The sequence below is a fragment of the Aminobacter sp. SR38 genome, assembly GCF_014843375.1.
In the GTDB taxonomy this organism is placed as follows: domain Bacteria; phylum Pseudomonadota; class Alphaproteobacteria; order Rhizobiales; family Rhizobiaceae; genus Aminobacter; species Aminobacter ciceronei.
Genome location: NZ_CP062112.1, coordinates 2,587,669 through 2,703,011 on the forward strand (window position 1 = coordinate 2,587,669; position 115,343 = coordinate 2,703,011).

Annotated in this window: 99 protein-coding genes and 1 tRNA gene (2 of these 100 only partly in view); 60 read left to right on the forward strand and 40 right to left on the reverse strand. The window is 64.8% G+C overall.

All coding sequences use genetic code 11. From position 1 onward, the window contains the following. Nucleotides 1-1,234, reverse strand: the start of a protein-coding gene (locus IG197_RS12745; protein ID WP_192319260.1) for an efflux RND transporter permease subunit. 1,850 nt of this gene lie to the left of the window's left edge; 1,234 of the gene's 3,084 nt are visible here — the first part of the coding sequence; it begins with the start codon at nt 1,232-1,234; its stop codon lies beyond the left edge, outside the window. Further along, entirely contained in the window at nt 1,231-2,397 is a 1,167-nt protein-coding gene (locus IG197_RS12750; RefSeq protein ID WP_192319263.1) for an efflux RND transporter periplasmic adaptor subunit, read from the reverse strand. The genes IG197_RS12745 and IG197_RS12750 overlap by 4 nt, the downstream gene beginning before the upstream one ends. Nucleotides 2,398-2,711: 314 nt before the next feature. Here IG197_RS12750 and IG197_RS12755 point away from each other — a divergent pair, with 314 nt between their 5' ends. The 4 genes from IG197_RS12755 (at nt 2,712) to IG197_RS12770 (ending at nt 15,534) form a co-directional block, all read left to right on the forward strand. Further along, a complete protein-coding gene (locus IG197_RS12755; protein WP_246765371.1) occupies nt 2,712-3,605 on the forward strand; it encodes a hypothetical protein in 894 nt (297 codons plus the stop codon). Between the two features lie 236 nt (nt 3,606-3,841). Further along, nucleotides 3,842-13,597, forward strand: coding sequence for an autotransporter-associated beta strand repeat-containing protein (locus tag IG197_RS12760; protein ID WP_192319266.1), 9,756 nt, complete (start codon nt 3,842-3,844; stop codon nt 13,595-13,597). 173 nt (nt 13,598-13,770) lie between these two features. After that, on the forward strand, nt 13,771-14,247 hold the full coding sequence (locus IG197_RS12765; RefSeq protein WP_192319269.1) for a pyridoxamine 5'-phosphate oxidase family protein: 477 nt from the start codon (nt 13,771-13,773) through the stop codon (nt 14,245-14,247). A gap of 99 nt (nt 14,248-14,346) precedes the next feature. Further along, the gene (locus tag IG197_RS12770; protein ID WP_192315358.1) at nt 14,347-15,534 is read left to right on the forward strand and encodes an IS481 family transposase; all 1,188 of its coding nucleotides are present in this window, start codon (nt 14,347-14,349) and stop codon (nt 15,532-15,534) included. A 43-nt stretch (nt 15,535-15,577) separates the two neighbouring features. Here IG197_RS12770 and IG197_RS12775 read toward each other — a convergent pair. Beyond that, nucleotides 15,578-15,654, reverse strand: a tRNA-Arg gene (locus tag IG197_RS12775). 223 nt (nt 15,655-15,877) lie between these two features. Here IG197_RS12775 and IG197_RS12780 point away from each other — a divergent pair. Together IG197_RS12780 and IG197_RS12785 are read left to right on the forward strand one after the other, a co-directional pair. Next, complete coding sequence (locus IG197_RS12780; protein WP_192319272.1) at nt 15,878-16,465, forward strand: YigZ family protein; 588 nt, start codon at nt 15,878-15,880, stop codon at nt 16,463-16,465. Between the two features lie 277 nt (nt 16,466-16,742). Further along, entirely contained in the window at nt 16,743-17,144 is a 402-nt protein-coding gene (locus tag IG197_RS12785; protein ID WP_192319275.1) for a cupin domain-containing protein, read from the forward strand. 24 nt (nt 17,145-17,168) lie between these two features. On the opposite strand, the gene IG197_RS12790 is transcribed toward IG197_RS12785, so the two are convergent. Continuing rightward, nucleotides 17,169-18,140, reverse strand: a complete 972-nt coding sequence (locus IG197_RS12790) for a D-alanyl-D-alanine carboxypeptidase family protein (protein ID WP_371746537.1) — start codon at nt 18,138-18,140, stop codon at nt 17,169-17,171. A gap of 304 nt (nt 18,141-18,444) precedes the next feature. Here IG197_RS12790 and IG197_RS12795 point away from each other — a divergent pair, with 304 nt between their 5' ends. Together IG197_RS12795 and IG197_RS12800 are read left to right on the forward strand one after the other, a co-directional pair. Next, nucleotides 18,445-19,536: a hypothetical protein gene (locus IG197_RS12795; protein WP_192319277.1), complete on the forward strand. Its 1,092-nt coding sequence runs from the start codon at nt 18,445-18,447 to the stop codon at nt 19,534-19,536. A 66-nt stretch (nt 19,537-19,602) separates the two neighbouring features. Continuing rightward, nucleotides 19,603-20,229, forward strand: a complete 627-nt coding sequence (locus IG197_RS12800) for a nucleoside triphosphate hydrolase (RefSeq protein WP_067955166.1) — start codon at nt 19,603-19,605, stop codon at nt 20,227-20,229. A gap of 70 nt (nt 20,230-20,299) precedes the next feature. Here the strand turns inward: IG197_RS12800 and IG197_RS12805 are convergent, their stop codons facing one another. The 3 genes from IG197_RS12805 to IG197_RS12815 form a co-directional block, all read right to left on the reverse strand. After that, complete coding sequence (locus IG197_RS12805; protein WP_154385764.1) at nt 20,300-21,004, reverse strand: glutathione S-transferase N-terminal domain-containing protein; 705 nt, start codon at nt 21,002-21,004, stop codon at nt 20,300-20,302. Between the two features lie 143 nt (nt 21,005-21,147). Then, the gene (locus tag IG197_RS12810) at nt 21,148-22,359 is read right to left on the reverse strand and encodes a beta-ketoacyl synthase (RefSeq protein WP_192319280.1); all 1,212 of its coding nucleotides are present in this window, start codon (nt 22,357-22,359) and stop codon (nt 21,148-21,150) included. 1 nt (nt 22,360) lies between these two features. After that, complete coding sequence (locus IG197_RS12815; protein WP_067955172.1) at nt 22,361-22,615, reverse strand: acyl carrier protein; 255 nt, start codon at nt 22,613-22,615, stop codon at nt 22,361-22,363. 195 nt (nt 22,616-22,810) lie between these two features. On the opposite strand from IG197_RS12815, the gene IG197_RS12820 reads away from it, so the two are divergent. The 14 genes from IG197_RS12820 (at nt 22,811) to IG197_RS12885 (ending at nt 32,430) form a co-directional block, all read left to right on the forward strand. Next, the gene (locus tag IG197_RS12820) at nt 22,811-23,665 is read left to right on the forward strand and encodes an urease accessory protein UreD (RefSeq protein WP_154385762.1); all 855 of its coding nucleotides are present in this window, start codon (nt 22,811-22,813) and stop codon (nt 23,663-23,665) included. Between the two features lie 16 nt (nt 23,666-23,681). Next, nucleotides 23,682-23,984, forward strand: a complete 303-nt coding sequence (locus IG197_RS12825; protein WP_115729710.1) for an urease subunit gamma — start codon at nt 23,682-23,684, stop codon at nt 23,982-23,984. 7 nt (nt 23,985-23,991) lie between these two features. Continuing rightward, entirely contained in the window at nt 23,992-24,246 is a 255-nt protein-coding gene (locus IG197_RS12830) for a DUF1272 domain-containing protein (RefSeq protein ID WP_067955178.1), read from the forward strand. A gap of 26 nt (nt 24,247-24,272) precedes the next feature. Beyond that, on the forward strand, nt 24,273-24,863 hold the full coding sequence (locus IG197_RS12835) for a HupE/UreJ family protein (RefSeq protein WP_192319283.1): 591 nt from the start codon (nt 24,273-24,275) through the stop codon (nt 24,861-24,863). A gap of 4 nt (nt 24,864-24,867) precedes the next feature. Then, nucleotides 24,868-25,173, forward strand: coding sequence for an urease subunit beta (locus IG197_RS12840; protein WP_067955182.1), 306 nt, complete (start codon nt 24,868-24,870; stop codon nt 25,171-25,173). Then, nucleotides 25,173-26,885, forward strand: a complete 1,713-nt coding sequence (gene ureC, locus IG197_RS12845; protein WP_192319286.1) for an urease subunit alpha — start codon at nt 25,173-25,175, stop codon at nt 26,883-26,885. Before IG197_RS12840 ends, ureC begins: the two co-directional genes overlap by 1 nt. Nucleotides 26,886-26,912: 27 nt before the next feature. Then, the gene (locus tag IG197_RS12850; protein ID WP_192319288.1) at nt 26,913-27,701 is read left to right on the forward strand and encodes a PhzF family phenazine biosynthesis protein; all 789 of its coding nucleotides are present in this window, start codon (nt 26,913-26,915) and stop codon (nt 27,699-27,701) included. A 160-nt stretch (nt 27,702-27,861) separates the two neighbouring features. After that, nucleotides 27,862-28,407, forward strand: coding sequence for a peroxiredoxin (locus IG197_RS12855; RefSeq protein WP_067955188.1), 546 nt, complete (start codon nt 27,862-27,864; stop codon nt 28,405-28,407). A gap of 195 nt (nt 28,408-28,602) precedes the next feature. Beyond that, nucleotides 28,603-29,190, forward strand: coding sequence for a hypothetical protein (locus IG197_RS12860; RefSeq protein ID WP_192319291.1), 588 nt, complete (start codon nt 28,603-28,605; stop codon nt 29,188-29,190). 42 nt (nt 29,191-29,232) lie between these two features. Next, nucleotides 29,233-29,826 carry an urease accessory protein UreE gene (locus tag IG197_RS12865; RefSeq protein WP_192319293.1) on the forward strand — a complete coding sequence of 198 codons (594 nt, stop codon included), beginning with the start codon at nt 29,233-29,235 and terminating at the stop codon, nt 29,824-29,826. After that, on the forward strand, nt 29,765-30,487 hold the full coding sequence (locus tag IG197_RS12870) for an urease accessory protein UreF (RefSeq protein WP_371746538.1): 723 nt from the start codon (nt 29,765-29,767) through the stop codon (nt 30,485-30,487). The genes IG197_RS12865 and IG197_RS12870 overlap by 62 nt, the downstream gene beginning before the upstream one ends. After that, nucleotides 30,484-30,924 carry a DUF3995 domain-containing protein gene (locus tag IG197_RS12875; protein WP_067955194.1) on the forward strand — a complete coding sequence of 147 codons (441 nt, stop codon included), beginning with the start codon at nt 30,484-30,486 and terminating at the stop codon, nt 30,922-30,924. Before IG197_RS12870 ends, IG197_RS12875 begins: the two co-directional genes overlap by 4 nt. Continuing rightward, the gene (ureG, locus tag IG197_RS12880; protein ID WP_067955196.1) at nt 30,921-31,556 is read left to right on the forward strand and encodes an urease accessory protein UreG; all 636 of its coding nucleotides are present in this window, start codon (nt 30,921-30,923) and stop codon (nt 31,554-31,556) included. Before IG197_RS12875 ends, ureG begins: the two co-directional genes overlap by 4 nt. Nucleotides 31,557-31,671: 115 nt before the next feature. Continuing rightward, nucleotides 31,672-32,430 (forward strand): class II aldolase and adducin N-terminal domain-containing protein, encoded by a 759-nt coding sequence (locus tag IG197_RS12885; RefSeq protein ID WP_067955198.1) that lies wholly within the window; start codon nt 31,672-31,674, stop codon nt 32,428-32,430. Nucleotides 32,431-32,433: 3 nt separating this feature from the next. On the opposite strand, the gene IG197_RS12890 is transcribed toward IG197_RS12885, so the two are convergent. Together IG197_RS12890 and IG197_RS12895 are read right to left on the reverse strand one after the other, a co-directional pair. Then, nucleotides 32,434-33,069: an HAD family phosphatase gene (locus IG197_RS12890; protein WP_192319295.1), complete on the reverse strand. Its 636-nt coding sequence runs from the start codon at nt 33,067-33,069 to the stop codon at nt 32,434-32,436. Nucleotides 33,070-33,165: 96 nt separating this feature from the next. Continuing rightward, nucleotides 33,166-33,345: a hypothetical protein gene (locus tag IG197_RS12895; protein WP_192319296.1), complete on the reverse strand. Its 180-nt coding sequence runs from the start codon at nt 33,343-33,345 to the stop codon at nt 33,166-33,168. Between the two features lie 131 nt (nt 33,346-33,476). Between IG197_RS12895 and IG197_RS12900 the strand changes: the two genes are divergently transcribed. Both IG197_RS12900 and IG197_RS12905 read left to right on the forward strand, forming a co-directional pair. Next, entirely contained in the window at nt 33,477-34,379 is a 903-nt protein-coding gene (locus tag IG197_RS12900; protein WP_154385753.1) for a LysR substrate-binding domain-containing protein, read from the forward strand. A gap of 177 nt (nt 34,380-34,556) precedes the next feature. Next, nucleotides 34,557-35,960, forward strand: coding sequence for an MATE family efflux transporter (locus tag IG197_RS12905; protein WP_067955203.1), 1,404 nt, complete (start codon nt 34,557-34,559; stop codon nt 35,958-35,960). Between the two features lie 21 nt (nt 35,961-35,981). Here the strand turns inward: IG197_RS12905 and asnB are convergent, their stop codons facing one another. The 9 genes from asnB to speB form a co-directional block, all read right to left on the reverse strand. Continuing rightward, nucleotides 35,982-37,502, reverse strand: coding sequence for an asparagine synthase (glutamine-hydrolyzing) (gene asnB / locus IG197_RS12910; RefSeq protein WP_192319298.1), 1,521 nt, complete (start codon nt 37,500-37,502; stop codon nt 35,982-35,984). 150 nt (nt 37,503-37,652) lie between these two features. Continuing rightward, the gene (locus IG197_RS12915) at nt 37,653-38,450 is read right to left on the reverse strand and encodes an ABC transporter permease (RefSeq protein ID WP_185910376.1); all 798 of its coding nucleotides are present in this window, start codon (nt 38,448-38,450) and stop codon (nt 37,653-37,655) included. Further along, nucleotides 38,450-39,304: an ABC transporter permease gene (locus IG197_RS12920; RefSeq protein WP_192319300.1), complete on the reverse strand. Its 855-nt coding sequence runs from the start codon at nt 39,302-39,304 to the stop codon at nt 38,450-38,452. Before IG197_RS12920 ends, IG197_RS12915 begins: the two co-directional genes overlap by 1 nt. Beyond that, nucleotides 39,301-40,338 carry an ABC transporter ATP-binding protein gene (locus tag IG197_RS12925; protein WP_192319301.1) on the reverse strand — a complete coding sequence of 346 codons (1,038 nt, stop codon included), beginning with the start codon at nt 40,336-40,338 and terminating at the stop codon, nt 39,301-39,303. Before IG197_RS12925 ends, IG197_RS12920 begins: the two co-directional genes overlap by 4 nt. Before the next feature lie 179 nt (nt 40,339-40,517). Next, entirely contained in the window at nt 40,518-41,606 is a 1,089-nt protein-coding gene (locus IG197_RS12930) for a PotD/PotF family extracellular solute-binding protein (protein WP_192319303.1), read from the reverse strand. 66 nt (nt 41,607-41,672) lie between these two features. Beyond that, the gene (locus IG197_RS12935; protein ID WP_067955210.1) at nt 41,673-42,320 is read right to left on the reverse strand and encodes an amino acid ABC transporter permease; all 648 of its coding nucleotides are present in this window, start codon (nt 42,318-42,320) and stop codon (nt 41,673-41,675) included. After that, nucleotides 42,317-42,985 carry an amino acid ABC transporter permease gene (locus tag IG197_RS12940; RefSeq protein ID WP_067955212.1) on the reverse strand — a complete coding sequence of 223 codons (669 nt, stop codon included), beginning with the start codon at nt 42,983-42,985 and terminating at the stop codon, nt 42,317-42,319. Before IG197_RS12940 ends, IG197_RS12935 begins: the two co-directional genes overlap by 4 nt. 3 nt (nt 42,986-42,988) lie before the next feature. Further along, nucleotides 42,989-43,792, reverse strand: coding sequence for a transporter substrate-binding domain-containing protein (locus IG197_RS12945; protein WP_067955214.1), 804 nt, complete (start codon nt 43,790-43,792; stop codon nt 42,989-42,991). A gap of 94 nt (nt 43,793-43,886) precedes the next feature. Beyond that, complete coding sequence (gene speB / locus IG197_RS12950) at nt 43,887-44,948, reverse strand: agmatinase (RefSeq protein ID WP_192319305.1); 1,062 nt, start codon at nt 44,946-44,948, stop codon at nt 43,887-43,889. Nucleotides 44,949-45,157: 209 nt separating this feature from the next. Here speB and gcvA point away from each other — a divergent pair, with 209 nt between their 5' ends. The 8 genes from gcvA to IG197_RS12990 all read left to right on the forward strand — a co-directional run bounded on the left by gcvA (nt 45,158) and on the right by IG197_RS12990 (nt 54,448). Continuing rightward, nucleotides 45,158-46,120: a transcriptional regulator GcvA gene (gcvA, locus tag IG197_RS12955; protein WP_067955218.1), complete on the forward strand. Its 963-nt coding sequence runs from the start codon at nt 45,158-45,160 to the stop codon at nt 46,118-46,120. A 256-nt stretch (nt 46,121-46,376) separates the two neighbouring features. Further along, nucleotides 46,377-47,681, forward strand: coding sequence for a nicotinate phosphoribosyltransferase (gene pncB, locus IG197_RS12960; protein WP_067955220.1), 1,305 nt, complete (start codon nt 46,377-46,379; stop codon nt 47,679-47,681). 352 nt (nt 47,682-48,033) lie between these two features. Beyond that, nucleotides 48,034-49,482, forward strand: coding sequence for a hypothetical protein (locus IG197_RS12965; protein WP_192319307.1), 1,449 nt, complete (start codon nt 48,034-48,036; stop codon nt 49,480-49,482). A 154-nt stretch (nt 49,483-49,636) separates the two neighbouring features. Beyond that, nucleotides 49,637-50,941, forward strand: coding sequence for an ABC transporter substrate-binding protein (locus tag IG197_RS12970; protein ID WP_182575106.1), 1,305 nt, complete (start codon nt 49,637-49,639; stop codon nt 50,939-50,941). Between the two features lie 225 nt (nt 50,942-51,166). After that, nucleotides 51,167-52,048 (forward strand): branched-chain amino acid ABC transporter permease, encoded by an 882-nt coding sequence (locus IG197_RS12975; protein WP_192319730.1) that lies wholly within the window; start codon nt 51,167-51,169, stop codon nt 52,046-52,048. Beyond that, nucleotides 52,045-53,010: a branched-chain amino acid ABC transporter permease gene (locus IG197_RS12980; protein ID WP_192319309.1), complete on the forward strand. Its 966-nt coding sequence runs from the start codon at nt 52,045-52,047 to the stop codon at nt 53,008-53,010. Before IG197_RS12975 ends, IG197_RS12980 begins: the two co-directional genes overlap by 4 nt. Beyond that, nucleotides 53,007-53,744: an ABC transporter ATP-binding protein gene (locus tag IG197_RS12985; protein WP_192319311.1), complete on the forward strand. Its 738-nt coding sequence runs from the start codon at nt 53,007-53,009 to the stop codon at nt 53,742-53,744. The genes IG197_RS12980 and IG197_RS12985 overlap by 4 nt, the downstream gene beginning before the upstream one ends. After that, entirely contained in the window at nt 53,741-54,448 is a 708-nt protein-coding gene (locus tag IG197_RS12990; protein WP_192319313.1) for an ABC transporter ATP-binding protein, read from the forward strand. Before IG197_RS12985 ends, IG197_RS12990 begins: the two co-directional genes overlap by 4 nt. Here the strand turns inward: IG197_RS12990 and IG197_RS12995 are convergent. Next, nucleotides 54,445-55,872 carry a sodium:proton antiporter gene (locus IG197_RS12995; protein ID WP_192319315.1) on the reverse strand — a complete coding sequence of 476 codons (1,428 nt, stop codon included), beginning with the start codon at nt 55,870-55,872 and terminating at the stop codon, nt 54,445-54,447. The genes IG197_RS12990 and IG197_RS12995 overlap by 4 nt on opposite strands. 84 nt (nt 55,873-55,956) lie before the next feature. Further along, complete coding sequence (gene pncA / locus IG197_RS13000) at nt 55,957-56,556, reverse strand: bifunctional nicotinamidase/pyrazinamidase (protein ID WP_192319317.1); 600 nt, start codon at nt 56,554-56,556, stop codon at nt 55,957-55,959. 206 nt (nt 56,557-56,762) lie between these two features. Between pncA and IG197_RS13005 the strand changes: the two genes are divergently transcribed. Genes IG197_RS13005 through IG197_RS13030 form a run of 6 tightly spaced genes read left to right on the forward strand, consistent with a single transcriptional unit; the run spans nt 56,763 to nt 63,785 of the window. After that, entirely contained in the window at nt 56,763-57,620 is an 858-nt protein-coding gene (locus IG197_RS13005; RefSeq protein ID WP_192319319.1) for a xanthine dehydrogenase family protein subunit M, read from the forward strand. Beyond that, nucleotides 57,617-60,373 carry a molybdopterin-dependent oxidoreductase gene (locus IG197_RS13010; RefSeq protein WP_192319321.1) on the forward strand — a complete coding sequence of 919 codons (2,757 nt, stop codon included), beginning with the start codon at nt 57,617-57,619 and terminating at the stop codon, nt 60,371-60,373. Before IG197_RS13005 ends, IG197_RS13010 begins: the two co-directional genes overlap by 4 nt. Continuing rightward, the gene (locus IG197_RS13015) at nt 60,370-61,905 is read left to right on the forward strand and encodes a 6-hydroxynicotinate reductase (protein ID WP_192319323.1); all 1,536 of its coding nucleotides are present in this window, start codon (nt 60,370-60,372) and stop codon (nt 61,903-61,905) included. Before IG197_RS13010 ends, IG197_RS13015 begins: the two co-directional genes overlap by 4 nt. Then, the gene (locus IG197_RS13020) at nt 61,902-62,783 is read left to right on the forward strand and encodes a UPF0280 family protein (protein WP_192319325.1); all 882 of its coding nucleotides are present in this window, start codon (nt 61,902-61,904) and stop codon (nt 62,781-62,783) included. Before IG197_RS13015 ends, IG197_RS13020 begins: the two co-directional genes overlap by 4 nt. Further along, the gene (locus tag IG197_RS13025; protein WP_192319327.1) at nt 62,776-63,360 is read left to right on the forward strand and encodes an amino acid synthesis family protein; all 585 of its coding nucleotides are present in this window, start codon (nt 62,776-62,778) and stop codon (nt 63,358-63,360) included. The genes IG197_RS13020 and IG197_RS13025 overlap by 8 nt, the downstream gene beginning before the upstream one ends. Beyond that, nucleotides 63,357-63,785, forward strand: a complete 429-nt coding sequence (locus IG197_RS13030; RefSeq protein ID WP_192319329.1) for a MarR family winged helix-turn-helix transcriptional regulator — start codon at nt 63,357-63,359, stop codon at nt 63,783-63,785. The genes IG197_RS13025 and IG197_RS13030 overlap by 4 nt, the downstream gene beginning before the upstream one ends. An 88-nt stretch (nt 63,786-63,873) precedes the next feature. On the opposite strand, the gene IG197_RS13035 is transcribed toward IG197_RS13030, so the two are convergent. The 3 genes from IG197_RS13035 to IG197_RS13045 all read right to left on the reverse strand — a co-directional run bounded on the left by IG197_RS13035 (nt 63,874) and on the right by IG197_RS13045 (nt 68,594). Continuing rightward, nucleotides 63,874-66,243 (reverse strand): aldehyde dehydrogenase family protein, encoded by a 2,370-nt coding sequence (locus tag IG197_RS13035; RefSeq protein ID WP_192319331.1) that lies wholly within the window; start codon nt 66,241-66,243, stop codon nt 63,874-63,876. Between the two features lie 255 nt (nt 66,244-66,498). Further along, nucleotides 66,499-67,545 (reverse strand): deoxyribose-phosphate aldolase, encoded by a 1,047-nt coding sequence (deoC, locus tag IG197_RS13040; RefSeq protein WP_192319333.1) that lies wholly within the window; start codon nt 67,543-67,545, stop codon nt 66,499-66,501. 221 nt (nt 67,546-67,766) lie between these two features. Beyond that, nucleotides 67,767-68,594 carry a ferredoxin--NADP reductase gene (locus IG197_RS13045; RefSeq protein WP_067955244.1) on the reverse strand — a complete coding sequence of 276 codons (828 nt, stop codon included), beginning with the start codon at nt 68,592-68,594 and terminating at the stop codon, nt 67,767-67,769. 186 nt (nt 68,595-68,780) lie between these two features. Between IG197_RS13045 and IG197_RS13050 the strand changes: the two genes are divergently transcribed. After that, entirely contained in the window at nt 68,781-70,850 is a 2,070-nt protein-coding gene (locus tag IG197_RS13050) for a hydantoinase/oxoprolinase family protein (RefSeq protein ID WP_192319335.1), read from the forward strand. Nucleotides 70,851-71,076: 226 nt separating this feature from the next. Further along, nucleotides 71,077-72,810, forward strand: coding sequence for a hydantoinase B/oxoprolinase family protein (locus IG197_RS13055; protein WP_192319336.1), 1,734 nt, complete (start codon nt 71,077-71,079; stop codon nt 72,808-72,810). A gap of 150 nt (nt 72,811-72,960) precedes the next feature. Here IG197_RS13055 and IG197_RS13060 read toward each other — a convergent pair whose 3' ends face one another. The 6 genes from IG197_RS13060 to IG197_RS13085 form a co-directional block, all read right to left on the reverse strand. Continuing rightward, nucleotides 72,961-73,959: an ABC transporter ATP-binding protein gene (locus tag IG197_RS13060; RefSeq protein ID WP_067955250.1), complete on the reverse strand. Its 999-nt coding sequence runs from the start codon at nt 73,957-73,959 to the stop codon at nt 72,961-72,963. A gap of 15 nt (nt 73,960-73,974) precedes the next feature. Next, nucleotides 73,975-75,039 carry a Gfo/Idh/MocA family protein gene (locus IG197_RS13065; RefSeq protein ID WP_067955252.1) on the reverse strand — a complete coding sequence of 355 codons (1,065 nt, stop codon included), beginning with the start codon at nt 75,037-75,039 and terminating at the stop codon, nt 73,975-73,977. Next, nucleotides 75,036-75,875 carry a carbohydrate ABC transporter permease gene (locus tag IG197_RS13070; protein WP_067955253.1) on the reverse strand — a complete coding sequence of 280 codons (840 nt, stop codon included), beginning with the start codon at nt 75,873-75,875 and terminating at the stop codon, nt 75,036-75,038. The genes IG197_RS13065 and IG197_RS13070 overlap by 4 nt, the downstream gene beginning before the upstream one ends. Nucleotides 75,876-75,882: 7 nt before the next feature. Further along, nucleotides 75,883-76,824, reverse strand: a complete 942-nt coding sequence (locus IG197_RS13075) for a carbohydrate ABC transporter permease (protein WP_067955255.1) — start codon at nt 76,822-76,824, stop codon at nt 75,883-75,885. Nucleotides 76,825-77,043: 219 nt separating this feature from the next. Then, complete coding sequence (locus tag IG197_RS13080) at nt 77,044-78,303, reverse strand: ABC transporter substrate-binding protein (protein WP_067955257.1); 1,260 nt, start codon at nt 78,301-78,303, stop codon at nt 77,044-77,046. 36 nt (nt 78,304-78,339) lie between these two features. Next, entirely contained in the window at nt 78,340-79,254 is a 915-nt protein-coding gene (locus IG197_RS13085; protein ID WP_192319338.1) for an N-acetylmuramic acid 6-phosphate etherase, read from the reverse strand. A gap of 197 nt (nt 79,255-79,451) precedes the next feature. On the opposite strand from IG197_RS13085, the gene IG197_RS13090 reads away from it, so the two are divergent. The 4 genes from IG197_RS13090 to nagA are packed head-to-tail and all read left to right on the forward strand — an operon-like array spanning nt 79,452 to nt 83,293. After that, nucleotides 79,452-80,333 carry a BadF/BadG/BcrA/BcrD ATPase family protein gene (locus IG197_RS13090; protein WP_192319340.1) on the forward strand — a complete coding sequence of 294 codons (882 nt, stop codon included), beginning with the start codon at nt 79,452-79,454 and terminating at the stop codon, nt 80,331-80,333. Beyond that, nucleotides 80,326-81,114, forward strand: coding sequence for a GntR family transcriptional regulator (locus tag IG197_RS13095; RefSeq protein ID WP_067955263.1), 789 nt, complete (start codon nt 80,326-80,328; stop codon nt 81,112-81,114). The genes IG197_RS13090 and IG197_RS13095 overlap by 8 nt, the downstream gene beginning before the upstream one ends. Before the next feature lie 14 nt (nt 81,115-81,128). Continuing rightward, nucleotides 81,129-82,139, forward strand: coding sequence for an SIS domain-containing protein (locus IG197_RS13100; RefSeq protein ID WP_192319731.1), 1,011 nt, complete (start codon nt 81,129-81,131; stop codon nt 82,137-82,139). Continuing rightward, entirely contained in the window at nt 82,136-83,293 is a 1,158-nt protein-coding gene (gene nagA / locus IG197_RS13105) for an N-acetylglucosamine-6-phosphate deacetylase (RefSeq protein WP_192319342.1), read from the forward strand. Before IG197_RS13100 ends, nagA begins: the two co-directional genes overlap by 4 nt. Nucleotides 83,294-83,378: 85 nt before the next feature. Here the strand turns inward: nagA and rpe are convergent, their stop codons facing one another. From rpe to IG197_RS13125, 4 genes are all read right to left on the reverse strand, one after another. Next, a complete protein-coding gene (gene rpe, locus IG197_RS13110) occupies nt 83,379-84,053 on the reverse strand; it encodes a ribulose-phosphate 3-epimerase (protein WP_192319344.1) in 675 nt (224 codons plus the stop codon). 247 nt (nt 84,054-84,300) lie between these two features. Then, the gene (locus IG197_RS13115) at nt 84,301-87,579 is read right to left on the reverse strand and encodes an EB domain-containing protein (protein WP_192319346.1); all 3,279 of its coding nucleotides are present in this window, start codon (nt 87,577-87,579) and stop codon (nt 84,301-84,303) included. Between the two features lie 11 nt (nt 87,580-87,590). Beyond that, on the reverse strand, nt 87,591-89,576 hold the full coding sequence (locus tag IG197_RS13120; protein ID WP_371746539.1) for a hypothetical protein: 1,986 nt from the start codon (nt 89,574-89,576) through the stop codon (nt 87,591-87,593). 344 nt (nt 89,577-89,920) lie between these two features. Further along, complete coding sequence (locus IG197_RS13125; protein WP_246765372.1) at nt 89,921-90,760, reverse strand: DMT family transporter; 840 nt, start codon at nt 90,758-90,760, stop codon at nt 89,921-89,923. Nucleotides 90,761-90,970: 210 nt separating this feature from the next. Here IG197_RS13125 and IG197_RS13130 point away from each other — a divergent pair, with 210 nt between their 5' ends. From IG197_RS13130 to IG197_RS13165, 8 genes are all read left to right on the forward strand, one after another. Further along, the gene (locus IG197_RS13130) at nt 90,971-91,996 is read left to right on the forward strand and encodes an ABC transporter substrate-binding protein (protein ID WP_067965821.1); all 1,026 of its coding nucleotides are present in this window, start codon (nt 90,971-90,973) and stop codon (nt 91,994-91,996) included. 82 nt (nt 91,997-92,078) lie between these two features. Further along, nucleotides 92,079-93,578 carry a sugar ABC transporter ATP-binding protein gene (locus IG197_RS13135; RefSeq protein WP_192319352.1) on the forward strand — a complete coding sequence of 500 codons (1,500 nt, stop codon included), beginning with the start codon at nt 92,079-92,081 and terminating at the stop codon, nt 93,576-93,578. Beyond that, the gene (locus IG197_RS13140) at nt 93,578-94,564 is read left to right on the forward strand and encodes an ABC transporter permease (RefSeq protein WP_371746540.1); all 987 of its coding nucleotides are present in this window, start codon (nt 93,578-93,580) and stop codon (nt 94,562-94,564) included. Before IG197_RS13135 ends, IG197_RS13140 begins: the two co-directional genes overlap by 1 nt. Beyond that, on the forward strand, nt 94,561-95,550 hold the full coding sequence (locus tag IG197_RS13145) for an ABC transporter permease (protein ID WP_192319356.1): 990 nt from the start codon (nt 94,561-94,563) through the stop codon (nt 95,548-95,550). Before IG197_RS13140 ends, IG197_RS13145 begins: the two co-directional genes overlap by 4 nt. Next, nucleotides 95,547-96,563 carry a LacI family DNA-binding transcriptional regulator gene (locus IG197_RS13150; protein WP_192319358.1) on the forward strand — a complete coding sequence of 339 codons (1,017 nt, stop codon included), beginning with the start codon at nt 95,547-95,549 and terminating at the stop codon, nt 96,561-96,563. The genes IG197_RS13145 and IG197_RS13150 overlap by 4 nt, the downstream gene beginning before the upstream one ends. A 21-nt stretch (nt 96,564-96,584) precedes the next feature. Then, the gene (locus IG197_RS13155) at nt 96,585-97,829 is read left to right on the forward strand and encodes a Gfo/Idh/MocA family protein (RefSeq protein WP_192319360.1); all 1,245 of its coding nucleotides are present in this window, start codon (nt 96,585-96,587) and stop codon (nt 97,827-97,829) included. Nucleotides 97,830-97,889: 60 nt separating this feature from the next. Then, the gene (locus tag IG197_RS13160; protein WP_192319362.1) at nt 97,890-98,795 is read left to right on the forward strand and encodes a carbohydrate kinase family protein; all 906 of its coding nucleotides are present in this window, start codon (nt 97,890-97,892) and stop codon (nt 98,793-98,795) included. Nucleotides 98,796-99,009: 214 nt separating this feature from the next. Further along, entirely contained in the window at nt 99,010-99,885 is an 876-nt protein-coding gene (locus tag IG197_RS13165) for a DUF2189 domain-containing protein (RefSeq protein WP_192319364.1), read from the forward strand. Between the two features lie 114 nt (nt 99,886-99,999). On the opposite strand, the gene IG197_RS13170 is transcribed toward IG197_RS13165, so the two are convergent. Next, a complete protein-coding gene (locus tag IG197_RS13170) occupies nt 100,000-101,289 on the reverse strand; it encodes an RNA polymerase sigma factor (RefSeq protein WP_192319366.1) in 1,290 nt (429 codons plus the stop codon). Next, nucleotides 101,286-101,660, reverse strand: coding sequence for a YciI family protein (locus IG197_RS13175; RefSeq protein ID WP_192319367.1), 375 nt, complete (start codon nt 101,658-101,660; stop codon nt 101,286-101,288). The genes IG197_RS13170 and IG197_RS13175 overlap by 4 nt, the downstream gene beginning before the upstream one ends. A 188-nt stretch (nt 101,661-101,848) precedes the next feature. Between IG197_RS13175 and IG197_RS13180 the strand changes: the two genes are divergently transcribed. Beyond that, complete coding sequence (locus IG197_RS13180) at nt 101,849-103,123, forward strand: 4-aminobutyrate--2-oxoglutarate transaminase (RefSeq protein ID WP_067965823.1); 1,275 nt, start codon at nt 101,849-101,851, stop codon at nt 103,121-103,123. A 60-nt stretch (nt 103,124-103,183) separates the two neighbouring features. On the opposite strand, the gene IG197_RS13185 is transcribed toward IG197_RS13180, so the two are convergent. Continuing rightward, the gene (locus IG197_RS13185; RefSeq protein ID WP_312870997.1) at nt 103,184-103,807 is read right to left on the reverse strand and encodes a TetR/AcrR family transcriptional regulator; all 624 of its coding nucleotides are present in this window, start codon (nt 103,805-103,807) and stop codon (nt 103,184-103,186) included. 66 nt (nt 103,808-103,873) lie between these two features. Between IG197_RS13185 and IG197_RS13190 the strand changes: the two genes are divergently transcribed. Then, nucleotides 103,874-104,419: a DinB family protein gene (locus IG197_RS13190; protein WP_192319369.1), complete on the forward strand. Its 546-nt coding sequence runs from the start codon at nt 103,874-103,876 to the stop codon at nt 104,417-104,419. Nucleotides 104,420-104,473: 54 nt separating this feature from the next. Here IG197_RS13190 and IG197_RS13195 read toward each other — a convergent pair whose 3' ends face one another. Continuing rightward, nucleotides 104,474-105,706 (reverse strand): NAD(P)/FAD-dependent oxidoreductase, encoded by a 1,233-nt coding sequence (locus tag IG197_RS13195; RefSeq protein WP_067955317.1) that lies wholly within the window; start codon nt 105,704-105,706, stop codon nt 104,474-104,476. Between the two features lie 630 nt (nt 105,707-106,336). On the opposite strand from IG197_RS13195, the gene IG197_RS13200 reads away from it, so the two are divergent. From IG197_RS13200 to IG197_RS13225, 6 genes are all read left to right on the forward strand, one after another. Then, the gene (locus IG197_RS13200; RefSeq protein ID WP_192319371.1) at nt 106,337-107,641 is read left to right on the forward strand and encodes an imelysin family protein; all 1,305 of its coding nucleotides are present in this window, start codon (nt 106,337-106,339) and stop codon (nt 107,639-107,641) included. Nucleotides 107,642-107,719: 78 nt separating this feature from the next. Next, the gene (locus IG197_RS13205) at nt 107,720-108,031 is read left to right on the forward strand and encodes a (2Fe-2S)-binding protein (RefSeq protein WP_083948303.1); all 312 of its coding nucleotides are present in this window, start codon (nt 107,720-107,722) and stop codon (nt 108,029-108,031) included. Beyond that, nucleotides 107,997-108,482 carry a bacterioferritin gene (gene bfr, locus IG197_RS13210; RefSeq protein WP_154385891.1) on the forward strand — a complete coding sequence of 162 codons (486 nt, stop codon included), beginning with the start codon at nt 107,997-107,999 and terminating at the stop codon, nt 108,480-108,482. The genes IG197_RS13205 and bfr overlap by 35 nt, the downstream gene beginning before the upstream one ends. An 11-nt stretch (nt 108,483-108,493) precedes the next feature. Beyond that, entirely contained in the window at nt 108,494-110,104 is a 1,611-nt protein-coding gene (locus IG197_RS13215) for a di-heme oxidoredictase family protein (RefSeq protein WP_192319373.1), read from the forward strand. Further along, a complete protein-coding gene (locus IG197_RS13220) occupies nt 110,104-111,183 on the forward strand; it encodes an imelysin family protein (protein ID WP_192319375.1) in 1,080 nt (359 codons plus the stop codon). The genes IG197_RS13215 and IG197_RS13220 overlap by 1 nt, the downstream gene beginning before the upstream one ends. A 12-nt stretch (nt 111,184-111,195) precedes the next feature. Next, entirely contained in the window at nt 111,196-112,305 is a 1,110-nt protein-coding gene (locus IG197_RS13225) for a DUF1513 domain-containing protein (protein WP_192319377.1), read from the forward strand. Between the two features lie 12 nt (nt 112,306-112,317). Here the strand turns inward: IG197_RS13225 and phnN are convergent, their stop codons facing one another. From phnN to IG197_RS13240, 3 genes are all read right to left on the reverse strand, one after another. After that, nucleotides 112,318-112,947 (reverse strand): phosphonate metabolism protein/1,5-bisphosphokinase (PRPP-forming) PhnN, encoded by a 630-nt coding sequence (phnN, locus tag IG197_RS13230; RefSeq protein WP_067955327.1) that lies wholly within the window; start codon nt 112,945-112,947, stop codon nt 112,318-112,320. Nucleotides 112,948-113,261: 314 nt separating this feature from the next. Continuing rightward, nucleotides 113,262-114,854 (reverse strand): peptide chain release factor 3, encoded by a 1,593-nt coding sequence (locus IG197_RS13235; protein WP_067955329.1) that lies wholly within the window; start codon nt 114,852-114,854, stop codon nt 113,262-113,264. A gap of 127 nt (nt 114,855-114,981) precedes the next feature. Beyond that, nucleotides 114,982-115,343: the end of a DNA alkylation repair protein gene (locus tag IG197_RS13240; protein ID WP_067955330.1), read on the reverse strand. The gene runs 745 nt beyond the window's last position; 362 of the gene's 1,107 nt are visible here — the last part of the coding sequence; its start codon lies beyond the right edge, outside the window; the stop codon is at nt 114,982-114,984.

The window sequence follows — 115,343 nt, forward strand, 5'->3', positions numbered from 1 at the left end:
GCTCGATATTCTCGATCTCGACGATGGCGTCGTCGACGAGGATGCCGATGACCAGCGTCAACGCCAGCAGGCTGACGCCGTTCAGCGTGTAGCCGAGCAGGTCCATGACGGCGAAGGTGGGCAGAATCGACAATGGCATGGCAACCGCGGCGATCAGCGTGGCGCGCCAGTTGCGCAGGAACAGGAACACCACCAACACCGTCAGACCGGCGCCCTCGAGCAGCGCGGTCACCGCGGCATTGTAGCTTTCCAGTGTGTATTCGACGTTGGAAATCACCTCGACGAAGGCGACGTCAGGTGTCCGCGCTGTGATCTCGCCAAGCCGTTTGGTCACCGCGTCGGCAACGGCAGTGTCGCTGTAGCCCTTGGCGCGATAGACCGAGAAGCCGACGACGGCGTCGCCATTGTAACGGGCGAAGCCGCGCGCTTCAGTCGGTCCGTCGGTGATGGTGGCGATGTCGCTGAGCTGGACCCAGCGCTTGCCCGGCAGCGACACCGAGAGGTTGAGCAGTTGGTCGAACGAGGTGACGCTTCCGAGCGTGCGGATCGACTGCTCGCGGTCGCCGACCTCGCCGCGTCCGCCCGGCACGTTGACGTTGATGCCGCGCAGCGCGGTGTTGACCTGGTCAGCGGTGACGCCGAGCGCAAGCAGCCTGTCGGGGTCGAGCGAAACGGTAATCTCGCGGTTGACGCCGCCGAAACGCTCGACCTTCTGGACGCCGGGCGCGGCAAGAAGCTCGCGGCTGACCATGTCCTCGACGAACCACGAGGCGTCCAGCGCCGACATCTGCGGCGCCTGCATGGTGAAGTAGAGGATGGCGCCGCCTTCGACGTCGACACGCGAGATGATCGGCTCCTGGATCGACTGCGGAAGGTCGGAGCGGATCTGGCCGACCGACTCGCGGACATCGTTGGTCGCCCGGTCGGGATCGACGCCGATCTTGAACTCGACCGTCGTCGTCGACACACCGTCCTTGATCGTCGAGCGGATGTTCTTGACCCCGGCAAGGCCGGAGATCGATCCCTCGACCCGGCGGGTGATCTGGCTTTCCATCTCGGCGGGCGCAGCGCTCGGCTGCGTCACCGCGACGGTGACGATCGGGAACGACAGGCTGGGATTGGCGTTGACCGGCAGGCGCATGAAGGCGGCGATGCCGGCCAGCGTCGCCACCACGAACAGCACGATGGTGGGCACCGGCTTGCGGATCGCCCAGGCGGAAATGTTGCTGATCATGGCCGGACGCTTCCGGTCTTGGCGTCGATGTCGGTGGTGGCGACCTCATCGCCGTCACGCAGCGAGGCTCCGGATTTGGCGACGACCACGTCGCCGTCCTTGAGGCCGGCCCGGATCTCCAGCCTGCCATTGTTGCGCATGCCGGTCTGGACCGGCCTGAGATCGACCTTCCCGTCCTCGACCACGAAGACTGACGTCTTGTCCTTGCCGCCATAGACCAATGCCGAGTCGGCAATGACGATCGCCTTGCGCTTGGCCACGACGATGGCAGCGCGGGCAAAGGCGCCGGAGAACAGGGCGGTATCTGTCTTGAAGGCGATGCGGGCCACGCCGAGACGGGTCTCGCGATCGATCTTCGGCGAGATCAGGCGGACCTTGCCCGGGATCTTGCCTGCGACGCCCGGCAGGGTGACCGAGGCGGTCTGGCCGACGGCCAACTGCGGCAACTCGCGTTCCGGGATCTCGGCTGCCAGCTCGACCTCGCCGTCGCCGATCAACCTGATCAGCGGCTCCCCGCCGGTCAGCGCGCCGGCATTGGCGTGGCGTTCGGACACCACACCGGCAACCGGCGCCACGACGACGTTGCGCTCGACCAGCCGGCGGGATTCGGTGAGTTGGGCTTCGGCCTGGGCGACCTCTGCCTGCGCCAGGACGACGCCCTCGCGCTCGACGGCTTCGGTTGAGGCCCGGTCGGCATAAGCCTGGGTCGACAGCGCCCCGGACTGTTTCAGCGGGGTCGCGCGCTGCAGGGCTGCCAGCGCCTGCGCCGCCTTGGCCTGCTGCTGGGCCAGCGCTGCCTTGGCCCGTGCCAGCCGGCCTTGGCTCTCATGCAGTTGGTTCTCGCGCATCGCGGTGTCGAGCCGAACCAGGATCTGGCCGGCTTCGACGCGATCGCCGACCTCGACCTCGACGCTGGCGATGCGCTGCTCCTGAAACGGCGCGCCGACGGCAACTTCCTCGCGGGCCGCAAGCACGCCGGTGAACGACAGCGTCCATTCGGTCATGTCGCTGGCAACGACGAAGGTCGACACCAGGCGCTTGGCGGTTTCGCCCTGCGCGGCAGCATTGGCGGCAGTATCAGCCGCCGCAGGCATGACCGCGCTTACCAGCAGCGCCGCGGCTATCGCCGCGATCCGCGCCCGGGGGTGAAGGTGGTGCGTCATTTGGTACAAACTTTCCACAGTCCGATGTCTCCGAAGAATGGCGGCCGCCGGCGCCCTCCAAGCCAACATACTATTATTCGATTGATCAATCTATTAATTGGGCCAAACCCGCTTTCATGATCAGCCAAATGACAGGGCACCATTGCAGCAATCTGTCGTCGCGCCGGCGGCCGGCCATTTTTGCGGTGGCAACTTGATTTTCCTCGGGCAAGGCCGATCGAAAGGTCATTTGCCGAGATAGATTTGCCGGCGTGGCTGCTATGACCATCACCCCAAGCCGGACTACTTCGTCGGGGCTGGACAGATCACGGCTGATGCGTGGATATAGCGAGCAGTTCGAGGGCCGATTCTTGCCGATAACTGCGGATGAAATCGCCAGCCACCCCGCGCTGCAGGAGCTGATCCGGCGGCAGTCGCAGGCATTGCTGATCGCCTACGAGGCCAATCCGCGGCAGTCTTCCATCTTCGCCACCCAGCAACGCTGGCTGATGGGCCACATCGGCTTCGCCGTCTATTTCAATCGAGACGCCGGCGAGCCAGGACTCCTGACGTCGCGCTTCCTCGACATGACCCAGGCCTACGCGGTGGCGAGCCGCAACACCGCCGACGCCTTCCTCAAGGAACTGATCAACTACGGCTACATCGAATATTGCCCCGAGAGCGACGACCGCCGGGCACGGCCGGTGCGTCCGTCGCAATCGACGTTCGATGCCATGCATGGCTGGATCATGGTGCATCTGGCGACGCTCGACGGCCTCGACGGTGGCCAGCGCCTCGCCACCTATCTGGCGACTTCGGACGGCATGGACCGCATCGAGCCGCTGATCTGCGAAGGGCTGCTGTCTTCGCAGGCCATCCGCGAGCCGGCCAACACGTTTTCGTTGTTCACCTGGCTCAACAATGGCGGCATCATCATGGAACGGCTGATCGTCGGGCTGGAAGACGCCAGCAGCGGTGCCGAACAGTTGTCGACAAGCATCACCTCGATCGCCGAAATGGGCCTGTGGCTGCAGCTTTCGCGCTCGCATCTCGCCCGCAAGTTGCGCGAAGCGGAAGCACTCGGCAGCATCGGCTGGCGCGGCAAGCGCGGCAGTTCGGTGATGTGGGTTTCCAGGGGGTTCCTCGGCGAAATCGCCGCCGCACAGGCAGCGAAGCTCGCCGTGATCGACGCGGCGTACGAGGCCTCGCTCGCCCCCGAAATCGGCTAAACACCTGCAATAACGGCCGAAATTCCCCCCAATAATAGTCAGTCTCTAACAATTGACCCCTTTTTTTGGCGGGCATAGGGTCCCGCTCATCCCGGCGCTTGGGGTTTTTTGGGCGGGCGCCGGAGCTGAACTTAGCAGCCGATGTGAACTGCGCCGACAGCACACCTGTCGCGGCGCTGGCGGAGCCTTGCGCGCCGCCGGCTGCCGGTTTGCGTCCGCGATACAGGGAATATCACGTGAGCAGCACCAGCGGCGACCTTGAAGCCATTCGTGACAATGCCGCGACGGATGCGAAGACCGTCGTGCCGGTGTCGTCGCAATCATCCCGGCACGGCCGGTACCGCATGGCGCTGCTTGCCTGCTCGGCGCTGATTGCGCCGTTGGTGCTTGGCCCGGCGATCCAGGCGGCGGCGGCCGATACTATCGGCAACGACGGTGGCAATGGCGGCAACGGTAGTGGCACCAGAGCCGGCTCGTTCGGCATGCCCGCTGTCAACGCGGCCGGCGGCAACGGCGGCGGCGGCGGCCAGTCGGGCAACGGCCAGCCTTCTGGAGGCAATGGCGGCAACGGCGGCGCCGATGGCGGCTTTGGCGGTGGCGGCGGTGGTGTTTCTGACAACGGCGGTGGTGGTGGCAGGGGCTACAACGGCGCAGGCGGCGGTGGTGGCGGTGGTGGCGGCGGCGCCGGCCTGGTCGTCAACTCCGGTATCGTCAACGTCAATCAGAACTCGTATGGCGGCAAGGGCGGCAAGGGCGGTTACGCCGGTGTTCAGATTGGCGGCACCTCGATCGGCGGCGGCGGTGGCGGTGGCGGTGGCGGCAGCGGCATTCTCGTCGGCGGTACGAGCGGCTCCACCACAGTAACCGTGGGCGCCGGTGTTTTTGTGCGCGGCGGGTTCGGCGGTGACGGCACCGAGGGTCATACCAATGGTGGACCGGGCGGTGCATTGCGAGCCAGTGACATGGGCGCCGGCGGCAATGGCGGCCATGGCATTTCGGTCACCGATCCGAACGGCGCGACGATCATCGTCAATGGCGATGTCTCCGGCCTCGATGGCGGTGCGGGCGGTGGCTGGGCGGGTGCTCGGGCGCCGAGCGGCGCTGCGGGTGTCGGCATCCGCGGCCAGAACCTGAACATCACCATCGGCACCGCAGGCGCGATCCGACGCTCGCAAAACGGGCAGGACGCGATCTACATCACAGGCGGAACCAACCGGGTCACCAGTCTGGGCACCGCCCCCAATCAGGGCACCGTCCAGGGCGCGATCCATCTCGGCGCCGGCGTCACCACCATCGCAGGCAACTATTCGGGCGGCGTCAGGCCGACCTGGATACTGGTAGACGGCGGGGCGGAGATGAAGGTCGAAGGCAGCACCGCTGCCAACGATGCCAAGGCGATCCACGACCTGCAAAACTATGGCCTGGTCACGCTCGGGGCATCGAGGTGGCTGAGCCTCGGCGCCGGCACCAACTACGCGACGATCAACATCGGCTCTGCTGCAAAACTCGAAACCACCTATGCCGAGTTCAACAACCGAGGCACGATCAACGTCGCCGATCAGGGCATCATCGACGCGGGAACCGCCTTTCTCAACTATGCCGGTGCGGTTCTCAATCTCAACGGCACCGCGACGGTCAAGGCCACCTACGGGGCGGTGACCAATCAGGGGCAGTTCAACGTCAAGAACGGCGACGTGGTCAGCGCCGGCGCGTTCTACAACGATGGCGGCACGCTGTCGCTGTCGGGCGGCAGCCTGTCCGGCATCGACCAGCTGTTCAACCGCACCGGCGCCACGGTCGACATCGCCGCCGGACGAAAGCTCTCCGTCGCAACGTTCGCCGGAACCGGCGGTAGCACCACGGGCGCCGGGACCATCGAGGCATCGACCGCCTTCAACCTCGAGGCCGGCTCCTACGCGACAAAACTCACTGGGACGGCAGGGCTCAACAAGATCGGCCCTGGCACGGTCACGCTGACCGGCACCAACACCTACACCGGCGGCACAGACATTTCGGGCGGTACGCTGTCGGTCGCGTCCGACGCCAGCCTCGGCAACGGCGTGCTGAGCTTCAACGGCGGCACGCTGAATGCCACCGCATCCTTCGCCACCGGCCGCGACGCCACCCTCGGCGCCAGCGGCGGGGGGCTTTCTGCCGACGCCGGCATGACACTGACCTATAACGGCCTGCTCAGCGGCACCGGCGCGCTGTCCAAGTCGGGCGCCGGCACTGTGGTGCTTGGCGCCACCAACACCTATGCTGGCGGCACCGCGGTCAATGCCGGCACGCTCAGGCTCGGCGCCGGCGGCAGCCTGCTGTTCGGCAAGGATCTCTCCGTCGCCGGCGGCGCCACCTTTGACCTCAACGGCAAGGCCCAGACCATCGGCAGGCTGACCGGCGCCGGCGCGGTGGCGCTCGGCGCGGGCGCCCTGACCGTCGGCCAGGGCGACGTGTCCTCGACTTTCGCCGGTGCGACCTCGGGCACCGGCTCGCTGACCAAGGTCGGCAGCGGCATGCTCACGCTCACGGGCGCCAACACGCACAGCGGTGGCACCACGGTGAGCGGCGGTCAATTGCAGATCGGCGATGGCGGCACGTCAGGTTCGCTAGCCGGCAACGTCGCGCTGGCCAGCGGCACTGCGCTGACGTTCAATCGCTCGAACACGCTGACCTTCGCTGACGTCATCTCCGGTGGCGGCAGGGTGACAATTCTGGGCGGTGGCACCACGATCCTAAGCGGCAACAACAGCCATTCCAACGGTACCGAAATTTACTCTGGCACGCTCCAGCTCGGCAATGGCGGGACCAGCGGCTCCGTTCTCGGCGCGATCGACAACTATAACGGCACGGTCGCCGTCAACCGTTCCAACACCTATACGCTCGCCAACAGCATCAACGGCAATGGCGGCTTCAGCCAGCGCGGCACGGGCAAGACGATCCTGACCGGCGCGAACACCTTCTCAGGTGGCATCGCCGTCAATGCCGGCACGCTCAGTGTCCGCAATGCTGGTGCGCTCGGCAACGGTTCGAGCGCCATCGATGTCGCGGCCAATGCAACGCTCGAGATCGACGGTGACATGTCGATCGACACGCGCGCGCTGAGGCTCAAGGGCACCGGCGCCAACGGCAAGGGCGCCCTGCACACGGTCTCGGGCGAAAGCAGCGCGATGGCCCAGGCCACCCTGAGCGGCACCGCGCTGGTGCTGACGGAAGCGGGCACCGGCTTCGAGTTCCTCGGCGGCGTGGACGGCGCCGGTCACCGGCTGACCATCGACGGCAGCGGCCGGACCGGCATCACGGGCCTGAGCGGTGCCGGCTCCGAACTTGTGAAAGCCGGCTCCGGCAAGCTCCTGCTGCGCGGGCCAAGCACCTATACCGGCGGCACCTACATCGGCAGCGGCACAGTCGAGGTCGACGGGTCCGGGGGGCTCGGCACCGGCACCGTGGCCTTCGGCGGCGCGGCAACCTTGCGCGGCACCAACGGCTGGCTCGACAATGCCTTCGATCTCGATGCCGCCGCCACGCTCGATACCGACACCTCGATCGTCCTCAACGGCGCGATCAGCGGCGCGGGCAGCCTGGTCAAGACCGGGTCGGGCGATCTGGTCCTCAACGGCGTCAACAGCTACTCCGGCGGAACGACCATCTCGGCAGGCAGGCTTACCCTTGGCAATGGCGACCCCGCCACGCTCGGCAGCGGCGCGGTCGTCAACAACGCGATGCTGGTCCTCAACCGGGACGGCGACTACACCCTCGCCAACGGCTTCTCCGGCACGGGCACCATGGAGAAGCAGGGCTACGGCACGTTGACGCTGAGCGGCGCCAACACCATGTCCGGCACCACCTCGCTTGTCGGCGGCACGTTGCAGATCGGCGACGGCACTTCGGGCGGCGGCATCGGCAGCAGCTCTGTCGTCGCCCTGAACGACAGCACGCTTGCCTTCAACAGGTCGAGCCTGGTGACCTTCGGTGGCATCCTGTCCGGTACCGGCGGGCTGACGCAGAAGGGCAGCGGCACCACTGTGCTGTCGGGCGAGAACATCTACGCTGGCACGACGAAGATCACCGCCGGCACGCTGCAGGTCGGCGACGGCGCCACGTCAGGCAAGCTGGGCTCGGGAAGCGTCGAGAACGGCAGCACGCTCGCCTTCAACCGCTCCGACATCGTCACCGTCGCCAATGCCATCTCGGGCGCCGGAACGTTCGATCAGGCCGGCACCGGCACCACCATCCTCACAGGCACCAGCAGCTACACCGGCGCAACCAAGGTTTCCGCCGGCAAGCTGGTCGTCAACGGCTCGATCGCGTCGTCCTCCAGCGTCACGGTCGATGCCGGCGCGACCATCGGCGGCAGCGGCACCATCGCGACCACCATCGTCAACGGCACGCTTTCGGCCGGTAACAGCCCGGGCACGCTGACCGTCGACGGCGACCTCACCCTCAACAGCGGCTCGACCAGCATCTTCGAGCTCGGCACGTCAGGCGTCGTTGGCGGCCCGACCAACGACCTCGTCATCGTCAATGGCGACCTGACGCTCGGGGGCACGCTTGAGACGCCCAATGCGGTGACCGGCTATTACCGGCTGTTCAACGTCTCGGGCAGTGTCACCGGGTCTTTCGACACGCTGCCCACCGACGCCTTCATCAGCACTTCGGTCGCCAACCAGGTCAACCTCATCCTGCGCAACAACGACCAGCTGCTGCAATTCTGGGACGGCTCGGATCTCGCCGGCAACGGCACCGTCGACGGCGGCAGCGGCACCTGGAGCGCTTCCAACGGCAACTGGACCGGCGCACCCGGCGAGGCCACCATCAACGATGGCTGGCGCGGCGAGGTCGGGGTCTTCGCCGGCACGGCCGGAACGGTCACCGTGGACGGCACGCTGGCCTTCCAGGGCCTGCAATTCTCGACCGACGGCTACCATATGACCGGCTGCACACTGGCCCTGTCGGGCAACCCGTTCGGCAACGAAAATGCGAGCTTCATCAACACCGACAGCGGTGTCACGGCAACGATCGGGTCCATCATCGCCGATGGCGACATGACGGAACTCGACAAGCTCGGCCTCGGCACGCTGATCCTGACCGGCGACAACACCTACACCGGCAAGACCACCATTTCCGCAGGCACCTTGCAGCTCGGCGATGGCGGCACGTCGGGCTCGGTCGCCGGCGACATCGTCAACAACGGCGTGTTGGCCTTCAACCGCTCCGACGACGCACTCGTCATCAGCGGCTACATTGGCGGCACCGGCCGCCTCGAGCAGAACGGCACCGGCACGACAACCCTGACCTCCGCCAACTTCTACAGCGGCGGCACCACGATCAACGCCGGCACGCTGCAGATCGGCAATGGCGGTTCGATCAAGGGCGACGTGCTCAACAACAGCGCCCTGGTCTTCAACAACACGGAAGCCAATGGTGAATTTGCCGGCGACATCACCGGCAGCGGCACGGTGACGCTGACCGGCAACAGCATCGTCATGACGAGCGGCGACATCAGCCACTCCGGCGGCACCACCATCGACAGCGGCAGCGTGCTCCAGATCGGCAACACCGAGACCAAGGGTTCGCTCTCAGGAGACGTCAGCAACTCCGGTCAACTGGTGTTCGACCGTTCCGACGATACCAGCTATGACGGCAGCATCAGCGGATCCGGCGACTTCAAGAAGTACGGCGCCGGCAAGCTCACGCTGTCGGGCGACAGCAGCGGTTTCGACGGCATCGTCTACTCGCTTGCCGGAACGTTGCGGCTTGAAAACAGCCTCGCCGCAGGCACCGGCTACATCATGATGTTCGGCGGCGGCCTCGACTATGGCGCCGGTGTCGACCTCGCCAACATAATGACCCTGCAGCAGGAAAACACCGTGCTGTCGGTCGCGTCGGGTACGGCCACGCATTCGGGCTACATTCTCAGCGGTGGTGGCGCACCGAATGCCGTGGAAAAGACCGGCGACGGCACGCTGGTCGTCAAGGCCATGCAGAACGGTGGCCCGACCACGGCCAGCGAAGGCACGCTCAAGGCGGGCAATGCGGACGCATTCGACATGACTGGCGCGATGACCGTCAAGGCCGATGCAACGCTCGACCTCGACGGCTACGACCAGCGTATCGGCTCGCTGGCAGGCGCTGGCTCAGTCACGCTCGGCGTGGCCAGGCCGCTCTGGGGTTCGCCGCAAGAGGTCACGCTGACGACGGGTGGCAACGACGCCTCGACCATTTTCTCCGGCTCGATTTCCGGCGCCGGCAACCTGTCCAAGATAGGTGCCGGCGTCTTCACCCTGAGCGGCGCCAACAGCTACACCGGCAAGACCTGGCTCGATGGCGGTAGCCTCAAGGCGGGGGCTGTCAACAGCTTCTCCTCGGCCAGCGCGGTCGAAGTCGCCAGCGGTACCGAGCTCGATCTCGACGGCTTCGACCAGGTCATCGGCTCTCTCGCCGGCGCGGGCACGGTTTCGCTTGGAGCCGGCACGCTGACCGCGGGCGGCAACAACGGCTCGACCGAATTTTCCGGCGTCATCACCGGCACCGGCGGCCTGACCAAGAAGGGCACGGGTAGCTTCACCCTGTCCGGCGCGAACACCTACACAGGCGCAACCAAAATCGATGCCGGCACGCTGACCGCGGGCGCCGTCAACACGATCGCCTCTGGCAGCGCAGTCAGCGTCGGCTCGGGCGCGACTTTCGACATCAACGGTCACAACCAGACCATCGCCTCGCTGACCGGCGCCGGCAACGTGAAGCTTGGGGCAGGCACGCTGACATCGGGCAATGGCGACGACACCGAATTCTCAGGCGTCATGTCGGGCAGCGGCGGCTTCACCAAGCAGGGCAGCGGCAAGCAGACCATGTCGGGCGAAAGCACCTACACCGGCGCGACCGCGGTCAAGGCCGGCGAGCTCCAGGTCAACGGCAAGCTCGGCATTACCGCCGTCAGCGTCGACAGCGGCGCGACGCTGTCCGGCTCGGGCACGGTCTCGGGCAGCGTCACCGTCTCCGACGGCGGCCATATCGCGCCTGGCGCCGGCAAGGGCACGCTGACGGTCGGTTCGCTCAACCTGTCCAACGGCGCCAATCTCGACTTCGAGCTCGGCGCCCAGAGCGACCGCATCGACGTCAAGGGCGACCTCGTGCTGGACGGCAAGCTCAATGTCAGCGGCGGCAACGACTTCGGCGCCGGCGTCTACCGGCTGATCGACTATGGCGGCACGCTGACCGACAACGGCCTGGTCATCGGCACCGTACCCGGCGCTTTCCAGGCCAGCGACCTCACCATCCAGACACAGGTGGCCAAGCAGATCAACCTGATCAACACCGGCGGCACGGCGCTCGCCTTCTGGGATGGCGGCGCCAGCGGCAATCTCAACAACGGCAGCGTCGACGGCGGCTCCGGAACGTGGAGCGCCCAAGGCGGCAACTGGACCCGCCAGGATGGCGCCTTCAACGCACCGATGGCGCCCCAGCCCGGCTACGCCATCTTCCAGGGCACAGCCGGTACGGTGACCGTCGACTCGAGCCAGGGCCGCATATCGGTCACCGGCATGCAGTTCGCGACCAGCGGCTACGTGCTCAAGGGCGACGCGATCGGCCTGCATGATACCGCCACCACCATCCGCGTCGGCGACGGCACGGTGTCGAGCGCCGGCACCGTTGCATCGATCGAATCCGAGCTCACCGGCGCCGGCGGACTGGTCAAGGACGACTACGGCACGCTCGTGCTCAGCGGCGCCAACAGCTACACCGGCGGCACCACGATCAAAGGCGGCACGCTGTCGATCTCCTCCGACGGCAATCTCGGCGCGGCTTCAGGCGGCCTCACCTTCATTGGCGGCATCCTGACCAACACCGCCGCCACTACCACCGCGCGCGACATCGAGCTGCGTCTGGCAGGCGGCACGTTCGACGCCCAGGCGGACCTCACGGCGTCGGGCACGATCTCCGGCCAGGGCAAGCTTACCAAGACGGGCACCGGCACGCTGACGCTGACCGGTACCAACACCTATGCCGGCGGCACGAAGATCAGTGCCGGAACGCTGCAGATCGGCAATGGCGCCACGAGCGGCTCGATCACCGGCGACGTCGCCAATTCCGGCACACTGGCCTTCAACCGCTCCGACCTTCTGACCTTCGCTGGCGCGATTTCGGGCAGCGGCGCGGTCAAGCAGATCGGCACGGGCAAGACCGTGCTGTCAGGCACCAACAGCTACACTGGCGGCACGACCATCGCCGCCGGCACGCTCTCCGGCTCGGCCACCAGCTTCGGCAGCGGCGCGATCCTCAACAACGCCGCCTTCATCATTGACCAGTCCACCGATGCCAGCTTCGCCAATGCCATCAACGGCACCGGCAGCTTCACCAAGTCGGGCAACGGCGCGCTCACCCTCACCGGCACCAGCCTGCTCTCGGGTGACACGACGGTCAGCGCCGGCAAGCTCTCTGTGAATGGCTCGCTCGCCAGGTCGGCGGTGACGGTCGTCTCGGGTGCCACCCTCGGCGGCACCGGCATCATCGGCAAGCTGACCGCCCAGTCCGGTTCGATCGTCAACACCGGCAGCTCGATCGGCACGCTCAGCGTCACCGGCGACGCCAGCTTCGCCGCCGGCTCGACCTTCCAGGTCGATGTCGACACGACCAAGTCCGACAGGCTCTCCGTCGCCGGCAAGGCGACGCTCTCGGGCGGCACAGTCCAGGTGCTGGCCGGCAGCGGCAACTACGCACCGTCGACGCAGTACACCATCCTGACCGCGGCAACCGGCGTGCTCGGCCAGTTCGCTTCCGTCAGCAGCAACCTCGCCTTCCTGACGCCGACGCTGACCTACACCAGCAACGCCGTCGGCCTGTCGCTCGACCGCAACGACATCAAGTTCACCGACATCGCCGCGACCCGCAACCAGTTCGCCGCCGGCGGGGCAGCCGACAAGCTGGGCAACAAGCACGCGATCTACAAGGCTATCGTCAATCTCGACAAGGACGCCGCGCGCAAGGCCTTCGACGCACTGTCGGGCGAGGTCCACGCCTCGGTCGGCGGCATGCTCGTCGACGATAGCCGCTTCCTCGCCAGTGCCGCCAACGACCGTATCCGCGCTGCCTTCGGCGACATCGGCACGCAAGCCCTGCCCGTCATGGCCTATGGCCCCGACGGCCCCGAGATCGCCGAGGCGACGACCGAGCGTATGGCCTTCTGGGGTCAGGCCTATGGCTCGTGGGGCAAGACCGGCAGCGACGGCAACGCGGCAGCTTTCGGCCGGACCACCGGCGGCTTCATCGGCGGTCTCGATGCCGGCATCGGCGACAACCTTCGCATCGGTGCCTTCGCCGGTTACAGCAATGGCAGCTTCGATGCCGACGACCGCGCGTCCTCGGGTGACAGCAGCGCCTACCATGCCGGTGTCTTCGCGGGCGGCCGGTGGCAGGCGTTCGGCCTGCGCGCCGGCGCCGCCTACAGCTGGACGGATATCGAGACCAGCCGCACCGTTGCCTTTGCCAACTTCAAGGACAGGCTGACCGCCAGCTATGACGCCGGCATCGCCCAGGTCTTCGGCGAGGCGAGCTATCGCCTGCAGACGGGCGACGCGATCGTCGAGCCCTTCGCAGCGCATGCCTATATCAATGTCAGGACCGACAGCTTCACCGAGAAGGGCGGCCAGGCAGCGCTGACGGCCAACGCCTCAACCGCCGAGACGACGTTCACGACGCTCGGCGTCAGGGCCAGCACCGACATTGCCATCCGCGGCATGGACGCCACGCTGCGCGGGATGGCCGGCTGGCGCCACGCCTTCGGCGACGTCACCCCGCTGACCTCGGTCGCCTTCTCAGGCGGCGCCGCCTTCACCGTCGCCGGCACGCCGGTGGCGAAGGATGTGGCGATCATCGAAGCCGGTCTCGACCTCGCGCTGAGCCCCGATGCCAAGCTCGGCATAGCCTATACCGGCCAGTTCGGCTCCGGCGTGGTCGACCAGAGCTTCAGGGCCAGTCTCGGCGTCAATTTCTGATCAAGGGGGCGACGGAGACGCCGCTCCGGTCTGTCCGCAGTCAGGGCCCCAGACACTCCCCCGCCGCTTACGAACAGTTGGCCAGACCGAGACGCTCGGGAACTCCCTTCGCCGCCCCTCAGATGGAACCTCCCGAGACGCCAGGGGTTGAACCTCCTTCAAGGAGATTCACAATGGCCGACAAGCGAGAGTTCGCAGCAAAATTCTGGAAGTCGATACGTTCAGACATGACCGTGATGGTAAGCGTCTCAGGCATCGACCCGCGCCCGATGACCGCGCAGTTCGATGGCGAACGTAAGACCATCTACTTCTTCACGGCAAGCGACACGGAGCTTGCAGGCAAGCTGGCGCGCGCCAGAAAAGCAACGCTGGTCTACGCGGCCAAGAAACATGACCTGTTTGCCACCGTCCATGGCACCCTCAGGATCGACGGCGACCGCAGCACGATCGATCGGCTGTGGAACCGCTTCGTCGCCGCGTGGTTCGAGAAGGGCAAGGATGATCCGAAGCTCAGGCTGCTGCGGTTCGAACCGGCGGACGCCCAGATCTGGCTCGACGCTTCCAGCCTCGTTGCCGGCGTCAAGATGTTCCTGGGCCTGGGTGACCCCAAGCAGGACTACAAGGACAGCGTGGCGAAAGTGCCCCTTTAGCCAAGAGGCGAGCGAGCTCGGACTGAGCGACCCGAGACATAGGTGACGTTTCGTACCGGACACATGGGTAACACTTTTGGCTTTTGGCCGGAGGTGTTGATGCCGTGGAAGGAGAGTTCGGTGATGGAGGAACGTCTTCGTTTTGTTGCGCGGCTTCTGGATGGCGAGGGCATGAGTGATGTGTGCCGAGAGTTCGGGATTTCCCGCAAGACCGGCTACAAGATCCTCAACCGCTACAAGGACGACGGCCTGGAGGCGCTGACCGACCGGTCACGGCGGCCGGTCCGCTATGCCAACCAACTGCCCTGTCAGATCGAGCAGGCGATTGTGAAGGCCAAGAAGGACAAGCCGCACTGGGGCGCCAGGAAGATCCGTGAGCTTCTGGTGCGCAAGCTGGCCGGCGACGTTCGGCTGCCGTCGACGAGCACGGTCCATGCCGTGCTCGACCGCCACGGCCTTATCACGCGCGCCCGTCAGAGGCGGCGCTGCAAGGCCGAGGGCACGCCGCTGTCGGCGGCATGCTGCCCCAACGATCTGTGGTGTGTCGATTTCAAGGGCGAGTTCAGGCTCGGCAATCGCCAGTACTGTTACCCTTTGACGGTGACTGACCAGGCCTCGCGCATGATCCTTCTGTGCGAAGCCCTCGAATCAACGCGGGAGGTGCCCGTCGTCGAAGCCTTCGTGAGGTTGTTCAAACAGCGCGGCCTGCCGGCGGCGATCAGAAGCGACAACGGGCTGCCCTTCGCCTCTCCCAACGGGCTCTACAATCTGTCCAGGCTCTCGGTCTTCTGGCTGCGGCTGGGCATCGACATCGAGCGCATCAAACCCGGCAACCCGCAGCAGAACGGCAGGCATGAGCGTATGCACCGGACCCTCAAGCAGGAGACGACCCGGCCGCCGGGCATGAACATTCTACAGCAGCAGGCCAGGTTCGATGCATTCGTCAGCGAATTCAATGCCGAACGACCGCACCAAGCGATCGGCATGAAGGTGCCGGACGAACTCTATAAGCCCTCTTCAAGAGCCTATGAGGGGCTGCCAGACCTGCATTACCCCTTCCATGACCGCGACATCCTCGTCACCGCCTGTGGCCGCATCTGCATGCACCGCAAGAAGATCAATATCTCGACCGTGCTCGCCGGCCAGAGGCTCGGAATCACTGAAGTCGACGACGCCATTTGGCTCGTCTCCTTCATGCACTATGATCTTGGCTATATCGACCTCGAACAGAGGACCCTGCAGACCATCGACAACCCGTTCGGCACGAGGTTGTCACCCATGTCTTAGGTACAAACTGTTACCTATGTCTTCGGGCTGTACAGAAATAAGCTGGCGCACCCGACAGGATTCGAACCTGTGACCTCTGCCTTCGGAGGGCAGCGCTCTATCCAGCTGAGCTACGGGTGCTCGTCCGCGGCAGGCCGCGAACCACGCCCGGCGCACCGGACGACGTGCGTTCATAACCGATGCCGCGGCGGGCGGCAACGGGGGGTAGTGGCAAATCGCTATGCCCGGCACCTGCAAATCGCAGCCTCACCACTGCCTCCGCCTTGGGACAGCCTAACGTGCCATTCCGCTCGCACGGCGCAATTGACGGCCACCCGCCCGGCATTGTCTAACGCCACCAGACATGTTCACGCTCGCTCAACCCGAAACCTTCGCCCAGGACATCAAGAAGAGCCGCTTCCTGGCTGCTGCTGGGCCGGTGGCAGACGAGGTGGCGGCGAAGGCGTTTGTTGCGGCCCATTCCGATGCCGGGGCCAACCACAATTGCTGGGCCTGGCGCATCGGCCAGAGCTATCGCTTCAGCGATGACGGCGAGCCGAGCGGCACGGCCGGCAAACCGATCCTTGCGGCGCTCGACGGCCAGCACCTCGACAATGTCGCCGTCGTCGTCACGCGCTGGTTCGGCGGCATCCTGTTGGGTAGCGGCGGGCTGGTGCGAGCCTATGGCGGCACTGCGGCCGCCTGCCTGCGGGCGGCCGCCAAGACCGAGATTGTCATCTCGGTCGAAGCGAAAATCACCTGCGGCTTCGCCGATCTGGCGATCGTCCAGGCAAGGCTCGCGGCCCAGTCGGGCGTGCGCATCGTTGCCGAGACCTTCACCGCGACCGGTGCCGAATTGAAGGTGGCGCTGCCCGAGGCCGACGTCGAAACGATCGTGCGGATGATCGCCGACCTGACCAGCGGGCGGGCGATCGTCGCCCTACCGGACTGAGGCCGCTTCGATGCGTCGATCGGTCTGGGGCCGGGCCGACTGCCGCGGCCAAACGGTGCGACTGCTGCCTGACCTTGTCGGAGAGATGCGAGGCGACGTCCATCAACGCGGCATTCCCGTCCGCAAAATGCGTGAGTAATCCCGTCCGCAATGCTTACTGGAACAACACTCCAGGAAAAGCGTGCAGTGGTTTTCCGTCCGGAATAGCGTAGCAACGGAAATGAGGCTCCGCGCTCCGAAGAGACCGGGCAGGCAAGACCACAGGAGACAAAAAAAGATGGACATCAAACGCAGCGGTTCGCGGCCTTCGGCAACGCCCTCGCCCGACTATTTCACCGGCGCGGTGCGTCAGGATCCGATCTTGGAGGCGCCGGCGCCGGCGCGGCTGCGCGCCGTCACCGTCACCTTCGAGCCGGGCGCGCGCACGGCCTGGCACACCCATCCGCTCGGCCAGACACTGGTCGTCACCTCAGGCCTCGGCTGGGCCCAGGTCTGGGGCGGCAAGGTCGAGGAGATCAGAACCGGCGACGTGGTATGGTTCGCGCCCGGCGAAAAGCACTGGCACGGTGCCTCCGCGGCAACGGCCATGACCCACATCGCGCTGCAGGAGGCACTCGACGGCCGTGCCGTCGACTGGCTCGAGCACGTCACTGACGATCAGTACACCGCGCCGGCCTGAGCCGCGCGGCACCAACCCGTCTGGCTACTGGATTTCGCCCATCGGCACGGGCGCGTCGCCCTGCTGGATGGTCGCTGACGTGTCGACCGGCATAGGCATGCCGGGGGCAGCGGGTGCCGGCAGGGGTGCTGCCACTGCGGTGGCCGCCGGTGCCGGGGTGAACATCTGCGATGCCAGGCTGCCGCCGGCTGCCTGCGGCATGTAGCGCACGATCATCTCCTCGACCTGGGCGTTGCGCTTGCGCGCCGTGTCACCACCCATGACGACGATCACCAGCTTGCGGCCGTCGGCCTGCACCGAGGTGACGATGTTGAAGCCCGAGGCCCTGATGTAGCCGGTCTTGATGCCGTCGACGCCGTTGACCCGGCCGAGCAGGTCGTTGTGGCCGCGGATACGCTTGCCGCGGAAATTGAAGTCGGTGGCCGAGAAGTAGTAATAATGTTGCGGGAAGTGCTTGCGCAGCGCCATGCCGAGCACGGCCATGTCGCGCGCCGTCGTCCGCTGCTGCGCATCGGGCAGGCCCGAGGCGTTGCGGAAGACGGTGCTGGTCATGCCAAGCTGACGCGCCTTCGCCGTCATCTGTCGGGCAAAACCTTCTTCCGAACCGCCGAGATATTCACCGACGGCCACGGCCACGTCATTGGCCGACTTGGTCGCCAGCGCCCGGATCGCCGCATCGAGCTCGATCTGCTCGCCGCGCTTGAAGCCGAGCTTGGACGGCGGCTGCGAGCGCGCATTCTCCGACACCGGAATGAACGTCGTCTTGGCGACGCGACCCTGCTGCATCGCCTCGAAAGTCAGATACAGCGTCATCATTTTGGTCAGCGAAGCGGGATAACGCGGCGCCGTCGCATAGGCCTGGTAAAGCGTGCGCCCGTTGGAGGCGTCGACGACGATGGCCGCGAATTTGTCGGGCGCAGCGGCTTGCGGCGCGACATTCAGCGTCTCCGAAGTGGCGCAGCCGGTGACAAGCGTGACCACGGCAAGCAGCGCCACGATAGTGCGCCACAGCCCAGACCACAGAGACCGGGTAAGTCTGAAAGGCGGCAAGAAAGAGTGGGTCTGGGCTAACAAGAAAAGAACCTGTCGGTGATCGCCAAAATTGGGCCCAAGATTGGGATTTGTCACATGCCGGCCGGCAACAACAGCCGAAAATTACAGAACGCACGCCGTTCCGTCCATTTCGCCTGGCGCAGCAGATGCATGTTGCGCCGGCGGTGTTGAATATTGGTTACACCCGCCGGCTTGCGCGAAGGATGCCAAATCGGCTCTGTTGGCTGACATAGCGAGGTGATTTGGCATGAGTGAGCATGGTTTCCAGGCCGAGGGCATATCAGCCGCGCTCGACCTTGCCGTTGGCCACATCGCCGATTTCGCCATCACAAGCGGCGGACGCACGCTGAAGCCGCTGCACCGCGCGCCCTGGATCGACCGCCAAGACTTGCCTGAAGGCCTGCCCGAAGGTGTCGTCAGGCTGTCGGGTGATTTCCTGTGCGCGCCGTTTTCGCGCAGCGACGTGGAAGCGGCACCGCTGCATGGCTGGCCGGCCAACAGCGCATGGGATTTGCTCGCCGACGAAACCATATCAGGCGGACGCCGCGTCAGCTTCCGGCTGCGGCACAAGGTGATGGGCGCCACCGTCGACAAGACGCTCATCCTGCGCGACGACCACCCGTTCCTCTACCAGGAGCATTCGTTCACCGGCGGTGCGGGTTCCATATCGGTCGCCCACCATCCGATCACCGAGATGGCCGCTGGCGGCCGCCTCGCCTTTTCGCCGAAGCGGCTGGCAGCGACACCGCCCGATGTGACCGAGCCCGACCCGGCGCGCGGCGCCCATCTGCTCGCCTATCCCGCCCGCAGCGCCGACCTCACCCGCTTCCCGACAGCGGATGGCAGCCAAACCGACCTCACCTGCTACAGTGCGACGCGCCGGCACGAGGATTTCGTCACCCTCGTCGAGGCCGATCATGGCGGCATGGGCTGGACGGCAGTGGCGCGCACGGCCGAGGCCGACGTCGTGCTGGTGCTGAAGAACCCGGCCGAACTGCCCGTCACCATGCTGTGGATCAGCAATGGCGGCCGCTACTACGCGCCGTGGAACGGCCGGCACGGCGTGCTCGGCATCGAGGACGGGCGATCGGCGATCGGCCATGCCGCATCCCTAGGCGATAACTGGCTGAAGCAGGAAGGCATAGAGACGGCCTTCGCACTCGGCAGTCGCGTCGCCTTCCGCCAGATTGTCGGTGCCATGCCTTGGGATGGCGGCGAAGCGCCGTTGCAGGTCGAAGCCCTGCGGGGCCGTCTGCGCCTGACCTTCGCCGATGGCAGCCGGCGCGAGGCACCGTTCGACGAAACCTTTCTGCGGATCGGCCAGCCGATCTTGAAGTGACGCAGCGGCCGCCTCATTTTTGACGGGTGCGGCGGCAGAATGTCATCGAAACCATTGGGGAGATCCATGTCCGAAATCGCCCACATCGCCGCAACCCTGTTCAAGCGCGCCCACCATGCCGAGCGCTTCGTGATCGGCATCGCCGGCCCGCCCGGATCGGGTAAGTCGACGCTGTCGGCGGCGCTGCGCGACGTGCTGCCCGAAGGCTCGGCCGCAGTGGTGGCGATGGACGGCTTTCACTTCGACGACGCGGTGCTGGCCAGTCGTGGCCTGAGCGAGCGCAAGGGCGCGCCCGAAACCTTCGATTTCGCCGGCTTCGAAGTGCTGCTCAAGCGCCTGCGCGCCGCCGAACCCGACATCGCCATCCCGGTCTTCGACCGCAGCATCGAGCTGTCGCGGGCGGCAGCCGAGATCGTCTCGGCCGACGTCAAGTTCATTCTCGTCGAGGGCAACTATCTGCTGCTCGACGAAGAGCCGTGGCAGCGGCTGCACCAATTGTTCGACTTTACCATCTTCGTCGACGTGCCACGCGAGGAGCTGGAGCGGCGGCTGGTCGAGCGCTGGCGCGAGCATGGCCGCTCGGACGCCGATGCGCGCAACTGGATCGACAGCAACGACATGCCCAACATCGACCGGGTGCTCGCCGCCAGGCGCGAAGCCGACCTGGTGATCGGACGTACCGGGCCGCTTTGACGGTCCGCAGTCATCAGAAGCGCCGCGTGTCACGAGGACGCGCGGCGCTTTCTTTCGATCTTCGGGCTGACTAGCCGCGTGCTGGAATGTTCAGGCCTGCCTGCACCGCCGGGCGGGCCAGGCCCCGCTCCAGCCATGCCCCGACATTCTCGAAGCTCTTGAAGCCGACAAGGTCACCGGCGTCGTAGAAGCCGATCAGGTTGCGCACCCAGCCGAGCATCGAAATGTCGGCGATGGTGTAGTCGTCGTCCATGATCCACTTGCGGCCTTCGAGCCGCTTGTCGAGCACGCCGAGCAGGCGGCGCGACTCGTCGCGATAGCGCTCGAGCGGGCGCTTGTCCGCGATCTCGCGGCCGGCGAATTTGTGGAAGAAGCCGAGCTGGCCGAACATCGGGCCGACAGACGCCATCTGGAAGAACACCCACTGAATGGTCTCGTAATGGCGGGCGCGGTCGGCGGGGATCAGGCGGCCGGTCTTCTCGGCAAGATAGAGCAGGATCGCGCCCGACTCGAACAGCGCCAGCGGCTTGCCGCCGGGGCCGTTGGGATCGAGGATCGCCGGGATCTTGCCGTTCGGGTTGAGCGACAGGAACTCGGGCGTCCAGCTCTCGTTCTTGCCGATATTGATGGCGTGCGCCTCGTAGGGCAGGTCGAGCTCTTCGAGTGCGATCGATACCTTCACGCCGTTCGGCGTCGGGAAGGAATAGAGCTGGATGCGGTCGGGGTGCTGTGCCGGCCAGCGGGCAGCAATCGGAAATGGAGTGAGATCGCTCATCGACGGTTCCTCGTGGGATGGGCCGGCGTGAAGCGCGCTGGCCAGAATGGTGGGGGCCGCCAAGAGTTAGTCATGCAGACACGCCGCATCAATATGCAGCGCGCCTGTTTTGTCAAAATGACAGATGAGACCGGAGACGGCGGTCAGACTGCCTTGACCGCCACCACGGCATTGGTGCCGCCAAAGGCAAACCCGTTGCTGATCGCCACACGCACGTCGCGCTTCTTCGCGACGTTCGGCGTCACGTCGAGATCGCAATCGGCGTCCGCCTCGCGATAGTTCGCAGTCGGCGGCACGATGCCTTCGCGCACGGCATTGACGCAGGCGATCATTTCGAGCGCACCCGAGGCGCCGAGGCAATGGGCATGCATCGACTTGGTCGACGACACCGACAGCTTGTCGGCATGGGCGCCGAAGACCCGACGGATGGCCGCCGTTTCGATCTGGTCGTTGGCCTTGGTGCCGGTGCCATGGGCGTTGATGTAATCGACGTCCTCAGGGGCCAGTCCGGCATCCGCCAGGCAGGCGCGCATCGCCGATGTCGGGCCTTCGACAGTCGGCGCCACGATGTCGGAGGCATCGCCAGACATGCCGGTTCCGGCAAGTTCGGCCAGGATCGTCGCGCCGCGGGCAACGGCGTGGTCATAGGTTTCGAGCACGACCATGCCGGCGCCCTCGCCGAGAACCAGCCCTTGCCGGTCGGCGGAGAACGGACGGCACGTGTCGGACGCAACGACGCGCAGCGCTTCCCAGCCCTTGATCACGCCCCACACCAGCGGCGCATCGGTACCGCCGGCGACGATCGCGTCAGCGCGGCCGAGCAACAGTTGGTCCATTGCGGTTGCGAATGCGTGGTTAGACGACGAGCAGGCGGAGGTGACGCCGAACACCGGCCCGCGCAGGCCAAGGTTCATGCTGACCTGGCCGGCGGCGGCACCCGGCATGACCTTCGGCACGGTGAAGATGGCGGCGCGGTTCCGGCCTTCGAGCAGGATGGCGCGGTAATTCTCTTCGATCGCTTCCCAGCCGCAGACGCCGACGCCGACGATCGTGCCGACACGATGCGTGTTGCTTTCGTTCACAACCAGGCCGGACTGGCGCAACGCTTCCTTGGCCGCGATCACGGCGAGAAGGCTGAAGCGGTCCATGGAAACGAGCTGCTTGCGGTCGATGCCGTGCTCGGGCAGTTGCTTGATCTCGGCGCCGATCCGGATCTTCAGCTCATGCAGCTCGCCATTGGTCAGCGGCCCGATGGCCGAACGGCCGGCGCGCATGGCATCCCAGATGGCGGGTGCATCGGTGCCGAGCCCGCACAGCCCGCCGATACCGGTGATGACGATGCGGGGACGCTTCATCTCAGGCAGATTTTGCAATCAGGGCGCGAACGGCTTCGACCATGTCGCCGACATTCTTGAGGTTGCTCCAGGCGTCGACGGTATTCATCTCGATCTCGATATCGTACTCTTCCTCGAGGTCGAAGATGATCTCGGTGAGTTCGAGCGAGTGGATGCCAAGCGCCGTCAGCTCGGTGCCGAGCGTGATCTCTTCGCCACCTTCCTCGGCATGCGCCTTGATCTTGGCGATGATGTCCGTTGCCAACTGGTCGGCCATAAATACCCTTCCCCAGAACTCTCTAACTTGTCATGTCCGTGCCGGCAGCCCTGCGCCGGGCCAGAACCTGACATTATCAGACGATACCGCCCCCGAATTGAGCCAAAAAGGCGTCCCTGTATAGAAAGCGAAACGCGAGGAGGCAACAAGCTTGTATATCGACAAATCCCCCATTGCCGTTACCCTCCGGGCATCATGACATCAGGCACATCCTTGTCCGCCCAGGCTGACGCAGCGGCAATTTCCACGCAGCGCGTGAAGGCGCGGGCCCGCATCGAGGTCGAGCACCGCGCCGGCCGCAGCCGTCTCGCCCGCCTCTACCAGGATGGCGCGGCCAAGATCAGGCTGCCCGAGACCAGCGCCGATCCGCTCGAAGCGGTGCTGATCAACATGGCCGGCGGGCTGACCGGCGGTGACAGGCTCGACTGGGAGGTTTCGGTCGGTGCGGCCGCGCGCGCCGTCCTCACAACCCAAGCCTGCGAGAAGGTCTACCGCGCGCTTGCCGGACACGCCGAGGTCGATGTTCGCCTGTCGGTAGGCGCCGGCGGCTTCCTCGGCTGGCTGCCGCAGGAAACGATCAGTTACGACCGCGCCGCCTTTTCACGCACGCTCGACGCCGATCTCGCCGCGGGCGCCGAGGCGCTGATCGTCGAGGCGACCGTGTTCGGCCGCTCCGCCATGGGCGAGCGCGTCGAAAACGGCACCTTCCGTGACCGCTGGCGCATCAGGCGCGAGGGCCGGCTTATCCATGCCGAAGATTTTTCCGTCGGTCCCGACATCGGCAAAACACTCAACCGGCCGGCCTCGGGCGACGGGCGCATCGCCGTTGCAACATTGCTGCTCGTCTCCGAACGCGGCGAACAGCTGCTCGAGCCAGCGCGGCAAATCGTCGGCGACGACGGTGGCGCCAGCTTCTGGACGGTCGGGCAAACTGGCAAGCTTCTTGCGAGGCTTTACGCCGGGGACGGCTACACGCTACGGAAACGACTCATGCCGCTGGTCGCCCTGCTCAATGGACGGGCAGGACTGCCCAGATTGTGGTCACTCTAAGAATTTCGGTGCGCGAATGAACCTGACGCCAAGGGAAAAGGACAAGCTTCTGATCGCCATGGCGGCAATGGTCGCGCGCCGGCGTCTGGAGCGCGGCGTCAAGCTCAACCATCCCGAAGCGGTGGCACTGATTTCCGACTTCATCGTCGAGGGCGCCCGCGACGGCCGCTCCGTCGCCGAGCTGATGGAAGCAGGCGCTCATGTCATCACCCGCGCCCAGGTCATGGATGGCATTGCCGAGATGATCCACGACGTCCAGGTCGAAGCCACGTTTCCCGACGGCACCAAGCTCGTCACCGTCCACGAACCGATCCGCTGAGGCCGCCATGCTCGAACTGCGTCCCAATTGCGAATGCTGCGACCGCGACCTGCCGCCCGAGGCGAAGAACGCCGTCATCTGCACCTTCGAATGCACCTTCTGCAGCGACTGCGCGGAAGGTGTGCTCTCGGGCAGCTGCCCCAATTGCGGCGGCAACTTTTCGGCTCGGCCGATCCGGCCCGCGGCCATGCTTGCGAAATATCCTGCTTCGACCAGGCGCGTGCTGAAAGCCGAAGGCTGCGCGTCGAAATCCGCCGCCTGATTGCCCTGAACGAAAGGTTATCAACGATGCCCAAGCGTCTCGCTGCCGCCTTCTCCTTGATGTCTTTGTCGGTCGCACCCGCCTTCGCCCACCTCAATCCGGATGAGCACGGCTCGCTGCTCGCCGGCGTGTCGCATCCGCTGTTCGGCATGGACCACATCCTCGCCATGGTGGCCGTCGGCCTGTGGGCTGCCCTGCTCGGCGGCCGCGCCCTGTGGCTGTTGCCCGCGGCGTTCGTCGCCACCATGGCCGTTGGCTTCGCGGCTGCCATCGCCGGAGCGCCCCTGCCCTTCGTCGAACCGGTCATCCTCGCATCCGTCGTGGTGATCGGCCTGCTTGCCGCGATCGCGCTCAAGGTCCCGACATGGGCCGGCATGTTGGTGGTCGGCGTCTTCGCCTTCTTCCACGGCCACGCCCATGGCGGCGAACTCGGCTCGGCCGGCGCGCTGAGCTTCGGCATCGGCTTTGCGCTGTCGACGGCACTGCTGCATGCCACCGGCGTTGGTCTCGGCCTAGGCATCGGCGGCGCCTTCGGCGGCGACACCGGCCGCCTCGTCACCCGCATCGCCGGCGCTGCCACGGCCCTCGGCGGCCTCTGGCTGGCGCTAGGAGCATAAGAGCATGATCCCCGGTGAAATCATTACGGCCGAAGGTTCGATCGAGCTCAACAAGGGCCAGCCGACGGTAACGCTCAAGGTCGCCAATACGGGCGACCGGCCGATCCAGGTCGGCAGCCACTTTCATTTCTACGAGACCAATGGCGGCCTGAAATTCGACCGCGAACAGGCACGCGGCATGCGGCTCGACATCGCCGCCGGCACCGCCGTGCGCTTCGAGCCCGGCCAGGAGCGCGACGTCACGCTGGTGCCCTATGGCGGCAAGCGCGAGGTCTATGGTTTCCAGAAGAAGGTGATGGGTAAACTCTGATGCCGGCACAAATCTCCCGCGCCTCCTATGCCAAGATGTTCGGCCCTACCGTCGGCGACAAGGTCCGGCTCGCCGACACCGAGCTGTTCATCGAGGTCGAGAACGACTTCACCTGTTATGGCGAGGAAGTGAAGTTCGGCGGCGGCAAGGTCATCCGCGACGGCATGGGCCAGAGCCAGCTGAGCCGCGCCCAGGGTGCCGTCGACTGCGTCATCACTAATGCCGTGATCCTCGACCACACCGGCATCTACAAGGCCGATGTCGGCCTCAGGGACGGGCGCATCGCCGCCATCGGCAAATCAGGCAACCCAGACACCCAGCCCGGCGTCACCATCATCATCGGACCGGGCACCGAGGTCATTGCTGGCGAAGGCAAGGTCCTGACCGCCGGCGGCATCGACACCCACATCCATTTCATCTCGCCGCAGCAGGTCGACGAAGCACTGAACTCCGGCGTCACCTGCATGGTCGGCGGCGGCACCGGCCCGGCGCATGGCACGCTCGCCACTACCTGTTCGCCGGGACCATGGAACATCGCCCGCATCATCCAGGCCTTCGACGGCCTGCCGATGAACATCGGTGTCTTCGGCAAGGGCAACGCCTCGCTGCCGGGCGCGCTGGAGGAGATGGTGCTGGCCGGCGCCTGCGGGCTCAAGCTGCACGAAGACTGGGGCACGACGCCGGCGGCCATCGACACCTGCCTGTCGGTCGCCGACGCCTATGACGTCCAGGTGACGATCCACACCGACACGCTCAACGAAGGCGGTTTCGTCGAGGACACCGTCGGCGCCTTCAAGGGCCGCACCATCCACTCTTTCCACACCGAAGGTGCCGGCGGCGGCCACGCGCCTGACATCATCAAGGTCTGCCAGTACCCGAACGTCATCCCGGCCTCGACCAACCCGACGCGACCCTACACGGTCAACACCATATCAGAGCATCTCGACATGCTGATGGTCTGCCATCATTTGTCGCCGTCGATCCCCGAAGACATCGCCTTCGCCGAAAGCCGCATCCGCAAGGAGACCATCGCGGCGGAAGACATCCTGCACGACCTCGGTGCGTTTTCGGTAATCTCATCCGACAGCCAGGCCATGGGCCGCGTCGGCGAGATGATCATCCGGACCTGGCAGACCGCCGACAAGATGAAGCGCCAGCGCGGATCGCTTCCCGGGGAAAAAGGCAACAACGACAATTTCCGTGCCCGCCGCTACATCGCCAAATACACCATCAATCCGGCGATCGCGCATGGCATGTCGCGCGAGATCGGCTCGATCGAGGTCGGCAAGCGCGCCGACCTGGTGTTGTGGAATCCGGCCTTCTTCGGGGTGAAGCCCGATATGGTCCTGCTCGGCGGCTGGATCGCCACCGCGCCGATGGGCGATCCCAACGGCTCGATCCCGACGCCGCAGCCGAGCCATTTCAGGCCGATGTTCGGCGCCTATGGCAAGGCGCTGACCCACAGCTCGATCACCTTCGTCTCGAAGGCCGGGCTGGAGGGCGGCCTGCGCGACCGCATCGGCGTGGCAAAAGAGATGGTGGCGGTCGAAAACACCCGCGGCGGCATCGGCAAGCGCTCGATGATCCTCAATGATGCCATGCCTGAAATCGACGTCGACCCCGAAACCTATGAGGTCCGTGCCGACGGCGAGCTACTCACATGCGAGCCGGCGACGGTGCTGCCCATGGCGCAGCGCTACTTCCTGTTCTAGCTTCAGGCTTGCGATGAGGAGGCCGCGATGAAGCTCGAAATGATCCAGGTGGACGCCTTCACCGACAACGTTTTTTCGGGCAATTCGGCTGCCGTCGTGTTCCTCGCGGACTGGCTGCCCGACCAGGTGCTCCAGGGCATCGCCCTGGAGAACAACCTCGCCGAGACGGCGTTCCTCAAGCCAAGCCACGATGGCTGGGACATCCGCTGGTTCACGCCCACCGACGAGGTGCCGTTCTGCGGTCACGCCACGCTGGCCTCGGCCTGCGCGCTGCATTTGCGCAAGGGTGTCGAGCGCACCATGCGTTTCTCCACCCGCGAGGTCGGCGATCTTCTCGTCACACCGCAGGGTGACGGCTATCGCATGGACATCCCGCGCTTCGACCCCGACTTCGCCATATCAGGCGATGCGCTGGTCAACGGCCTGCGCGATGACCGCTGGGTGCAGTTGTTCCGCAACCGCGAGAACTACTTCGTCGAGCTGGCCTCCGAGGCTGCGCTGCTTGCCTACCGGCCCGACCTGCCGCGCATCGCCGAACTCGGATCGTTCGGCCTGTGCATCACAGCGCGCGGCAATGATTGCGACTTCGTCTCGCGCTACTTCGCCCCCGACGCCGGCATTCCGGAGGATCCGGTTACCGGCTCGACGCATGCCACGCTTGCTCCCTACTGGGCTGCAAAACTCGGCAAAACGAGCCTTTCAGCACGCCAGCTGTCGTCCCGCGGCGGTGTGCTCGGCTGCGAAGTCGCGGCCGACCGGGTCTATCTGATCGGCCAGGCGGTGATCTATATGGACGCCACGATCCACCTTCCCTGACCGCGACTGTCGCCGGGGAATCGCCCGCGACCTGATGCCACGTCGGTTGCGCTGGAACCGCCTCCGGCCAATTGGTATTGAGCCCGCGCTAGCTAAAAATTCGGCAGGATTCCCCGAGCCCAAGATCGGGGGTCCCGCTATCTTGGAAATGGAGTTTCAAATGATCGGCAAGAAAGTTCCGGCTGTCACCTTCCGCACGCGCGTGCGCGACGAGGCCGTCGGCGGCCCGAACCCCTTCCGTTGGGAAGACAAGTCCTCGGCCGACTATTTCGGCGGCAAGCGCGTCGTGCTGTTCTCGCTGCCGGGCGCCTTCACGCCGACCTGCTCGACCTACCAGTTGCCCGACTTCGAGAAGCTGCATGGCGAATTCCAGGCCGAAGGCATCGACGAGATCTACTGCGTCTCGGTCAACGACGCCTTCGTCATGAACGCCTGGGGCAAGTCGCAGAACCTCGACAAGGTCAAGCTGATCCCCGATGGCTCGGGCGAGTTCACCCGCAAGATGGGCATGCTGGTCGCCAAGGACAATGTCGGCTTCGGCATGCGCTCCTGGCGCTACGCCGCCGTCATCAACAACGGCCGCATCGAAAAGTGGTTCGAGGAAGAAGGCTTCGCCGACAATTGCGACAGCGACCCCTATGGCGTCTCCTCGCCGCAGAACATTCTTGAAGCGCTCAAGAACGACGACGTCGCCGAAGCTGCATAAGCTTCACCGTCTTCGCTTGGCACAACCCCCGGCCGCGACAGCGCGCCGGGGTTTTTTGTGCCCGGCACACGGCGTGCTCACGGCAACGTCTATTGGCTCGAAGGCCATTTCGGCGCACGATGCCGCTCCAACCCTCGCCGTGAAAACCTTCCCGGAACCGACGATGCCTGCATCCGACCACCCCAGGAGCGTCCCATGACGCCCGAAACCACGGCCGAGGTCTTCCCGCATATCCGCATCGTCATGGGCATGATCATCGGCCTGGGCATGGCGCGGCTCCTGTCGGGCGTCGCCCGCATCGTCCAGCATCCCGACCAGTACAGGCTCTACCCGGTGCACCTCGCCTGGGTGGCGTCGCTGCTTCTGACGCTGGTGCATTTCTGGTGGTGGGAGTTCGGCCTTTACGCCATCGACAGCTGGACCTTCGGCACCTACCTGTTCATCCTCGGCTACGCGATTGCGCTGTTCCTGCTGTGCGCGCTGCTCTTCCCCGACTCAATGCAGGACTACAAAAGCTACGAGGATTTCTTCTATTCGCGCCGCGCCTGGTTTTTCGGGCTGCTGGCGCTGACCTATCTGCTCGACGTCATCGACACGCTGGTCAAGGGCGAGGCGCATTTCGCCCATTTCGGTGGCGAGTACCTGATCCGCACGCCGATCCTGGTGGCACTTTGCCTCATCGCCATCGCCACAGCGAGCAGGCGATATCATCTGGCTTTCGTGACAGCCACTTTGCTGTATCAGATATCGTGGATCTGGCGGCTGTTCGACACGATCGTCTGAACGACCGGCGCTCCACCATCACGCCACAGGAACAAACGCCTCATGCTGCGCGCAACCAAGATCACCCATGCCGCCACCGGCGCGCAGCCCTTCGACGTCGCCGTCCTCGCCCATGACGAGCGCCACATCAGGCGACGCGCCATCGCGCTGTCTCAGGGCGAACGCGTGCTTGTCGACCTGCCCGAGCCGATCGTTCTCGAAACCGGCGACCTCCTGCTGCTGGAAGACGGCCGCACGGCAGGCATCGTCGCCGCCGAGGAGGAGCTCTACGACATCCGCACCCGCGACGCCGCCCACCTGACGCAGCTCGCCTGGCACATCGGCAACCGCCATCTCGCCGCTGCCATATCGGCTGATCGCATCCTCATCCTGCGCGACCATGTCATCAAGACGATGTTGGAGGGTCTGGGTGCCGAGGTGATCGACATCGTGGCCCCCTTCGAGCCTGTGCGCGGCGCCTATTCCGGCCATGGCAACGATCACAGCCACGCGCATGATCATGGTCATTCCCACGGTCACGCCCATCATCACGAACGAAGCCACAATCATGGTCATGACCACCCCGAGCATGATCATGAGCACGACCATGCTCATCACCACGACCATGGCGGCCACCATCATCACCACCATGACTGAGCGCGGCAATGCCTCGCTGTTGCGGCTGATGGCCTGGCTGTCGCCGACCTTCCCGGTCGGCGGATTTTCCTACAGCCACGGCCTCGAACGGGCCGCACATGATAATCTGATCGGCAGCCGCGACGACCTCGCAGCATGGCTGACTGCGCTCGCCGAGATCGGCTCGGGCTGGAACGACGCGGTGCTGTTCGCAGAAAGCTGGCGCCGCGCCGCTGCCGACGGCGACCTGCGCGAGGTGGCGGAACTCGCCGAAGCATTGGCCGGCTCGCGCGAGCGCCACATGGAATCGATGCTGCAGGGCGAGGCCTTCCTCAGCGCCGCCGCTGCTTGGCCGCATCCTGTCGTCGCGCGGCTTCCGGCCGAGTGCCCCTATTGCGTCGCCGTCGGCGCCGTCACCGGCGCCCATGGCATAACGCTGGAAGATGCGCTGGCCGCCTGGCTGCAGGCTTTCTCCACCAACCTCCTTCAGGCGGCAATCCGGCTAAGCGTCATTGGCCAGACGGCTGCAACCAGCATCATTGCCGGCTTCGAGCCTGTGGCGCTCCGTGTGGGCGCACGTGCGGCAGTATCGACCCTCGACGATCTGGGGTCCGCTGCCCTAACCTCCGACATCATGGCGATGCGCCACGAGACCCAACATTCGAGACTGTTCCGCTCATGATCGTTCTCGCCTTCGCCCTGGCCTTCGTGCTCTATCTGATCGCCGCAATCCACGCCTATTGGGGCCTCGGCGGCGTCTGGCCCGGTACGGACCAGGCCTCCTGCGCCCGCGCTGTCGTCGGGGCTCGCGGCATCAGGACCATGCCCACGCCCTTTGCCTGCTTCGCCGTCACCGCTTGTCTCATCGTGGCGACGCTGTGGCCGCTGGCGCTTGTCGGTGTCTTCGCCACGCCCTTTCCCAAGCCTGGCCTGGCAGCGTCGGCGCTGATGGTCGCGCTGGTGTTTATCGGCCGTGGCATTGCCGGCTTCACGCCGGCATGGCGCAGGCTCTCGCCCGAGATGCCGTTCGCTCGGCTCGACAGGCGGTATTATTCGCCACTGTGCCTCGTCATCGGCACGGGTTTCGTCATCCTCGCCTTCAACGGATTCCAGTCATGACCTCGAAAAACGGCCCGCTACGTATCGGCATCGGCGGCCCGGTCGGCTCGGGCAAGACGACGCTGACCGAGAAGCTGTGCAAGGCGCTGCGCGACGAGTTTTCCATCGCGGTCGTCACCAACGACATCTACACCAAGGAAGACGCACTGCTGCTCGCCCGCCTGCAGGCGCTGCCTGAAGAGCGCATCATGGGCGTGGAGACGGGCGGCTGCCCGCACACGGCCATCCGCGAGGACGCCTCGATCAATCTGCAGGCGATCGCTGAGATGAACAGGAAATTCCCCGACCTCGACATCGTCTTCATCGAATCCGGCGGCGACAATCTGGCCGCGACCTTCTCGCCCGACCTCGCCGACATCACGCTTTACGTCATCTCGGTCTGCCAGGGCGAAGAGATCCCGCGCAAGGGCGGCCCCGGCATCACCCGTTCCGACTTCCTGGTCATCAACAAGAGCGACCTTGCGCCTTATGTGAACGTCAATCTCGAGGTCATGGAAGGCGACGCCGCCCGCCAGCGCGGCAAGCGTCCGTTCGGCTTCACCGATCTGTCGCGCGGCAAGGGGCTGGAAGCGGTCATCGACTTCATCGTCGAGAATGGCGGGCTGAGGCTGGACCAGCTGAAATCAGCATGAGCCGATGTTGCCGCGCCAGTCATGACGCGGCATTCTTCCTGCCACCGCATCGCCCCGAAGCCGGCAACGACCTTGCGAAGGTACGATACGCCAGCAAATTGCGAGGGAGGAACAAATGCCCGTCACCCAGCTCAAGCAGACCAATCTGCCGTTCTACGAAGAGCGCGTCGACCTCGCCTGCGCCTTCCGCTGGACGGCGCGACTCAATATGCACGAAGCTGTGGCCAACCATTTCTCGCTTGCCGTCAACGACGAGGGCTCGAAGTTCCTGATGAACCCTAACCAGGTGCATTTCTCGCGCATCAAGGCGAGCGACCTGCTGTTGATTGACGCCAACGACCCCCAGACGATGTCAGGCCCCAACGCGCCCGACCCGACCGCATGGGGCCTGCATGGCGCGGTCCATCGCAACTGCGCGCACGCGCGCTGCGTCATGCATGTCCATTCGATCCACGCCACCGTGCTGGCCTCGCTTGCCGATTCCACCTTGCCGCCGATCGACCAGAACACCGCGATCTTCTTCCGCCGCCATGTCGTCGATGGCCATTATGGCGGGCTCGCCTTCGAGGAAGAGGGCGAACGCTGCTCGCAGCTGCTCGCCGACCCCAAGGTCAAGGTGATGATCATGGGCAATCACGGCGTCATGGTCATCGGCGACAGCGTCGCCGATACCTTCAACCGGCTCTATTATTTCGAGCGTGCCTGCGAAACTTACATCAAGGCGCTGTGGACCGGCCGCCCTCTGCGCACGCTATCCGATGAGATCGCCGAAAAGGCAGCGCTCGAGCAGGAAGACTATCCCGGCCAGGCCGAGCGCCACCTCGCCGAGCTCAAGGCGATCCTCGACGAGCAGGAGCCGGTGTACCGGAACTAGTAACTAATCCAGCCCGAGCAGCGCCCTGACCTCTTCAGCGCTATGCGCCACCAAGGCGCCAGCCGGGCCATCGATCCTGTCCTGCGGCCAGAAGATGGTGCGCATGCCGGCGGCAACGCCGGCCATGGCGCCGGTGACGCTGTCTTCCATGACAGCCGTGTCGGCCAGGTCGATGCCGGTGAGGTAGGCAGCGCGCAGATAGGGTTCGGGATCGGGCTTGCCGAGACGCACGTCGTTGCGGCTGATCGTCTTCATCGTCGGCTCGTGCACGCCGACGGCCTGCAAATTGGCCTCGACCACTAAGCGGTCTGAATTGGAGACGATCGCCTGGACCACACCCCTTGCCTTCAGATCGCGAAAAATCTCCATCGCGCCCTCGCGCGGAAGCAGGTCCGGCGCGCGGCCCAGATAGTGATCGTATTTGAGGGCAATCCAGTCGTCGAAGTCGAGGGCGAGGCCGAACTGGTCGCGCAGCACCTCATAGACCGGCCGCGCCGCCTGGCCGACGACACGCGCGTGCAGGTCGGCCGGCGGCTCGATGCCGACGCTGCGCAGCGCCGAAACAAGCGATTCCTCGTGCAGCGGCTCGCTGTCGATCAGCGTGCCGTCCATGTCCCAATACACTGCCTTCGGCGTCATATGACCGGTCCCTGTTCACCCCATTGCTCATAGGAGCTTTGGCGGCGGAAATGAACCGTTGATATGACAGCGGGGAACACATGCGCGTGCGGAGGCTCAAACCCGCGGGCCGCAAGGGTCCTTGCCGTCGATGTAACCGACGTCGCGCTGGAGGTGGTCCGGCAGGTCACGGAAGTCCAGCACGCGTTTGCGCGAACGCAGCCCGAAGGCTGCAGCCAGACGTGAGGTCCAGCCGATCTGCTCGCAATGGAAAAGGCTTGCCTGTGCTGTGGCCATGATCGTCATCCTTTAGAGATGCTTGAAATGTGCTGATGTCTTGACCTAGATATTGGTCTGGAATTATTGACTTTTCCAATTGAACGTCGATCACGACCCATTAAATGGCCTTATGTATGGGAGTGCGGGAAATGCCGCTTCAGCTGCCGCCTTTGACCGCGATCAGGGTGTTCGAAGCCGCTGCCCGCCAGGGCAGTTTCACCAAGGCCGCGGCCGAGCTCGGCATGACCCAGGCCGCCGTCAGCTACCAGATCAAGCTGCTCGAGGAGCGCGTCGGCGCACCGCTGTTCCTGCGCAAACCGCGCCAGGTGGTGCTGACCGAGGTCGGCAGCCGCATGGTGCCTATGGTGACAGAGGCATTTGGGCTGTTGAGCGAGGCCTATCAGGTGGCGCGCGCCGGCTCCGGCGGCACGCTCGGCATTTCGACGGTCCACACCTTCGCGTCGAACTGGCTGGCCCCCCGCATCGGCTCGTTCCAGCTGCGTCACCCCAACATCGCCGTCCGCCTCGACACCTCGAGCTACCTCGTCGATTTCTCGCGCGAGGAGATGGATATCGGCATCCGCTCCGGCTCAGGCAAATGGCCCGGGCTTGCCACCCATTTTTTGCTGCGCTCGCAATTTTCGCCCATGCTCAGCCCGCGCCTTGCCGAAAGCATCGGCGGGATCAAGGAGCCGGCTGACCTGCTCAAGCTCAGGATCCTCAACCCCGCCGACATCTGGTGGAAGGACTGGTTCGCAAAGGCCAATGTGCCGGCGGACGCACTCGACAGGATGCCCGATACCAGCCTGGGTTCGCAGGCCGCCGAGGCCAATGCCGCCATAGCCGGCCAGGGCGTGACGGTCCTGACCACGGCGCTGTTCACCGCGGAACTGGCCGAGGGCCGGCTGATCCAGCCGTTCGAACTCACCGCCCATGGCGGCGACTACTGGCTGGTCTATCCCGAGGGACGCCGCAACGTGCCCAAGATCCGGGCTTTCCGCGAATGGATCATGGCCGAGCTCAATTGCCCGACGGATGCGACAGGCGACTGACAGCACAGCCTGCCCACCTCTGCTGGCATAATCCTTGGTCTTGGTGACAGCTTGCCACAACTGGCACTTTCGGTCACAAACGGCGCCACGACGCGCCAAAAGGGCGGATTCCGTCGTCAAAACTCGCGATATCGACGCCAAATGAGCCGCGATATCGCCACCGAAAGACGAAAAACCATGTCTGCGATCGCAACCGGCGCGCAATCACCGGCCACTCCTTGGCGCGACGAACTTCGCGCCATGCTGGCGCTTGCCTGGCCGATGATCCTCACCAATCTCGCCCAGACGGCGATGACGGCGACCGACGTGATGATCCTCGGCCGGCTGGGTCCCGATGCGCTGGCCGCCGGCGCGCTCGGCTCCAACCTCTATTTCGCACCACTGATCTTCGGCCTCGGCCTGATGTATGCGACCTCGCCGATGATGGCGGCCGAGCTTGGCCGCAAGCGCCATTCGGTGCGCGACGTCCGCCGCACCGTGCGCCAGGGCCTGTGGATCGCCGTGCTCATCTCGATCCCGATCTGGGCCCTGTTGTGGTACGCTGAGGAGATACTTCTGGCCATGGGCCAGGAGCCCAAACTCGCCGAGCAGGCCGGTATCTACGTCCATCACCTGCAATGGGCGGCCTTGCCGTTCTTCGGCTACATCGTGCTGCGCTCGTTCATCTCGGCGCTGGAGCGGCCCGGCTGGGCGCTGGTCATCATGGCGATCGCGGTGGCGGCCAACGCGCTCGGCAACTGGCTTCTGGTGTTCGGCAAATGGGGCTTCCCCGAGATGGGCATCGCCGGCTCCGGCCTTGCCACCAGCATCGCCAGCGGCATGATGTTCGTCGGCATGGCGGCCGTCGTCATGATGGAGAAGAAGTTCCGCCGCTACCACCTGTTCGGTCGCTTCTGGCGCGCCGACTGGCCGCGCTTCAGGGCGCTGCTCAAACTCGGCTTGCCGATCTCCGGCATCCTTGCCTTCGAGGTGACTATCTTCAACGCCGCGGCATTCCTGATGGGGCTTATCAGCTCGTCCTCGCTCGCAGCACACGCCATCGCGCTGCAGATCTGCTCGGTCACCTTCATGATCCCGCTCGGTCTCGGCCAGGCCGTCACTGTGCGCGTCGGGCTGGCTTACGGCGCCAGGGACCGCGACGGCATCACGCGTGCCGGCTGGACGGCCTATGTGCTTGGCGTCGGCTTCATGGCTCTGATGGCGCTGGTGATGGTGTTCTGGCCGCATTTGCTGATCTCGGCCTTCATCGACGTCGGCGACCCGGCCAACGCGCAGGTGGTCGGCCTCGCGGTCAGCTTCCTGGTCTTCGCGGCCCTGTTCCAGGTCGTCGACGGCGCCCAGGCGGTATCGGCAGGCCAACTGCGCGGGCTGCAGGATACGAAGGTGCCGATGATCCTCGCTGCGATCGGCTATTGGGGCATCGGCCTGCCGCTTGGCGTGCTGCTTGCCTTCCACTTCGGCTTCGAGGGCCGCGGCATCTGGATCGGCCTGTTCTCCGGCCTCGCCGTGGTGTCGGTGCTGCTGTTGTGGCGCTGGCTCCGGCGCGACCATCTCGGCCTGATGCACAAGCCGGTGATCTGACGGGCGCTTCGCAGCACCCGTCTAGGCAACCGCCACCGACACCCGGTTGGCGGCCCATTTGCCGGCCGCATTGATGATGCGATCGGGATCGCTGTAGCTCTGCCGCAGAAGGCTCTCATAGACCGCGCCCTCGGCGGCGCGGTCGAGCGGCGTGGCCGAGCCGGTCATTGCCTGCAGTGCCTCGCCAAGTGCCGTCACAGCTCCCGACCCCTCGTCGAACTGCGCCTTCTTGCGCCAGACGAGGTCATGCGGCAGCAAGTCGGCGCAGGCCTTGCGCAGGATCCATTTCTCCGTCGTCGGTCCGGTGCTTTCGGGTGAAGCCGGATCGGTGCGCCTGAGCTTCAGCGTCGCCGGAATGCTCTGGGCGAAATCGATCAGCTCGCGGTCGAGGAACGGCGTGCGCGCCTCCAGGCTCTCGGCCATGGTGACGCGGTCGACGCGCTGCAGATTGATGTTGTGCATCGTGCCCAGCGAGCGCGTCAGTTCGTCGGCCAGCTCGCGCGGCCGGTCGACATAGGCGTGGTGATAGCTATAGCCGGCAAACAGCTCGTCGGCGCCTTCGCCCGTCAGCACCGCCTTGACGTGCCGCCGCGCCAGCCTGGCGGCGAAATGCGTCGGCACCGCCGAACGCACCAGGTCGATATCAGCACTTTCGAGATGATAGATGACATGCGGCAGCACGTCGGCAACCTCTTCCGGCGTAAACGCATGCTCGAAATGCTCGGTGCCGAGATAGCCGGCGACCCGCCGCGCCGCGATCAGATCGGGGCTGCCGGCGAGGCCGACGGAAAATGTCTTCAGCCGCTTCGGCGACTGCCTTGCGGCGATTGCCGCGATGATCGAGCTGTCCAGCCCGCCCGACAGGAACGACCCGACCTCGACGTCGGCGACCATCCACTTGGCGACCGCCTCTTCCAGCACCAGCCTGAGCTCGCGCCAGGTCAGCTCCTCGTCGATACCGGGCTCCGGGTCGGCCGCACCTTGCGGCATGCGGTACCAGCGCCGCATGCCGGCCTGGCTGTCGAACATGACGCCAGGTTCGAGCGCTTCGATCTTTGCGACATCTACGCCGTCGAAGGCCTTGAGCTCGGATGCAAACGCCAGCCCCTCGCCGATATGGGCGACATAGAGCGGCTTGATGCCGAGCGGGTCGCGCGCGGCAATGATGCGATCCGGGGTCGCCAGCACGAAGGCGAACATGCCGTCCAGCCGCGACACCCAGCGCAGCGCGTTCTTGCGGAAAAGATGCAGCACGGTCTCGCTGTCGCTGCGGGTCTGGAAGGCGCTTTCGCCGAGGATCGCCCTGAGATCGCTATGATTGTAGATCTCGCCGTTGACGACCAGGATGTCGTCGCCCTGGTAGATCGGCTGGGCCCCGTTGTCGGGGCCGATAATGGCCAACCGGGCGTGCGCCATGACCACCGGGATGTTCCTTGGCCGCAGCACCTCCAGTGCGTCCGGCCCGCGGTGCTCCATCTTGCGGATCATCCGCGAGGCCAGTTCCTCGTCATCGAGGTTCCAGAGGCACACAAATCCGCACATGGCGCTTCGCTCCCGCATGGCCGCCGGGGGTTTTGGTCGGCATGATTGCGATGCTAGGAGCGGCAGCCACCGGGCGCGACAACCAGGCGGCTGACAATTGTCACTCAGGCGACACCGTTCGAAGGTGCCGCCCGACTTGTCGCAGGCGCGTCAGGTCTCCGAGGACATCGCACCCAAGAGCCGCCTGATGTCGCCGAATTTGGCGATCAGACCGAACACCAGTGCCGCCACCGCGACGAAGAACACCGACACCGAGGCCATGGTCGGCGTATAGCCGTAACGCAGGGCATTGAAGATCTTGATCGGCAGTGTTTCCAGCGTGAAGCCGATGGTCATGTAGGCGACGATGTACTCGTTGAGCGACAGCACGAAGGCGAAGGCGTAGCCCGAGACGAGATAAGGGCGGATCAGCGGCAGCACCACAGTCTTCAGCACCGTGCGGTCGTCGGCGCCCATCGTCGCCGCTGCCTCGACCAGCGAACGATCGATGGAGGCGAAGCCGAGCGACAGCGTCACCAGCGGCAGGGTGACGAAGAAGATCGCGTGGCTGATGACAGCCGTCCAAGGTTGGCCGTAGAAGCCTGACGTCGCCCAGAAGGTGAGCATGCCGAGTGCGGTGATGACAGGCGGCAGTATGAACGGGGCCAGCCCGAGGATCTGGAACACGTTGGCCCATGGCGCTATGCGCCGCCACAGGAACCATGCCAGCGGAAGCGCTATGGCGACAGCGAGAGCCGCCGCAGTGACCGCCAGCGACAGCGAGGCAAACAACGCCTTGCGCCATTCCGGATCGACAAAGATCTGCGCGTACCAGGCCAATGAAAAGCCTTTCGGCGGAAAGGCCAGGTCCTGCTTTTCGTTGACCGAGACGCCGGCAACGACGATCAACGGGGCCGCCAGGAACAGGGCAACGGCGACGAAATAGAGCCGGCGAAGGAAAGTCTGTATCACAGCGCGTTCTCCCTGCGTCCGACCAGCAGCGTCAAGCCGACAAGCGCCAGCGACATCAGCACCAAAAACACCGCCATCGCCGCGGCGAATGGCATGTTGGACTGGTAGATGGCCTGGTCGGTGATCAGCACCGACAGTGTCCAGTGCGACGGCCGGCCGAGGATCTGCGGCAACAGATAGGAGCCGAGCGCGAAGACGAAGACCATGATCAGTGTGGCGACGATGGTGTTGCGCAACGCCGGCACCACGACGTTCATGAACGCCCTGACCGGCGAGGCGCCGAGTGTCCGCGCCGCCTCCAGCAGCGTCGGGTCAAGCCGCACCAAGGCGGGATAGAGCACCAGGATCGTATAAGGCAGCGCCTGGTAGACCATACCGGTCAGCACCGCCCAGAAGCTCGGCGTCAGCGCCATCGGCTCCTTCATCAAACCGATCGCCACAAACAGATTGGTGATGCCGGCGGTCCGTGTAAACAGCGTCGACCAGGCAAAGCCGATGATGACTTCCGACAGCGACAGCACCGACAGCAGGCAGACCAGCCAGATCGTCTGCACCTTTCGCGGCCGCTTGGTGAGCAGATAGGTGAAGGGAAAGGCGATGACCACGCAGCAGATCGCCACCATCACCGCCAGCACCAAGGAAAAGCCCAGCACCTTGCCGAAGAACAGACTGAGGAAACGGGCATAGTTGGAGAAGACGAAATCCGGCGTATAGAAGCCGGAGGGATCGCGCTGGAAGAAGCTGACGGCGATCATCGTCGAGAACGGCACGACGAAAAAGACGATCAGCATCAGCCCGGGAAAGAACAGCGGGCTGTAATCGGCAAGCGATTTCGGCGCCTCGCGTTTCATGATTTCAGCACCACGCAAGACTGCGCTGGCAATGTCACGCCGACCTGCTGGCCGGCCTTGACGTCGGGCCGCTCGCGCGGCGTCGCCACTGCGATGATTGTCTTGCCGCCTGTTTCAACGAAGGTCTCGATGGTGCCGCCGAGATCGCGGACGAAGGTCACCGTGCCTGATATGGCGTCGCCGCCGACGGAGCCGAGATGAACGTCCTCGGGGCGGATCGATACCGAGGCTTTGGTAAGGCCTTCAGGTATCGTGAGGCCTGCAATGGCCTGGCCGAGCACCGAGACCCGGCCGGCGCGATCAACTTCCGCGTCGAGCAGGTTGGTCATGCCGATAAAGTCGGCGACGAAGGCATCGGCCGGCTTGCGGTAGATCTCGATCGGCGGTGCGGCCTGCAGGATCTTGCCGTTGCCCATGACGACGACGAGGTCGGCCATGGTCATCGCCTCGCGCTGGTCGTGGGTGACGACGAAGGTGGTGATGCCCAAGCGCTGCTGCAGCTGGCGCAATTCGACCTGCATCGCCTCGCGCAGCTTGGCATCGAGCGCCGACAGCGGCTCGTCGAGGAGGAACAGCTTCGGCGACAGTGCCAGCGCGCGGGCAATGGCAACACGCTGGCGCTGGCCACCCGACAGCTTGGCGACTGGACGGTCGGCGAAACCGGGCAGATGAATGAGCTTCAACAGCTCGTCGGAGCGCTTCTTCTGCTCTTCGCGTGACGCCCCGCGAATGCGCAAGGGATAAGCGATGTTGTCGCCGACGGTCAGATGCGGAAACAACGCCAGCGACTGGAACACCATGCCGAGATTGCGCTTGTGCGTCGGCACCGGTGTGATGTCGGTTCCGTCGAGCAGGATCGCGCCGCTCGAGGGGTCCTCGAGGCCGGCGATCATGCGCAGAAGCGTTGTCTTGCCGCAGCCGGACGGGCCGAGCAGGCAGACGAACTTGCCATGCGGCACCGACAGGTTGGCCGTATCGACAGCGGTGAAGTTGCCGAATGACTTGGTGATGTCCTTAAGCACGAGTCCGGACATGAGGGGGCCTTGAAATGTTGGAGCGGCGTTGCGGAAACCGTTGCTTCTCCCCGTTCACGGGGGAGAAGATGCCGGCAGACAGATGAGGGGCGGTGCGAGCCTTGCCGCGCCGGCTCTGCCCCTCATCCTGCCCTGCGGGCCACCTTCTCCCCGCGAGCGGGGAGAAGGAAAAAGGCAGATCAGCCGACGATCAGTTCGGTCCACTTCTGGTTAATCCAGTCGGCCTTGGTGGTGTAGAGATCGTAGCGCGGGATGATCGGCGGGATGTCGGACGACACGCCGGCGAACTGTTCCGCCGTCAGGTCGGTCAGCTCGCGCTTGACCGTCGGTGCGGTGCCGACCTTGCGCGACATCAGCGCCTGTACCGCCGGCTGGCACATATGGTCGATGAAGGCATGCGCCTCTTCTGTCTTCTTCGAGGCGCGCGACAGCACCCACGAGCCGGAATCCTGGATGCCGCCTTCCTTGGGAAAGGTCGAGCGTACGGGCTGGCCGTCGGCGGCGGCGAGGCCGGTGACGTCGTGGTAATACTGCCCCATCGGGATCTCGCCCGACTTCAGCGCCTGTTCGAACTGCGCCTCGTCGCGATACCACAGGCGGACATTCGGCTTGACCTCGGCGAGCTTCTCCAGCGCCTTCTGGATGCCTTCCTCGGTGTCGAGCGCCTTGGTGCCGCCCATGAAAGTGGTCGCCGTCACCTCGAGCAGGAAGGAGTTGGAGGCGAGCGCCAAAAGGCCGAGCTTGTCGGCATTGGCCGGATCCCAGAACGCAGCCCAGCTGTCGGGCGCGGTCGGGAAGACGTTGGTGTTGGTGACCAGCGTGATGTACCAGGCAACAGCACCGATGCCGGCGACGCGTCCATCAGGATATTTGTTGATGAAATGCTCGATCAGGTTCGAGCTGTTCTTGATCTTGGCGAGGTCGAGCGGTGCCCACAGCTCGGTCGACTGGCCCTTGAGCATCGAGGTCTGCGACATCATCGACAGGTCGGCCGGCGCCTGGCCTGCCTTGGCCGCCTGCTCCAGCTGCACCAGCCAGGCTTCGCCGGTCGGCTCGGCGACGGATTCGACCGCGATGCCGGTCGCCTTGGTGAATTCGGGGAAGATGTGCTCGTCGAACGACTTCTTGAAGTAGCCGCCATAGACGCCGATCTTGATCGACTTGTCCTGGGCTTTGAGGATCGACGGCATCGCCAGAAGGCTTGCCGAAGCGACGCCCGCGCCCAGCACGGCGCGCCGGCTGATCGGATGGTTCAGGATCTTGGTCATCTCAGTTCTCCTCATTTGGCGCTGGCTTTGTGCCAGCTGTTCCCTGTCGTTATTGTGATGGGCGGTTCAGTGTGCTGCGGCACGGGCCTCCAATGAACGGGCATACTGGGTCAGCGGGTAGCACAGCACGAAGAAGATCAGCGCCACCAGCCCATAGACGGTGAAGGGTTCGAACGTCGCGTTGTTGATGGCGTTCGAGGTCCGGAGCAGTTCCTCAAAGCCGATGATCGAGGTCAGTGCAGTTGCCTTGATCAGCTGGACGAGGAAACCGACAACCGGGGCCCGGGTGATGGCGAAGGCCTGCGGCAGGATGATCAGGCGCAGTTCCTGCAGGTAGTGCAGGCCGAGGCTGGCGCCGGCATCCCACTGGCCGCGCGGCAAGGCATCGACGCCGCTGCGCCAGATTTCGGCGAGATAGGCGCTGGCAAAGAAGGTCAGGCCGAGCACCGCCGCCGTCCATGGCTCGATCCGGAAGCCCAGCATCGGCAGGCCGAAGAACATCAGGAACAGCTGCATCAGCAAGGGCGTACCCTGGAACAAGGCGATATAGCCGCTGGCGAAGCGCCGTGCCCATTTGGCCTTGGAGATGCGCAACAACAGGATGGCGACGCCGACAATGCCGCCGCCGGCGAACGCCGCGATCGACAGCAACACGGTCCACCGTGTGGCGAAGATCAGGTTGCGCGCAATGTCCCAGAAGGTGAACTCGATCATGATACACCTGCCGAAAGCGTGCGGCGCCCTATGCCGACGAGCAGGCGGCGCAACAAGATCGACAAGCCGAGATAGATCATCGCCACGACGAAATAGGTTTCGAAGGGACGGAATGTCCGCGCCTGCAGCATGTCGGCCTCGTAGGTGAGTTCACTCACTGCGATCTGCGACACGACCGAAGACTCGAGCATCATGATCACGATCTGGCTCGTCAGCGCGGGGAAGATGACCTTCAGTGCCTGCGGCAACACGATCTTGACGAAGACCTGGCGTGGCCGCAAGCCCAAAGCAGCGGCCGCCTCGCGCTGGCCCCTCGGCACCGCGTCGAGGCCGGCGCCGACGATCTCGGTGGTGTAGGCTGCCATGTTGAGCGTCATCGCCAGGATGGCGGCGACGATCGGGTCGAGCCGTATGCCGAGGCTCGGCAGGCCGAAGAAGATGAAGAACAGCTGTACCAGGAACGGCGTGTTCCTGATCACCTCGACATAGCAGGTGATGGCCCGCTGGAGCCATTTCGGCCCGTTGCGACGACCGGCGGCGGCAGCGATGGAAATGACTGTGCCGGCGATCGTCGTCACGACGATCAGCAACACCGTCATGGCGGCGCCGCGGGCGATCGCGCCCACGGCCCCTTCAAGCCAGCCGAAGTCGAGGCTGTAGCTCACGGCTCAGTCCTTGAGGTTCTCGGGGTTGAGCGGAACCTTGAGCCAGGCCTCGGACGACTTCGACAGCCGGCCGTCGGTGAGCATCGCCGCGACCGTGTCGTTGATGACCTTCTTCAGGCCTTCCTCGTTCTTGTTGAGGCCGATATGCGACGGCGAGGTCAAGAGCTGGAACTTCTGCTCCGGCTTCAGCGCCTCCTGGCGCGCCAGCACCTGGGCGCCAACGTCGTTGCCCACCACCATCAGCTGGGTCTGGCCCGAGATGAAGGCCTGGATGACGGCGTTGTAGTTGTCGAAGCGCTTGATGTCGGCGGAAGCCGGGGCGGCCTCGGTCAGCGAGGTGTCCTCGAGCGTGCCGCGGTTGACGGCGATCGACTTGTCGCCAAGGTCTTCCTTGCCCGCCACCTTGAGTTCGGCCGGGCCGATCACGGCGATGTAGTAAGGCGCGTAGGCCGCGGCGAAGTCGATGACCTCTTCGCGCTCCTTGGAGTAGCCGACGCTCATCAGAAGGTCGACGCGCTTGTCGGTGAGATAGGGGATGCGGTTCTGGCCGGTCACCGGCACCGGGTTGAGCTTGACCTTGAGCGCGTCGGCGATCGCCTGGGCGACGTCCATGTCATAGCCCTTGAGGCTCATGTCGGCGCTGGCCGAAGAAAAGGGCGGGAAGTCGGCGAACACGCCGACATTGATCTGGCCGGCCTTGGCAATGTCTTCGAGCGCATCGGCATTGGCGGGCTGGAGGCCGAAGGTGACGCCGCCCGCGACGATGAGGGCGGCAACTGTCTGATGCAGTGCGGTCTTGATGTTCATGTTTCGGTTCCCTCTGGATTGATTGGGTTGTCGGTTGCGGTCGTTGCCGCCTGGCCGCCGCTTCCAGGTCGGCGGCCAGTGTTGATCTGTCCGGTCAGTCCTTCTTGCCGGTGACGAAGGGGCTGAACAGCATCAGGCTGAGGATCTCGAACAGCACCTGGGCACCGGCATGGGCAGTGTTGGTGGTTGAATCATATTGCGGCGCGACCTCGACGACGTCGCCGCCGACAAGGTTGAGGCCCTTTAGGCCGCGGATGATTTCCAGCACCTCGCGCGTCGTCAGACCGCCGACCTCGGGCGTACCTGTGCCGGGCGCGAAGGACGGGTCGAGGCTGTCGATGTCGAAGGAGAGATAGGTCGGGCCATCGCCGACGATCTTCTTCGCCTTCTCGATGACCGCGGGGATGCCCATGCCGGTGATCTCCTCGGCATGCACGATGGTCATGCCGGACTCGTAGGAGAACTCCCACAGATATTCGGCCGAGCCGCGGATGCCGATCTGGATGACACGGCTCGGATCAAGCACGCCATCGAGCACGGCGTTGCGGAACGGGCCGCCATGGTGGAACTTGGTCAGGTCATAGGCGCCGCCGGTGTCGCAATGGGCGTCGATGTGGATCATGCCGACCGGGCGCTTCTTGCCGACGGCCTTGAGGATCGGATGGGTGATCGAGTGGTCGCCGCCGACCGACAGCGGCACCACGCCGGCGTCGACGATCTGGCCGATGCGGCGCTCGATGTCCTCATGGCTGAGCTCGAGCCGGTAGCGGCTGCGGAACGGCACGTCGCCAATGTCGGCCACGCGCAGTTCCTGCACCGGGGCGCAGTCGAGCACGTGGTTATAGGGGCCGATGCGCTCGATGGTACGCAGAGCGCGCGGGCCGAAGCGCGAACCCGGGCGATTGGTCACGCCGAGATCCATCGGCACGCCGATCATCGCCACCTGCAGGTCGCCGAAATCAGGGTTGTCGTTGTCGACCTGGAGATAGGGCGCGGTCAGGAAGGTCGGCACGCCCGAATAGGGCGCAAGCCGGGTGCCTGCCTTGTTGAAAATCTTGTCGGCGACGCGGCGGAACTTCGGGTCGAACAGATCGCCGCCATGGCCTTGGCCATATTTCTTGCGCAGCTCGTCGAGCTTTTTGACGTCGAAACCCATGCTATCCTCCTGTGGTCCAAGACGGCAAAGCGGGGCGATCGCCTGCGGCCGCCCGCTCCCGGCGTCCGGCCTGATATCTCGTGTCCCCGCATGCTTTTTGGTTGTTGTGGAGCGAGTTTCCGGCAGCGCCGTTGAAATAGCAATTGATAATGTTAAGCTTATCGCTGTGAGATTTTCTCACAATACCTCATCCTTCGCGCGGAGTTTTCATGTCCCGCCGCCTGCCTCCGCTCAACCCGCTGCGCGCCTTCGAGGCGACCGCCCGCCATGGCTCGCTGACCAAGGCAGCAGGCGAGCTCAACGTCACCCATGGCGCCATCAGCCACCAGATCCGGGCGCTCGAGGCGACGCTCAAGGTCAAACTCTTGGAACGCGCCGGCTCGCGGCTGAAACTCACCCCGCAAGGCGCCGAGCTTCTGCCCGCCGTCACCGGCGCCTTCGAGAGCATTGCGTCCGCCACCGCGCGCATGACCCGGCCGACCAGTTCGGGCAAGCTCACCGTCTCTTGCGTTCCGGCGTTGCTGTCGCTGTGGTTGGTGCCGCGCATTGGCGGCTTCACCACGCGTTATCCCGGCATAAGCCTCAGCCTCAACGCCTCAAACGACCCGCGCGACATCCATTCGCCCGACGTCGACGTCTGCGTCCTCTACGGCAACGGCAGTTGGACCGATTGCTGGTTGAAGAAGTGGTCGACGCTGGAGCTGTTTCCCGTCGTCAGCCCAACCTTGATCAACAACCGGCCGATCCGCAGTGTCCGGGACCTCGCCGACCACGTGCTGCTCCATGCCGATGACGGTCGCGAGTGGCACACCTGGCTTGCTGCAGCCGACGCGCTCGACGTCAAGCCGGTTCAGCAGCATCGCATGGCCGGCGCCAGCCTGACCACGGAAGCCGCCGTGCACGGCCATGGTCTGGCGCTGGGCGACACGGTGACGGCATCGAGCCTGCTCGCCCGCGGCCAGTTGGTCACGCCCTTCAACCTGTCGGTGCCGGCAGTCGATGCCTTCTATGTCGTCTGCCGCAACGAGGTGCGCTCAGCACCCATCGTGCAGTCCTTCATCGACTGGCTGTTCGCCGAGCGCGAGGAACTTCCCGCCCGCACCGAGCAGGCCGTCACCGGCCAGATCAGCATTCGCAAGCGTCGCGGCCAGAAGGCGGCCGCCGCCGGCTAAAAGCAATTCCAGCAGAAGTGTGCAGCGGTTTTCCGTCCGGAATTGCGTAGAAACAAAGAGATAGAGAGGTTCCGCGATTCGAAGAAAAGCGGAACCTCTCCAGCGGCAAACTTGATTGGACGATGCAACTATAGGTCCAGGGTTGCTTTTTTCGCGTCTTAAGCTTGATCGCCCCGGCGCTATATCCCAATGCTGTCAACGAGGAATGCGGCGCGCCGGCCCGAGGGTTGGAAGCGTCAAGGAGGAATGAAGCAGGATGGCCAGGACCGACATTGCACGGCGGGTGTACAACCACACCTGGAAGCTCGATCCGATCGTCCGCTCGCTGCTCGACACGGATTTCTACAAGCTCCTGATGCTGCAGATGATCTGGGGCATGCACCCCAAGGTCGACGCCACCTTTTCGCTGATCAACCGCGCCACTTCGGTCAAGCTCGCCGAGGAGATCGACGAGGGCGAGCTGCGAGAGCAGCTCGACCATGCCCGCACCTTGCGCTTCACCAAGAAGGAGATGATCTGGCTCGGCGGCAACAATTTCTATGGCCGCAAGCAGATCTTCGAGCCGGAGTTCCTGGCCTGGCTCGAGAATTTCCAGCTGCCCCCCTACCATCTGGAAAAGCGCGACGGCCAGTATGAGCTGACTTTCGCCGGTCCCTGGGTGATGACCTCGATGTGGGAAATACCGGCTCTTGCCATCATCAACGAGCTGCGCTCGCGCTCGGCGATGAAGGCCTTCGGACCCTTCGCGCTCGACGTGCTCTACGCCCGCGCCAAGGCCAAGATGTGGGACAAGACCGAGCGGCTTAAGATGCTGCCCGAGATCAAGATCTCCGATTTCGGCACCCGCCGCCGCCACTCCTTCCTGTGGCAGCGCTGGTGTGTCGAGGCGCTCAAGGAAGGCATCGGCGAGGCCTTTACCGGCACCTCCAACGTGCTGCTGGCCATGGACACTGACCTCGAGGCGCTCGGCACCAACGCGCATGAGCTGCCGATGGTCTATGCCGCACTTGCCAACGATGAGGCCGAGCTCAAGCAGTCGCCCTACAATGTGCTGCGCGACTGGCAGCGCTATTATGGCGGCAACCTTTTGATCGTCTTGCCCGATGCCTTCGGCACGGCGGCCTTCCTGCGCGACGCGCCCGACTGGGTCGCCGACTGGACCGGTTTCCGCCCCGACAGCGCCCCGCCGATCGAAGGCGGCGAGCGCATCATCGACTGGTGGCGCAAGAAGGGCCAGGACCCCCGTTCGAAGCTGCTGATCTTCTCCGACGGCCTCGACGTCGACACCATCATCGAGACCTACCGCCACTTCGAGGGCAAGGTGCGCATGTCCTTTGGCTGGGGCACCAACCTCACCAACGACTTCGAGGGCTGCGCGCCCAAGGAAACCGACCGCCTCAACGCCATCTCGCTGGTCTGCAAGGTCACCGAGGCCAATGGCCGCCCGGCGGTCAAGCTCTCCGACAACCCCGCCAAGGCCACCGGCGACAGACAAGAAATCGCCCGCTATCTGCGCATCTTCGGCGAGAAGGACCGGGTGGAGCAGTTGGTGAAGGTTTAGGGGTGGCTTGGGGCTTGAATTTGGGTTTCCTTCAACCTCTCATTCCTTCGCACCCCCCTCTGCCCGGCCGGGTATCTCCCCCACAAGGAGGGAGATTAGTCTCGTTGCCGGCGGCGCTCATTCTGCAACGTTGTATGGACGAGCCTTTGCAACGTTGGTAGTTGGCCGGGCGGCTGATGAAGACGTGATCTCCCTCCTTGTGGGGGAGATGGCCGGCAGGCCAGAGGGAGGTGCGAAGGTCGCGAGGCTAAAGGGTTGCCTCGCAAAGCGCGAGCGTCACCACCTGTCGCCATCCGCCGTCGATAGTCGCACCCTTCCCGCGACCCCGACCATGTGGCACACCGGCAAGGTGATGCGCGGAACCAACACAGCCACAACCGTCCAACGCAAAGCGGCAGCAGTGCTTGCCGCATGCGCTGCCGCCGCATCGCACACCTCGCCCGCTTTCGCCCATGCCTCCGACCGTGGCCATGTGCTGCTGTTGCCGACCGGGCATTACATAGCCGGCGCAGCGTTCGCGGTGGCGGCGAGTTTTATGGTGCTGGCACTGCTGCCGCCGGCGCGGCTGGTGTCCATCTGGCGCAAGCGCCTGCCGCTCGGCTCCATCCCTGATCTACGGTTGGCCGCGAGCCTCGCCGCCTTCGCCGTCTTCGCAGTGTTGATCACAGCGGGCTTCATCGGCTCGCACGACCCGCTGTCCAACCCGCTGCCCCTGACGGTCTGGACACTGCTCTGGGTCGGGCTCACGCTGGCCCAGGGCCTGTGCGGCAATCTCTGGTCCTGGCTCAACCCATGGTACGGACCTTATCGCTTGGTCACAGGAGCGCTGGGTGCCAAGGCTCGGCAAAAGACCCCACTGCATCTTCCCGAATGGCTCGGCTACTGGCCCGCAGTCATTCTGTTCTTCGCCTTCGCCTGGTTCGAGCTGATCGACCCCGCCCCGGACGATCCGGCACGCCTCGCCATGGTCGCCGGCCTCTACTGGATCATCTCCTTCACCGCCATGCTGGCCTTCGGCTTCGAGCGCTGGAGCCGTCAGGGCGAATTCCTCTCGGCCTTCTTCGCCATGATCGGCCGCTTCGGCATCGTCGAGGCAAGCAAGGACCGGTCCCGCCTGCGCCTTGCCCTGTGCTGGCCGGGCGCCAAGCTTTACCAAGCCGAAGCGCTGCCGCCCGCGGGGGCGCTGTTCCTGCTCGCGACCCTCGCTTCGGTATCATTTGACGGCTTTTCGAAGACTTTCTTCTGGCTCGGGCTCAACAGCATCAACCCGCTTGAACTGCCCGGCCGCACCGCGCTGGTCGCCACCAACAGCTTCGGCCTGATGGCGATGTTCGTTGCCCTCGCCGGCGTCGGGCTGCTCGCGGTCGCGGCAGGCGAAAGGCTGGTCCGCACCACCGTTCCGCTGCCCAACGCCGCCGGCCTGTTCGTCTGGTCGATCGTTCCCATCGCGCTGGCCTATCACTTCTCGCACTATCTGACGGCACTTCTGGTCAACGGCCAATACGCGCTGGTGGCGCTGTCGGATCCGTTCGCCTTGGGCTGGAACCTGCTCGGCACAGCCCACATGCCGGTCGAGGCCGGCATCGCCATGGGCGCGCATTCGGCTTGGCTGCTGTGGAACCTCCAGGCGGCGGCGATCGTCGGCGGGCATGTGCTGGCGGTGCTCGTCGCCCATGTGCTTGCCTGGCGCCTGCACCCGAGCGCGGCCAGTGCCTCGCTCAGCCAGTTGCCGCTCACCGTGCTGATGATCGGCTACACCGTTTTCGGCCTCTGGCTGCTCTCGACAGCAACGGCGGGATAGTGCAAATGCAGGCGGATTTTGACCTTGGGGAAGCAACTATTGCCACCTCCAGGGATTGGTGATCTAGTTTGTATACATGCAATTTTTCGCCCTCGGCGGAAGGGCTGCCAATCCGCACGATCGTTGGTCAAAGGACACGGCAAGGGGACAGGGCATGACTGACAGCAATCGCTTCTTCGACCTCGGAAAATCGCGCCTCAGCCGCCGCACGGCGCTGAAAGGCATCGCCGCCGGCGCCGGCCTGATGGCAGCCCCGGGTTTCGTACGCTACTCACAGGCGCAATCTTCCGCTCCGATCAAGATCGGCTTCCAGGCCCACCGCACCGGCATCGGCGCCGCCTATGGCCGCTGGTACGAAAAGACCACCAACGCCGCCGTCAAGCTGATCAACGATGCCGGCGGCATCAACGGACGGCCGGTCGAGATCATTGTCGAGGATGACGGCACCGACCCCAAGCGCGGCGCCGAAGTGGTGGCGAAATTCGCCAGCCAGCACAAGACCGACATCGTCTTCGGCACGCTGTTCTCGCATGTCGTCGTCGGCTCGGCGCCTACCGCCGGCGAGCTCAAGATCCCCTATTATGTCGTCAGCGAAGGCTATCACGTCGCCTCGGGCAAGCTGAACCGCTGGGTGTTCCAGCCCGGCATCACCGACGTGCGCTCGCAGGTCACCTCGGTCGCGCCCTGGGTCGCGGCCAACCTCGGCAAGAAGGTGACGATGATCTATCCGGACTACGCTTTCGGCTACGACCATCGCGACTATTTCGCGCCCGCCATCAAGGCGCAGGGCGGCGAGGTCGTCGCCCAGATCCCGATCCCACCGACCGAAAGCTCGTTCACCAAATACCTGCCGCAGATCCCTGCCGACACCGAGGTGCTGTACCACGTCATGGTCGGCCCAGGCGTCTTGACCTTCGTCAAGGAGCTCGGCGAATTCTACGGCTCGACCAAGCCGCAGCTGTTCGGCTTCATCGACTCGCTCGAGGCCGTCGACATCAACAGCCCGGGCCTCGAATTCCTCGACGGCAGCCATTTCTGGGAAGGCTCGCCGCGCTACGCCCAAGCCAATGACAGCGAGGCGCAGAAGGCGTATCGCGCCGCCGTCGGCATCGACGACAACGGCGCCTCGACGACGGATGCCAAGGACGTCTCGACCGCCGCCCACATGTTCGGCTGCTGGGAAACGCTCTACGTCATCAAGAAGGCGATGGAGGATTCAGGCTACAAGGGGCCCGAAGACCGCGCCAAGCTTGTCGAGGCGACCGAGGCGCTGACCGCGTTCAAGGAAGGTCCCGAGCACCCGCAGGGCGACAAGACGTTCAACGGCAAGATCCACCAGGTCTTCGGCCACCAGAACATCTCCAAGGTCGAAGGCGGCAAGCTCAACGTCGTCCACCGGACCTCGATCGAGGACGGTCTGTACGAGCCGGAGGCGGACTACACGACGCAGCCGTTGTGAGGGTACGGCGATAGACTGGCCTGTAATGCGCTCGACGTTGCCCCCCTCTGGCCTGCCGGCCATCTCCCCCACAAGGGGGGAGATCAGCAGCTCCGTCGCCGCTGCCATCTTGCACCATCCGTGGTTGGCGCAGATATCAGCGTCAGCTGATCTCCCCCCTTGTGGGGGAAATGGCCGGCAGGCCAGAGGGGGGTGCGACGAAGCGCAACCCAGGTGGGTTGGCTAGTGGCCTTCTTCCCGCATCTCCTGCTTGCCACGCTCGAAGGCCTGGTCACCTCGGCAGTGCTGGCGCTGACAGCGCTTGGCCTGTCGCTGGTGTTCGGCGTGATGCGCATCGTCAATGTCGCGCATGGCGAATTCTTCATGCTCGGCGCCGTGCTCGCATGGGCGATCACCACAGCCGTTGGTGGACACCCAGCTCTCGGCTTCGCCGCAGCCCTGGTGCTGGCGCCGCTGATCGTCGGCTTCATCGCCTGGATATCTGAGCGGCTTGTCCTGCGCCGGCTCGACTACAACCCGGAAGCCATCATCGTCGCCACCATCGGCCTGCTCTACATCATCCAGCAGCTGGCTCTGACCTTCTACGGCCCCGAGGCGCGGCCGGTGACGCCGCCCTTCAACGTCCGAATCCAGCTGCCCTGGTTCGGCTACTCCGGCTACAAGCTGTCGATCATCGCCGCATCGGCGCTTTTGCTGCTTGCCACGTGGCTTGTGCTGACCCGCACGAGGATCGGCCTTGTCATGCGGGCGACTCAATACGACCGTGAGACGGCTCAGGCCTTCGGCATCCCGGTCGGACGCGTCTATGGCGCGGTGTTCGCGCTTGGCGCGATGCTCGCGGCAATCGCCGCCGTGCTGATCGTGCCGATCCAGCAGGCGCATTATTTGATGGGTCTCGACCCGCTGTTGCTGTCGTTCATCGTCGTCATCATCGGCGGGCTGGGCTCGCTGCGCGGCACCGTCATTGCCGCCCTTCTCATCGGCGTATCCGACGGCATCATCTCGGTGTTCTTCTCGCCGACCCTGGCCAAGATCATCGCCACGCTCGTCGTCGCCATGGTGCTGGTGTTCCGGCCGCAGGGCCTGTTCGGAACGGCGACAAAATGAGCGACGACGGGGCGACTGCCAGGGTCTACGCGTTGCATGCAGTGGTCATCGCCCTGCTCGTCGCGCTCAACTTCATCCTGCCCGAGTACCACCATGGCGTTCTGGCGCGGGTGCTGGTGCTGGCCGTCTTCGCCATGGGCTACAACCTTCTGTTCGGTTATGTCGGGCTCTTGAGCCTCGGCCACGCCATGTTCTTCGCCGCCGGGCTCTATGGCGCCGGGCTGCCGCTCTATCATCTTGGCTGGGGCGTGGTGCCGGCCTTTGCCGGTGGCGTCGGCGCGGGCTTCCTCGTGTCGCTGATTGTCGGCCTGCTGGCGCTCCGGACTTCGGGTGTCGCCTTCATGATCGTGACCATGATGTTTGCCCAGGTGTTTTATCTCGTAACACTCTATTTCGGCGCATGGACGCGCGGCGACGAGGGGCTGGTGCTGCAGCAGCAGGCGCGGCAGATCACTTTGGGAACCGGCACGCTTGACCTGACCAACCCGGCGACGCGCTATCTCTCGGCAGTGGCGCTGTTTGCCGCTGCCCTGTTCGCCACGCTCGCCATCGTCCGCTCGCGCCACGGCCGTGTGCTGGTCGCGATCCGCGAAAACGAGGAGCGCGCGAAGATGCTTGGCTACGACACCTTCGCCAACAAGCTGGCGGCAGTCGTCACCTCGGGCGTCATCTGTGCCGCGGCCGGGGCGGCCTATGCCCTGTTGTTCGGCTATGTCGGCTCGACATTCGCCTCGGTGCAATATTCGATCCTGCCACTGCTCTGGGTGCTGCTCGGCGGTGCTGCGACCACACTCGGGCCGCTGCTCGGCACACTGTTCATGTACTACGTGATCGACATCACCAGCAGCTACACCTCGGCCTACATGCTTATTGTCGGCGCAATGCTGATCCTGTTGGTGCTCTGGTTCCGCAAGGGCGTTCTCGGCACGCTGCGCGACCGCTGGCTCGGGTGGCTGCCGTGACGGCGCTTCTGACCACCAAGGGTCTGTCGCGTCATTTCGGCGGCCTGCGCGCCGTCGACAATGTCGACTTCTCGCTTGAGCCGGGCGAGATCAGGGCGGTGATCGGCCCCAACGGCGCCGGCAAGACCACTTTCGTCAGCCTCGTCTGCGGCCGCTACGCACCGACCTCAGGCAGTATCGTCTTCGACGGCGAGGATATCACCGCCATGCCGGCGCATCTGCGGGTCCGGCGCGGCATCGCCTACACCTTCCAGATCACCAGCGTCTTCGCCAATCTCAGCGCCTACGACAACGTCGCCCTGCCGGTACAGCGCACACTGACCGACGGCCGGTCGCGCGGCGCGGTGCGGCAAGGGGCGATGGAGGCGCTGGAGCGCGTCGGCCTCGCTGGCCGCGCGCATGAGCAGGCCGGCGCTCTGGCCTATGGCCACCAGCGGCTGCTCGAGGTGGCCATGGGCCTGGCGCTCAGGCCGCGTCTGCTCATTCTCGACGAACCGACGCAGGGCCTGTCGGACGGCGAGATCGAGAGCTTCATCGCCCTGGCCCGCGAGATCGCCCGTGACGCCACCATCCTGCTGATCGAGCACAACATGCCCGTTGTCATGGAGCTGGCCCGTCGCATCAGCGTGTTCAATGCCGGCAGGATCCTCGCCGAAGGCAGCCCGGCCGAGATCCGCGCCAACGCCGCCGTGCAAGAAGCCTATCTTGGCACCGCTCAGGAGGCCGAAGCATGAATGCGGCGCTGACGATATCAGGCCTCGACTGCTTTTACGGCGAAGTGCAGGTGCTGCACGGCCTCGACCTCGAATTGCGCAAGGGCGAGGTGCTGTGCCTGCTCGGCCGTAACGGCGCCGGCAAGACCACGACGCTGAAGGCGATCATGGGGCTGGTGCCGGCGCGTGCGGGCTCGATCAGGCTGGGCGAACGCGTGCTGACCGAGCTCCCTGCGCACGAGGTGCCAAAGACGGGTGTGGCCTATGTGCCGCAAGGGCGCCGGCTGTTTGCCGAGCTGACCGTCGCCGAAAACATCGAGATCGGCCTGATGACCCGCAACAGGGGCAAGGCGGTGCGCGACAGCGTGCTCGACCTGTTCCCGCTGTTGCGCGACCGGCTGCAGCAGCGCTCCGGCACGTTGTCGGGCGGCGAGCAGCAGATGCTGGCCATGGCGCGCGCGCTGTGTGTTGAACCCGAGGTCCTGCTGCTCGACGAGCCGACCGAAGGGCTGATGCCGTCGATGATCGCCAAGATCCGCGAAACCGTGGCCAGGCTGCGCGAGCGCGGTGTCTCGACCATTCTCGTCGAACAGCGCGTCGACGCCGTGCTGCCCGTCGCCGATCGCGTCGCCTTCATTGAGAACGGTCGCAACCGCGAGACGGTGGACGTGGGGCGGCTGCGCGAGGATCCTGGGATGGTCAGGCGCTATGTCGGCGTGGGTTAGGCGAAGAACACAAACCCCGCGATCAGGAAAGTCGGGATCAGCATCGCGCTCGACCACAGCATGTAGCCGAAAAAGCCGGGCATCCTGACCCCGCTTTCCCGGGCGATGGCGTAGACCATGAAGTTCGGCGCATTGCCGATATAGGTGTTGGCGCCCATGAACACGGCGCCGGCCGAGATCGCCACCAGTGTTGTGGCAAAGGTCGTCATCAGCGCCTGTGGGTCTCCGCCGGCAAGCTCGAAGAAGACGAGATAGGTCGGCGCATTGTCGAGGAAGGACGACAGCACGCCCGTCAGCCAGAAATAGGCGAGGTTGTCAGGCTCGCCGCCCGGTCCGGTGACCAGCGCCACCAGCGGCGCGAAAGCCCCATCTAGCCCGGCGCGCAGGATGGCGATGACGGGCACGATGCAAACGAAGATGCCGGCAAACAGCTTGGCCACTTCGAGAATAGGACCCCATGAAAACCCGTTGGCGGCGCGGTATTCCTTGCGGGTGACCGCCAGTGACACGAAGGCCAATGCCAGGATGATGGCGTCACGGACGAGGTTCTGAAGTTCGACATGGACGCCGTAGACGGAGAACGCGACGCCGGGCTTCCATGACGCCGACATCAGGATCGCGGCGATGACACCGGCGAGCAAAGCGATATTGGCAAGTCCGCGGATGCGCACCTTCGAATGTGGTGTCGGGTCCTTGACCTTGGGCTGCCCGGACTCGCGCCGGTGAAAGTGCCAATCGACGGCGAGGAAGGCGGCCAGCACGATGCCGCCGACCAACAGCGCCTCGCGCCAGAGATGGACGGTGGTCCAGAAGAAGTCTACGCCGCGCAGAAAGCCGACGAACAGCGGTGGGTCGCCGAGCGGCGTCAGCGAGCCGCCGATGTTGGACACCAGGAAGATGAAGAAGACGATGACATGGGCGTTAAACGGCCGGTTGTCGTTGGCGCGGATCACCGGCCGGATCATGATCATCGACGCGCCGGTGGTGCCGACGACGGAGGCCAGCAACGCGCCAATGACCAGAAGGCCGGCATTGATGAGCGGCGTGCCCTGGATGTTGCCTGCCACCAGGATGCCGCCCGAGATGGTGAAAAGGGCAAACAAAAGAATGATGAAGGACATGTATTCGAGCAGCAGCGTGTGCAGCACGGCCTCGACTGAGATGTCGAAGCCGAAAGACAGCGCCATCGGCACCACCACCAGCGCCGCCCAGCCGGCTGTGATCTTGCCGTAGTGCTGCTCCCAGAGGTGCGGATAAAGCAGCGGCCCGGTGGCGATGGAGAGCAGCAATCCCGCAAACGGCAGTGCCCACACCAACGACATCGTCGCCCCGGGCAATCCCTGCTCGGCAGCCAGCGCGGTGCTTGCACTCGCCAGCAGGCAGGCCAGCGTCAGAGACGCTGCCGCAATACGCGAACCCTTCATGCCGTCCCCTCGGAACCGGCGTTTACGCCGGGCATTGTGTTCGAATTGGTGACCGCAACGTCTGATGCTGCCAAAGTCAGGAAATCAGACCAGCTTGACGCCGGCGTCACGCATCTTGCCGATCATCGAGTCGAGGGAACCGCCCAGATCGATCGCGCGGCACGCATCGAGCCGCACCGTGGTGGCGAAGCCATGCTTGACCGCATCAAGCGCCGAATAGGCGACGCAGAAATCGGTGGCGAGGCCGACAAGCGTGATCGAGGCGACGTCGCGCTCGCGCAGGTATCCGGCAAGGCCCGTCGGCGTGAAGCGGTCGTTCTCGAAAAACGCCGAGTAGCTGTCAATGTTCGGACGAAACCCCTTGCGGATAACCAGTTCGGCCTTGGACGAGGCGAGCCCGGAATGGAAATCGGCGCCGCGGCTGCCCTGAATGCAGTGATCCGGCCACAGCGTTTGGGGGCCATAGGACATGCGGACACTTTCGAAAGGCTGCTTGCCGGGATGGCTCGAGGCGAAGCTCGAATGACCGGCCGGATGCCAATCCTGGGTAAGCAGCACGTGCTCGCTGTGGCGGATCAGGTCATTGACCAGCGGGATGATCTCGTCGCCCCCATTCACGGCAAGCGCGCCGCCAGGGCAGAAGTCGTTTTGCAGATCGACGACGACGAGCGCGTCCGTAGCCATGATGTCCCCAACTCGTTTCTGATACCGCCGCGCTGGCGGGCCGCCGAAATTCGACCAGATGGCGGCCGGCGTCAACCTTCAACTTGGCCGCCATGCGCCCACCGGCAAGTGATCCGGCGAAGTAAAGCCAGGCTTTGACAAAAGATCGCGGCAGGTTATCACTTGTGTACGAATGAAAATGTCCGGCAACAGCCGGGAGGCATTGCGTGACCCGTTACGCGAAACCCAAGTCACTCGACGAGGCGCTGGCGCTGCTCAGCGAGGGCTCTTGGCGAGTGTTGGCGGGTGCGACGGACGTTTATCCCGCTCTTGGCAACCGGCCTCTCTCTTTCGATGTAATCGATATCAATGACATCGGCGCACTGCGCGGCATCACCGAAAGCGACAATCACTTCGTCATTGGTGCGCGCACCAGTTGGACCGAGATCATCCAGGCGCCGCTGCCGCCGGCCTTCGACGCGCTGAAGCAGGCGGCGCGCGAAATTGGCTCGAGCCAGATTCAGCACGTCGCGTCGATAGCCGGCAACATATGCAACGCCTCACCGGCCGCCGATGGGGTACCGGCGCTGATGATCCTCGACGCCGAGGTCGAGCTGCGGTCGCGCCACGAGATGCGCATTTTGCCGCTTGGCGCGTTCATCATAGGCAACCGCCGAACCAAGCTGCGCGAGGACGAGCTGGTGACGGCGCTGCGCATCCCCAAGGCCAGCACTGGCGGCGGCTCGGCCTTCGTCAAACTGGGTGCGCGGCGCTATCTGGTCATTTCGATCGTCATGGCGGCGGCCAGGGTCGTGCTCGGTACGGACGCGCGGATCGCAAGCGCGGCGATTTCGGTGGGGTCGTGCTCGGCCGTGGCGCGACGGCTGCACGCGCTGGAAGCAGCACTTGTCGGGCATAGGCCGGAGGTCGCCGAAGCCGCGGTGCAAGCTGCCGGATTGGATGAATTGTCACCAATCGACGATGTGCGCGGCAGTGCCGGATACAGGCGAAGTGCTGCGCGCGAAATCGTGGCGCGGGCGCTTCTGCTTGCAACGCATGGCTCGCAGAGACGGACGGCGGCATGAAAACCGACCGGGCGCCGATCAGCTTCACCGTCAACGGCGCCTCCGTGTCGGTGTCCGCTGCGCCGATGCGGCGCCTGTCGTCGGTACTGCGCGACGACCTCAGGCTGACGGGCACCAAGGTCGGCTGCGATGCCGGCGATTGCGGCGCCTGCACCGTGCTGCTCGGCGGCGAGCCCGTCTGCGCCTGCCTGCTGCCGATGGCCTCGGTCGAAGGCGCTTCGATCCGCACCGTGGAAGGGCTGGGGGGCCGCGACCTCTCGGCGCTGCAGGCGTCGTTCCTGGCACATGGCGCCGCGCAATGCGGTTTCTGCACGCCCGGACTGCTTGTGACGGCAACTGCGTTGCTGGAACGGGAGCCGCGCCCAAGCGAACAACAGGTCCAGGACGCGCTCGGCGGGGTCCTGTGCCGCTGCACCGGCTATCGCAAGATCGTCGAGGCGGTGATGGAGGCATGGCACTTTATGCTGCCACCATCCCTTGATTTTCGCATGCCCCCGGCTGGTTCGGCCGTAGGTGCCTCGCCCATCAGGCTCGACGGCATCCCGAAGGTGATTGGCAGCGAAAGATTCGGCGGCGATTCATTTCCCGCCGATGCGTTGTCGGTGCTGGTGATCCGCTCGCCGCATCACCGAGCCGCATTCTCGTTCGGCGACCTCGACGCCTACGTCGCAGGCAATGCGGGCATCGTTGCGGTTTTCACCGCCGGCGACATCCCCGGCATCAACAGCTTCGGCGTTATCCCGCCTTTTGCCGACCAGCCGGCACTGGCCGAGAGCGAGACACGTTTCCGTGGCGAGGCGGTGGCGCTTGTCGCTTGCGAAGGCTGGGCGGCGCGCGACCTGGATGTGACGTCTTTCCCCATCACCTGGCGCGAGTTGCCGGCAGCACTGGAGCCGGCCACTTCCCAGGCGCAAGGCGCAGTGCTGGTCCATGCCAACCGACCCGACAACCTGCTGACGCGCGGCCTTGTCGAGCGCGGCGAGCCGGAAAGTGCCCTGGCGCAGGCCGCATGCGTGGTCTCCAGCAGCATGCAGACCTCCTATGTCGAGCACGCCTACATCGAACCGGAAGCCGGCTATGCATTGATGGACAGCGATACGCTGACGATCGCCGCCTGCACTCAGGCACCGCATCTGGATCGCGACGACACGGCGCGTATCCTTGGTCTCGCGGTGGAAAAAGTGCGTATCCTGCCGACGGCGACCGGCGGCGGCTTTGGCTCCAAGATCGACGTTTCGCTGCAACCGCTCATAGGGCTGGTGGCACTGAAGACAGGGCGCCCGGCAGCCCTTGCCTATAGCCGCACCGAATCGATGGCCTCGACGACGAAGCGCCATCCGGCCGCGATGAAGGCAACAATCGGCGCCAATGCCGACGGCACCATTCGCGGCATGGTGTTCGATGGCGAGTTCAACACCGGTGCCTATGCCAGCTTCGGCCCGACCGTCGCCAATCGCGTGCCGGTGCATGCCTCCGGGCCCTATGCCACGCCGCATTACCGCGCCATCGCTCGCGCCATCCACACCAATGGCCCGGTGTCGGGCGCGTTCCGTGGTTTCGGCGTGCCGCAGGCTACCCTGATGCAAGAGACGCTGCTCGACCAACTGGCCGACAAGCTTGGTCTCGACCGGTTGCAGATACGCTTGAAAAATGCTCTTCGAAACGGCTCCGAAACGGTGACCGGGCAGCGGCTCGACACCGGTGTCGGCATCGGCGACTGCCTCGAGGCGCTGAGCCTGCGCTGGACACGCGCGCTGGCCGAAGCGGACGCTTTCAACGCGGCCAACGGCAAGTTCAAGCGCGGCGTCGGAATCGCCTCGTGCTGGTATGGCTGCGGCAACACGTCTTTGCCCAACCCCTCGACGATCAAGCTGGGCATCTCGCCCGAAGGCAAGGTCGTGCTGCACCAGGGCGCGGTCGACATCGGCCAGGGCGCCAACACCGTCATCGCCCAGATCGCCGCCGACGCGCTTGGCCTGCCGCTCGGCGATTTCGTGCTTCGAAGTGCCGATACGGCTGTTACACCCGATGCGGGCAAGACCTCGGCGTCGCGCCAGACCTATGTCTCGGGAAAAGCGGCGGAAAAGTCCGCGAAAGCCTTGCGAGACGGCATCCTGCGCTTTGCCAATGTCTCGGCCAAAGCGTCGCTGCAGCTTTTGCCGGGCGGACTGCTCCTGGTGCATGAGGGCGGCGAGCGGCGGCGCATCGATCTGACGCTGCTCGAAGTGGACAAGGACGGCCTCGTCTTCGCCGCCGAGGAAAGCTACGACCCGCCGACGACGACGCTCGATGCCAAGGGCCAAGGCAAACCTTATGCCGTCTACGGCTATGGCGCGCAGATCGCCGAGCTTGAGGTCGACATGAGGCTTGGCACCGTGAAGCTGATCAAGATCACCGCGGCGCATGATGTCGGCCGGGCGATCAACCCGCTGCTTGCCGAAGGCCAGATCGAGGGCGGCATCGCCCAGGGTATCGGCATGGCGCTGATGGAAGAGTACATTCCCGGCCGTACCGAGAACCTGCACGACTACCTGATCCCGACGATCGGTGACGTGCCGCCGATAGAAACCATACTGGTGGAAGTTCCGGACCCGGAAGGACCCTTTGGCGCCAAGGGTTTGGGCGAGCATGTGCTGATCCCGACGGCGCCCGCCATCCTCAACGCCATCCGCCACGCCATCGGAGTGGCGATCACCAAGGTGCCGGCAACGCCGTCGCGAATCCTGGCCGCAATCGAGGAGGCACGTCGATGAACGAGCTTTCCGAGCGTTTCGAGACACACCCGGCCGGCGACAGGCAGGCGGGCGAAAAGCTGCGCTGCGATGCCTGCCCCGTGATGTGCTACATCGCCGAAGGGCACACCGGCGCCTGCGACCGCTATGGCAATTTCGGCGGCATGATCGTGCGCGCCGACCCAGTCCGCGTGCTCGATTTCGCGGTCGAAAGCGGCAATTCCGTGGTGCCTTTCAGCGGCGAGGCGTGGGATGGCGAACTGGTCAACACCGGGCGGCGCTTCGTTACCGCCATCGGTGCCGGCACCACCTATCCCGACTACAAGCCGGCACCGTTCATCGTCAGCCAGCAGCTCGCAGGCGTCGATCTCGTCACCGTCGTCACCGAGGGCATCTTCTCCTATTGCGGCGTCAAGGTGAAGATCGACACCGACCGCCATCTCGGCCCCGAGACGGCGACGGTGCGTGCCCAGGGCGAGGCCATCGGCCATGTGACGACGGGCGAATACGGCTCGCAGATGCTGTCGCTCGGTGGCGTCCACCATTTGACCGGCGGCTCGAAGAGCGAAGGCCGGGTGACCTGCGCGGTGCTGCTCGACCTCTGCAACAAGAAGCCCGTCGAGCTGAGCATCGACGGCGGCGCCGCCATCGTGGTCGAGGCCGGCAAGCCGCCGGTCATCGATGGCACGACCGAACACCGCATGCGCGTCGGCTGCGGCTCGGCGACCATAGGCATGTTCGCCACGCAATGGCGCGGGCTCGTTGACGAGGTGGTTGTCGTCGACGACCACATCACTGGCGTCGTCTCCGAGCACCAGGCCGGCAAGGTGCTTGGCTGGGAGGAGACCGGCATTAAGATCCTCGGCCGCCGCTCGACGCCGGGGCGCTATTTCAAGGTGTCGGAGCCGGGCCTCGGTTGGGGCGGCACCAGCATCTCCGACCCGCTCGAGATCCTGGGCGAATGGAATGCCAAGAAAGGCGCGCGGCCCGGCCTGTCGCTGCTGATGGTTTCGACGACGGGCGAGCAGTTCGCCTATTACGAGCTCAACGACGAATTGATGCCGGTCAAGAAGCCGTTCCCGGACCGCTTGCGCAAGTCGGTTGGGCTGATCGAGGACAATTGTGAGCCGGCTTTGTGTACCGTGCTGTTCGTCGGCGGCGCCGGCGGCAGCCTGCGCGCCGGGGTGACGGAAAATCCGGTCAACCTGACGCGTTCGGTGCAAGGCCTGAGAACCTACGTGACGGTGGGCGGCGCGCCTGTCTATGTCTGGCCGGGCGGCGGCATCACGCTGATGGTCGACGTCCTCAGGGTGCCCGATAACGCTTTCGGTTATGTGCCGACACCGGCGCTGGTGGCGCCGATCGAATTCACCTTGCGGCGCGACGACTATCTGGCACTGGGCGGCTATGACAGCGAGATCAGGAGCATCGACGACGTGCTGGCGCGCGGCGGCGAGTATCTCAACGAACGGGCGACGGAAGCGGCCGGGACCGACAACCCCTGGCCACCGCTGGCGCAGTTGCGCCTGACGGCGCCGGGCGGGTCGCGATGAATGGACCCGAAATCTCCTGGCTGCCCGACAAGCACCGCCTGCATTTCAATCATGGCCCCATCGACCTGATCGTCGAGGCATTTGGCGAGACCGGCGAGGTGCGCGCCGCTTACGAACAGGCGGCGGAACGCTTCCAGACCATCCTGGACGAGCTGGTCGAGGAGCTTGCCCAACTGCGCCGCCCGGCATCGTCAAGGCCCCGCGACTTTGACGGACCAACGGCGCGGCGCATGGAAGCCGCCGTCGCGCCTTTGGCTGGGCAGTTCATCACACCGATGGCCGCCGTCGCAGGTTCTGTCGCCGACGAGATGATGGCCGCGATGATCGCCGGGCGTTCAATCGAGCGCGCCTATGTCAACAATGGCGGTGACATCGCCCTGCACATCGGCTGTGGCCAGGAATTCTCGGTGGCGATTGCCGGCACGGGCCACGGCCTGGCCGACAGGCTGACGATCCACTGGCAGGACGCAGTGCGCGGCATCGCCACCAGCGGCTGGCGCGGCCGCAGCTTTTCGCTCGGCATCGCCGACGCTGTAACGGTGCTCGCGGTAAACGCGGCCGCGGCCGATGCTGCGGCGACGCTGATCGCCAACGCTGTCGACCTGCCCGGCCACACGGCCATCCACCGCAGGCCAGCGTGCGACCTGGCGCCCGACAGCGACCTTGGCGACCGGCTGGTGACGACAGACGTCGCACCGCTTGCCCCCGCCGACATCGAGGCGGCGCTCGACGCCGGATTTTCCGTGGCCGAATCCTTGCGGCGGCAAGGGTCGATCCAGACTGCAGCTCTATACCTAGGAGGCCGAACCCGCATAAGCGGCACGCATGAGCTTGCCGTAACCGATGGTGTGACAAGGGGGGAACCTGTCCATGCCTGACTTTCCGATCCGGAAGATCACTGTAACGATCGAGGAAATCCTGCACGACGGAGGGCCACCCGCGCATATCCCCCGACGACGAGCGGCAGCGCTTGCGGTGGTGAAGAACCCGTTCGCCGACCGCTATGTCGAAGAGCTTGAGAGCGCGATGGAGGATCTGAAACCGCTCGGGCTGATGCTGTCCGACCGGCTGATCGCGGCGCTGGGCGGCGATGCGAAGGCCATCGACGGTTATGGCAAAGGCGCCATTGTCGGCTCGGCCGGCGAACTGGAACACGGCGCGCTGTGGCATGTGCCCGGCGGTTACGCCATGCGCGAGCGGCTTGGCGAAGCCAAGGCGATCGTGCCCTCGGCCAAGAAGCTGGGTGCTTTCGGCGCGCGGCTCGACGTGCCGATCGGCCATGTCAACGCCGCCTATGTGCGCAGCCATTTCGATGCCATGGAAGTGGGGGTGCCCGACGGGCCGCGACCGGACGAGATCGTCTTTGCATTGGTCATGACCTCGGGGCCGCGCATTCACGACCGCATGGGTGGATTGAAGGCCTCCGACATCAAGGCCTGGGATGGCTTGCGATGAGCCCCGAAACCACCGAAGGTACCTACCAGGTCCAGGGACAGATCGGTTTTGTCCTGCGCAAGGCCAACCAGCGTCACGTCGCGATCTTCGCGACGCATATTGCCGACCTGACGCCACCGCAGTTCGCCGCGCTCGCCAAGCTGCGCGACGTCGGCGAAACCTCGCAGAACCAGCTGGGCGGCCTGATCGCCATGGATGCGGCGACCGTGAAGGGCGTCATCGACCGGCTCGCGGCACGCGGGCTGGTGCAGCTGGCCAAACATGAGGTCGACAAAAGGCGCCTGATGGTCAAGCTGACCGACGAGGGCCAGCGCCTCATCGTCGAGCTTCTGCCGCGGGCGCGGACGATCACCGAGGAGACATTGTCGCCGCTGTCGGCGAAGGACGCAGAGACCCTGCTGCAGCTGCTGACGAAGATAAGCTGAGGGCCAAGGGAGCAAGGGAGTAAGGGAGTAAGGGAGTAAGGGAAGGCGATAACCCCTATTCCCCTATTCCCCTATTCCCCTGGTCCCCTCAGTCCCCGTATGGGACCCAGACGTTCTTGATCTCGACGGCGCGGCGGAGGAAGTCTTCGCCCTGGGCGGTCGGCCAGTCGAGGCTGCGGCCGTGGCCGGTCCAGACGCGCTTGAGATTGCCGACAGATTCAGCCTCCGCTTTGGCGCAGATCTCGGCCTCGGCGACGACCCACAGGCCGTCGACGTCGTCATGCTTGGCAAGCACGGCTGTGAGTTCCGCCGTATGCCCGGTGACGATGTTGATCGCACCGGCAGGGACGTCTGAGTACTCGAGTACCTGGTAGAGGTCGGTGGCCACGAGCGGCGCGGTGGAGGACGGCACCACGACCGTGGTGTTGCCCATGGCAAGTGCCGGGGCGAGCAGCGAGATCAGGCCGAGCAGCGGCGCCTCGTCAGGGGCAACGATGCCGATGACGCCGACAGGTTCGTGCAGGGCAAGCGTGACGGTGCGCGCCGGCGGCTGGTGCACCCTGCCCTCGAACTTGTCGGCCATGCCGGCATAATAGAACAGCCGCTCGATCGAGGCCTCGACTTCTGCCTTGGCAGCCTTGTGGGCAGCACCGGTCAGTTCGACGATGCGGGCGGTAAACTCTTCCGTGCGGCCGGACAGGTTCTCGGCGAGATAATAGAGCACCTGGGCCCTGTTGTAGGCGGTCGCTTCGGGCCAGGCCTTGCAGGCGCGCGCCGCCGAGACCGCATCGCGGATGTCCTTGCGGCTGCCCAAGCCGACCTCGCCCGCGAGTTTGCCCTTGGAGGTGAGAACCGGCAGCGAATAGTTGCCGTCGGGGCGCACCTGCTTGCCTGCGATGAACAGCTTTGCCGTGCGGTCGATGCCGTGGCTTTCGCCATTGTCGCGGGCGGCCTGTTTCGGCGCCGTCGACGGCTTGATGACAGGGCCATGCGGCTCGCTCGGCGCCAGATATTCCTCCAGCCCCTCGCGCCCGCCTTCGCGGCCAAAGCCACTCTCGCGGTAGCCGCCGAAGCCGCAGGCAGCATCGAACATGTTGGTGCCGTTGATCCAGACCACGCCGGCCTTGAGCTGCGGGGCGACATGCAAGGCAAGATTGACGTTTTCGCTCCACACCGAGGCGGCAAGGCCATAACGGGTGTTGTTGGCGAGTTCGACCGCCTCTTCGGTGTTGCGGAAGCTCATGGTGGCGAGCACCGGACCGAACACCTCTTCCTGGGCAAGGATGTTGGCGGGCGCAACACCCGTCGCCAGCGTCGGCAGGTGATAATAGCCTGATGATGGCACATCCTGGTCGGGCTGCCAGCAGACGGCACCCTGTCTTGCACCTTCCTCGACAAGGCGCCTGACGCGGTCGAGCTGGGTCTTGTCGACCAGCGGGCCGATGTCGGTGTTCTTGTCGAGCGGAGAACCGACCCGCAGCCGGCTCATCCGTGTCTTGACCTTGGCGATGAAGGCTTCGGCTACGCTCTCCTGCACCAGAAGCCGCGAGCCGGCACAGCAGACCTGGCCCTGGTTGAACCAGATGCCGTCGACAAGTCCCTCGACGGCGCTGTCGAGATCGGCGTCTTCGAAGACAATGAAGGCCGACTTGCCGCCGAGTTCCAGCGACAGCTTCTTGCCAGAGCCCGCAGTTGCCTTGCGGATGATCTTGCCGACCTCCGACGAGCCGGTAAACGCGATCTTGTCGATGCCGGGATGGTTGACGATCGCAGCCCCTGCCTCGGGTCCGCCCTGGACGATGTTGACCACGCCCTTGGGCACACCGGCGCGTTCGCAGATCTCGGCGAAGAGAATGGCCGTCAGCGGCGTGAACTCGGCCGGCTTCAGGACAACGGTGCAGCCGGTGGCAAGGGCCGGTGCGATCTTCCAGGCCAGCATCAGCAGCGGAAAATTCCACGGGATGATCTGGCCGACGACACCGGCTGGCTTGCGGCCTGGGAATTCCCGGTCCAGCGACTGGGCCCAGCCGGCATGGTGGATGAAGTGGCGGATCGCCAGCGGCACGTCGATGTCGCGGCTCTCGCGGATCGGCTTGCCATTGTCGAGGCTTTCCAGCACCGCAAACAGGCGCTGGTGGCGCTGCATGGCGCGGCCGATGGCATAAAGCACTTTTGCGCGCTCATAACCCGAGGCAGCACTCCACTTCGGCAGCGCCTTGCGGGCCGCGGCCACCGCCGTCTCGATGTCGGCGGCAGAGGCGTCCGACACCTTGGCCAGAAGCTTGCCGGTTGAGGGATCGGATGTGTCGAAGCTCTTGCCGTCAATGCCGGCGCGCCAGTCGCCTGCGATGAACAGCGCCTTCGAGAAATCGCGGGCCCCAAGCCAGGCATCGGCTTCTGAGCGGGCCTCGGGGGCTGGGGCATAATCCATGGCGTGGTATCGTTCGAGAATGTTCATTGGAATGTTCCCAGCAATTCGTTGCGAGGTCGGCGATCCTTCGCACCCCCCTCTGGCCCCATATTTGTCAAAGGGGCGGCCATCTCCCCCGCAAGGGGGGAGATCAGCCTGCGCTGACGTCGCCGCCAATCATCGAGGTTGGAGGAAAGGTGTGAGCGGCGAAGCTGCCAATCTCCCCCCTTGCGGGGGAGATGGCCGGTAGGCCAGAGGGGAGTGCGAAGAAGCTCCACGGCGATTGCTTTCGCGCCCATCGTCTCACGCCATGGCGTGGCGGTGGTTGGCCGAGTAGCGGCCGCTGATGTGGTGTTCGAGCTGGCGCTCGATGTCGGTCAAAAGGCTCGAGGCGCCGAAGCGGAACAGCTCCGGTTCGAGCCAGGGCCGGCCGAGTTCTTCCTTCATCAGCACCAGCCAGTCGAGCGAGACTTTTGCCGTCGAGATGCCGCCGGCCGGCTTGAAGCCGATGAGGTAGCCGGTCTGCTCGTGATAGGCCCTGATGGCCCTGACCATGGCGAGGCCGACGGGCAGCGTCGCATTGACGCTTTCCTTGCCGGTCGAGGTCTTGATGAAGTCGGCACCCGCCATCATCGCCACCATCGAGGCCAGCGTGACATTGCGCAAAGTCGCCAGATCGCCGGTGCCCAGGATGACCTTGAGATGCGCCTCGCCGCAGGCAGCACGCATCTGCCTGATCTCGTCATAGAGCTCCTGCCACCTGGCGCCGAACACCAGTCCACGCGGGATGACGACGTCGATCTCGTCGGCGCCGTCCGATACCGACGCCTCGATCTCGGCAAGACGTGTCGACAAGGGGGCCAGGCCATGCGGAAAGGCCGTCGACACCGCAGCGACATGGATGCCCGAGCCCTTCACCACTTCCACGGCGGTGGCCACGAACGGATGATAGACGCAGACGGCCGCCGGCCGGATCAGCACCTCACCCAGTCCCAGCGCCTCGGTCAGGTCGCGGCGCAGCGGGTTCAGCGCCTTGGCACAGAGCCGGCGCACACGCTCGTCGGTGTCGTTGGAGTTGAGCGTCGTCAGATCCATCAGCGAGATCGACCTGAGCAACCAGGCCGCCTGGTTGTCGGCCTTGATCGAGCGCCTTTTGGTCAGCGTGCCGACCCTGCGCTCCAGCGCCGAGCGGTTGACGCTGCGCAGCGATTCCAGAAAACCAAGATCCAGCGCCATGCCGGGATTGCGCGCAATGGCGTGCCTGTCGGCCGCATTCGCAGCCAGCCGCGCCGGCAAGGGGGTCACAATAGCGGACGACGGGTTCTCGGCTTCGCGCAGCTTGCCGCTCATGTGACTGCCTTTCCTCCGGACGCCTTGTCGTCGGCGCGACATCTCAAGAGCCGTCGACGGAAAGCCATGCTTTCGTCGCGGCAAAACAAGAATAGCCCGTGTAGCTATGCTCCACGAGTCCCCGGGGCGGAAGTTAGACGAAAAATCGAAACGGCGAAGCGTTATTTTGACCGGATGGTCAAAACGCCGGACCGCCAGGCGATCCGGCACTGAGGGAAGCATCAGCCGACGAAGGCGCGCTCGACGACGAAGCTGCCCGGCTCATTCAGCGAGCCCTCGACGAAGCCGAGGCTCTCGGCCAGTTCCTTGACGTCCTTGAGCATGTGCATCGAGCCGCAGATCATGATGCGGTCGGTTTCGGGATCGAGCTTGTCGATGCCGAGGTCGCTGTAGAACTTGCCCGACGAAATGAGCGCGGTGATGCGGCCCATGCGCTCGGATTCCTCACGCGTCGTCGAATTGTAGAGCGTGACGCGGCCATGGGTCAGCTCGCCGATCAGCGGGTCGCTTTCGAGATTGGCGACCAGTTCCTGGCCATAGGTCAACTCGGCCACGTCGCGGCAGGTGTGGGTAAGGAAGACGTGCTCGTAGCGCTCATAGGTATCGGGATCGCGCAGCAGGCTGGCGAAGGGCGCGATGCCGGTGCCGGTCGAGATCATGAAAAGGCGCTTGCCCGGGGTCAGCGCGTCGAGCACCAGCGTGCCGGTCGACTTCTGGCGCATCAGGACCGTGTCGCCGGGAACGATCTTCTGCAATTCGGAGGTCAGAGGACCATCCGGCACCTTGATCGAGAAGAACTCAACTTCGTCGTCCCAGGACGGACTTGCCACCGAATAGGCACGGTAAACAGGCTTTTCGGCGTTGGGCAGGCCGATCATGACGAACTCGCCCGAACGGAAGCGCAGCGACTGCGGCCGGGTGATGCGGAAGGAAAAGAGGCGATCCGTGTAATGTTTCACCGAAACCACCGTTTCGGCGTAGACATTGGCAGGGATTGGGAACTGAAGCGGCTTGGCTTCGGCCGTCTTCAGCGCTGCTGCGGTGTTCATCGATCAAACCTCTCGCCCGGCGCGGCGACGTTTCCAGACCCGGCGCGCAGCGGAAATACAGGCAAATAATGGGACCTTGTTCGGGTTATTAATTAGTATACAAATGATATCAGCGTCAAGATTGTGGCATAAAACGCCTTTCTAAACTGGCACAGGAACGTAGTCCGGGCTTTTCGGGATTAGTCCATGGACGAGAATATTCCCGCAGAGGCGGGAAATGTCGTGGCAGGCATCGATGTCGGGGGAACCTTCACCGACCTGCTGCTGATCGACGGTAGGGATGGCGGGACAGTCCGCATCGCCAAGACACCGACAACAGTTGAAAACCAGGCGCATGGCGTGATCGCGGCGCTCACCGCAACAGGCTTTCCCGTCGCCGACATCGACCTGATCGTGCATGGCACGACCACCACCACCAACGCAGTCCTCGAGCGCAGGCTAGCCAAGACCGGTATGATCACCACGCGCGGCTTTCGCGACGTGATCGAACTCGGCAGGCGCACGCGGCCACAGCCCTATGGCATGACCGGCGTGTTCGTGCCTGTCATCCCGCGCAATCTCAGGTTCGAGGTTACCGAACGCGTCGAAGCCTCGGGGCGGGTGCGCGAGCCGCTCGACGAGGACGAGGTGCGGCAGGCAGTCAGCCAGCTGGTCGTCGCCGGCTGCGAGGCGCTGGTCATCCATTTCCTGCATGCCTATGCCAATCCTGCGCATGAGCGACGCGCCGCGGAGATCGCGGCGGAGACCTGGCCAAATGGCCACATCACGACCGGGCACTCGCTGCTGTCGGAAGCACGCGAGTTCGAACGCGGGGTCACCGCCTCGGTCAACGCCGCCGTGCAGCCGATCCTCGAACGTTATGTCGGGCGGCTGCGCGACGAGCTGGCCACGCGCGGCTACGGCCGCGACTTCCTGATCATGAACGGCAATGGCGGCATGATCTCGGCGCGCTTCGTCACCCGCGAGGCGGCAAAGACCGTCATGTCGGGGCCTGCCTCCGGCGTCATCGCCGCAGCCCATACCGGACGGCGTGCCGGCTTCGGGCATCTCGTCACCTACGACATGGGCGGCACCTCGACCGACGTCGCGCTGATCCTCAATACCGAGCCCGCGGTCTCCAACGAGATCGAGATCGAATATGCGATGCCGATCCATGTGCCGATGGTGGCGGTACACACAGTCGGAGCCGGCGGCGGCTCGATTGCCCGTGTCGACGCTTCCAGGCTGATCCAGGTCGGGCCGGAGAGCGCCGGCGCGAATCCCGGCCCTATCTGCTATGGTCGCGGCGGCACCGAGCCGACGATCACCGATGCCAATCTGGTGCTCGGGCGGCTCGACCCGAAAAGGCTGCTCGCAGTCGACGCGCCGGTGACGGCCGAGGCCGTGCGCCAGATCTTCGAAGACAGGATCGGCAAGGCGACCGGGCTTGATGGTATTTCGGCGGCAGGGGCGGTGCTCCGGCTCGGCAACATCAAGATGGCAGGCGCCATCCGCATGGTGTCGGTGTCGCGCGGCCACGACCCGCGCGACTTCACGCTGTTTGCCTTCGGTGGCGCCGGCCCGCTTCATGCAACGGCGCTTGCCCGCGAACTCGGCCTGCCGCGGGTGCTGGTACCGGCGCGGCCCGGCATCACCAATGCGCTCGGCTGCGTCGTCGCCGATTTGCGCCACGACTTCGTCAACACGGTCAACCAGCCCGTCGCGCTGCTCGACGAGCAGCGGGCGCGGGACATTCTCGCCGGGCATCGCACGGCAGGCGAGGTGCTGATCGCCCAGGAGGCGGTGCGGCCGAACAGCATTCGCGTCAGCCACTCCGCCGACATGCAGTTCGTCGGGCAGACGCACATCGTCAACGTGCCGCTGCCCTCGGCGGATGTCGACCGCGCGACGTTGCAAGCGCTGTTCGAGAAGGCCTATTTCGCCCGTTTCAAGGTCGAACTGCCGGAGATCCGCGCCAATCTCGTCAACCTCAACACATCGGTGACGGGCGCCCGACCCGAGGTCGACCTCAGTCGCCTGATCGACCCGGCCGGACGGGCGGCGACGCTGGCGGAAGCGCTGCGCGAGATCAGGCCGGTGTGGTTCGACGGCAGCTGGCACGACACACCTGTCTATCTCAGGGAGAAAATGCCGCTCGACGCCGAGATCTTGGGACCGGCCATCCTCGAGCAGATGGACGCGACGACAGTGCTGGAACCAGGCGACCGGGCCTGTTCGGACCGGGACGGCAACATCATCATTGAGGTGGGGAGATGATTTCGCGCAAGCACCCCCACTCCGCCTCGCTGCGCTCGGCACCTCTCGCCCTGCCCGAGGGAGAGGAAAGACCGGCGGCGATAGGGGCGCTCGTCATCTCCTCAGCGACTCCGTTCCTCTCCCCCGTCGAAGCTCTTTTCCTTTCCCCCGTCGAACGGGGGAGAGGTGCCGAGCGCAGCGAGGCGGAGTGGGGGTCGACCTGCTTGGCGCCAAGCGAGCCCACGTCATGACCCTCGACGTCATCACTCTTTCCGTCATCCAGGCAGCGCTGCAGCAGACCTGCGACGAGATGGACCTGACGTTTTCGCGCGCGGCGTTTTCGCCCGTTATCGCCGAGGCCAACGACCGCTCGGATGGCATCTATTCGGCGATCGACGGCGCGCTGATCGCGCAAGGGTCGCAAGGGCTGCCGGTATTCGTCGGCGTCATGCAACACTCGACCAAGACCATCATCGAGATGATATCGGACGGACGTGTGCTGCGGCCCGAGCCAGGCGACATCTATGTTGTCAACGACCCCTATCTCGGCGGCACGCATCTGATGGACGTGCGTTTCGCCATGCCGGTGTGGCGCGCGGGGAAAGTCTTCTGCTGGCTGTCCAACACCGGTCACTGGCCGGATATCGGCGGTGCCGTGCCAGGCGGCTTTTCCGCCTCCGCGACGGCAGTGGAACAGGAGGGCCTGCGCCTGCCGCCGGTCAAGCTGTTCAAGAAAGGAGTGATGGACCCCGAGATCTACGCCATCATCTGCTCGAACATCCGGGTGGCCGACCAGCGCATCGGCGACATCCGCGCCCAGGCGGCGGCGCTCCATGTGGGGCAGGAGAGGCTGTTCCAGATTCTCGATCGTTACGGTGATGACACCGTCACGGCGGCGATCGCCGAACTGCGCCGACGCGCGGCGGAACAGATGCGGGCGCATATCGCTGCCCTGCCCGACGGCATCTACCGGTCAAAGGCCTTCGTCGATTCCGACGGCGTGGTCGATGCGCCGCTGACCATCGCTCTGTCGATCGCCAAGGCCGGCGACACGCTGACCTTTGACTTCGCCGGCTCGTCCGCACCTTGCGCCGGGCCGATGAACAGCGTGCTGGCGACGACATTGTCCTCGGTCTATCTCGCCATGCGGCACATCTTTCCCGATGTGCCGATCAGTGCGGGCGCCTTCGAGCCGTTGATCGTCAAGCGGCCGGAGGGCACGTTCTTGGATGCGCGCTACCCTCGCCCCGTCTCGGGCTGCGCGGCGGAAGTGTCGCAGCGCATCGCCGAGGCCGTCTTCGCCGCCATGGTGCAGGCGGCTCCCGACAAGGTGACGGCGGCACCCGCCGGTTCGAGCGGCAATTTCGCGCTCGGCGGCAATGATCCGGCGCGCGGCCGCGACTATGTCATGTACCAGATCTCGGGCGGCGGTTATGGCGGCAATTCAAGTCATGACGGGCTGTCCAACGGCTGTTCGACCATCGGCATCTCGAAATCGCCGCCGGTCGAGATCATGGAACAGGCCTATCCTGTGCTCTACCGACACTATGCCTTGCGCGAGGGATCTGGCGGCGCCGGCAAACAGCGCGGCGGGTTCGGCCTCGCCTACGAGATCGAGCTGCTGCGTGGCGCGGCGCGCGCCTCCTTCGTCATGGACCACGGCCGCACCGGCCCGCAGGGCGCGCTCGGCGGGCGCGATGGCATGGTCAATTCGGTGACGGTGTTTCGCGACGGTGCGGCGCATGTGCCGCCGCATCTGTCCAAGGAGCAGGACATTCCGCTGAAATCAGGCGACCGCGTGTCGGTCGGCACGCCGGGCGGCGGCGGTTATGGCGATCCGCTGGAGCGCGATCCCGACCTGGTGCTGCGTGATATCGGGCTCGGCTACTATACGCGCGAGCAGGCGGCTGACATGTTCGGAGTGGTGATTGGGAATGATGGGGTGGATGCCGAAGCGACTGCCCATCTGAGGCGGCGGTAACCGCCTCTCCGTTGAGGGGGCGAGGAACCGAGTTCTGGCAGATTGCGCCCTTCGAGATTGGCGTTTCCTCTCCCCCACGGAGTGGGGGAGAGGTGGCACGGCGAAGCCGTGACGGAGAGGGGTAGCCGCCATCCCCGCCGCATCAAATCGTCAGCCCAGAACCTTGCCGTCTTCGCCGAAGCGATAGGTGCGGGCTGGCTCGGGCGTGGCATAAAGCGTGGCGCCGGGGCCGGTCTGGTACTCGCCGAACAGGCGAATGGTGATGAGGCCGGCCTTTTCGGTTTCGAGGAAGACGTTGGTGTCGGCGCCGAGATGCTCGGCATGGACCACCGTTCCTTTCCACGCGCCCTCGGTCTGACTGACCGAAATGTGCTCGGGGCGGACGCCGACCGTCTTGACGGTTTCGCCGAGGCGAGCACCTTCGATGAAGTTCATTTTTGGCGAGCCGATGAAACCGGCAACGAACAGGTTGGCCGGCTTGTTGTAGAGCTCCATCGGCGCACCGACCTGCTCGATGCGGCCAGCGTTGAGCACGACGATGCGATCAGCCAGCGTCATCGCCTCGACCTGGTCGTGAGTGACGTAGACCATCGTCGCCTTGAGGCGGTTGTGCAACTGGGCGATCTCGAGGCGCGTGTTGACGCGTAGGGCGGCGTCGAGGTTCGACAGCGGCTCATCGAAGAGGAACAGCTTGGGCTCGCGCACCAGGGCACGGCCGATGGCGACGCGCTGGCGCTGGCCACCGGAGAGTTCGGCCGGACGACGCTTGAGGTAGGGCTCCAGCGACAGCATGGCCGAAGAAGCGGCAATGCGCTTGTCGATCTCGGCCGTCGGCGTGCCGGCCTGCTTGAGGCCGAGCGCCATGTTGTCGCGCACGGTAAGATGTGGGTAGAGCGCGTAGGTCTGGAACACCATGGCGATGCCGCGCTTCGACGGCGGGGCGTTGGTGACCCTGGCGTCGTCGATCAGCACATTGCCCGAGGTCGCGTCCTCGAGGCCGGCGATGATGCGCAGCAGCGTCGACTTTCCGCAGCCCGACGGGCCGACGAAGACAACGAACTCGCCGTCCTTGACGTCGAGGTCGATGCCCTTCAGCACGTCGACAGGGCCAAAGGACTTCTTGACGTTTTCGATCTTGAGAGAACCCACAGGTCTTCCTTCCTGTTAAAGCTTGACCGGGCGGCCGGTGCGGACGCTTTCGTCCGCGGCGAGGCACACGCGCAGTGATTTGACGGCATCGTCCATGTGGCGGGTAAGGTCGATGTCCTCGCGGATGGCCTTCAGCACGAAGGCCTGCTCGCGATCACACAGGCCCTGATGGCCCGGCTCGTCCTTCATCGACAGGTCCTCGTCGGCATGGACGAAGCTGCCGTCTGCGCCGAGCTCGGCGCGGTGGACGCGGATCATGCTTGTCTTGGTGTGGGAATCGACGTCGTCCGACTTGGTGGCCGCCTCGTTGACGACGATCGAGACGCTGCCCTTGGGCGAGATCACATCCTTCACGAAGAACGCCGTCTCCGACATCATCGGGCCCCAGCCGGCCTCGTACCAGCCGACCGAACCGTCGGCGAACAGCACTTGCAGGTGACCGTAATTGTACATGTCGGGCGCGATCTCGTCGGTCATGCGCAGGCCCATGCCACGCACCTCGACCGGGTTGGCATCGGTGATCTGGCACATGACATCGAGATAGTGCACGCCGCAGTCGACGATCGGCGAGGTCGTCTTCATCAGCTGCTTGTGGGTGTCCCACTTATGGGCCGAGGACTGCTGGTTTAGGTTCATGCGGAACACGTAGGGACCGCCAAGCGCACGGGCTTCGCCGATCAGGCGCATCCACGACGGGTGGTGGCGCAGGATGTAACCGATCACCAGCTTGCGACCATTGGCCTTGGCGCAGGCGACGACCCGCTCGGCGTCGGCGACCGTTGTTGCCAGCGGCTTCTCCAGGAAGACGTGGCAGCCCATCTCCATTGCCATGACGGCATAATCGGCATGGCTGTCGGAATAGGTGTTGATCGAGGCGACGTCTGGTCTGAGTTCACGCAACGCGCCTTCGAAGGAGCGCTGGATGCCGTAACCTTCCATGCCCTCGGGCAGCGGCACGTCGGAGCGATTGACCAGGGCTGCGATCTCGAAGCCGGGGTTGTTGTGATAGGCCAGCGCGTGGCTGCGGCCCATGTTGCCGAGGCCGGCAACGACGACGCGAAGGGGCTTTTCAGTTGTCACTTGACGGCTCCGGAAGTGATGCCGCGGATCAGCTGCCGCGAGAAGAAGAAGTAGAGGATCAGCACCGGCAGGATCGCCAGCGAGAGTGCCGCCAGCACGGCGTTCCAGTTGGTGACGAACTGGCCAATGAACACCTGGGCGCCAAGGGTGACCGTCTTGGTCGCCTCGGACGGCGCCAGGATCAGCGGGAACCACAGGTCGTTCCAGATCGGGATCATGGTGAAGACCGCAACCGTCGCCATTGCCGGACGGACCAGCGGCAGGACGAGGCGGAAGAAGATGCGGTATTCGCTGAGACCGTCGATGCGGCCGGCGTTCTTCAGATCGTCCGACACCTGCTTCATGAATTCGGACAGGATGAAGACGGCGAGCGGCAGGCCTTGGGCGGTGTAGACCAGGATCAGCGCGGTCAGCGTGTTGACCAGGCCCGACGCCACCATCAGCTGCAGGATCGCGACCGTGCCGAGGCGGATCGGGATCATGATGCCGAGGGCCAGATAGAGGCCCATCATGGTGTTGCCCTTGAAGCGGTACTCCGACAGCGCAAACGCCGCCATGGCGCCGAACAGCAGCACGAAGAACAGCGAGGCAACCGTGACGATCAGGCTGTTCTGGAAATAGAGGAAGAAGTCGCCCTGCGCCATCACGGTGGTGTAGCCGATCAGGTCGAAGGTCTCTGATGTCGGCAGCGACAGCGGCGACCGGAAGATGGCGTTGCGCGACTTGAACGAGTTGACGACGATGACGATCACCGGAAACAGCGCGATCGCGGTGTAGGTCAGCAGCACCGCATGGGCGCCGATGGTGCGTGGCAGGGAGGAGGCAGCCTTGCTCATGACGCCCTCAGAACTGGTAGCGGCGCAGCCGCGTCTGGATAAGGAATAGGTACAGGCAGACGCCGGCGAGGATGATGAAGAACATCATCGAGGCGATGGTGGCGCCCATGTTCTTGTCGCCGATCTGCAGCTGGAAGCCGAAGAAGGTGCGGTAGAGGAACGTACCCAGGATGTCGGTGGCATAGTTTGGACCGGCAAGCGCGCCCTGCGCCGAATAGATCAGGTCGAAGGCGTTGAAGTTGCCGACGAAGGTGAGGATCGAGATGATGCCGATGGAGGGCAGGATCAGCGGCAGCTGGATCTTCCAGAACTGCGAGAAACCGGTGACGCCGTCACATTCGGCGGCCTCGATGACCTCGTCGGGTATCGACAGCATGGCGGCGTAGATCAGCATCATCGGGATGCCGACGAACTGCCAGACCGAGATCAGGCTGAGCGCGGTCAGCGCGTATTCTTCCTTGCCGAGCCAGGGCACGAACAGGCTCTTCAGGCCGACGAGGTCGAGCAGATTGGGCGCGACGCCCCAGAGCGGGCTCAGGATCAGTTTCCAGGCGAAACCGACGATGACGAAGGACAGCAGCGTCGGGATGAAGATCGCCGTGCGGTAGAAGGCCGAGAAGCGCAGCTTGGGGCTCGACAGCAGGGCCGCAAGGACCACGCCGATCGGGTTCTGCACCAGCATATGGATGATGAAGAACCAGGTGTTGTTGCCGAGTGCGTTCCAGAACGAAGCCGACCAGCGCGGATCGCCGAACAGGGTGCGGAAATTGTCGAAGCCGGCAAAGACCTGGGCATTGTCGACATTGCGGAACAGCGACAGCTGCAAGGTACCGAACAGCGGCAGGATCATCACCGCGGTGTAGACCAGCAGCGCAGGCGCCAGGAACACGGCGATGTGCCAACGCGTTGGTCTTCTGTCTTGGCTATGCTCTAGGCTTTGCTGCGACATGTCAAAATCCCTGGGTCCGGCCGTTTGGGAGGCCGTTGTTCATCATAGCGAGGATGGACCTCTGCGGGCTTCCCGCCAATGGCCTGGGAAGCAGTAGCGCATCTTTGTGCGCGAGCATTCAACCCCTCTTGCCGATTCCGCGAGGTTCGAAATCGCCGAGGGAATGGAGAGCGCCACCAAAGCGGCGCCCTCCCAAGCGAGCATCAAGCCCGCCGCATCTTACTTAGCCGGCTTGTACCAGCTGTCGAGGCCCTTCTGCAGTTCGGCAGAAGCAGCTTCCGGGGTCTCGGTGCCGTTGATGACGTTGGCCGACTTGACCCAGGTTTCGTTCTCGAGGTTCGGCGTGCCGCGCGACAGGACCTGGTAGGTCGAGCGGATCGTCGGCTTGCACTTCTCGCGCCAGGAGACGAATTCCTGGGCCAGCGGATCTTCCATCTTCACGGCGGCCGAGTTCAGGCTGAAGAAGCCCGGCAGCGCGTTGGCATAGATGGACGCGAATTCTGGCGAAGCCACCCAGGTCAGGAAGGTCTTGGCGGCTTCGGCATTCGCGCTCTTGGGGTTGAGGCCAATGCCGATGTCGTTGTGGTCCGAGATGTAGCAGGTGTCACCAGCCTTGCGGACCGGCGGCGGGAAGGCGCCCATCTTGAACTGAGCCTGGGTGTTGAAGGTCGCGATCTCCCACGAACCGGCCGGATAGATGGCGGCGCGACCGAGGGTGAACAGGTTCTGGCTGTCCGGATAGGTCTGGGCTTCGAAACCGTCGCCGAGGTAAGGCTTCCACTTGGCCAGCGTCGCATAAGGCGCAACCCAGTCGGCGTCGGTCAGCTTCTGATCGCCTTTGATCAGCGCCAGGCGGCCTTCCTCACCCTTCCAGTAGTTCGGGCCGATGTTCTGATAGCCCATGGTCGCGGCTTCCCAGAGGTCCTTGGTGCCCATCGCCATCGGGATGTAGGTGCCGTCGGCCTTGATCTTGTCGAGCGCTGCGAAGAACTCGTCCTCGGTCGCCGGCACGGCAATGCCGAGCTTCTCGAAGGCGTCCTTGTTGTAGATGAAGCCGTGGATGACGGACGCCATCGGCACGCAGAAGCTGGCCTTGCCATCGTCGGTCTGCCAGGCGGACTTGGCGACGTCGGAGAAGTTCTCCATGCCCTTCAGCGAGGTCAGGTCGGCGAGGTGACCCTTCTTGAACAGCTCGAGCGAAGCGTCGAACGGACGGCAGGTGATCAGGTCACCAGCCGAGCCTGCGTCGAGCTTGGCGTTGAGGGCGGCGTTGTACTCGGTCGGAGCCGACGGCGAGAAGGTGACCTTGATACCCGGATTGGCCTTCTCGAAGGCCGGGATCAGCTTTTCCTGCCAGATGGCGAGGTCGTCGTTACGCCAGCTTTCGATCGTCAGCGTCTTGTCCTGGGCGAGAGCGATCCCGGCGGAGCCGAGAATGCTGGACGCCATCAGAAGTCCAGTAAGCAACCTGTTAGACATTTCAGTTCTCCCTGTTTTGTACTTTCTCTCGGGCCTCTACTGATGAGAGCCACTGCTCCCCTCGAGTTTCGAAAGTGCGGACCTGAGCCGTTGGTCCGCCCCTTCAAGAAGTTGGTTTGCCGCTTCCGGGCTGGACGCGCCGGAAGCCAAAAGGATGGCGAGCTTGACCGAACCGCCGCTCTTTGCGAGCAAGGCCTGGGCAGTCGCCGTATCGCAGCCTGAAATGGCCGTAACGATACGCGCGGCACGCTCGTGCAGCTTGATGTTGTCGGCGTGCAAATTGACCATGTAGCCGTCATGGACATGACCGAGATGAATCGCGGCCAGCGTCGACATCATGTTGAGCGCAATCTTCTGCGCCGTGCCGGCGCCCATGCGGGTCGAGCCGGCAACGACTTCCGGCGGCGTCGCCAGCAGCACGGAAACATCGGCGCGGTCAAACATCGGCGCGCCTGCATTGTTGGCGAAGGCGATGGTCGCGGCACCGCGGCGCCGCGCCTCTTCGAGCGCGCTCATTGCATAAGGCGTCGAGCCGCTGGCCGAGACAGCGACAAGGCAGTCGCCCGCTTCCAGGCCGGTCCCGGCAACGTCGCTGGCGGCCAGGGCAACATCGTCCTCGGGACCGCCGGCGAGATTGACCAGCGCCTCGCGGCCGCCAGCCAGAAGAATGAAGACACGCTCGCGCGGGATGCCGAAGGTGCCGGGCAGTTCGAGCGCATCGGCCAGCGCCATCAGGCCAGAGCTTCCGGCCGCCGCGTAGACGAGACGACCGCCGCGCGCGAGGCAGGCAGCAATCTTTTCAGCGGCTTGGGCAATTGCGGGGATGGCGGCGTGAACGGCGCGCGCAGCTTCGATCTGCGCATCGGCAAGCAGGCGAAGAACGGAATCGGGTGCCTGGGCATCAATGCCCCCGGCATCCTTGTGCACCGCTTCTGTACGCCTTGGCGCCATTCTGTCTCTCCCTTTCATCGACAATACCAAAAAAATACCACTTGTCCAGCGCCGTTAACAAATTCCTTTGCTGCAGCGCAAGGCAATTCAAAAATCCCCTAAAATTCAATTGAATGAGCATCAGTCTCCGCCATCCGGAATTTAGCACTTGGCTATTGGTATTTTATTGGTATTATCAGCCTCGAGGAGAAAACACCGTGGATCTTGTGCTCGGGATAGATGGTGGCGGCACTGGCTGCCGGGCCGCTCTGGCCAATGCAAGCGGCGATATCATCGGCCGCGGGCGTGGCGGGCCGGCCAATATCCGCACCGACCTTGCCGGTGCGTGCAACAATATCGTCGAGGCAGCCCGCCAGGCATTCGTGGATGCCGGCCAGGACCCGGCATTGATCGCCAATGCCGACGCGGTGCTCGGGCTCGCAGGCGCCAATGTCGGCGACTACAAGCAGCGGCTTGAAGCCATGCTGCCGTTTCGAAACAGCTCCGTAGAGAATGACTCGCTGATTTCGTTGGAAGGCGCGCTCGGCGACCATGACGGCGCGATCGCGGCACTCGGCACCGGCACCGTCTACCTCGGTCGCAGGCTCGGCCAGTTCCAGCCCCTCGGCGGCTGGGGCTTTCAGATCGGTGATCTCGGCAGTGGCGCGCGCATCGGCCGCGACCTGCTGCAGGAAAGCCTGCTGGTCTACGACAGGATCCATGCCGGCTCGGCACTGACCGACATCATGCTGGAGCGCTTCAACGACAACCCCAGCGACATTGTCGAGTTCACCACCAATGCGAAGCCCGGAGACTACGGCCAGTTTGCGCCGATGGTTTTCGAGCATGCAGCAAAAGGCGACGCTGTCGGACAGAAGCTTGTCGAGCGCGCCGTTGCCGACGTCGAGGAAACGCTCGCCGTTTTCGATCTCGCGCCCAGCGAACGACTCTGCCTTCTCGGCGGGCTCGCCGGCCTCTATGCACCGCTGCTTTCCAAGCGCTATCGCACCATCATGCATCCGCCGCTGCAGGACGCGCTCGGCGGCGCCGTGCAGATGGCGGTGAAGAAATTCCGCAAAGCGGGAGGTCACCATGGATGACGGTGCCGAACGCATTTTCGCCGCCCTGCGCGACGTCAGCCAGTCTGGCGCGCCACTGTACCTCCAGCTCAAGAAGAACATCGAGGAAGCGGTCAAGCGCGGCCTGATCGGTCCCGGCGACGCCCTGCCCTCGGAGCGCGATATTGCGGCCCAGGCCGACATTTCGCGCGTCACCGTGCGCAAGGCGGTGCAGGACCTTGTGAAGTCGGGCGTGCTGGTACAGCGCCACGGCTCGGGCACATTCGTTGCCCCACGCATGGAGCGCGTCGAACAGTCGCTGTCGCGGCTCACCTCGTTCACCGAAGACATGGCACGGCGCGGCATGGCCGCGCGGTCGCAATGGCTCGACCGCGGCATCTACACCGCCTCACCGGACGAGATGATGGTGCTTGGGCTCTCGGCCAGCGAGCTGGTGTCCAGACTCAGCCGCCTGCGCATCGCCGACGAGACGCCGCTCGCCATCGAGCGCGCAACAATTTCGGCTTCGGTGCTACCAGACCCTCACGAAGTGACATCTTCGCTCTATATGGCTCTTGGCAAGACCGGTCATCGCCCGGTCCGGGCCGTGCAGCGCATCTCCGCCGTCAATCTCGGCGAAGCCGAGGCACAGCTCCTGGCCGTGCCCATTGGCTCGGCCTGCCTGCAGATCGAGCGCATTTCGTACCTTGCCAGCGGCAAGGTGATCGAGTTCACCAAGTCGATCTATCGCGGCGACGCCTATGACTTCGTCGCGGAACTGAGATTGCCCGGCCCGGATGGGCAAGAAGGAGAAGCTACTTGAACGCGACTACCCATATGCGGCGCGAAATCGCCGAAATCCCAGAAGCGACCGCCCGCCTGCTGGAAGGCTCGGCCAAGGAACTGGCGGAGACCGGCCTGCACCTGAAGCGCGCCAATCCCCGTTTCGTCACGACGGTCGCCCGTGGCTCCTCCGACCACGCCGCCTCCTTCCTCAAATATGCGATCGAGCTCAATGCCGGCCTGCCGGTGGCATCCATCGGCCCGTCGATCTCGTCGATCTATGGCGCCAGGCTGAAGCTCGCCGACTCGGCCTGTCTCGCCATTTCGCAGTCGGGCAAGAGCCCCGATATCGTCGCCATGGCCGAGGGTGCCCGATCAGGCGGCGCGCTGACGATCGCGCTGACCAACACCGCCGGCTCGCCGCTGGCCGAAGCGTCCGAGCACGCCATCGACATTCGCGCCGGTGTCGAGAAGAGCGTCGCTGCCACCAAGACCTTCGTCAACTCGGCTGTTGCGGGCCTTGCCGTGCTCGCCCACTGGACCGGCGACGACAAGCTGCTCGCCGCGCTGAACGCGCTGCCGGAGCATTTCGCCAAGGCTGTCGACTGCGACTGGATGGGCATTGCCGGCGAGCTGACCGAAGGCAATTCGCTGTTCATCCTCGGCCGCGGTCCGTCCTTTGCCATCGCCAACGAGGCGGCGCTGAAGTTCAAGGAAACCTGCGCCATGCACGCCGAGTCCTACAGCGCGGCGGAAGTGATGCACGGCCCTCTGGCGCTGGTGCGCCCCGGTTTCCCGGTGCTGGCGCTGGCTGCCCGCGACGCCTCCGAGCCGTCGATAGCGGACGCCGCCGACGGCCTCGCCGAGCGTGGTGCAGCGATCCACATCACTTCGTCTCTGGCCAAGAAGGCCAAGGTGCTGGAGCATGTCGCCACCGGCCATCCGCTCACCGATCCGCTGATGCTGATCGCCTCGTTCTACGGCTTCGTCGAGGCCTTCGCCCGCCATCGCGGCCTCAATCCCGACACTCCGCCCAACCTGCGCAAAGTGACCGAAACGATATGAGCGACCGTCTTGCCATTGCAGCCGGGCGCATCTTCGACGGTGACGCCTGGCACCAGGACACCGCGCTGCTGATCGCGGACGGCGTCATCGAGGGCATCGTCGCGCGCCGCGACATTCCCGCGGGCGTGCAGGTCACGGAGGCGGGCGCAATGCTCGTCCCCGGCTTCATCGATCTGCAGGTCAATGGCGGCGGCGGGCTGATGCTCAATGACAAGCCCGACGTCGACACGCTCGAAATCGTCTGCAAAGCGCAGATGGCCTTCGGCACGACGGCGGTGCTGCCGACGCTGATCACCGACACGCGCGAGATCACCCGCTCGACGATCGCCGCCGGCGTGGAAGCCGCGAAGCGGAAAGTGCCGGGCTTCCTCGGCCTGCACCTCGAAGGTCCACATCTGTCGCTCGCCCGCAAGGGCGCGCACGATCCGCAACTGATCCGCCCGATGGATGCCGAAGACGAGGCAGCGCTGATTGCCGCGCGGCCGTCGATGCCGGTGCTTTTGACGACGATTGCGCCTGAATCGGTCAAGGCCGAGCAGGTCAAGCTGCTGTCGGATGCCGGCATCGTCATCAGCCTCGGCCACACCGACACCAGCTACCGCACCGCCAAGGACTATGCCGAGGCGGGCGCTTCGATGGCGACACATCTGTTCAACGCCATGAGCCAGATCAGCAACCGCGAGCCCGGGCTCGTCGGCGCTGCCGTCAACATTCCGACGCTTTCGGCCGGCCTGATCGCCGACGGCATCCATGTCGACCCGGCGGCAATGCACATTGCGCTCAAGGCCAAGAACGGCCCTGCCCGCATCTTCCTCGTCAGCGACGCCATGGCGACCATCGGCACCGACCTCACGTCGTTCCAGCTTAACGGCCGGACGATCAAGCGCGAAAACGGCCGCCTGACGCTGGAAAACGGCACGCTTGCGGGTGCCGATCTCGACATGATTTCGGCGGTGCGCTTCATGCACGAGAAGATGGGCTATTCCCTCGACGAAGCCATCCGCATGGCCTCGCTCTACCCGGCCGAAGCGGTCAAGCAGGAGCATCGCCTCGGCCGACTCGCCAAGGGCTATGCGGCGAACGCCGTGCAGCTGACCGACGGGCTCGACGTGTCGGGAACGTGGATCGACGGCAAGAAGGTGTTTGAGGCTTAGCCAGCGGGCGGGGAAGCTCCCCCTCTCCGTCACGGCTTCGAAGCCGTGACGGAGAGGGGGAGCCTTTTCCCCTAATATCCAAGTCTCAGATCACAGCCTTGTCGGCAGCAGCCCGGATCGCCTCGATGTTTGCCGCATAGGCCGAGGGTCCGGCCTTGAACACGGCATTGCCGGCGACGAGCACATTGGCGCCTGCGGCGGTGACCAGCGGTGCGGTTTCGGGCGTGACGCCGCCGTCGATTTCGATGTCGATCGGACGGTTGCCGATCATCGCCTTGACGCGCTTGACCTTATCGATCACCGCCGGGATGAAGGCCTGGCCGCCGAAACCCGGGTTGACCGTCATCAGCAACACCAGGTCGAGGCGGTCGAGCACGTATTCGATCACCGATTCCGGCGTCGACGGGTTGAGCGAGACGCCGGCCTTCTTGCCGAGATTGCGGATGGTCTGCAGCGAGCGGTCGAGATGCGGGCCGGCCTCGGCGTGAACCGTGATGATGTCGCAGCCGGCATCGGCGAAGGCCGCCAGATACGGGTCGGCGGGCTGGATCATCAGATGGCAGTCGAACACCTTGTCGGTGCGGTTGCGGATCGCCTTGATAACAGGCGGGCCGAAGGTGATGTTGGGGACGAAATGTCCGTCCATGACGTCGAGATGGATCCAGTCGGCGCCGGCGGCGACGATCGCCTCGACCTCATCGCCGAGCTTGGAGAAATCGGACGACAGCACCGACGGCGCGATCAGGGTCTTGTTGCTCACGTTCAGGCCTTTCGAAAGGGGCAGAGCCGGTTTTCCGGACTGCCTAATGGCAGCGGCCGCCCTTGTCGAGCCGAGAATCCCGCCACATCGCAGCCAAGAGCAATTCCGGGGAGATGTGCGGCTGTTTTCCGACCGTAGTTGCGGAAAAGAAGCCAAGCAGGCCGCCACTCAAAGAATGGTGCCCCTCAGGCCTGAAAAGCAGACCCCCGCCGGCCAAGGCCGGCGGGGGTCCATGCGTTCGCTCCGATCACTGCGGAATGATCTTGTTGTTGCTGGGCCGTTTAGGCTGCTGCTGCCTCTGCGGGATCAGGCCGCGCAACACATCCGGGTTGATCGGCATGATCTCGAGCGTCGGACGTTGGCGCGGGCGGCAGTTCGGATACTGGCCGACCGTGCCGCGCGGGCATTCACGCTCGATTGTCATGCACTGGCCGTTGACCAGCACCTCGCCGCGGCGGCAGACGGTGTCCCGACGGTCAGGCACGCAGCGGCCACGCACCAGCGACGTGCCATCGGGGCACTGCGCCGTCGGTGCCTTGCGGCACGCGCCCCTGATCAGCTCGGTACCGCGCGGGCAGATGCAGCGCCCGTCCTTGGTCCGGATCTGGCCAGGCAGCAGCGTGCACTGACGTACCGGCGGCACATCCCTGACGCAGCGGCCGTTCTTCAGCTCGGTGCCGCGCGGGCAGATGCAACGTCCGTCCTGCGTCCGGATCTGGCCCGGAAGCAGCGTGCACTGGCGCACCGGAGGCACATCCTTGACGCAGCGGCCGTTCCTGAGCTCGGTGCCACGCGGGCAGATGCAGCTTCCGTCCTGTGTCCGGATCTGGCCGGGCAGCAGCTTGCACTGCCGTTCCGGCGGCTGCTCCGGCCGCACGCATTTGCCATTCGACAGTTCCGTGCCGCGCGGGCAGAGGCAGCGTCCGTCTTCGGTGCGGATCTGGCCCGGCAACAGGCGGCATTGCGGTTTGACCGGCGGAACCGGCGTCACCGTGCCGCCATCGGGCACGCACTGGCCATTGCGGAAGTTCGTCCCCTCCGGGCAAACGCAGCGGCCTGCCTGGTTGAGCACGAAGCCTTCCGAGCACTGCTGCTTTTCTTCATGGTCGATCAGGAAGCGGTGGCAGGCAAAGGGGCTGCCGCCAAGGCCGCCCGGAACTGCCGTGCCACCGGCCATATCGAGCCCGCGAACCGGCGTGTCGGGCGGAAGCACGGCAACGCAGTTCTGGGCCGGCGCCGGCCGCGGGAAGTTGGCAAGGCGACCATCGTCCGGGATTACCACCGTCACCCTGTGGACACGGCTTTCGCCGGCGCCGAGGCTGACGTTGGCGACACAGGACAGCGGCAGCGTCGTCGGTTCCGGCGAGCAGCCGAAGGGCGGTTCGATCGAGCTGATAGCAACGCCGTCCAGCCGGCCGAGCCCGTCCACGCCGATCGCATCGCCGATGCGGACCGAGCCATTGAAGGGACCGGTGCCGCTGTTGGTGATGGTGATCTCGAACGTGCAGGGCTGGCCGGTCCGGCACAGCCGATCGCCGGTCTTCTGGACGCTCAGCTTCAGGCGCCCCGGATGCGGGATGCGCATCTCGGCACAGGCCTTGTTGTTGGCCAGCACCGTTTCATCAGGGATCGCCTGCACTTCACCGCAGTTGCGGATCGTGTCGGACTGGTAGTCCGCCGGCACGATGGCAACCACGGAGAGCGGCACAGACGCGCCCGGCACCAGCGCCACGCCGGGATGATCGCAGCGGAACTGACCGGGGCCGGCGGGACCGCAGGCCCAGGGCGGGGTCGGTCCGAAGGTCGAGGACGCCGGCGCTCCCGTGGGATAGTCGTCGATCACGGTCAGCGGGCCGACATAGTTTTGGGTGCCGTTGTTGTAGACACGGATCAGGAAGCTGCAGACACCGGCGGCGCTGCAGGACACCGAACGTGGGTCCTTGGTGATGCGCAGGTCGACCTTCTTCTCGACAGGCGGACGGCAATCGGGATCGCCGCGCTTGCAGATCGGAATGGTGGCGCAGGCCTTGTCGTTGTCGGTACGGCCAAACGCCTCGGGCTTGCCGCTCGCCGTGTAGTCGTACTCGGCGCAGTTGCGGATGAAGCGTGCCTCCCAGCCTGGTCCGGGCTTGAAGCCGATCTTGAGTTCGACAAACTCGCCGGGATCGAGTGTGGTCGCGGGATGCTCGCAGCTCATCGGGCTGGTTGCCGGCAGACAGGTCCAGGGCGGATTGGGCCCGGAATCTATCGTCGCATTGCCTGGCAAGGTCACTTCGTCGAGCACGATCTTGCCGTTGTAAGGGCCGTCGCCGACATTGGTAACGCGGATGGTGAAGTTGCAGCCGCCAAGATAGGTGCAGCGGGCGACGTCGGCACGCTTCTCGACCTTGATGTCGGGCTGCTTCTCGGGCGGGCACCTGAGGTCGGGCGGAATGACGATATCGACGGTCTGGGTGCAGCACAGGCCGACACCTTCTTCCGGACCGGCATAGGTCTCGATGCCGGTGACGATCAGATGCACGACATCACCTGGGCCGGCACCTTCGATCTCCCAGTGCAGCACGCCGCCACCAGGCGGAACGAGCTGCAGCGGCGGATCGATGGTGATGCCGGGCGTAGTGGTGCGAAGCTGCATCCAGCGGCCGGCCATCTCGGGTCCGACAGGCATGTTGTAGATGTAGGCGCCGCCGCCGGGCACGCAATCGACATCGCCGCGTTCGACTTTGAAGCACGGCCCGTCGCCGCCAGGAGGCGGGGGCGGAGGCGGCTCGCAGTCGGTGACGTCGATGCGGATAGAGGTCTTTTCGCCGGTACGGAAGTCGCCGTCGTCGGGCTTGGACGGATCGTGCGAGGGGATTTCTATCGAGCCGGGGCCTGCCGAAAGCTTGACGAAGCCCTGATTGTCGACGACCGCGGGCGCCGGGAAGGCGGCGTGGTCGATCAGAGCCGTGATGCGGATGTCGATGTAGCGCTCGTTGGGTGCACCGACGCCGTCGAGATCGGTCGCCGACAGGCGGAAGTCGGAAATCGTGGCCGTATCGTTGGGGTTGGTCGTGGTGCCGATGGTCGCTGCCGGCAATGGACCGCCGACGGCATCGGTGCCGTCACCTGATGCCTGGACGTTGACGATCGTCAACCCAGCGGCGACCTGGTCGCGGAAGTCCATCCGCAACGCCTTGAGGCCGTTGGCGAAGGCCGGATCAAAGAATTTCTCCGGATTGCCGCGGGCGCCGAAACGCAGGTTGTAGATGACATAGTCGCAATTGCGCTGGACGCCCTTCTTGGTGAAGAACGGCACGACGTCGTCGTGGCCGGGATGCGGTGCGGCATGGTCGAGCCTCAATTCAGGCACGACCTCGGGCAGCGGTTGGGCTGCTGCCGGCGACAAGGGCATGGCGGCGAGCGCGATCCCTGCCGCCACCAGCCAGCGCGCGCCGCGCCTGGCAAATGACAGGGGTTTCATGATCGTCTCCATGACGGTTGGGTTGCTCTGCGTGGCGAGCGGGGCGGAGGCATGAATTGTCATCTCTCCCTCCCTCACGGTTCGCAGCTTGCGACGGGCGTTGCCAGCGGCACCACCACCTTGCAGCAAGGGTAGTAGCCGCCCTTGTCGGCGTCGGACTGCTTGTAGAAGCACAGGCCGACATTGACCGTGTCGCCGGGGAAATGCCCCGTCACCCCGATGGTGAACGGCGCGCCCGGAGCCTTGGTCTGTTGCAACGGTGTGATGCCGACGCCCGGCGTCCTGGAATCGGCCTTGACGGAATCGCCGCCGATGCCTGCAACGTCGCGCACATAGAGATCGGCCTCGAGCCCGGCCGGGGTGCAGAAATACTCGACCGCCTCGACGTCGAGACAAGGCGGGATGTTGCCGGGCGGCGGGAAGTCCGGCGGCCACAGCGGCGTCGGATAATCGCCCGGATAAGGGAGCTGCTCGTAGTAGCCGGCACGGCCTTCGCATGGCCGCCAGATCTCGACGTCGCCGACGTGACCCTCGACCTCGGGGTCCTCGAAGAAGCTGTCGAAGTCGACGAACCACGAGCCGAAGGGCGGAACGTTGGCCGGCTTGACGAGTGAGGGCGAGGTGATCTGCACGCCATGGACGGCAAGCGGACCGCCCACGGCGAGCTGCTCGGCCAGAGCCGGATTGTCCCTCAGCTTGTCGCCCGTCTTGACGATGGTGTCGGTACAGGCGTTGGGGTTGAGGAAGCCCTGCGCGTCATAGCCATATTGCAGGTCGATGCCGCCAGCCGACTGGCGATTGCCCTCGGGAAAACCGACGGCATATTCCTGCGGCACCGGCACCCAGATGCTTTCGGTCGCCGGATCGTCGGGGCTTTCGCGCCAGTAGCGGATGACCTCGCCATCGCCGGTGTCGGCGAACTGGCTGTAGTCGTAGCGGTTTTCGATCTCGCCGCGCTGGGCCAGATACATGAAGCCCTTGTTGTCGAAGGCGATGTCGGTGACCGGAAGGTCCTTGTCGGCCGTAACCGTCAGCTCCCAGCGCGGATCGCCGGCGAATTTGCCGTCGCGGGCGATACCGACCGACCAGATCTCGGCCTTGTCACCGACCGTGTAGTAGACGCGGCCGCCATAAAAGGCTGTGCCCCAGACCCGACGTTCGTCCTGGGTGTAGCCCCAGGTGCCTGCGTCCTCGCTGTCGAAGGCGGCACCTTCGATATCCATCACCGCGCCATCGTCGGCCATCGGCGCCAGTCCGCGCACCGGACGCCCCTCAACACCGTGGTCGAAGGTGTCGACCGCGGCGCCCGTTGCGTCGATGCGGTGGATCAGGCCGGTGTCGAGATCGGAGGCGAAGAACTGGCGATGAACCTTGTCGAAGGTGACGTCGCCAATGCCGGGACCGCTGTTTGTGTCGATGTCGGCGAATTTGCTGACGGCACCCGAAATGCCGTCGATGCGCCAGATGGTGCCGGGTCCGCCGCCATTCTCCTCGCCGAACTGGCCGGCCATGAAAGTGGCGCCGGCCTTGCCACGACGCTCGCGCTCGGGCCGACCGTCGGCGTCGGCGTCGGGCGTGACGATGCGAATGCCGTGCAGCGAGGTCGCGCCCGCGTAGAGGTCGGGTACGCCTGACGGGGTACCGTTGCGGACGCCATCGTCAAAGGTCAGGGCGAAGACCTGGCCGATCTGGCTGGCCAGGACCTCGAAGGGCTGCGGCGTGTTGACGAGCTGGCCGGAGGGTGGTCCGCCAAGTGCTGAAACGTCGAAAACGCGCAAGGTCGCGCGCTCGGTGTCGATGAAGGTTTCGTCGACCGGATCGACGCCGGGTGGCAGCCCTTCCTCGAACCCAGGGATCACGGTGCCGGAGAAGCCGGTCACCGCCATCGATCCGGGATTGATGATCTGCGTTTCCTGGGCCTGTGCGGGTGGCGCCAGCCACAGGCCGGCGGCAAGCGCCAGGGCGGCCATGCCGGCATTGAGCGCCAGTGCCCTCAGGCGGAGGCTGGACGGTTCGGCTGGTCGCGCGAGCGCGCCGGAACCACCACGAAAGCACGGCATGGCACCTCTCCCGAGTTGGGTGGAAGAAGGTGCTGGCGCGCAAGCAAGTGCAAAGCGCTGATACCCGGCACTTTCCTCCCTTGCAGTCCTTAGAATGTCCCTCGGCGCGACGATACGCCGGGGCTTACCTTGGGTCAATGGAACAAGCCCGAAGCCCAACGCGTCCACCCTCTCCCTGAGGCGGTGGTCGCGCCGTGCTCCGGGTGCTCGCGGTGACCCGCAACACCTGGTGTCTGTGGTCATTGGCTTCTTTCCTTTGCTGACGCCGCATCATGCGGGGCCTGCGCATGGGTCGCGGCCGAGCAGGGAAAGGTTCACGCCGGATTGGACCGGGGTCGACGTTTTCAAACTGGACGGCGTGACGTGATCGCCAGCGCGACACCTGACAGGATGCAGATGCTGGCAAGCACCAGGCGCGCCGACAGAACCTCGGACAGGAATACCGTGGCGCCCGCCGCCGCAATGACCGGGACCGTCAGCTGGACGACGGCGGCCTGGGTCGGCGTGAGCCCGGGCAAGGCGCGGTACCAGATCGCATAGCCCAATCCGGAAGCAACGACGCCTGAGGCGGCGGCGAGGTAGACGCCGCGCGCGGTCACACCGGCGCCGAAGGTGGGCAGCAGGGCGAGTGGGATGCAGATCAAGGCGGCGCGCAGGAAATTGCCGGCGGTATCGCCAAGGGGGCTCGCCGAGCCACGGCCACGCAGCGAGTAGATGCCCCACGCAATGCCCGAAACCACCATCAGCACGCTGCCGATGGCATCAGGCGCGTTGAGGCCGGGCAGCACGAGATAGAGGAAAGCCACAAAGGCAATGACCAACCCGGCAAGCTCGCGCAGGGTTGGCCGGGTTCGCCTGATAATGCCCCAAAAGATCATGGTGCCCTGGACGGACGCGAAAAGCACAAGCGCACCCACCGCGGCGCCAAGGCGGAGATAGGCAAGCGAAAACGCCAAGGCATAAGCGAACAGGGCGACAGCCGACGGCCAGTTGCCGGGCCGGGCTCGAAAGATGCTGCGGCCGCGCTGCCAGGAGATCAGCAGCAGCAACGCCGCCGCGCCGGAGCACAGGCGGATCGCAGTGTAGGCAACCGCATCGATCGCGCCGCCGTCGAGAGCTGAACGCGCCAGCAGCGAGTTGGCCGCAAAAGCGATCATCGCCAGCACCGTCAGCAGAATGGTCACGGAACGGACCTCGTCTGTATTTGGCGACTGCATCGACGCCGCCGGAGCCGCCATTGGACCAGCTGCGCGAACGTAACATGCCGGGAGCGACCGGTCGCGGTCGGCGTTTCGACATCACCCCGCCAGATGCCGGAAAATCGCGATTGAAATCGATTACATTTTCAGCATATGATCCCTTGCAGCAGTTTTTCTGTGCATCGGGAGGAGTTCATGAGGAAATTTTCAGCACTGGCGCTCACCACCGTCGCGGCACTGGCCGTATCGGCGTTCTCGACCCAGGCGGCCGACTACAAGATCGGCCTGTCCAATGGTTGGGTCGGCTCGGAGTGGCGCACGCAGATGATCGAGGAAGCCCAGGCCGCAGCGGCTGCCTGGAAGGACAAGGGCGTCAATGTCGAGGTCGTGGTGCAGAGCGCCAATGTCGACGTGCCCGGCCAGATCGCGCATGTCCGCAACTTCATCAGCGAAGGCGTCAACGCCATCATCATCAACCCGAACAGCCCGACGGCGTTCGACCCGGTCTTCGCCCAGGCCAAGGAAGCCGGCATCCTGGTAATCTCGACCGACGCCGAAGTGTCGTCGCCTGACGCCACCTATGTCGGCATCGACCAGAAGGCCTGGGGTGCGGCCGGCGCCAAGTGGCTCGCCGAAACGCTCGGCGGCAAGGGCAATGTCGTTGCGATCAACGGCGTCGCCGGCCACCCGGCCAACGAGATGCGCGTCGCCGGCTACAAGGAAGTGTTCGGCCAGTATCCCGACATCAAGATCGTCAACGAAGTTAACGCCAACTGGGATCAGGCCCAGGGCCAGCAGGCGATGCAGAACCTGCTTGCCACCTACCCCGACATCAACGGCGTCTGGGTGCAGGACGGCATGGCGGCGGGCGCCTGGAAGTCGATCATCGATGCCAAGAAGGAATCGTCGATCGCCGCCACCGGCGAGATCCGCAAGGACTTCATCGACATCTGGACCAAGGACAAGCTCAACTCGGGCGCCTCGGTGAACCCGCCTGGCGTCATGGCCTCGGCACTCAACGTCGCCGTGCTGATGCTGCAGGGCAAGGAACTGAAGGAACCGGCAACGGCTGGCCAGTACAAGAACGCCATGTACCTGCCGATCCCGTTCATCGACAGCAAGAACCTCGCTGACGCTGCGAAGGCGGTAGACGGCAAGCCGGGCTACTATTCCTACACCAGCCAGCTTTCCATCGAAGACGCCGAAAAGCTCTTCAAGTAAGCTTCCTCCCAAGACGGGGGACGCGGCACCTGCACACAGGCCCGCGTCCCCGCGACCGACGAAGCACCGGGAAGCCACCACCATGTCGAAACTCATCATGCGCGGCGTAAGCAAGGCTTACGGCGCTACCTTGGCCTTGCGCCGCGGCGACCTAACGGTCGAGGCAGGCGAAGTGCATGTGCTGATCGGCTCGAACGGTTCGGGCAAGAGCACCTTGTGCAAGGTGCTGGCCGGCAGCGTGCGGCCGGACGGCGGCGAGATCCTGATCGACAACAAGCCGGTCACCATCACCGGCCCGCATTCCGCACGCGCATCAGGCATCGGCATCTTCTACCAGGAGCTCAGCCTGGCCGGACATCGGACAGTTGCAGAAAACATCTGCCTGCCCGACATGCCGGGCGGCATCTTCGTCGACCGCGCAGCCCTGGAGAGCCGGGCACAGCGTTACATCGCTTTGTTCGACACCGTTTCCGGCGAGGGCTTCTCGGCCGAGGCAGTGGTCGAGAACCTGCGCGCCGACCAGCGCCAATTGGTCGAGATCATGAAGGCGCTGGCGACCGAAGCACCCATCACCATCTTCGACGAACCGACATCGGCACTCGACCGGGCCCAGGTCGACCGCTTCTTCGACATCCTGCGCGACCTCAAGGCCGCGGGCCGCAGCATCATCTTCATCTCGCACCGCATGGATGAGATCTTCGCCATCGGTGACCGCGTCACCGTCATCCGCGACGGCGAGACGGTCGGCACCAAGAACATCGCCGACACCAATCCCGGCGAGGTCATCAGGCTGATGGTCGGCGGCCAGGACGAGCTGGCGCCCGGCGCCAGCGCACCGCCGGCCGAGGCCGCCGATCGCAAGGCACCGGTGCTGACGGTCTCCCGTTTCTTCGGCAAGGGTTTCGCCAATGTCGGCTTCGAGGTCGCCAAAGGTGAGATTCTTGGTTTCGGCGGCCTGCATGGCCAGGGCCAGTCGGCGGTGCTGCGCGCCATCTTCGGCGCCACTCCCTCGAATGGCGGCACGCTCACATTGGCGGGTTCGACTTTTACGCCATCTGACCCACGCGCGGCGATCCGACGCGGCCTCGCCTATGTCTCCGGCGACCGCAGCCGCGATGGCGTGATCCAGGGCCGGCCGATCCTCGAAAACGTCACGCCGATCCATTATCTCCGCCAGAAGCTGTTCCTCGCCCGACCCTCGGCATTGGCCGAGCGGGTCAAGCCGGCGCTCGAGGCGCTGCACACCAAATTTGCCGGGCTCGGCTACCCGATCAATTCGCTGTCGGGCGGCAACCAGCAGAAGATCGTCATCGCCCGTTGGCTGATCGACCGGCCCGACGTACTGTTGCTCGATGATCCGACCAAGGGTATCGACCTGTCGGCTAAGGCAGATCTGTTCGCGCTGATCCGCCAGCTCGCCGCCGAGGGCATGGGCATCGTGCTCTATTCCTCGGAGGATGCCGAGCTGCTCAACAATGCCGACCGCATCCTCGTCTTCAACGGCGGTGCGGTGCGCCGCGAACTCACCGGCGCCGACAGAACGCGCTACAATCTCTACCAGGCAGCTTACGAGGCCGCGTGATGACAGCCGCGTCCCTTCCCTCCAGCAAGCCGGGCGGATTGAAGCGCCTCGTCGAGCGCCATCCGTTCCTGCCGGCGCTGGTCATCGCCATCGTCTTGCTTGCGCTCAACGGCCTCTACCAGCCGCGCAGCGTAAGCTTTGCCGGCATCACCGGCCTGACCAAGACCTATCTGGCGCTGATGATGCTCGCCATCGCCCAGACCTATGTCGTCTATGCCGGCGACATCGACCTGTCGGCAGGCGCCATCGTCTCTTTGGTCAATGTCGTCATCGTGGTGACGATGGAGAAGCTGGGCGGCAGCGGCTTCTCGGTGGTTGCAGCGCTCGGCATCGGGCTCTTCGTTGGCCTCGCCTGTGGCATTATCAATGGCATCGTGGTTGCGGCGCTCCGGCTGCAGGCGATCGTCGCCACCTTCGCCACCTCGATCTTCTTCACCGGGCTGGCGCTCTACGTCATGCCGGTGGCCGGCACGCCGGCGCCCGCCGCCTTCTGGCGTACCTATGGCGGACGCTTCTTTGAGATTCCGTTCGTCTATTTCGCCGTGGCTCTGCTGGCGATCGTGCTCTACATGCTTGCCCGCACAAGGCTCGCAACGCAGCTGCTCGCGGTCGGCGACGATGCGCAGGCTGCCTACCAGAGCGGCCTGCCGGTGACGAAGATCCGCGTCCAGGGCTACGCGCTCTGCGGCCTGTTTGCGGCGCTCGCCGCCTTCTGCATCACCGGCGACACGGCCAGTGGCGACCCACTTGTCGGCGGCAAGATGACCTTGTTCTCGGTGGCGGCGGTGGTGCTAGGCGGCAGCGCGCTATCGGGCGGTTTCGGCACCGTCGTCGGCTCGATCATCGGTGCGCTGATCATCGGGCTGATCAACTCGCTGGTGTTCTTCGTCGGCACGCCGTCGGAATGGCAGAACCTGGTCCAGGGCCTGGCCATCCTCGTCGCCCTGATGGCGGGCATCCTTGTCGGACGGAGGGCACGTGCATGACCGCAGCAACCCAAACGCCAGCGGCAGCCCCCTCGCCGGTGCTGACCTTCCTCAAGCAGCCGCTGGTCGTGGCGCTGATCCTCATCGCCGCGCTCTTGCTGCTCGGCGAGGCGCTGTCGCCCGGCTTCGCCTCGGGCCAGCAGATCCTGCGCCTGCTCATCGTCGCCGCCCTGCTCGGCATCGTCGCCGCCGGCCAGAACCTAGTCATCCTTGGCGGCCGCGAAGGCATCGACCTGTCGGTCGGCGGCGTCGTCTCGCTCAGCGCCATCATCGGCGGCAATCTGATGAATGGTGCGGATAGCGGCATCCTGCCGGCGATCCTCGGCTGCATCGCCGCGGGTGCAGTAATCGGCCTGTTCAACGGCCTCGGCGTGACGCTGCTGCGCATCCCGCCGCTGGTCATGACGCTCGGCATGCTCGGCGTGCTGCAAGGTCTTCTCGTCGTCATCCGCAACGGCATCCCCTCGGGACGCGCCGCGCCCGGTCTGTCGCAGTTCGTCACCCAGCCTTTCCTCTTCGGCCTGCCCGGTATCATCTGGCTGTGGGTGGCGATTGGCCTGCTGATGGCCTTCATGCTCGGCCGCACAGTGTTCGGCCACCGTATCTACGCCATCGGCTCGAACGAGCAGGCAGCCTTCATGGCCGGCGTCCCGGTGAAGCGCACCCGCATCGCCCTGTTCATGCTGTCGGGCGCCTTCGCCGCGGTCGCCGGCATGTGCCTGATCGGTTATTCCGGCTCGTCCTTCGCCAATGTCGGCGAGCAGTACATGCTGCCTTCGATCATTGCGGTGGTGTTCGGCGGCACACCGCTGTCGGGCGGCAAGGGCGGCTACACGGGCACGATGGCGGGTGCCGTGCTGCTGGTCGTTCTCCAGAGCATCCTGACGACAGTGCATATCGATGAATCCGGGCGGCAGATGGTGTTCGGCGCGACCTTGCTGATCCTGATGCTCTTCTACGGCCGTGGCAGGGCGATGCGCGCATGAACGAGCGACCCAAGATCAAGGACATCGCCGAGCGGCTGGGCGTTTCCGCAGCCACAGTGTCGCGCGCGCTTTCGGACAGCGGCCTCGTCGCCGAGCCGACGCTGAGCCGCATTCGCGACATGGCGCGCGAGATGAATTACCGGCCCAATGTCAGCGCCCGCAACCTGCGCACGCAGAAGGCGATGGCGGTGCTGATGGTGGTGCGCGACGTCGGCAACCCGTTCTACCTCGAGATCCTCAAGGGTGTCGAAGCGACCGCCCGCGCCGCCGGCTATTCGGTGCTGATGGGCAACACCGAAAACGACTCCGACCGCGAAATCGAGTATTTCGACATGCTGCGCGACGGCCATGCCGACGGCATGATCCTGATGACCGGCAAGCTGCCCCGGCGCGAGGGTTTTGTCGCCTCGGTCGAAGGCGGCGCGCCGATCGTGGTGGCGCTGGAGGAGATCCAGGACGCCGGCTTCCCGCATGTGATGATCGACAACGCGGCGGCCGCCCGCAACGCCGTCGAGCATCTGATCGGCCTTGGCCACAGGCGCATTGCCCATGTCTCCGGCCCAGTGCCGGAGATCATGAGCGTCGACCGCCGCGACGGCTATCGCGCTGCAATGCAGGCCGCAGGCCTCGCCATCCCGGACGGCTACGAGCAGCGCGGTGACTATCTGCTGCACACCGGCCAGCGCCTGTGCCGGGCGCTGTTCGAACTGCCCGAGCCGCCGACGGCGATCTTCGTCGCCAACGACGAAATGGCCTTCGGCGTGATCCACGAATTGCGCAAGCTCGGCCTCGACGTGCCCGGCCAGGTCTCAGTCGTCGGCTTCGACGACCTGTTCCTGAGCGAAGCCTTCTATCCGCCGCTGACGACAGTCAGCCAGCCGCGCACCGACATCGGCCGCGCCGCCATGACCATGCTGCTCGACCTGCTGTCGGGCGGTGCCACGCCGCGCAAGCCGGTGATGCTGCCGACAACGCTCAAGGTCCGCGGCACCACGGCGCCGGCGCCGAAATGATTTCAGTCTAGGGGACCTCACATGACCGGATTGCCCATACAGCGGCTGCGCGTCGGCTTCGTCGGAAGCGGCTTCATCGCGGAATTCCACCTCAAGGGCATGCTCGGCGTGCGCAATGTCGATGTTACCGGCGTGTTCAGCCGCAAGGCCGAGAACCGCGCCCGCTTCGCCAGCCGCGTCGCCGAACTCGGCTTGGGCGACTGCACCAGCCACGACAGCCTGGAATCGCTCGTCAACGCCGACAATGTCGACGCGATCTGGATCCTGTCACCCAACTACACCCGCCTCGACGTGATGCACACATTGCATGCCGAGGTGAAGGCCGGCCGCAGCAAGGTGATTGCGGTTGCCTGCGAAAAGCCGCTGGCGCGGACCATCGCCGAGGCGCGCGAGATGCTGCGCCTGGCTGAGGACGCCGGCCTCAATCACGGCTATCTTGAAAACCAGGTGTTCTGCACGCCGGTCATCCGCGGCAAGGACATTATCTGGCGCCGCGCCGCCTCGGCCACCGGCCGGCCCTATCTGGCGCGCGCGGCCGAAGAGCATTCCGGTCCGCACGAGCCATGGTTCTGGCAGGGCGACAAGCAGGGCGGCGGCGTGCTGTCCGACATGATGTGCCACAGCGTCGAGGTCGCCCGCCATCTGCTGACCAAGCCGGGTGCCCCGCGCAAGTCGCTGACCATCAAGCAGGTCAGCGGCACCGTCGCCAACCTCAAATGGACGCGGCCCAATTATGCCGACCAACTGCGCAAGCGCTTCGGCACCGATGTCGACTACCGCAACCGCCCGTCGGAGGATTTCGCCCGCGGCACCATCCTGCTCGAGGATGAGGACGGCAACGAACTGGTGATCGAGGCGACGACCTCGTGGGCCTATGTCGGCGCCGGCCTGCGCATCCAGCTCGAACTGCTCGGGCCCGAATACGCGATGGAGTTCAACTCGCTCAACACCGGCCTCAAGATCTTCATGTCGCGCGAGGTCAAGGGCGAAGAAGGCGAGGACCTTGTCGAGAAGCAGAATGCCGAACAGGGTCTGATGCCGGTGCTGGAAGACGAAGCGGGCGTCTATGGCTACACCGACGAGAACCGACACATGGTCGAGTGCTTCCGCAAGGGCGAGACGCCGATGGAAACCTTCCATGACGGGCTCGCCGTGGTCGAGATCCTGATGGGGCTCTACCGCTCGGCGGAGATTTCCGGTTCGGTCAGCTTCCCGGCTCCGGAACTCGAAAACTATGTCCCGGTCGTGGCCCGCATTGGTGCCTGACCAGACCATTCGGCGGCCGCGCCATGTGTGTGGCCGTTCTCTTGCATCACAGGCCATCCCATGACCGTTCCGCCGCTGCTGGTTCTCGGCAATGTCAATGTCGACCTCGTGCTCGGCGAGGTCGACGGCTGGCCTGCCGTCGGCACCGAAGTGATGGTCGACCGCTCGGAGATGCGGCCGGGCGGCTCAGCCGGCAACACCGCGCTGGCGCTGTCAGGCATGCAGGTCGCACACCGCATGATCGCCTCGGTCGGCAACGACTCGAACGGCGCGTGGCTAAGCGGCCAGTTCGACCAGCCATCGACCGAATGGATCGTCGAACCCTGCGAGACGACGCTCACCGTCGGCATCGTCCACAAGGGTGGCGACCGGGTGTTTTTCACCACGCCCGGACATTTGCAGCGCGCCAGCCTCGACGACCTTGTTGAACGCCTGCCCGGGGCGCCAGGCGAATACGCCTTCGCGTTGATCTCGGGCGGCTTCCTGATGCCCGCCATCGAGGCAGGCACCATCAAGCTTCTGGCGGCGCTTGCGACCAGAGGCTGGCGCACGGCGATCGATCCGGGCTGGCCACCCGCCGGCTGGAGCGCGACCAACATGCAGCGTCTGGGCGAATGGATTGCCGCTGCCGACGTGTCGCTGATCAATGCCGAGGAAGCCAAGGGACTTGCCGGCATGGACGATCTCGAAGGCGCGGCCGAGCTTCTGGCCGGGCGTATCGGCCCTTCGCATACGCTCGTCATCAAGGACGGAGCCAAAGGCGCGCATGCCTATGCCGGCGGGGCACATTTCCACGCCGCATCGCCGAAGGTCCAGGTGATCGACACCGTCGGCGCCGGCGACACCTTCAACGCTGCCTTCCTCGCGGCGCTCGCCAAGGGCCGGACGCTTGCCGAAGCTCTGGCGCGCGGCACCGACATCGCCGCGCGGGCGATCTCGACCTTTCCGCGCCGCTATTGCAGCTGACGCCAGAACGCCTCCACGCACTCTGCCTGGACCGCTTCGGCTGCGGGCAAAGCCTCCTTGTTCGATGACCTTTGCGTGAGCCATCAGCTGCACGGTCGCGCAGGGTCGTCAAATCTCTCGAAGCACGCTATGATTTGTCCAGGTGAAGGTCGCGGTTTGGCGTGACCACTCATGCCAAGCGCAGGCCGCGACCCACCCCAACGGAGGAGTGGTCATGGCAAGTTTCCATGTGTACGCAGGCGCCACCAATACGATCGAGCATCCCGCCATACGGCGGATAACGGTCGCTGATGTGTTCGACGCGCTGCGACGTGGCTTGGACGACTTTTGGGACAAGCCGTCGCATTACGTTTTCCTGTGCCTGATCTACCCGATCGTCGGGGTGTTCCTGATCACGTGGACGTCGGGCGGCAACGCCCTGCAGCTCATTTTCCCGCTGATGTCCGGCTTTGCCTTACTGGGTCCCTTCTTCGGCATCGGCCTCTACGAGATCAGCCGAAGGCGTGAGCAGGGCCTCGACACCTCCTGGAGGCATGCCTTCGATGTCAGGCATTCGCCGGCCATCCCGGCAATGGTGGCCATCGGCATCATGCTGCTCGCGCTGTTCGTCGCCTGGCTGTTTGTCGCGCAGGCGCTCTACAGCTGGCTTTATGGAGCCGACGCCCCGCTGTCGATGGCAGCGTTCTTCAGCGATCTCTTCACCACCCAGCGCGGCTGGACGTTGATTTTCCTCGGCAATCTGATCGGCTTCCTGTTCGCCCTGGTCGTGCTCTGCACCACCGTCGTCGCCTTTCCGCTGCTGCTCGACGCCGATGTCGGTGCCTATGCCGCGATCGAGACCTCGGCACGGGCGGTGCGGGACAATCCAGTGCCAATGCTTCTGTGGGGCCTGATCGTCGCCGTCGCGCTGCTGATCGGGTCGCTGCCATTCCTGGCTGGCCTCGCCGTCGTCATTCCGGTGCTCGGTCACGCGACCTGGCACCTCTATCGCAAGGTCGTGGACGTTCCGGCCGACAAGAAGACGCCGCTGCCTCCGTCTCCCGAACAGGGGGAAGATAGGCACTTCCCGTACTGGCTGCGCGGGTCCTAGCCGAATCTGACGCAACCTTCTCCCCGTAACGGGGGAGAGGGTTGTCTGCTGTGATGGGCTGAGGGTGCTGGCGCGCGGCATCGACATCGCGCGTGGATACTTGGACCCGCGCGACTAATGCAGCTGACGGCTTGGCGCCTTGGCATTCGGCTTCGCTGCCGGCGACGGCACTGAGAGCCGATCGAGATGCATGCGGATGTGGGCGGCTTCAGCTGCGGTGTTGGCCAGTGCGATCGCCCTGTCGAAGGCTTCGCGCGCTTCGTCGGTGCGGCCGAGCTGCATCAGCAACCCACCCCTCACACCGAAGAAGTGGAAGTAGCCCGACAGCTTCGTCGCCAGCGGCTCGATCAGCTTCAGCGCCGCCTCAGGTCCGCGCAGCTTGGCAAAAGCAACCGCGCGATTGAGCGTGACGACAGGCGACGGCGTCATCGATTCCAGCACCGAATAAAGCAGGTCGATCTCGGCCCAGTCGGTATCCTCGGGCCGGGCGGCGCGGGCATGGAGTGCTGCGATCGCCGACTGGATCTGGTAGGGGCCGGGTCGACGGTGGCGCATCGCCTTGTCGATCAACGCCAGGCCTTCGTCGATCAGCGCCTTGTTCCACAGCGTGCGGTCCTGATCCTCCATCAGCACGAGCTCGCCCTCGGCATTGAAGCGGGCGGCAGCGCGGGCATGCTGGAGCAAAAGCAGCGCGGTCAGGCCCATCACCTCGGGCTCGGTCTGGAACAGGCGCAGCAACAGCCGCGCCAGCCTGATCGCTTCCTCGCACAGCGGCGCGCGGTTGGCGATCTCGGTGGCACCGGCGGAATAGCCTTCGTTGAAGACGAGATAGACCATGGCAAGTACGGCCGCGACGCGCTCCGAGCGCTCCACCGGGCCAGGCGCCTCGAACGGCACGTCGGCATTGGCGATGCGCGCCTTGGCGCGGGTGATGCGTTGTTCCATGGCGCTTTCGCCGACGAGGAAGGCGCGGGCGATCTGCTTGACCGACAGGCCGGAAACGATGCGCAGGGCGAGCGCCACCTGCTGCGTCGCCGGCAGATCGGGATGGCAGCAGATGAACAGCAGGCGCAGGATGTCGTCGCGATAGTGCTGGCCGTCGAGCCGTTCGGCGATGTCGGCCTCGGCGTCCTCGAGGTCGGACACCAGCTCTTCGGCCGGCAGCGGCGCCTGCTTGCTCTGGCGGCGGGCAGCATCGATGCCGGAATTGCGGCCGACGAAGATCAGCCAGGCGGCCGGATCACGCGGCGGTCCCTTCTCCGGCCATGTGCGCAAGGCGCGCAGGCAGGCCTCCTGGAACGCTTCTTCCGCCGTGTCGAGGTTGCGGAAATAGCGAAGCAAGGCTGCCACGGCCTGCGGCCGGGCGGAAGAAAGTGCCGTGTTGATCCAGGCCGGGTCGGTCATGCTGCCTCTTTTCCGGGGAAAAATGCGCCTATCGGGCGCAGTTCGTAAGAGCCGCCGCCAGGATTGGCTTCCGCCAGGTCCTTGGCCACGGCCACGGCATCGTCGAGCGTCTCGCAATCGACGACATAGAAACCGAGGAACTGCTCCTTGGTTTCGGCAAAGGGCCCGTCGATGACCAATGGTTCGTCCCTGGTCTTGCGCAGGGTGGTGGCAGCCGTCGTCGGCATCAGCCGGGCCACCGGCCCGAGCCTGCCCTGGTCGCGCAGCTTGCCGGTGACCACCTGCAGGCGCGCCATCACCTCGTCGTCCTGCTCCTTGGACCAGGCGCAGACGACGTCTTCGTTGTTGTAGCAAAGGATGGCGTAGAGCATCTTTTCAGTTCCTTCATGACTAGGACGCGCGAGAATGTGCAATTCCGACAAGGCGTCGGCAACTTTTTTTGCCGTCGGCGAGGACCAATGCCTGCGATCACCGTGACGGCTTGTGAAAAACCGGGAGAGGTGCAGATATGACGCCGGTTTGGCGCCTGCAAGGTGCCGGCGAGGTTGGAGGATCACCGATGAAAAACGCCGAAATTTCACAGCGCAAGATGCAGACCATTGCCCGCGGCGTCGGTATGACGACGCAGGTCTATGCCGACCGCGCCGAGAACTCCGAGATCTGGGATGTCGAAGGCCGCCGCTACATCGACTTCTCTTCCGGCATCGCCGTCGTCAACACCGGCCATCGCCACCCGCGCGTCATCGAGGCGGTCAAGGCACAGCTCGACCGCTTCACCCATACCTGCCACCAGGTCGTGCCCTATGAAAGCTATGTCAGGCTCGGCGAAAGGCTGAACGCGATCGCGCCGATGAAGGGCGACAAGCGCACGATCTTCGTCACGACAGGCGCCGAAGCGGTCGAGAACGCCGTCAAGATCGCCCGCAACGCCACCGGCCGCCAGGCCGTCATCGCCTTTGCCGGCGGCTTCCACGGCCGCACATTCATGGGCATGGCGCTGACCGGAAAGGTGCAGCCCTACAAGGCAGGCTTCGGCGCCATGCCGGCCGATGTGTTCCATGCGCCCTTCCCGGTGCCGCTGCATGGCGTCACCACGGCCGATGCGCTGGCGGCGCTCGACCGGCTGTTCAAGGCCGATGTCGACCCGGCGCGGGTGGCGGCCATCATCATCGAGCCGGTGCAGGGCGAAGGCGGCTTCTACGAGGTGCCGCGCGACTTCATGACGGCGCTGCGCAAGATCTGCGACCAGCACGGCATGCTCTTGATCGCCGACGAGGTTCAGACCGGCTTTGCGCGCACCGGCAAGATGTTCGCCATGGACCATCACGACGTCGCTCCCGACCTGATGACGATGGCGAAAAGCCTCGCCGGCGGCTTCCCGCTCGCTGCCGTCACCGGCCGGGCCGAACTGATGGACGCGCCCAATCCGGGCGGCCTCGGCGGCACCTATGGCGGCAGTCCGATCGGCGTTGCGGCAGCGCATGCGGTGCTCGACGTCATCGAGGACGAAAAACTCTGCGACCGCGCCAATCAGCTCGGCGCGCGGCTCAAGCAGCGGCTGGAATCCTTGCGCGACGACGTGCCGGAGATATCAGACATCCGCGGTCTCGGCTTCATGAATGCTGTCGAGTTCAACGACGCAAAGACCAAGCTGCCCTCGGCCGACTTCGCCAACGCCGTCAGGCTCAAGGCGCTCGACAAGGGCCTGATCCTGCTCACCTGCGGCGTCCACGGCAACGTCATCCGTTTCCTCGCGCCAATCACCATCCAGGACGACGTCCTGACCGAGGCGCTCGATATTCTGGAGGCGTCGATCCGGGAAGTGCGGACATAAGCTGCTTGCCGATGCAACAGGTCTCCTCCGGCATCACATGAATGGTGCCGGAGCCGCCGTTCAGTCCGCAACTGTGAGATAGGCCCGCACCAGCCGGATCAGCTCTTGTTTCAGCTCCTCGGAGCCGAGCAAGCCGCGACGGGCGGCGTTGTGAACCACGCCGTCCATCAGGTCGGAAAGGACCATACCGGCAACCCGCTCATTCGCCCCCGATCGCGAGGTCCGATAAGCGGCGACAGCGGCGGTGTAGTGACCGAGATACTCGGCTTCGAAAGCGCTGTTGGGATCCCTCATGCTCTCGGAGCTCTGAGCCTCGTCGAGAAGCTTGCGATGCAGCCCCGGATTGATGCTGTGCGCCGCGAACATGTCGCGCACGAGATCCTCGGCAAATTGCTCGACAGCCTTTCCCTCGCGCAGCGACCCGCGCATGACGGCAAGGCAATCGTCGAGATGGCGGCGCCGAATGGCCTCGACCAGCGACTGCTTGTCGGGAAAATACTGGTAGAGCGATCCGATGCTCACACCCGCCAGTTCGGCAACCTTGTTGGTGCTAAAGTCGTCCCAGCCCTTCTCGCCCAGAATGTGAGCCCCGGCCTCGATGATCGCCTCGACGGTCGCTTGCGAACGGCCCTGCCGCGGCAGCTTGCGCATCGGGGAGTTCGATTTCGCAATGCGAGTAGACACTTGGGCTGCTCCGGACGATCATCAGGACGTTACTCACATTTGCACACAGACAAAAGGAGCCTCGCGATGAGCGGTCTTCTGCACACCCTGTTCGGCTATCACACCTGGGCCAATGCAGATCTGTTCGGCAAGCTCGAAGAACTCGACCCGGAGCGGCAGGGGGCGGAGCTGGCCAGGGCGTTGCGGCTGATCAGCCATTGCCATGTCGTCGCCCGGATTTTTGCCGCGCATCTGAGCGGCGAGACGCACCATTACACCTCGGACAATGTCGCGCAAACACCGGCCCTTGCGGACTTGCGGTCGGCCGTCACTGACTCGGACCGGTGGTATCTCGACTATGTCGCGCATGTACCATCAGGCCGACTGACCGAGCGGTTGGCATTCATGTTCACCGACGGCGACAAGGGATGCATGTCGCGGGAAGAAATGCTGGGCCATGTCATCCTGCACGGCGGCTATCACCGCGGCGAGGTCGGCCGCATCCTGTCGCAGCTGTCCATCATGCCGCCATGGGATACGCTCGCCGTCTATCTCCACCAGACGGAACCGGCGCGCCGCCTGCAAGGCAGCCAAGCACCGACATCCGCCACAACAGCAGCAGTCTCAGGCTAGCGCGGGTCCTCAAATCCACGGGTCGATTGGCTTGCCAGCGGGGTTCTCGAGCGATTACCCCGCCGGCAGCGCCGCCAGTGCAGCCTTGAGCGCCTCGGCCCCACCCGCCACCTGCTCCGTCGTCGGCGAGAAGCCGAGGCCGAGCATCTTGCGGCCGAGCATGTGGTCGGCGGGACGATTGACAGATTCGATGGCGACAAGGCGGTCGCCGATGAAATGGAACACCGAGAAGCGGTTCTCGGCCGGATCGCCCGACAGGATCTGGCGGTCGCTGCCGGCGGTCAGGCCAACCATCTGCAACTTCATGTCGCCAATGTCGGACCAGAACCACGGTACGGCGACGTAGTCACCGGGATGGCCAAGAACCGTGCGGGCGGCGAGCTTGGCCTGGTCAGTGGCGTTCTGCACCGATTCCAGGCGCACGTCGCTGCCGGTCTGCCAGTGGCGGTAGCTGGCGTTGTCGCCGATGGCGAGAATGTTCTCGACCGAGCTGCGCATGGCCGTGTCGATGCGGATGCCGTTGGCGATCGCCAGCCCCGCCGTCTCGGCCAGTTCGACATTGGGCACGACGCCGATGCCTGTTATCACCATCTTCGCTGGCAGATGCTCGCCGGAAGAGGTCAGCACGCTCGCGACATGGCCGTCCTCACCTTCGATGCGCTCGATGGTGGTCTTGAGCAGGATGCGGACACCCGATGCCGTCAGGCGCTGGCGCACATGTTCGGCGATCAGGGGTGCCACGGCGCGGCCGAGCAGGCGGTCGAGCGCCTCGATCACCGTCACCTTGCGGCCGCCGGCGGCGAGCGTGGCGGCGATCTCCAGGCCGATGAAGCCGCCGCCGATGACGACGACTTCCTCGCAGGCAGCGCTCTGCTCGCGGATCAGCCGGGCATCGGCCACAGAGCGAAGCGACAGCACGCCTGCAAGATGGGCCCCCGGCAGCGGCAGCAAGCGCGGGCGCGAACCCGTGGCAAGGATCAACTGGTCATAGGCAAGGTCACCGCCGCCGGCGAGTTCGAGCCGGCGCGCCGCGGCATCGATGCGTTCGACCAGGGTTCCGGGCCGGAAGTCGATGGTGTGGCCGGTGTAAAACACCTCGCCGCGCAAGGGCTGCGGTTGGGCGGCAGCATCCTTGATGAAGGTCTTGGACAGCGGCGGCTTGTGGTAGGGCAGCTCCTTCTCGTCGCCGAGCAGAATGACCGGCCCATCGTAGCCCTCCTCGCGAAGGCTGGCTGCAGCCTGCACGCCGGCATGGCCGGCCCCGACAATCACCACACCGTTCTTCATGCTCGCCTCTGCAACACCGGAAACCTCTACCGAAATGACCGCTAGGGGCTCCCGCCGCAAGGGGTCATGACGTGATTTCATGGCCGACAGGCAGGATTTCATATCGTACAGGCGGGCCAGATAGTGCCAGGCGTGGCCCCCTGATCATCCCGCGTCGTGGCGCTACCTGATGTCGCAGCGGGTGCCGGGTGCTGCTCGGCAGGTCCCGCGCCATGTCTCGACAAATCAACGGCTTGGCCTCAAGAAGCTCTGCAAAAAACTGGACAGAAACAGTTTAGAATCATTCCAAACTATTGATACCGCTACGCTTTTAGCCGAAATTGCGTTGACTTTTGATGGCGCTCGGCTTTTATGAAGTCGTGCTTTACAGCGCCTGTCTTTGATGTCTGGGCCTTTAACCCTTTCGATTGGAGCTATCTGGGTGCCTGCCTTCGTCGAACCGCGCCATGGCGCGGCTGTTTGCAGCTTGGTCGCGCTGCGCCCTATCAGGGCCTCGAACCACGCGCATATCCGAGGCCGGATCGCCCCTGAGCTTTCTTTCGATGCCATGCCGCCGATCCAGCAAGAAATGCTGACGGCACACGATTTCCAGGCGCTTGCCGGCGCCAACTGGTTCACTGAGGAGAGACCATGCCTGCATCCATCTCGCGCAACCGTCACTACGGCAGGCTCGCCGCCATTGCCGCGACGACCGCGCTGACCGCCGCGATCTTCGTGCTGCCGGCCAAGGCCGCAACCGACGCCAAGGCCGTTCTCACCACCTATTCCGACATTGCGCTTGCCAAATACGAAGACTCGCTGACATCAGCCAAGGCACTCGACACAGCCATCGAAGCGCTGATCGCCAAGCCGTCGGACGAGACGCTGAAGGCAGCGCGCGAAGCCTGGAAGGCTGCCCGCATCCCCTACCAGCAGACGGAAGTCTACCGCTTCGGCAACGCGATCGTCGACGACTGGGAAGGCCGCGTCAACGCATGGCCGCTGGATGAAGGCCTGATCGACTATGTCGACAAGGGCTATGGCACCGAGTCCGACGAGAACTCGCTCTACACCGCCAACGTCATCGCCAACCCGTCGATCGAGATCAACGGCCAGAAGGTCGATGCCTCCAAGATCACGCCCGAGTTGCTGGCCGGCACGCTGCAGGAAGCCGGTGGCATCGAGGCCAACGTCGCCAGCGGCTATCATGCCATCGAGTTCCTGCTCTGGGGCCAGGATTTGAACGGCACCGGAGCAGGCGCCGGCAACCGTCCCTACACCGACTATGACACCGCCAATTGCACCGGCGGCAATTGCGACCGCCGCGGCCAGTATCTGAACGCCGCTTCCGACCTGCTCGTCGCCGATCTCGAGGAGATGGTCAGCAACTGGAAGGCCGACGGCGCGGCCCGCAAGGCGCTTCTCGACGGCGACGCCAAGGCTGGCATTTCGACCATCCTGACCGGCATGGGCTCGTTGTCCTACGGCGAATTGGCCGGCGAACGCATGAAGCTCGGCCTTTTGCTCCACGATCCGGAAGAGGAGCATGACTGCTTCTCCGACAACACCCATATCTCGCATCTCTATGACGCCGTCGGCATCCGCAACGCCTATCACGGCAGCTACAAGCGGATCGACGGCTCGACCGTCGAGGGCCCGTCGGTCTCCGACATGGTCAAGGAAGCGGACGCAGGGCTCGATACCGAGCTCAGCGGCAAGCTCGACACCACGGTCGCCAAGATGGAAGCGATCCAGGCCCGCGCCGTCGGCGGCGAGGCCTATGACCAGCAGATCGGCGAAAGCAACACCGAAGGCAACGCCACGGTGCAGGCGGCCATCGACGCGCTGGTCGACCAGACCAAGTCGATCGAGCGTGCGGTTGCCGCGCTCAAGCTCGACGCCATCGCATTCGAGGGTTCGGACAGCCTCGATTCGCCTGACAAGGTCTTCCAGTGAGGGCTTGCCGCGCCTAAATTTCTCTAGCCAAACGGCGCGCCAAAGGGAGCGCGCCGTCAGCCACGGTCGTTCGAAACCATGCTTATCTGCCATTGCAATCTGATTACCCAAAAGGAGATCGAAGACACAATCGTCGAGCTTTTGGATCGGGACCCGTGGACACTGATCGTGCCCGCGAAGGTCTATCATACGCTGCAGAAGCGCGGACGTTGTTGCGGCTGCTTCCCAAATGTGGTCGAAACGATAATTCGGATCACCGAAGCTTATCATGCTCGTTCGGAATCGGGCGAGGTGGATGTCGTTTCACACCTGGACCGCGTCAGAGAGTTGCGCGTTCAATTTGGGAGCAAGGCAAATGAAGGGCGAAAAACAGGTCATCGAGCGGCTTAACGAGGCGCTTTTCCTCGAGCTCGGCGCCGTCAACCAGTATTGGGTGCATTACCGCCTGCTTGAAGACTGGGGTTACGGCAAGCTCGCCAAGAAGGAGCGTGAGGAATCGATCGAGGAGATGCACCACGCCGACAAGCTGATCGCGCGCATCATCTTCCTCGAAGGTCATCCCAACCTGCAGTCCATCTCGCCGCTGCGTATCGGCCAGAACCTCAAGGAAGTGCTCGAGAGCGATCTCGCCGGAGAGTATGACGCCCGCACTTCCTACAAGAAATCCAGGGATATCTGCTCGCAGCATGGCGACTACGTATCGATGAAGCTCTTCGAGGAACTGCTCGCCGATGAGGAAGGTCACATCGACTTCCTCGAGACGCAGTTGCAGTTGCTCGCCGAGATCGGCGACGAGAAGTACGGCCAGCTCAACGCCGAGCCAGCTGACAAGGCCGAATAGGACATGCCGGAATGCGGCGCACTTTTCTGACCACGCGCCGCGCACGTACCGGCAAGTTTCCCGACGACAAGATAAAACGACAGCGGAGCGCGACAGCGCTTCGCCTCCTGCTGTTGGCTGGCCTGATAGCGGCCCTGCCGGCAACGGTGGTGATTTCAGGCGAAGCGGTTCCCGCCGGCCTGACCACCGAGCGCACCGACCTGACGCCCAAGGACAAGGCGCGCGTCGACAAGATCGTCCGGCCGACCACCGACTTCAGCAAACCCGAACAGTTCGAGCGCATGCAGGGCGGAGCCGGTACTTCGGAAAAGCGCGTCAACCAGGATGCGTTCTCGCAATCCTCGGCCAACATCACCTTCGAGGAAGAAGGCACCTTCAAGCTCGGCAACGGCATGTTCCGCAAGCTATGGGTGTCGTCGCCGTCGTCGACCCAGGCCTCCGACGGGCTGGGGCCGCTGTTCAACGCCCGCGCCTGCCAGAGCTGCCACGTCAAGGACGGCCGCGGCCATCCGCCGGAAGGCAATTCCGACGCCACCTCGATGTTCCTGAGGCTCGCCCGCACGGCCGAAACGGCGGAAGAAAAAACCGCGATCGTCGAGCGCAAGGTGCTGAACTTCCCCGATCCCACCTATGGCGGCCAGTTCCAGGATCTTGCCGTGCCCGGCCTCAAGAGCGAAGGCCGGATGGTGATTTCCTACCAGCAGTTTCCGGTCCAGCTTTCCGACACCATGACGACGCTGCGCTGGCCGATCTATTCGGTGACCGACCTCGGTTATGGTGCGATGGACCCGAAGACGACATTGTCGCCACGCATCACGCCGCCGATGATCGGCCTGGGCCTCGTCGAGCAGATCCATCCCGCCGACATCCTTGCCAATGCCGATCCCGACGACAAGGACGGCGACGGCATTTCGGGCAAGGCCTCCATCGTGCGCGACCACAAATCAGGCGAGCTGACGCTCGGCCGCTTCGGCTGGAAGGCGTCGGCGCCGTCGATCCGCCAGCAATCGGCCGATGCCTTTGCCGGCGACATCGGCATCTCGACGCCCGACGTGCCCAGGCACTGGGGCGACTGCACCGACGCCCAGACGGCGTGTCTCGAGAAGCCCAATGGCGTGCAGGAGCGGCTCGGCAGCAGCGAAGCCCCCGACCCGATCATGGATCTGGTCACCTTCTATTCGCAGAACCTGGCCGTCCCGGCTCGGCGCGACATCGACGACCGCCAAGTGCTGCGCGGCAAGCAGATGTTCTACGAGGCCGGCTGCGCGTCCTGCCACATGCCGAAATTCGTCACGCGCCGCGATGCGCCCAACAAGGCGCAGAAATTCCAGCTGATCTGGCCCTATTCCGACTTCCTGCTGCACGACATGGGCGACGAACTCGGCGACGGCCAGCAGGTCGGCGACGCCAGCGGTAACGAATGGCGCACGCCGCCGCTGTGGGGCATCGGCCTGACCAAGACGGTCAACGGCCATACCTTCTTCCTGCACGATGGTCGGGCCCGCAATCTGGCCGAGGCGATCCTTTGGCATGGTGGCGAAGGCCAGAAGTCACGAGACCACTTTGCCGCGCTGCCGCCGCAGGACCGCGATGCGTTGATCAAGTTCCTGGAGTCGCTGTGATGGCTGGACGTCCCCTGGCTGCTGTCCTCGCTTTTTGCCTGTTCGTGCCGTCGACCGCCGCTTACGCCAGCGAGGCGTCGGCCAAGGTGATCACTGACGCCATCGACGGTTTCATCCGCCCGGCCTATGGCCGGCTGGTCGGCACGACTGCCGATCTCAGTAAGTCTATGGTTACGCTTTGTGCAAAACCGTCTTCCGATACGCTTGCTGCAGCGCGCGCGGCATTCGCCAGAACCACGGCGACCTGGTCGGAGATCGAGATCATCCGCTTCGGACCAATCACCGAGCAGAACCGGCTGGAGCGCCTGCTGTTCTGGCCAGACCGCAAGGGAACCGGGCTGAAGCAGGTGCAGTCGGCCCTTGCCGACAAGGATGCCACCGCCACCGACGCAGCCACGCTCGGCCAGAAGAGCGTTGCCATGCAGGGGCTCGGCGCGTTGGAATTCGTGCTGTTCGGCACCGCCGCCGATGAGCTTTCCGGCACCTCGGCCGCCTATCGCTGCGCCTATGGCCAGGCGATATCAGGCAACATCGGGGCCATTGCCGCCGAGGTCGACGCCGCATGGCGCGACGACAAGGGTTTTGCCAGCCAGTGGAAGAACCCGGGTGCTGCCAATCCGCTCTACCGCGACGACACCGAAGCGCTGACCGAACTGCTCGAAGTCTATGTCAACGGGCTCGAGCTGGTGCGCGACGTGCGCCTCAATGGCTTTTTCGGCAAGAATGCCGCGTCCGACAAGCCGAAGCAGGCGCTTTATTGGCGCTCTCAAGGCACGGGCGCCTCGCTTGCCGGCAACATCGCGGGCATGGAAGCGCTTTTCGCCGCTTCGAAATTCGGCGAGCTGGTGCCGACCGACGAGCGTTGGGTTGCCGAGTCGATCGGCTTCGAATTCACCAATGCGCAGGCAGCGGCGGCTGCGGTCACCGGCCCGATCGATGCGGCCCTTGCCGACCCCGCCAAACGCGAGAAGCTCGGCTATTTCGCGCTGGTGACGTCGAGCCTGTCGGAGCAGTTCGGCACCAGGCTTTCCGGGGCCCTCGGACTGACTGCCGGTTTCTCGTCGCTCGACGGCGACTGAGGAGCCAGGACAATGCGCACACCGCTGTTCGACCGCCGCGATTTCCTCAAGGCAGCTGGAGCAGGCTTCGTGCTTTCGCTCTGCCCCGCCAGGCGCGCACTGGCACTCGAGACCGACGCAATGTTCGCCACAGCTTACCAGGCCAGGACCGGCGAGTATGGCGTGGCGATCCTGTCGGAGGCCGGCAAGATCCTGCACAGCGTCACCCTGCCAGAGCGCGGACACGACGTGACATTCGATCCCGTCTCGCGCAAGTCGGCGGTGTTTGCGCGCCAGCCCGGCACCTTCATGCTGGTGTTCGACCACACCGGCAAAGTCGCGCCGCTGACCATCCCGAGCATCGCCGGCCGCCACTATTACGGCCATGGCGTATTCTCGCCCGATGGCGCGCTGCTCTACGTCACCGAAAACGACTTCGACAACGCCGCCGGCATGGTCGGCGTTTATGACGCGCGCGACGGCTTCCGCCGCCTCAGCGAATTCCCGACCCATGGCGTCGGCCCGCATGAGCTGATCCTGCTTGGCGACGGGCGCACGCTCGCCATCTGCAATGGCGGCATCGAGACCCATCCGGATTTCGGCCGCGCCAAGCTCAACATTCCGACCATGAAGCCGTCCTTCGTGCTTGTCGACCGCGTCTCGGGCGATCTGATCGAGAAACACGAACTGCCGGAAAAGCTTCACCAACTGTCGATCCGGCATATGGACATCGACGCCCACGGCACCGTCTGGTTCGGCTGCCAGCACGAGGGGCCGGCAACGGAAAAGCCACTGTTGATCGGCCGAGCCGCGCGCGGCAAGGAGCTGGAAATGCTTGACATGCCCGAGGACATCCTCGGCGGTTTCCGCAACTATATCGGCTCGGTCGCGGCCAATCGCGACGCCGGGCTGATCGCCGTCTCTTCGCCGCAAGGCAACGCCTGGGCAATGATCGAGGCCAAGACGGGCAAGGTCGTGGCCAATGCCGATCTGGTCGAGGTTTGCGGGTTGGCGCCGGACCGCGATGGTTTCCTCGCCACCACGGGCGCCGGCCTTGTCGTCGATCCCGACGGCAAAAAGACCGACGATCCCGAGCATGTCTGGGACAACCACATGCTGCGGATCGATCCGCGAAATACGTAAGTCTTTACTTACCTATATCATGCCGGATACGTCGGAGAAGGCGACGGCCTTGCGCAACACGGCAAGGAAGCGTTCGCCGGCGATTTCAGCCGGGCCGCTGTTGTCGATCACCACATGGCCGGGACCACTGAGATCATGCGGAGCGGTACGCGCCAGTCTCGCCAGCACCTCGCCGCGCGATTCACGGCCGCGCGCGGCAAGCCGGGTGGCCAGGATTTCGGGTGCTGCGGTGATTTCGACCACGGCGACATTGGCGTAGCGCTGGCGTAGCGCCGGGATGACCCCGCGCGAGGTGTTGGCAACGACGACGTGGCCGACCGAAATGGCATCGTCGACGGAAGCTGGAATGCCGTAGCGCAAACCATGCGCCTCCCAGGACAGCGCAAAGGCGCCCGATGCGTCAGCCTCGATGAAGGCGGCGTCGGCCAGCGTGTCGTGATCCTCGGTCGCGCCGTCGCTGTGGCGGGTGATGACGCGGCGGGCGAACTCGACATGGTCGTCGTCGGTCAGGCGCTCTCGGACATAGGCAATCAGCGTGTCCTTGCCGGCACCGCTGGGTCCGACGACGGCGACGAAGACGCCGTAGCGGACAGGAGAGCCAACGCGGGTCAGTTCACGCTCGATCAATGCTGAAACCATCATGCGACGTCATTTCCTCCATGTCCGCGCATCGGCCCGAAAATCGCTCTCGATTTTCGGAAAGCACGATGCGCCACTTTAAGCCTTGGAGCGTCCTTTGTGCGTCCACCCGGACGCACGGCGCTCTAGTGCCCCCGCCCTGGCGGCGCCGGCCCTTTTCAGCAAGCTCGGCGCATTGAACATCTCCAGTGCTGACCTGTCACGCCCCATGGCTTGGACCACGGGCAGGCGGCGGCACTGCGATGCCATTAGGCGATTTACATGACGGAATGACGAAACGAGATGCAGGGCGGCAAATCCGCCCCTGGCACCCTTGTTCAGGCGACCTTGTCGCGGACCTGATAGTCCTTGATCGCGGCGAAGCGGATCATCTTCCAGCGCTCGGCCTCGTAATTGAGCGAGAATTCGTGCTGAGCGAGGAACACCGGGTCGTTATCGAGATCGCGCGCGATGTCGCCGCGATGGCTTTCGATGAAGCGGTGCAGGTCGGCCTTGTCGTCGGCATCAATCCAGCGGCAGACAGAGAAGCGCGCCATCTCGAAATCGACGGGCAGGGTATATTCCACCGACAGGCGCTCCTTGAGCACGTCGATCTGCAGCGCACCGACGACGCCGACGATGGCAGGCGAGCCGTCCTCGGGCTGGAACAGCTGGACGACGCCTTCCTCGGCCATCTGGTGCAGCGCTTCCTTCAGCTTCTTGGCCTTCATCGCATCGCCGAGGCGGACGCGGCGCAGGATTTCGGGCGCAAAGTTGGGAACGCCGCGGAACAGGATGTCCTCGCCCTCGGTCAGCGTGTCGCCGATGCGCAACGTGCCGTGGTTTGGGATGCCGACGACGTCGCCGGCATAAGCCTCGTCGGCGGTGATGCGCGAACGGGCGAAGAAGAACTGCGGCGCTGACAGGCTCATCTGCTTGCCGGTACGGACCAGCTTGGCCTTCATGCCGCGCTTGAGCTCGCCGGAGCAGACACGCACGAAGGCGATACGGTCGCGGTGGTTCGGGTCCATATTGGCCTGGATCTTGAAGACGAAGGACGTCATCTTCTCTTCCGTCGCCTCGACCTTGCGCGTGTCGGCCTCCTGAGCCCGAGGCGCGGGGCCGAAGTCGCCAAGCGCCTCAATCAGGTCGCGGACGCCGAAATTGCGCAGGGCCGAACCGAAATAGACCGGCGTCAGATGGCCTTCGCGGAACGCCTGCAGGTCGAACGGGCGGCAGGCCTCGCGGGCAAGCTCCAGTTCCTCGATAAACGCCGGGCGCTCATTGTCCGGCAACAGGCCGGCGGCGCGGTTGGAATCGGGACCATGCACCGGCGTGCGCTCAGCCTCGGCGTCGCCACGGCGCACCGCGTTCTGGGCGAGGTGATAGGTGCCGGAGAAGGTCTTGCCCTGACCGATCGGCCAGGTGATCGGGGCGGTGTCGAGCGCCAGCTTCTCTTCGATCTCGTCGAGAATCTCGAAGGTGTTGCGCGCCTCGCGGTCCATCTTGTTGACGAAGGTGATGATCGGGATGTCGCGCAGGCGGCAGACCTCGAACAGCTTCAGCGTGCGCGGCTCGATACCCTTGGCCGCGTCGATGACCATGACAGCACTGTCGACCGCAGACAACGTTCTATAGGTATCGTCGGCGAAGTCCTCGTGGCCGGGCGTGTCGAGCAGGTTGAAGACGTTGTCGCCATATTCGAAGGTCATCACGGAGGTGACGACCGAAATGCCGCGCTCGCGCTCGATCTTCATCCAGTCAGAGCGCGTCTGGATCTTGTCCTTCTTGGCCTTGACCTCGCCGGCGAGCTGGATCGCGCCGCCGAACAACAGCAGCTTTTCGGTCAGCGTCGTCTTGCCGGCGTCAGGGTGGGCGATGATCGCGAACGTACGGCGGCGCGCCACCGCCTTTTCGATGTCTTCAGCCATCGGGGATTCCTTGTGATGGCGGGCTTCTAACAGCCGAGGCCGTGCCTGTCGAGGAATTGGAGCAATGCAGGATGTTCAGGTCCTCCCTCCTCAAATGGGGGGGAGGTGCGACGTCAACGTCTGGCCTCTACCCCTTCAGCTCGAAGCCGCCCTCGGCCACCGTCTCGCCATTGACGATCAGCTCGATCAAGTGATGGCCGGGATAGTGCTTGCGTGTGGTGAAGTCGCGCACCGCCTGGCTGATCGAGAGTTCCTTCTGGCTGCCCGGCGCAAGGTTGATCTCCTTGAGCTTGAACACTTTCTTCGAGCTGCCGCCGCTTTTCTTGACGTAGTGCACGGCATAGTCGACCACCAGCTGCTGCGCCGTCTCGGCGGTCGAGGCGATGTTGGCCTTGAGCGTGATGCGGCCGCCGAGCAGGATCGCCGCCGGCTGGACCGCGAAGGTGTCGACACGCACCATCGGCTTGCCCGTCGTGCCGATCGCGCCAA

Bases quoted from the DNA above. Each gene is read 5' to 3' on its own strand.
- IG197_RS12870 (WP_371746538.1), top strand. From the start codon at position 29,765: ATGAGCACGACCATGCTCATCACCACGACCATGGCGGCCACCATCATC.
- IG197_RS12850 (WP_192319288.1), top strand. From the start codon at position 26,913: ATGAAGCTCGAAATGATCCAGGTGGACGCCTTCACCGACAACGTTTTT.
- IG197_RS12865 (WP_192319293.1), top strand. From the start codon at position 29,233: ATGCTGCGCGCAACCAAGATCACCCATGCCGCCACCGGCGCGCAGCCC.
- IG197_RS12770 (WP_192315358.1), top strand. From the start codon at position 14,347: ATGCCGTGGAAGGAGAGTTCGGTGATGGAGGAACGTCTTCGTTTTGTT.
- IG197_RS13045 (WP_067955244.1), bottom strand. From the start codon at position 68,594: ATGAACACCGCAGCAGCGCTGAAGACGGCCGAAGCCAAGCCGCTTCAG.
- IG197_RS13080 (WP_067955257.1), bottom strand. From the start codon at position 78,303: ATGTCTAACAGGTTGCTTACTGGACTTCTGATGGCGTCCAGCATTCTC.
- IG197_RS13095 (WP_067955263.1), top strand. From the start codon at position 80,326: ATGGATGACGGTGCCGAACGCATTTTCGCCGCCCTGCGCGACGTCAGC.
- gcvA (WP_067955218.1), top strand. From the start codon at position 45,158: ATGTCCCGCCGCCTGCCTCCGCTCAACCCGCTGCGCGCCTTCGAGGCG.
- IG197_RS12970 (WP_182575106.1), top strand. From the start codon at position 49,637: ATGACTGACAGCAATCGCTTCTTCGACCTCGGAAAATCGCGCCTCAGC.
- IG197_RS12810 (WP_192319280.1), bottom strand. From the start codon at position 22,359: ATGAAGCGTCCCCGCATCGTCATCACCGGTATCGGCGGGCTGTGCGGG.
- IG197_RS12930 (WP_192319303.1), bottom strand. From the start codon at position 41,606: ATGACCAAGATCCTGAACCATCCGATCAGCCGGCGCGCCGTGCTGGGC.
- IG197_RS12800 (WP_067955166.1), top strand. From the start codon at position 19,603: ATGTCCGAAATCGCCCACATCGCCGCAACCCTGTTCAAGCGCGCCCAC.
- IG197_RS13075 (WP_067955255.1), bottom strand. From the start codon at position 76,824: ATGTCGCAGCAAAGCCTAGAGCATAGCCAAGACAGAAGACCAACGCGT.
- IG197_RS12780 (WP_192319272.1), top strand. From the start codon at position 15,878: ATGTTCACGCTCGCTCAACCCGAAACCTTCGCCCAGGACATCAAGAAG.
- IG197_RS13190 (WP_192319369.1), top strand. From the start codon at position 103,874: ATGAGCGGTCTTCTGCACACCCTGTTCGGCTATCACACCTGGGCCAAT.
- IG197_RS13100 (WP_192319731.1), top strand. From the start codon at position 81,129: ATGCGGCGCGAAATCGCCGAAATCCCAGAAGCGACCGCCCGCCTGCTG.
- IG197_RS12920 (WP_192319300.1), bottom strand. From the start codon at position 39,304: ATGAAACGCGAGGCGCCGAAATCGCTTGCCGATTACAGCCCGCTGTTC.
- asnB (WP_192319298.1), bottom strand. From the start codon at position 37,502: ATGTGCGGATTTGTGTGCCTCTGGAACCTCGATGACGAGGAACTGGCC.
- IG197_RS13020 (WP_192319325.1), top strand. From the start codon at position 61,902: ATGAATGGACCCGAAATCTCCTGGCTGCCCGACAAGCACCGCCTGCAT.
- IG197_RS13205 (WP_083948303.1), top strand. From the start codon at position 107,720: ATGCTTATCTGCCATTGCAATCTGATTACCCAAAAGGAGATCGAAGAC.
- IG197_RS12755 (WP_246765371.1), top strand. From the start codon at position 2,712: ATGCGTGGATATAGCGAGCAGTTCGAGGGCCGATTCTTGCCGATAACT.
- IG197_RS13025 (WP_192319327.1), top strand. From the start codon at position 62,776: ATGCCTGACTTTCCGATCCGGAAGATCACTGTAACGATCGAGGAAATC.
- IG197_RS12855 (WP_067955188.1), top strand. From the start codon at position 27,862: ATGATCGGCAAGAAAGTTCCGGCTGTCACCTTCCGCACGCGCGTGCGC.
- IG197_RS12980 (WP_192319309.1), top strand. From the start codon at position 52,045: ATGAGCGACGACGGGGCGACTGCCAGGGTCTACGCGTTGCATGCAGTG.
- IG197_RS12835 (WP_192319283.1), top strand. From the start codon at position 24,273: ATGCCCAAGCGTCTCGCTGCCGCCTTCTCCTTGATGTCTTTGTCGGTC.
- IG197_RS12795 (WP_192319277.1), top strand. From the start codon at position 18,445: ATGAGTGAGCATGGTTTCCAGGCCGAGGGCATATCAGCCGCGCTCGAC.
- IG197_RS12925 (WP_192319301.1), bottom strand. From the start codon at position 40,338: ATGTCCGGACTCGTGCTTAAGGACATCACCAAGTCATTCGGCAACTTC.
- ureC (WP_192319286.1), top strand. From the start codon at position 25,173: ATGCCGGCACAAATCTCCCGCGCCTCCTATGCCAAGATGTTCGGCCCT.
- IG197_RS12935 (WP_067955210.1), bottom strand. From the start codon at position 42,320: ATGATCGAGTTCACCTTCTGGGACATTGCGCGCAACCTGATCTTCGCC.
- IG197_RS13130 (WP_067965821.1), top strand. From the start codon at position 90,971: ATGAGGAAATTTTCAGCACTGGCGCTCACCACCGTCGCGGCACTGGCC.
- IG197_RS13135 (WP_192319352.1), top strand. From the start codon at position 92,079: ATGTCGAAACTCATCATGCGCGGCGTAAGCAAGGCTTACGGCGCTACC.
- IG197_RS12860 (WP_192319291.1), top strand. From the start codon at position 28,603: ATGACGCCCGAAACCACGGCCGAGGTCTTCCCGCATATCCGCATCGTC.
- speB (WP_192319305.1), bottom strand. From the start codon at position 44,948: ATGGGTTTCGACGTCAAAAAGCTCGACGAGCTGCGCAAGAAATATGGC.
- IG197_RS13225 (WP_192319377.1), top strand. From the start codon at position 111,196: ATGCGCACACCGCTGTTCGACCGCCGCGATTTCCTCAAGGCAGCTGGA.
- IG197_RS13015 (WP_192319323.1), top strand. From the start codon at position 60,370: ATGAACGAGCTTTCCGAGCGTTTCGAGACACACCCGGCCGGCGACAGG.
- IG197_RS13120 (WP_371746539.1), bottom strand. From the start codon at position 89,576: ATGCCGTGCTTTCGTGGTGGTTCCGGCGCGCTCGCGCGACCAGCCGAA.
- IG197_RS13195 (WP_067955317.1), bottom strand. From the start codon at position 105,706: ATGAAGAACGGTGTGGTGATTGTCGGGGCCGGCCATGCCGGCGTGCAG.
- IG197_RS13140 (WP_371746540.1), top strand. From the start codon at position 93,578: ATGACAGCCGCGTCCCTTCCCTCCAGCAAGCCGGGCGGATTGAAGCGC.
- IG197_RS13200 (WP_192319371.1), top strand. From the start codon at position 106,337: ATGCCTGCATCCATCTCGCGCAACCGTCACTACGGCAGGCTCGCCGCC.
- bfr (WP_154385891.1), top strand. From the start codon at position 107,997: ATGAAGGGCGAAAAACAGGTCATCGAGCGGCTTAACGAGGCGCTTTTC.
- IG197_RS13055 (WP_192319336.1), top strand. From the start codon at position 71,077: ATGACCCTCGACGTCATCACTCTTTCCGTCATCCAGGCAGCGCTGCAG.
- IG197_RS12840 (WP_067955182.1), top strand. From the start codon at position 24,868: ATGATCCCCGGTGAAATCATTACGGCCGAAGGTTCGATCGAGCTCAAC.
- IG197_RS12895 (WP_192319296.1), bottom strand. From the start codon at position 33,345: ATGGCCACAGCACAGGCAAGCCTTTTCCATTGCGAGCAGATCGGCTGG.
- IG197_RS12965 (WP_192319307.1), top strand. From the start codon at position 48,034: ATGCGCGGAACCAACACAGCCACAACCGTCCAACGCAAAGCGGCAGCA.
- IG197_RS12785 (WP_192319275.1), top strand. From the start codon at position 16,743: ATGGACATCAAACGCAGCGGTTCGCGGCCTTCGGCAACGCCCTCGCCC.
- deoC (WP_192319333.1), bottom strand. From the start codon at position 67,545: ATGAGCGGCAAGCTGCGCGAAGCCGAGAACCCGTCGTCCGCTATTGTG.
- IG197_RS13010 (WP_192319321.1), top strand. From the start codon at position 57,617: ATGAAAACCGACCGGGCGCCGATCAGCTTCACCGTCAACGGCGCCTCC.
- IG197_RS13145 (WP_192319356.1), top strand. From the start codon at position 94,561: ATGACCGCAGCAACCCAAACGCCAGCGGCAGCCCCCTCGCCGGTGCTG.
- IG197_RS13070 (WP_067955253.1), bottom strand. From the start codon at position 75,875: ATGAGCAAGGCTGCCTCCTCCCTGCCACGCACCATCGGCGCCCATGCG.
- IG197_RS12805 (WP_154385764.1), bottom strand. From the start codon at position 21,004: ATGAGCGATCTCACTCCATTTCCGATTGCTGCCCGCTGGCCGGCACAG.
- IG197_RS12815 (WP_067955172.1), bottom strand. From the start codon at position 22,615: ATGGCCGACCAGTTGGCAACGGACATCATCGCCAAGATCAAGGCGCAT.
- IG197_RS13160 (WP_192319362.1), top strand. From the start codon at position 97,890: ATGACCGTTCCGCCGCTGCTGGTTCTCGGCAATGTCAATGTCGACCTC.
- IG197_RS13175 (WP_192319367.1), bottom strand. From the start codon at position 101,660: ATGCTCTACGCCATCCTTTGCTACAACAACGAAGACGTCGTCTGCGCC.
- IG197_RS13155 (WP_192319360.1), top strand. From the start codon at position 96,585: ATGACCGGATTGCCCATACAGCGGCTGCGCGTCGGCTTCGTCGGAAGC.
- IG197_RS12825 (WP_115729710.1), top strand. From the start codon at position 23,682: ATGAACCTGACGCCAAGGGAAAAGGACAAGCTTCTGATCGCCATGGCG.
- IG197_RS12945 (WP_067955214.1), bottom strand. From the start codon at position 43,792: ATGAACATCAAGACCGCACTGCATCAGACAGTTGCCGCCCTCATCGTC.
- IG197_RS13235 (WP_067955329.1), bottom strand. From the start codon at position 114,854: ATGGCTGAAGACATCGAAAAGGCGGTGGCGCGCCGCCGTACGTTCGCG.
- IG197_RS12750 (WP_192319263.1), bottom strand. From the start codon at position 2,397: ATGACGCACCACCTTCACCCCCGGGCGCGGATCGCGGCGATAGCCGCG.
- IG197_RS12885 (WP_067955198.1), top strand. From the start codon at position 31,672: ATGCCCGTCACCCAGCTCAAGCAGACCAATCTGCCGTTCTACGAAGAG.
- IG197_RS13085 (WP_192319338.1), bottom strand. From the start codon at position 79,254: ATGGCGCCAAGGCGTACAGAAGCGGTGCACAAGGATGCCGGGGGCATT.
- IG197_RS13035 (WP_192319331.1), bottom strand. From the start codon at position 66,243: ATGAACATTCTCGAACGATACCACGCCATGGATTATGCCCCAGCCCCC.
- IG197_RS12890 (WP_192319295.1), bottom strand. From the start codon at position 33,069: ATGACGCCGAAGGCAGTGTATTGGGACATGGACGGCACGCTGATCGAC.
- IG197_RS13170 (WP_192319366.1), bottom strand. From the start codon at position 101,289: ATGACCGACCCGGCCTGGATCAACACGGCACTTTCTTCCGCCCGGCCG.
- IG197_RS13030 (WP_192319329.1), top strand. From the start codon at position 63,357: ATGAGCCCCGAAACCACCGAAGGTACCTACCAGGTCCAGGGACAGATC.
- IG197_RS13115 (WP_192319346.1), bottom strand. From the start codon at position 87,579: ATGACAATTCATGCCTCCGCCCCGCTCGCCACGCAGAGCAACCCAACC.
- IG197_RS12905 (WP_067955203.1), top strand. From the start codon at position 34,557: ATGTCTGCGATCGCAACCGGCGCGCAATCACCGGCCACTCCTTGGCGC.
- IG197_RS13215 (WP_192319373.1), top strand. From the start codon at position 108,494: ATGCGGCGCACTTTTCTGACCACGCGCCGCGCACGTACCGGCAAGTTT.
- pncA (WP_192319317.1), bottom strand. From the start codon at position 56,556: ATGGCTACGGACGCGCTCGTCGTCGTCGATCTGCAAAACGACTTCTGC.
- pncB (WP_067955220.1), top strand. From the start codon at position 46,377: ATGGCCAGGACCGACATTGCACGGCGGGTGTACAACCACACCTGGAAG.
- IG197_RS12830 (WP_067955178.1), top strand. From the start codon at position 23,992: ATGCTCGAACTGCGTCCCAATTGCGAATGCTGCGACCGCGACCTGCCG.
- IG197_RS12900 (WP_154385753.1), top strand. From the start codon at position 33,477: ATGCCGCTTCAGCTGCCGCCTTTGACCGCGATCAGGGTGTTCGAAGCC.
- phnN (WP_067955327.1), bottom strand. From the start codon at position 112,947: ATGATGGTTTCAGCATTGATCGAGCGTGAACTGACCCGCGTTGGCTCT.
- IG197_RS12820 (WP_154385762.1), top strand. From the start codon at position 22,811: ATGACATCAGGCACATCCTTGTCCGCCCAGGCTGACGCAGCGGCAATT.
- ureG (WP_067955196.1), top strand. From the start codon at position 30,921: ATGACCTCGAAAAACGGCCCGCTACGTATCGGCATCGGCGGCCCGGTC.
- IG197_RS12765 (WP_192319269.1), top strand. From the start codon at position 13,771: ATGGCCGACAAGCGAGAGTTCGCAGCAAAATTCTGGAAGTCGATACGT.
- IG197_RS13150 (WP_192319358.1), top strand. From the start codon at position 95,547: ATGAACGAGCGACCCAAGATCAAGGACATCGCCGAGCGGCTGGGCGTT.
- IG197_RS12995 (WP_192319315.1), bottom strand. From the start codon at position 55,872: ATGAAGGGTTCGCGTATTGCGGCAGCGTCTCTGACGCTGGCCTGCCTG.
- IG197_RS13180 (WP_067965823.1), top strand. From the start codon at position 101,849: ATGAAAAACGCCGAAATTTCACAGCGCAAGATGCAGACCATTGCCCGC.
- nagA (WP_192319342.1), top strand. From the start codon at position 82,136: ATGAGCGACCGTCTTGCCATTGCAGCCGGGCGCATCTTCGACGGTGAC.
- IG197_RS12990 (WP_192319313.1), top strand. From the start codon at position 53,741: ATGAATGCGGCGCTGACGATATCAGGCCTCGACTGCTTTTACGGCGAA.
- IG197_RS13165 (WP_192319364.1), top strand. From the start codon at position 99,010: ATGGCAAGTTTCCATGTGTACGCAGGCGCCACCAATACGATCGAGCAT.
- IG197_RS13220 (WP_192319375.1), top strand. From the start codon at position 110,104: ATGGCTGGACGTCCCCTGGCTGCTGTCCTCGCTTTTTGCCTGTTCGTG.
- IG197_RS12875 (WP_067955194.1), top strand. From the start codon at position 30,484: ATGATCGTTCTCGCCTTCGCCCTGGCCTTCGTGCTCTATCTGATCGCC.
- IG197_RS13050 (WP_192319335.1), top strand. From the start codon at position 68,781: ATGGACGAGAATATTCCCGCAGAGGCGGGAAATGTCGTGGCAGGCATC.